This window comes from Haloterrigena sp. KLK7, from assembly GCF_037914945.1.
Lineage (GTDB): Archaea > Halobacteriota > Halobacteria > Halobacteriales > Natrialbaceae > Haloterrigena > Haloterrigena salinisoli.
Window position 1 is genome coordinate 2,864,774 of record NZ_CP149787.1, and the last position, 110,714, is coordinate 2,975,487.

At 66.9% G+C, this 110,714-nt stretch carries 118 protein-coding genes and 2 pseudogenes (2 of these 120 running past the window's edge); 70 read left to right on the plus strand and 50 right to left on the minus strand.

What is annotated here, in order from left to right:
• Both WD430_RS14080 and WD430_RS14085 read right to left on the minus strand, forming a co-directional pair.
• Positions 1–1,067, minus strand: the 5' portion of a protein-coding gene (locus tag WD430_RS14080) for a phosphomannomutase (protein WP_339103060.1). 376 nt of this gene lie to the left of the window's left edge; the window shows 1,067 of its 1,443 coding nt (coding positions 1–1,067); the start codon lies at positions 1,065–1,067; its stop codon lies off the left edge, out of view.
• 241 nt (positions 1,068–1,308) lie between these two features.
• Positions 1,309–1,944: a MaoC/PaaZ C-terminal domain-containing protein gene (locus tag WD430_RS14085; protein WP_339103061.1), complete on the minus strand. Its 636-nt coding sequence runs from the start codon at positions 1,942–1,944 to the stop codon at positions 1,309–1,311.
• Positions 1,945–2,211: 267 nt separating this feature from the next.
• On the opposite strand from WD430_RS14085, the gene WD430_RS14090 reads away from it, so the two are divergent.
• The 5 genes from WD430_RS14090 (at position 2,212) to WD430_RS14110 (ending at position 6,084) form a co-directional block, all read left to right on the plus strand.
• On the plus strand, positions 2,212–2,532 hold the full coding sequence (locus WD430_RS14090; RefSeq protein ID WP_339103062.1) for an AbrB/MazE/SpoVT family DNA-binding domain-containing protein: 321 nt from the start codon (positions 2,212–2,214) through the stop codon (positions 2,530–2,532).
• Entirely contained in the window at positions 2,529–3,014 is a 486-nt protein-coding gene (locus WD430_RS14095; protein WP_339103063.1) for a hypothetical protein, read from the plus strand. Before WD430_RS14090 ends, WD430_RS14095 begins: the two co-directional genes overlap by 4 nt.
• Positions 3,015–3,064: 50 nt before the next feature.
• Positions 3,065–3,610, plus strand: coding sequence for a poly(R)-hydroxyalkanoic acid synthase subunit PhaE (locus WD430_RS14100; RefSeq protein WP_339103064.1), 546 nt, complete (start codon positions 3,065–3,067; stop codon positions 3,608–3,610).
• Positions 3,607–5,199: a class III poly(R)-hydroxyalkanoic acid synthase subunit PhaC gene (gene phaC / locus WD430_RS14105; RefSeq protein ID WP_339103065.1), complete on the plus strand. Its 1,593-nt coding sequence runs from the start codon at positions 3,607–3,609 to the stop codon at positions 5,197–5,199. Before WD430_RS14100 ends, phaC begins: the two co-directional genes overlap by 4 nt.
• 141 nt (positions 5,200–5,340) lie before the next feature.
• A complete protein-coding gene (locus WD430_RS14110; protein ID WP_339103066.1) occupies positions 5,341–6,084 on the plus strand; it encodes a beta-ketoacyl-ACP reductase in 744 nt (247 codons plus the stop codon).
• A gap of 108 nt (positions 6,085–6,192) precedes the next feature.
• Here the strand turns inward: WD430_RS14110 and WD430_RS14115 are convergent, their stop codons facing one another.
• Genes WD430_RS14115 through WD430_RS14125 form a run of 3 tightly spaced genes read right to left on the minus strand, consistent with a single transcriptional unit; the run spans position 6,193 to position 9,197 of the window.
• Positions 6,193–7,209, minus strand: coding sequence for a nitronate monooxygenase (locus tag WD430_RS14115; RefSeq protein ID WP_339103067.1), 1,017 nt, complete (start codon positions 7,207–7,209; stop codon positions 6,193–6,195).
• 31 nt (positions 7,210–7,240) lie between these two features.
• Positions 7,241–7,777, minus strand: coding sequence for a cyclic pyranopterin monophosphate synthase MoaC (gene moaC, locus WD430_RS14120; RefSeq protein ID WP_339103068.1), 537 nt, complete (start codon positions 7,775–7,777; stop codon positions 7,241–7,243).
• The gene (locus WD430_RS14125; RefSeq protein ID WP_339103069.1) at positions 7,770–9,197 is read right to left on the minus strand and encodes an NAD(P)H-hydrate dehydratase; all 1,428 of its coding nucleotides are present in this window, start codon (positions 9,195–9,197) and stop codon (positions 7,770–7,772) included. The genes moaC and WD430_RS14125 overlap by 8 nt, the downstream gene beginning before the upstream one ends.
• Positions 9,198–9,301: 104 nt before the next feature.
• Between WD430_RS14125 and WD430_RS14130 the strand changes: the two genes are divergently transcribed.
• From WD430_RS14130 to WD430_RS14140, 3 genes are all read left to right on the plus strand, one after another.
• Entirely contained in the window at positions 9,302–9,799 is a 498-nt protein-coding gene (locus WD430_RS14130) for a hypothetical protein (protein WP_339103070.1), read from the plus strand.
• 97 nt (positions 9,800–9,896) lie between these two features.
• Positions 9,897–10,127, plus strand: coding sequence for a hypothetical protein (locus tag WD430_RS14135; RefSeq protein WP_339103071.1), 231 nt, complete (start codon positions 9,897–9,899; stop codon positions 10,125–10,127).
• Between the two features lie 147 nt (positions 10,128–10,274).
• Positions 10,275–10,433, plus strand: coding sequence for a hypothetical protein (locus WD430_RS14140; RefSeq protein ID WP_339103072.1), 159 nt, complete (start codon positions 10,275–10,277; stop codon positions 10,431–10,433).
• 19 nt (positions 10,434–10,452) lie between these two features.
• On the opposite strand, the gene WD430_RS14145 is transcribed toward WD430_RS14140, so the two are convergent.
• Entirely contained in the window at positions 10,453–10,731 is a 279-nt protein-coding gene (locus WD430_RS14145; protein WP_339103073.1) for an acylphosphatase, read from the minus strand.
• Positions 10,732–11,066: 335 nt separating this feature from the next.
• On the opposite strand from WD430_RS14145, the gene WD430_RS14150 reads away from it, so the two are divergent.
• Positions 11,067–12,134: an mRNA cleavage and polyadenylation specificity factor-like protein gene (locus WD430_RS14150; protein ID WP_339103074.1), complete on the plus strand. Its 1,068-nt coding sequence runs from the start codon at positions 11,067–11,069 to the stop codon at positions 12,132–12,134.
• A gap of 34 nt (positions 12,135–12,168) precedes the next feature.
• Complete coding sequence (locus tag WD430_RS14155) at positions 12,169–12,414, plus strand: hypothetical protein (protein ID WP_339103075.1); 246 nt, start codon at positions 12,169–12,171, stop codon at positions 12,412–12,414.
• An 81-nt stretch (positions 12,415–12,495) separates the two neighbouring features.
• Here the strand turns inward: WD430_RS14155 and WD430_RS14160 are convergent.
• Positions 12,496–12,812 (minus strand): annotated as a pseudogene (locus WD430_RS14160) (DUF3784 domain-containing protein).
• Between the two features lie 48 nt (positions 12,813–12,860).
• A complete protein-coding gene (locus WD430_RS14165; RefSeq protein ID WP_339103076.1) occupies positions 12,861–13,790 on the minus strand; it encodes a DNA glycosylase in 930 nt (309 codons plus the stop codon).
• A 210-nt stretch (positions 13,791–14,000) separates the two neighbouring features.
• Here WD430_RS14165 and WD430_RS14170 point away from each other — a divergent pair, with 210 nt between their 5' ends.
• Entirely contained in the window at positions 14,001–14,465 is a 465-nt protein-coding gene (locus WD430_RS14170) for a DUF555 domain-containing protein (protein WP_339103077.1), read from the plus strand.
• A 167-nt stretch (positions 14,466–14,632) separates the two neighbouring features.
• Here WD430_RS14170 and WD430_RS14175 read toward each other — a convergent pair whose 3' ends face one another.
• The 4 genes from WD430_RS14175 to WD430_RS14190 form a co-directional block, all read right to left on the minus strand.
• Positions 14,633–14,869: a UPF0058 family protein gene (locus WD430_RS14175; RefSeq protein ID WP_049914513.1), complete on the minus strand. Its 237-nt coding sequence runs from the start codon at positions 14,867–14,869 to the stop codon at positions 14,633–14,635.
• A gap of 294 nt (positions 14,870–15,163) precedes the next feature.
• On the minus strand, positions 15,164–15,343 hold the full coding sequence (locus WD430_RS14180; RefSeq protein WP_008894656.1) for a hypothetical protein: 180 nt from the start codon (positions 15,341–15,343) through the stop codon (positions 15,164–15,166).
• Between the two features lie 110 nt (positions 15,344–15,453).
• Positions 15,454–16,428, minus strand: a complete 975-nt coding sequence (locus WD430_RS14185; protein WP_339103079.1) for a transcription initiation factor IIB — start codon at positions 16,426–16,428, stop codon at positions 15,454–15,456.
• Between the two features lie 404 nt (positions 16,429–16,832).
• Positions 16,833–17,117 (minus strand): DUF357 domain-containing protein, encoded by a 285-nt coding sequence (locus WD430_RS14190; RefSeq protein WP_339103080.1) that lies wholly within the window; start codon positions 17,115–17,117, stop codon positions 16,833–16,835.
• 158 nt (positions 17,118–17,275) lie between these two features.
• Here WD430_RS14190 and WD430_RS14195 point away from each other — a divergent pair, with 158 nt between their 5' ends.
• The 4 genes from WD430_RS14195 (at position 17,276) to WD430_RS14210 (ending at position 21,633) form a co-directional block, all read left to right on the plus strand.
• Positions 17,276–18,571 carry a DUF389 domain-containing protein gene (locus WD430_RS14195; protein ID WP_339103081.1) on the plus strand — a complete coding sequence of 432 codons (1,296 nt, stop codon included), beginning with the start codon at positions 17,276–17,278 and terminating at the stop codon, positions 18,569–18,571.
• A gap of 185 nt (positions 18,572–18,756) precedes the next feature.
• Positions 18,757–20,082 (plus strand): FAD-dependent oxidoreductase, encoded by a 1,326-nt coding sequence (locus tag WD430_RS14200; RefSeq protein ID WP_339103082.1) that lies wholly within the window; start codon positions 18,757–18,759, stop codon positions 20,080–20,082.
• A gap of 268 nt (positions 20,083–20,350) precedes the next feature.
• Complete coding sequence (locus tag WD430_RS14205; protein WP_339103083.1) at positions 20,351–21,184, plus strand: undecaprenyl-diphosphate phosphatase; 834 nt, start codon at positions 20,351–20,353, stop codon at positions 21,182–21,184.
• Between the two features lie 200 nt (positions 21,185–21,384).
• Positions 21,385–21,633, plus strand: coding sequence for a twin-arginine translocase TatA/TatE family subunit (locus WD430_RS14210; RefSeq protein WP_407067122.1), 249 nt, complete (start codon positions 21,385–21,387; stop codon positions 21,631–21,633).
• 189 nt (positions 21,634–21,822) lie between these two features.
• On the opposite strand, the gene WD430_RS14215 is transcribed toward WD430_RS14210, so the two are convergent.
• Both WD430_RS14215 and WD430_RS14220 read right to left on the minus strand, forming a co-directional pair.
• On the minus strand, positions 21,823–22,014 hold the full coding sequence (locus WD430_RS14215; RefSeq protein WP_339103084.1) for a hypothetical protein: 192 nt from the start codon (positions 22,012–22,014) through the stop codon (positions 21,823–21,825).
• Positions 22,015–22,112: 98 nt separating this feature from the next.
• Positions 22,113–22,973 carry an oxygenase MpaB family protein gene (locus WD430_RS14220; protein ID WP_339103085.1) on the minus strand — a complete coding sequence of 287 codons (861 nt, stop codon included), beginning with the start codon at positions 22,971–22,973 and terminating at the stop codon, positions 22,113–22,115.
• A 544-nt stretch (positions 22,974–23,517) separates the two neighbouring features.
• On the opposite strand from WD430_RS14220, the gene WD430_RS14225 reads away from it, so the two are divergent.
• The 5 genes from WD430_RS14225 (at position 23,518) to WD430_RS14245 (ending at position 29,416) form a co-directional block, all read left to right on the plus strand.
• A complete protein-coding gene (locus WD430_RS14225; RefSeq protein ID WP_339103086.1) occupies positions 23,518–24,801 on the plus strand; it encodes an AAA family ATPase in 1,284 nt (427 codons plus the stop codon).
• 307 nt (positions 24,802–25,108) lie between these two features.
• Positions 25,109–26,326: a PQQ-binding-like beta-propeller repeat protein gene (locus WD430_RS14230; protein ID WP_339103087.1), complete on the plus strand. Its 1,218-nt coding sequence runs from the start codon at positions 25,109–25,111 to the stop codon at positions 26,324–26,326.
• Between the two features lie 145 nt (positions 26,327–26,471).
• Complete coding sequence (locus WD430_RS14235) at positions 26,472–27,473, plus strand: 5-methyltetrahydropteroyltriglutamate--homocysteine methyltransferase (protein WP_339103088.1); 1,002 nt, start codon at positions 26,472–26,474, stop codon at positions 27,471–27,473.
• Positions 27,470–28,546, plus strand: a complete 1,077-nt coding sequence (locus tag WD430_RS14240; RefSeq protein ID WP_339103089.1) for a methionine synthase — start codon at positions 27,470–27,472, stop codon at positions 28,544–28,546. Before WD430_RS14235 ends, WD430_RS14240 begins: the two co-directional genes overlap by 4 nt.
• A gap of 252 nt (positions 28,547–28,798) precedes the next feature.
• Positions 28,799–29,416, plus strand: coding sequence for a nitroreductase family protein (locus WD430_RS14245; RefSeq protein WP_339103090.1), 618 nt, complete (start codon positions 28,799–28,801; stop codon positions 29,414–29,416).
• A gap of 132 nt (positions 29,417–29,548) precedes the next feature.
• Here the strand turns inward: WD430_RS14245 and WD430_RS14250 are convergent, their stop codons facing one another.
• The gene (locus WD430_RS14250) at positions 29,549–30,034 is read right to left on the minus strand and encodes a hypothetical protein (RefSeq protein WP_339103091.1); all 486 of its coding nucleotides are present in this window, start codon (positions 30,032–30,034) and stop codon (positions 29,549–29,551) included.
• A gap of 418 nt (positions 30,035–30,452) precedes the next feature.
• Here WD430_RS14250 and WD430_RS14255 point away from each other — a divergent pair, with 418 nt between their 5' ends.
• Positions 30,453–33,059, plus strand: coding sequence for a glycoside hydrolase family 3 N-terminal domain-containing protein (locus tag WD430_RS14255; protein ID WP_339103092.1), 2,607 nt, complete (start codon positions 30,453–30,455; stop codon positions 33,057–33,059).
• 188 nt (positions 33,060–33,247) lie between these two features.
• Complete coding sequence (locus WD430_RS14260) at positions 33,248–34,378, plus strand: Gfo/Idh/MocA family oxidoreductase (protein ID WP_339103093.1); 1,131 nt, start codon at positions 33,248–33,250, stop codon at positions 34,376–34,378.
• Between the two features lie 368 nt (positions 34,379–34,746).
• On the opposite strand, the gene WD430_RS14265 is transcribed toward WD430_RS14260, so the two are convergent.
• On the minus strand, positions 34,747–35,064 hold the full coding sequence (locus WD430_RS14265) for a DNA-directed RNA polymerase subunit M (protein WP_339103094.1): 318 nt from the start codon (positions 35,062–35,064) through the stop codon (positions 34,747–34,749).
• A 312-nt stretch (positions 35,065–35,376) separates the two neighbouring features.
• Positions 35,377–35,547: a hypothetical protein gene (locus WD430_RS14270; protein WP_339103095.1), complete on the minus strand. Its 171-nt coding sequence runs from the start codon at positions 35,545–35,547 to the stop codon at positions 35,377–35,379.
• Positions 35,548–35,817: 270 nt separating this feature from the next.
• Here WD430_RS14270 and WD430_RS14275 point away from each other — a divergent pair, with 270 nt between their 5' ends.
• Both WD430_RS14275 and WD430_RS14280 read left to right on the plus strand, forming a co-directional pair.
• On the plus strand, positions 35,818–36,318 hold the full coding sequence (locus WD430_RS14275; RefSeq protein WP_339103096.1) for an SHOCT domain-containing protein: 501 nt from the start codon (positions 35,818–35,820) through the stop codon (positions 36,316–36,318).
• A gap of 143 nt (positions 36,319–36,461) precedes the next feature.
• Positions 36,462–37,466, plus strand: coding sequence for a zinc-binding dehydrogenase (locus WD430_RS14280; protein ID WP_339103097.1), 1,005 nt, complete (start codon positions 36,462–36,464; stop codon positions 37,464–37,466).
• A 96-nt stretch (positions 37,467–37,562) separates the two neighbouring features.
• On the opposite strand, the gene WD430_RS14285 is transcribed toward WD430_RS14280, so the two are convergent.
• A complete protein-coding gene (locus WD430_RS14285) occupies positions 37,563–37,811 on the minus strand; it encodes a hypothetical protein (protein ID WP_339103098.1) in 249 nt (82 codons plus the stop codon).
• Between the two features lie 108 nt (positions 37,812–37,919).
• On the opposite strand from WD430_RS14285, the gene WD430_RS14290 reads away from it, so the two are divergent.
• From WD430_RS14290 to WD430_RS14310, 5 genes are all read left to right on the plus strand, one after another.
• Positions 37,920–39,152: an HD domain-containing protein gene (locus tag WD430_RS14290; protein WP_339103099.1), complete on the plus strand. Its 1,233-nt coding sequence runs from the start codon at positions 37,920–37,922 to the stop codon at positions 39,150–39,152.
• 198 nt (positions 39,153–39,350) lie between these two features.
• A complete protein-coding gene (locus WD430_RS14295; RefSeq protein WP_339103100.1) occupies positions 39,351–40,469 on the plus strand; it encodes a GNAT family N-acetyltransferase in 1,119 nt (372 codons plus the stop codon).
• Between the two features lie 232 nt (positions 40,470–40,701).
• Positions 40,702–41,715: an alcohol dehydrogenase catalytic domain-containing protein gene (locus WD430_RS14300; RefSeq protein ID WP_339103101.1), complete on the plus strand. Its 1,014-nt coding sequence runs from the start codon at positions 40,702–40,704 to the stop codon at positions 41,713–41,715.
• A 291-nt stretch (positions 41,716–42,006) separates the two neighbouring features.
• Positions 42,007–42,783, plus strand: coding sequence for an NAD(P)-dependent oxidoreductase (locus tag WD430_RS14305; protein ID WP_339103102.1), 777 nt, complete (start codon positions 42,007–42,009; stop codon positions 42,781–42,783).
• 102 nt (positions 42,784–42,885) lie between these two features.
• The gene (locus tag WD430_RS14310) at positions 42,886–43,107 is read left to right on the plus strand and encodes a hypothetical protein (protein ID WP_339103103.1); all 222 of its coding nucleotides are present in this window, start codon (positions 42,886–42,888) and stop codon (positions 43,105–43,107) included.
• A 49-nt stretch (positions 43,108–43,156) separates the two neighbouring features.
• Here the strand turns inward: WD430_RS14310 and WD430_RS14315 are convergent, their stop codons facing one another.
• Both WD430_RS14315 and WD430_RS14320 read right to left on the minus strand, forming a co-directional pair.
• Positions 43,157–44,290, minus strand: a complete 1,134-nt coding sequence (locus WD430_RS14315) for a glutathione S-transferase family protein (RefSeq protein ID WP_339103104.1) — start codon at positions 44,288–44,290, stop codon at positions 43,157–43,159.
• Between the two features lie 66 nt (positions 44,291–44,356).
• Complete coding sequence (locus WD430_RS14320) at positions 44,357–45,331, minus strand: calcium/sodium antiporter (RefSeq protein WP_339103105.1); 975 nt, start codon at positions 45,329–45,331, stop codon at positions 44,357–44,359.
• 184 nt (positions 45,332–45,515) lie between these two features.
• Between WD430_RS14320 and WD430_RS14325 the strand changes: the two genes are divergently transcribed.
• The 3 genes from WD430_RS14325 (at position 45,516) to WD430_RS14335 (ending at position 48,518) form a co-directional block, all read left to right on the plus strand.
• Entirely contained in the window at positions 45,516–47,084 is a 1,569-nt protein-coding gene (locus WD430_RS14325) for a Na+/H+ antiporter NhaC family protein (RefSeq protein ID WP_339103106.1), read from the plus strand.
• On the plus strand, positions 47,081–47,353 hold the full coding sequence (locus WD430_RS14330) for a TRAM domain-containing protein (RefSeq protein ID WP_339103107.1): 273 nt from the start codon (positions 47,081–47,083) through the stop codon (positions 47,351–47,353). The genes WD430_RS14325 and WD430_RS14330 overlap by 4 nt, the downstream gene beginning before the upstream one ends.
• Before the next feature lie 82 nt (positions 47,354–47,435).
• On the plus strand, positions 47,436–48,518 hold the full coding sequence (locus WD430_RS14335; RefSeq protein WP_339103108.1) for a DNA methyltransferase: 1,083 nt from the start codon (positions 47,436–47,438) through the stop codon (positions 48,516–48,518).
• A 234-nt stretch (positions 48,519–48,752) separates the two neighbouring features.
• On the opposite strand, the gene WD430_RS14340 is transcribed toward WD430_RS14335, so the two are convergent.
• Together WD430_RS14340 and WD430_RS14345 are read right to left on the minus strand one after the other, a co-directional pair.
• Positions 48,753–49,415, minus strand: coding sequence for a TrkA family potassium uptake protein (locus WD430_RS14340; RefSeq protein ID WP_339103109.1), 663 nt, complete (start codon positions 49,413–49,415; stop codon positions 48,753–48,755).
• A 106-nt stretch (positions 49,416–49,521) separates the two neighbouring features.
• Positions 49,522–50,883, minus strand: a complete 1,362-nt coding sequence (locus WD430_RS14345) for a DUF4147 domain-containing protein (RefSeq protein ID WP_339103110.1) — start codon at positions 50,881–50,883, stop codon at positions 49,522–49,524.
• Positions 50,884–51,164: 281 nt separating this feature from the next.
• On the opposite strand from WD430_RS14345, the gene WD430_RS14350 reads away from it, so the two are divergent.
• Both WD430_RS14350 and WD430_RS14355 read left to right on the plus strand, forming a co-directional pair.
• A complete protein-coding gene (locus tag WD430_RS14350) occupies positions 51,165–52,592 on the plus strand; it encodes an NCS2 family permease (protein ID WP_339103111.1) in 1,428 nt (475 codons plus the stop codon).
• A 94-nt stretch (positions 52,593–52,686) separates the two neighbouring features.
• On the plus strand, positions 52,687–52,944 hold the full coding sequence (locus tag WD430_RS14355) for a glutathione S-transferase N-terminal domain-containing protein (protein WP_339103112.1): 258 nt from the start codon (positions 52,687–52,689) through the stop codon (positions 52,942–52,944).
• A 103-nt stretch (positions 52,945–53,047) separates the two neighbouring features.
• Here WD430_RS14355 and WD430_RS14360 read toward each other — a convergent pair whose 3' ends face one another.
• Together WD430_RS14360 and WD430_RS14365 are read right to left on the minus strand one after the other, a co-directional pair.
• Positions 53,048–53,197: a hypothetical protein gene (locus WD430_RS14360; RefSeq protein ID WP_339103113.1), complete on the minus strand. Its 150-nt coding sequence runs from the start codon at positions 53,195–53,197 to the stop codon at positions 53,048–53,050.
• 178 nt (positions 53,198–53,375) lie between these two features.
• Positions 53,376–54,347, minus strand: coding sequence for a transcriptional regulator (locus WD430_RS14365; RefSeq protein WP_339103114.1), 972 nt, complete (start codon positions 54,345–54,347; stop codon positions 53,376–53,378).
• A gap of 214 nt (positions 54,348–54,561) precedes the next feature.
• On the opposite strand from WD430_RS14365, the gene WD430_RS14370 reads away from it, so the two are divergent.
• Positions 54,562–55,851, plus strand: coding sequence for a tRNA(Ile)(2)-agmatinylcytidine synthase (locus WD430_RS14370; RefSeq protein ID WP_339103115.1), 1,290 nt, complete (start codon positions 54,562–54,564; stop codon positions 55,849–55,851).
• A gap of 9 nt (positions 55,852–55,860) precedes the next feature.
• Here the strand turns inward: WD430_RS14370 and WD430_RS14375 are convergent, their stop codons facing one another.
• A complete protein-coding gene (locus WD430_RS14375; RefSeq protein ID WP_339103116.1) occupies positions 55,861–56,142 on the minus strand; it encodes a zinc ribbon domain-containing protein in 282 nt (93 codons plus the stop codon).
• A 193-nt stretch (positions 56,143–56,335) separates the two neighbouring features.
• Here WD430_RS14375 and WD430_RS14380 point away from each other — a divergent pair, with 193 nt between their 5' ends.
• Together WD430_RS14380 and WD430_RS14385 are read left to right on the plus strand one after the other, a co-directional pair.
• A complete protein-coding gene (locus WD430_RS14380; protein WP_339103117.1) occupies positions 56,336–57,550 on the plus strand; it encodes a PQQ-binding-like beta-propeller repeat protein in 1,215 nt (404 codons plus the stop codon).
• Positions 57,547–57,972, plus strand: coding sequence for a hypothetical protein (locus WD430_RS14385; RefSeq protein ID WP_339103118.1), 426 nt, complete (start codon positions 57,547–57,549; stop codon positions 57,970–57,972). The genes WD430_RS14380 and WD430_RS14385 overlap by 4 nt, the downstream gene beginning before the upstream one ends.
• 57 nt (positions 57,973–58,029) lie before the next feature.
• Here WD430_RS14385 and WD430_RS14390 read toward each other — a convergent pair whose 3' ends face one another.
• Both WD430_RS14390 and WD430_RS14395 read right to left on the minus strand, forming a co-directional pair.
• Complete coding sequence (locus WD430_RS14390; protein WP_339103119.1) at positions 58,030–59,013, minus strand: arsenic resistance protein; 984 nt, start codon at positions 59,011–59,013, stop codon at positions 58,030–58,032.
• A 162-nt stretch (positions 59,014–59,175) separates the two neighbouring features.
• The gene (locus WD430_RS14395) at positions 59,176–59,379 is read right to left on the minus strand and encodes a hypothetical protein (RefSeq protein ID WP_339103120.1); all 204 of its coding nucleotides are present in this window, start codon (positions 59,377–59,379) and stop codon (positions 59,176–59,178) included.
• Between the two features lie 305 nt (positions 59,380–59,684).
• Between WD430_RS14395 and WD430_RS14400 the strand changes: the two genes are divergently transcribed.
• From WD430_RS14400 to WD430_RS14415, 4 genes are all read left to right on the plus strand, one after another.
• On the plus strand, positions 59,685–61,052 hold the full coding sequence (locus tag WD430_RS14400; RefSeq protein WP_339103121.1) for a NosD domain-containing protein: 1,368 nt from the start codon (positions 59,685–59,687) through the stop codon (positions 61,050–61,052).
• A 94-nt stretch (positions 61,053–61,146) separates the two neighbouring features.
• Complete coding sequence (locus WD430_RS14405) at positions 61,147–62,256, plus strand: GTP-binding protein (RefSeq protein WP_339103122.1); 1,110 nt, start codon at positions 61,147–61,149, stop codon at positions 62,254–62,256.
• A gap of 238 nt (positions 62,257–62,494) precedes the next feature.
• Positions 62,495–64,261 (plus strand): Na+/H+ antiporter NhaC family protein, encoded by a 1,767-nt coding sequence (locus WD430_RS14410; RefSeq protein WP_339103123.1) that lies wholly within the window; start codon positions 62,495–62,497, stop codon positions 64,259–64,261.
• 48 nt (positions 64,262–64,309) lie between these two features.
• Positions 64,310–65,104, plus strand: a complete 795-nt coding sequence (locus tag WD430_RS14415; RefSeq protein ID WP_339103124.1) for a VOC family protein — start codon at positions 64,310–64,312, stop codon at positions 65,102–65,104.
• Positions 65,105–65,352: 248 nt separating this feature from the next.
• On the opposite strand, the pseudogene WD430_RS14420 reads toward WD430_RS14415, so the two are convergent.
• The 5 genes and pseudogenes from WD430_RS14420 to WD430_RS14440 all read right to left on the minus strand — a co-directional run.
• Positions 65,353–65,496, minus strand: a pseudogene (locus WD430_RS14420) (UTP--glucose-1-phosphate uridylyltransferase); the annotation flags it as partial.
• Positions 65,497–65,516: 20 nt separating this feature from the next.
• Entirely contained in the window at positions 65,517–65,726 is a 210-nt protein-coding gene (locus WD430_RS14425) for a hypothetical protein (RefSeq protein WP_339103125.1), read from the minus strand.
• 158 nt (positions 65,727–65,884) lie between these two features.
• Positions 65,885–66,466 carry a HemK2/MTQ2 family protein methyltransferase gene (locus tag WD430_RS14430; RefSeq protein WP_339103126.1) on the minus strand — a complete coding sequence of 194 codons (582 nt, stop codon included), beginning with the start codon at positions 66,464–66,466 and terminating at the stop codon, positions 65,885–65,887.
• Entirely contained in the window at positions 66,467–67,645 is a 1,179-nt protein-coding gene (locus tag WD430_RS14435; protein WP_339103127.1) for a mechanosensitive ion channel family protein, read from the minus strand.
• A 123-nt stretch (positions 67,646–67,768) separates the two neighbouring features.
• Positions 67,769–68,620: a 16S ribosomal RNA methyltransferase A gene (locus tag WD430_RS14440; protein ID WP_339103128.1), complete on the minus strand. Its 852-nt coding sequence runs from the start codon at positions 68,618–68,620 to the stop codon at positions 67,769–67,771.
• Positions 68,621–68,966: 346 nt separating this feature from the next.
• On the opposite strand from WD430_RS14440, the gene WD430_RS14445 reads away from it, so the two are divergent.
• Positions 68,967–69,542, plus strand: coding sequence for a FixH family protein (locus WD430_RS14445; RefSeq protein ID WP_339103129.1), 576 nt, complete (start codon positions 68,967–68,969; stop codon positions 69,540–69,542).
• A 111-nt stretch (positions 69,543–69,653) separates the two neighbouring features.
• On the opposite strand, the gene WD430_RS14450 is transcribed toward WD430_RS14445, so the two are convergent.
• Genes WD430_RS14450 through WD430_RS14460 form a run of 3 tightly spaced genes read right to left on the minus strand, consistent with a single transcriptional unit; the run spans position 69,654 to position 70,968 of the window.
• The gene (locus WD430_RS14450) at positions 69,654–70,250 is read right to left on the minus strand and encodes a DUF655 domain-containing protein (protein WP_339103130.1); all 597 of its coding nucleotides are present in this window, start codon (positions 70,248–70,250) and stop codon (positions 69,654–69,656) included.
• 46 nt (positions 70,251–70,296) lie between these two features.
• On the minus strand, positions 70,297–70,653 hold the full coding sequence (locus tag WD430_RS14455) for an RNA polymerase Rpb4 family protein (RefSeq protein WP_339103131.1): 357 nt from the start codon (positions 70,651–70,653) through the stop codon (positions 70,297–70,299).
• A gap of 6 nt (positions 70,654–70,659) precedes the next feature.
• A complete protein-coding gene (locus WD430_RS14460) occupies positions 70,660–70,968 on the minus strand; it encodes a 50S ribosomal protein L21e (RefSeq protein ID WP_339103132.1) in 309 nt (102 codons plus the stop codon).
• 222 nt (positions 70,969–71,190) lie between these two features.
• Between WD430_RS14460 and WD430_RS14465 the strand changes: the two genes are divergently transcribed.
• Positions 71,191–71,880, plus strand: coding sequence for a helix-turn-helix domain-containing protein (locus WD430_RS14465; protein ID WP_339103133.1), 690 nt, complete (start codon positions 71,191–71,193; stop codon positions 71,878–71,880).
• 90 nt (positions 71,881–71,970) lie between these two features.
• Positions 71,971–73,176, plus strand: a complete 1,206-nt coding sequence (locus tag WD430_RS14470) for a cystathionine gamma-synthase (RefSeq protein WP_339103134.1) — start codon at positions 71,971–71,973, stop codon at positions 73,174–73,176.
• A gap of 19 nt (positions 73,177–73,195) precedes the next feature.
• Here the strand turns inward: WD430_RS14470 and WD430_RS14475 are convergent, their stop codons facing one another.
• Positions 73,196–74,191: a hypothetical protein gene (locus WD430_RS14475; protein WP_339103135.1), complete on the minus strand. Its 996-nt coding sequence runs from the start codon at positions 74,189–74,191 to the stop codon at positions 73,196–73,198.
• 139 nt (positions 74,192–74,330) lie between these two features.
• Here WD430_RS14475 and WD430_RS14480 point away from each other — a divergent pair, with 139 nt between their 5' ends.
• The 3 genes from WD430_RS14480 to WD430_RS14490 all read left to right on the plus strand — a co-directional run bounded on the left by WD430_RS14480 (position 74,331) and on the right by WD430_RS14490 (position 76,832).
• Positions 74,331–75,023, plus strand: a complete 693-nt coding sequence (locus WD430_RS14480) for an MBL fold metallo-hydrolase (protein WP_339103136.1) — start codon at positions 74,331–74,333, stop codon at positions 75,021–75,023.
• 667 nt (positions 75,024–75,690) lie between these two features.
• Positions 75,691–76,155, plus strand: coding sequence for a DoxX family protein (locus tag WD430_RS14485; protein ID WP_339103137.1), 465 nt, complete (start codon positions 75,691–75,693; stop codon positions 76,153–76,155).
• 149 nt (positions 76,156–76,304) lie between these two features.
• Positions 76,305–76,832 (plus strand): GNAT family N-acetyltransferase, encoded by a 528-nt coding sequence (locus WD430_RS14490; RefSeq protein ID WP_339103138.1) that lies wholly within the window; start codon positions 76,305–76,307, stop codon positions 76,830–76,832.
• Between the two features lie 16 nt (positions 76,833–76,848).
• Here WD430_RS14490 and mutS read toward each other — a convergent pair whose 3' ends face one another.
• Entirely contained in the window at positions 76,849–79,575 is a 2,727-nt protein-coding gene (gene mutS / locus WD430_RS14495) for a DNA mismatch repair protein MutS (protein WP_339103139.1), read from the minus strand.
• A gap of 141 nt (positions 79,576–79,716) precedes the next feature.
• On the opposite strand from mutS, the gene WD430_RS14500 reads away from it, so the two are divergent.
• Complete coding sequence (locus WD430_RS14500) at positions 79,717–81,180, plus strand: winged helix-turn-helix transcriptional regulator (RefSeq protein WP_339103140.1); 1,464 nt, start codon at positions 79,717–79,719, stop codon at positions 81,178–81,180.
• A 48-nt stretch (positions 81,181–81,228) separates the two neighbouring features.
• Here the strand turns inward: WD430_RS14500 and WD430_RS14505 are convergent, their stop codons facing one another.
• The 5 genes from WD430_RS14505 to gvpA form a co-directional block, all read right to left on the minus strand.
• Complete coding sequence (locus WD430_RS14505; RefSeq protein WP_339103141.1) at positions 81,229–82,014, minus strand: YihY/virulence factor BrkB family protein; 786 nt, start codon at positions 82,012–82,014, stop codon at positions 81,229–81,231.
• A gap of 224 nt (positions 82,015–82,238) precedes the next feature.
• The gene (locus WD430_RS14510; protein WP_339103142.1) at positions 82,239–82,577 is read right to left on the minus strand and encodes a CHY zinc finger protein; all 339 of its coding nucleotides are present in this window, start codon (positions 82,575–82,577) and stop codon (positions 82,239–82,241) included.
• Positions 82,578–82,700: 123 nt separating this feature from the next.
• A complete protein-coding gene (gene gvpO, locus WD430_RS14515) occupies positions 82,701–83,264 on the minus strand; it encodes a gas vesicle protein GvpO, halophile-type (protein ID WP_339103143.1) in 564 nt (187 codons plus the stop codon).
• Between the two features lie 81 nt (positions 83,265–83,345).
• Positions 83,346–84,401 (minus strand): gas vesicle protein GvpN, encoded by a 1,056-nt coding sequence (gene gvpN / locus WD430_RS14520; RefSeq protein ID WP_339103144.1) that lies wholly within the window; start codon positions 84,399–84,401, stop codon positions 83,346–83,348.
• 6 nt (positions 84,402–84,407) lie between these two features.
• A complete protein-coding gene (gene gvpA, locus WD430_RS14525) occupies positions 84,408–84,698 on the minus strand; it encodes a gas vesicle protein GvpA (RefSeq protein WP_008894730.1) in 291 nt (96 codons plus the stop codon).
• Positions 84,699–85,032: 334 nt separating this feature from the next.
• Here gvpA and WD430_RS14530 point away from each other — a divergent pair, with 334 nt between their 5' ends.
• From WD430_RS14530 to gvpM, 9 genes are read left to right on the plus strand one after another with little or no spacing between them, the layout of a single operon-like run.
• On the plus strand, positions 85,033–85,656 hold the full coding sequence (locus WD430_RS14530; protein WP_339103145.1) for a GvpL/GvpF family gas vesicle protein: 624 nt from the start codon (positions 85,033–85,035) through the stop codon (positions 85,654–85,656).
• A 2-nt stretch (positions 85,657–85,658) separates the two neighbouring features.
• Positions 85,659–85,913 (plus strand): gas vesicle protein GvpF, encoded by a 255-nt coding sequence (gene gvpF, locus WD430_RS14535; RefSeq protein WP_339103146.1) that lies wholly within the window; start codon positions 85,659–85,661, stop codon positions 85,911–85,913.
• On the plus strand, positions 85,913–86,602 hold the full coding sequence (locus WD430_RS14540) for an Hsp20/alpha crystallin family protein (RefSeq protein WP_339103147.1): 690 nt from the start codon (positions 85,913–85,915) through the stop codon (positions 86,600–86,602). The genes gvpF and WD430_RS14540 overlap by 1 nt, the downstream gene beginning before the upstream one ends.
• Entirely contained in the window at positions 86,595–87,647 is a 1,053-nt protein-coding gene (locus tag WD430_RS14545) for a hypothetical protein (RefSeq protein WP_339103148.1), read from the plus strand. The genes WD430_RS14540 and WD430_RS14545 overlap by 8 nt, the downstream gene beginning before the upstream one ends.
• Complete coding sequence (locus tag WD430_RS14550) at positions 87,640–87,804, plus strand: hypothetical protein (protein WP_339103149.1); 165 nt, start codon at positions 87,640–87,642, stop codon at positions 87,802–87,804. The genes WD430_RS14545 and WD430_RS14550 overlap by 8 nt, the downstream gene beginning before the upstream one ends.
• Positions 87,794–88,384 carry a gas vesicle protein GvpJ gene (gvpJ, locus tag WD430_RS14555; protein WP_339103150.1) on the plus strand — a complete coding sequence of 197 codons (591 nt, stop codon included), beginning with the start codon at positions 87,794–87,796 and terminating at the stop codon, positions 88,382–88,384. Before WD430_RS14550 ends, gvpJ begins: the two co-directional genes overlap by 11 nt.
• A complete protein-coding gene (locus WD430_RS14560) occupies positions 88,381–88,725 on the plus strand; it encodes a gas vesicle protein K (RefSeq protein ID WP_339103151.1) in 345 nt (114 codons plus the stop codon). Before gvpJ ends, WD430_RS14560 begins: the two co-directional genes overlap by 4 nt.
• Entirely contained in the window at positions 88,722–89,672 is a 951-nt protein-coding gene (gene gvpL / locus WD430_RS14565; RefSeq protein WP_339103153.1) for a gas vesicle protein GvpL, read from the plus strand. The genes WD430_RS14560 and gvpL overlap by 4 nt, the downstream gene beginning before the upstream one ends.
• Positions 89,669–90,094 carry a gas vesicle protein GvpM gene (gvpM, locus tag WD430_RS14570; protein ID WP_339103154.1) on the plus strand — a complete coding sequence of 142 codons (426 nt, stop codon included), beginning with the start codon at positions 89,669–89,671 and terminating at the stop codon, positions 90,092–90,094. Before gvpL ends, gvpM begins: the two co-directional genes overlap by 4 nt.
• A gap of 83 nt (positions 90,095–90,177) precedes the next feature.
• Here gvpM and WD430_RS14575 read toward each other — a convergent pair whose 3' ends face one another.
• From WD430_RS14575 to WD430_RS14590, 4 genes are all read right to left on the minus strand, one after another.
• Positions 90,178–90,393 (minus strand): hypothetical protein, encoded by a 216-nt coding sequence (locus tag WD430_RS14575; protein ID WP_339103155.1) that lies wholly within the window; start codon positions 90,391–90,393, stop codon positions 90,178–90,180.
• Positions 90,394–90,703: 310 nt separating this feature from the next.
• On the minus strand, positions 90,704–91,720 hold the full coding sequence (locus tag WD430_RS14580) for a Gfo/Idh/MocA family oxidoreductase (RefSeq protein WP_339103156.1): 1,017 nt from the start codon (positions 91,718–91,720) through the stop codon (positions 90,704–90,706).
• 435 nt (positions 91,721–92,155) lie between these two features.
• Positions 92,156–93,217: a zinc-dependent alcohol dehydrogenase family protein gene (locus WD430_RS14585; protein ID WP_339103157.1), complete on the minus strand. Its 1,062-nt coding sequence runs from the start codon at positions 93,215–93,217 to the stop codon at positions 92,156–92,158.
• A 79-nt stretch (positions 93,218–93,296) separates the two neighbouring features.
• Complete coding sequence (locus tag WD430_RS14590) at positions 93,297–93,695, minus strand: hypothetical protein (RefSeq protein WP_339103158.1); 399 nt, start codon at positions 93,693–93,695, stop codon at positions 93,297–93,299.
• A gap of 219 nt (positions 93,696–93,914) precedes the next feature.
• Between WD430_RS14590 and WD430_RS14595 the strand changes: the two genes are divergently transcribed.
• From WD430_RS14595 to WD430_RS14615, 5 genes are all read left to right on the plus strand, one after another.
• Positions 93,915–95,744, plus strand: coding sequence for an aldehyde ferredoxin oxidoreductase C-terminal domain-containing protein (locus WD430_RS14595; RefSeq protein ID WP_339103159.1), 1,830 nt, complete (start codon positions 93,915–93,917; stop codon positions 95,742–95,744).
• On the plus strand, positions 95,737–96,561 hold the full coding sequence (locus WD430_RS14600) for a hypothetical protein (RefSeq protein ID WP_339103160.1): 825 nt from the start codon (positions 95,737–95,739) through the stop codon (positions 96,559–96,561). The genes WD430_RS14595 and WD430_RS14600 overlap by 8 nt, the downstream gene beginning before the upstream one ends.
• 129 nt (positions 96,562–96,690) lie before the next feature.
• Complete coding sequence (locus WD430_RS14605) at positions 96,691–96,948, plus strand: hypothetical protein (RefSeq protein WP_339103161.1); 258 nt, start codon at positions 96,691–96,693, stop codon at positions 96,946–96,948.
• A 1-nt stretch (position 96,949) separates the two neighbouring features.
• Positions 96,950–97,309: a hypothetical protein gene (locus WD430_RS14610; RefSeq protein ID WP_339103162.1), complete on the plus strand. Its 360-nt coding sequence runs from the start codon at positions 96,950–96,952 to the stop codon at positions 97,307–97,309.
• 102 nt (positions 97,310–97,411) lie between these two features.
• Entirely contained in the window at positions 97,412–97,579 is a 168-nt protein-coding gene (locus WD430_RS14615) for a hypothetical protein (protein ID WP_339103163.1), read from the plus strand.
• Positions 97,580–97,625: 46 nt separating this feature from the next.
• Here WD430_RS14615 and WD430_RS14620 read toward each other — a convergent pair whose 3' ends face one another.
• Positions 97,626–97,820: a hypothetical protein gene (locus WD430_RS14620; protein ID WP_339103164.1), complete on the minus strand. Its 195-nt coding sequence runs from the start codon at positions 97,818–97,820 to the stop codon at positions 97,626–97,628.
• 227 nt (positions 97,821–98,047) lie between these two features.
• Here WD430_RS14620 and WD430_RS14625 point away from each other — a divergent pair, with 227 nt between their 5' ends.
• Positions 98,048–98,392, plus strand: coding sequence for a hypothetical protein (locus WD430_RS14625; protein ID WP_339103165.1), 345 nt, complete (start codon positions 98,048–98,050; stop codon positions 98,390–98,392).
• Between the two features lie 40 nt (positions 98,393–98,432).
• On the opposite strand, the gene WD430_RS14630 is transcribed toward WD430_RS14625, so the two are convergent.
• Both WD430_RS14630 and WD430_RS14635 read right to left on the minus strand, forming a co-directional pair.
• Positions 98,433–99,065, minus strand: coding sequence for a molecular chaperone TorD family protein (locus WD430_RS14630; protein ID WP_339103166.1), 633 nt, complete (start codon positions 99,063–99,065; stop codon positions 98,433–98,435).
• 32 nt (positions 99,066–99,097) lie between these two features.
• Positions 99,098–101,236, minus strand: a complete 2,139-nt coding sequence (locus WD430_RS14635; RefSeq protein WP_339103167.1) for a hydrogenase iron-sulfur subunit — start codon at positions 101,234–101,236, stop codon at positions 99,098–99,100.
• A 295-nt stretch (positions 101,237–101,531) separates the two neighbouring features.
• On the opposite strand from WD430_RS14635, the gene WD430_RS14640 reads away from it, so the two are divergent.
• From WD430_RS14640 to WD430_RS14665, 6 genes are all read left to right on the plus strand, one after another.
• Positions 101,532–104,876 carry a molybdopterin-dependent oxidoreductase gene (locus tag WD430_RS14640; protein WP_339103168.1) on the plus strand — a complete coding sequence of 1,115 codons (3,345 nt, stop codon included), beginning with the start codon at positions 101,532–101,534 and terminating at the stop codon, positions 104,874–104,876.
• On the plus strand, positions 104,873–105,547 hold the full coding sequence (locus WD430_RS14645) for a 4Fe-4S dicluster domain-containing protein (RefSeq protein ID WP_339103169.1): 675 nt from the start codon (positions 104,873–104,875) through the stop codon (positions 105,545–105,547). Before WD430_RS14640 ends, WD430_RS14645 begins: the two co-directional genes overlap by 4 nt.
• Positions 105,548–105,549: 2 nt before the next feature.
• Positions 105,550–106,296 (plus strand): hypothetical protein, encoded by a 747-nt coding sequence (locus WD430_RS14650; RefSeq protein WP_339105826.1) that lies wholly within the window; start codon positions 105,550–105,552, stop codon positions 106,294–106,296.
• A complete protein-coding gene (locus WD430_RS14655; protein WP_339103170.1) occupies positions 106,293–107,330 on the plus strand; it encodes a cytochrome b/b6 domain-containing protein in 1,038 nt (345 codons plus the stop codon). The genes WD430_RS14650 and WD430_RS14655 overlap by 4 nt, the downstream gene beginning before the upstream one ends.
• A 159-nt stretch (positions 107,331–107,489) precedes the next feature.
• Positions 107,490–107,669, plus strand: a complete 180-nt coding sequence (locus WD430_RS14660) for a hypothetical protein (protein ID WP_339103171.1) — start codon at positions 107,490–107,492, stop codon at positions 107,667–107,669.
• Positions 107,670–107,807: 138 nt separating this feature from the next.
• Positions 107,808–109,058 (plus strand): acyl-CoA dehydrogenase family protein, encoded by a 1,251-nt coding sequence (locus WD430_RS14665; RefSeq protein ID WP_339103172.1) that lies wholly within the window; start codon positions 107,808–107,810, stop codon positions 109,056–109,058.
• A gap of 293 nt (positions 109,059–109,351) precedes the next feature.
• Here WD430_RS14665 and WD430_RS14670 read toward each other — a convergent pair whose 3' ends face one another.
• Positions 109,352–110,521: a thiolase family protein gene (locus WD430_RS14670; RefSeq protein ID WP_339103173.1), complete on the minus strand. Its 1,170-nt coding sequence runs from the start codon at positions 110,519–110,521 to the stop codon at positions 109,352–109,354.
• Between the two features lie 180 nt (positions 110,522–110,701).
• On the opposite strand from WD430_RS14670, the gene WD430_RS14675 reads away from it, so the two are divergent.
• Positions 110,702–110,714, plus strand: partial view of an enoyl-CoA hydratase/isomerase family protein gene (locus tag WD430_RS14675; RefSeq protein WP_339103174.1) — the start only. Its footprint extends 785 nt past the window's final position; only the first 13 of its 798 coding nucleotides appear in the window; the start codon lies at positions 110,702–110,704; its stop codon lies off the right edge, out of view.

Here is a 110,714-nt window from a genome sequence, read left to right on the forward strand (position 1 = left end):
GTGTGGATGTGTTTCCAGGGCTCGGCGGCGAAGACGATCTCGGTCCCTGAACCACCGTGTTTGCGCTCTCGAGCGATCCCCTCGTGGAGCGCGCCGAGGCGGACGCGTTCGACGCGGCCGCCGGCCTCGCGAACCTGCTCGTCGATCCGGGCCGAGGCGTTGGGCGTGGTGACGACGACGGGGTCGTCGGCGTCGCTCGCCTCGGCGTAGTGGGCCGCGACGACGGCGAGGACCGTATCTTCGTGGATCACGTCGCCCTCGGGGCCGAGGACGACTAGCCGGTCGGCGTCGCCGTCGTGGGCCAGTCCGAGGTCGAAGCCCCCGTCCCTCGCGGTAGTGCCGCGCGGCCGTTCCGCGGCGCGTGACGTCCCACTCTCCGCGAGGAACTCGCTGAACTCCGAGAGCGTCTCGGGGGTGGGTTTGCTCTCGCGGGCGACGAAGTGGCCGTCGACGGTGGCGTTGACCGCGACGACGTCGGCGCCGAGACGCTCGAGGACCTGCGGGGTCGCCAGCGACGCCATCCCGTTGCCGCAGTCGACGGCGATCGAGAGGTCGGCGAGCGGTCCCGGAGACGCGGTCGCGTCCCCCGCATCGCCGAAGCGGTCGCGGACGAACTCGATGACGGCGTCGCGATACCGATCCAGAATCTCGAGTTCGGCCGAGCGACCCCACTCGTCCCAGTCGGCGAGCGCAGGCGAGGAACCGTCCGCGAGTCGGTCGTCGATAGCGCGTTCGGCGTCGCTATCGTACTCGACGCCGTCGGCGAAGAGTTTGATGCCGTTGTCCGCGGGCGGATTGTGGCTCGCGGTGAGCATCACGCCCCGTCGGCCGCGCGAGGCGAAGGCCAGCGTCGGCGTCGGTACCTGCCCGAGGCGATAGACGTCCGCGCCGGCGCTCTCGAGGCCGGCTTCGACGGCGGCGGCGAGCGCGGGCCCGGTTTCCCGGCCGTCGCGACCCACGACGAACGTGGTCCCGGGCTCGCCGGCGGCCTGCGCGACGGAAAGCGCCAGCGACGGGGTGATCTCCTCGACTGGACCGCGGATCCCGGCAGTCCCGAATAGCGTCATGTGGGGCCGTTCCGCGAGGAACTACTTAGCAGCACTGCACACGCGTTCGGACGGCCCGACGGCGGCTCCGTGCCGGTCGGAAGGGACTGTGAGAACTGCGAAAACGGCGGGGGAAACCGGATCAGAGCGGCTGGCGGGTGCTACTGATCCTCGCGGACCGGCAGTCGGCGCGCGACCGGTCGGCCGACAGTCGGACGGTCGAATGGCCGGACGGTCGAACGGTTCGATTTCGGGCTCGAGACTACTCCTCGGGGAGATCGTCGATCAGGACGACGGCCTCGCCGTTGATGACGGTCGCGTCGTCGTCCTCGTTGCGGATGACCGTCTCGAGGCGGTACTGATTGTTCCCGAGGTCCTCGACGATCTCGACGCGGGCGGAGACGCGGTCGCCGATCCCGACGGGGCCGCTGAACTCGAGGTCCTGCGAGAGGTAGATGGTGAGTCCGGGCAGGCGGGCCAGCGCGGCGCTGATGAGGCCGGAAACGAGCGTGCCGTGGACGATCCGTTCGCCGAAGCGGGTGTCGGCGGCGAACTCGTCGTCGAGGTGAAGCCGGTTCGTGTCGCCGCTGACGTGGGCGAACGCGCGGACGTCCTCGTCGCTGAGGACCTTCTCGAAGGTGACGGTGTCGCCGACGCTGATGTGGGCCGGATCGTCGACGGTTCGGTCGAACTGCCAGTCGAGACTCGAGTGGTCGATCGACGGAATCGACGCGGGAACCGTCTCGCTCTCCGACCCGTTCGACGCGGTCGGCGGCACCATCGCCGAGATGGCCGCTCGATTCGCGGCGGTCGCGCTCTCGAGGAGAGTCTGAGTCATCGCCGACCAGGCATCGGTCATGGCAGCGAGATTCCGTTTCGCAGCGTTCTGGTGGGACATCTATGGGGCCGGTAAGCGTGTGGGCGTTATGACTTCTTTGGCTCGAGAACGAGACGTTTCCGAGCGCTACTGCTAGTAATTTATAATTAGAGGGGCTCTGTGGCTTGAATTGCCGTCAGTACAACCGATAGACAGGAATTCATTACTGATAACAGCCAGTGATACGAACGCCGCGCTGCAATCGCCGCTTCGACAATATGCCATCAGATGGTATTAGATGGTATCTAGTGGAAACCCTTATGTGGTGAGCGCCCGTTGATACAGGTGATGACGGACGACTCCGATCGATCGCTCTGGTTCCCGCCTGCGATGTTCACCGAACAGATGCAGGAGGCGGGCGAGCAGGTCGCCGAATCCCAGCAGGAGATGCTGAAGAAGATGATGCAGGCCAGCGGCTCGAACCCGTTCGATACGGGCTCGAGTTTCGGCCCCATGAACATGGGGACCGCGACGTTCAAGGCCCGCGTCCAGAGCGGCGGTCGGATCAGTATTCCCGGTCCAGAACGGGAAGCCCTCGACATCGAAGAGGGCGATATCGTTCAGACCGTCGTCGTCCCCGTCAAACGAAACCGAGAGGATCAATCATGACCCAGAACCCAGTCACCGCCGTCTTCGACGCCCAGCGTACCGCCATCGAACAGTCCCAGACTCTCACCCACGACGCCCTCGAGGCCCAGAAGACCTCGATCGGCGCCTTCGGCGACGCCGTCGAGTCCTCGAGCGCGCTGTTCGAGTCCAACGCCGAACTGACCAAGGGCGCCGTCCACGCCTACTTCGACGCCCTCGAGGCCTCGCTGCCCGAGGAGGCCGCCGAGTTCGACGAACTCCGCGAGATCGTCGACGAAGGCTTCGACTCCGCGACCGAGGCGCAGTCCCAGTCGCTCGAGGCCGTCGTCGAGGCCATCGAGGAGTCCGAGGCCGCCTACGACGAGTTCGCAGCCAGCTACGCCGAGGTCGTCGACACCTCCTTCGACGCCTACCTCGAGGCCCACGAGCAGGTCGAGGAGAACGTCTCCGCCGCCGCCGAGAACGTCGAAGAGGCCGCCGAAGAGATCGACATCTCCGCGTAACGCGCAAATCAGCCGCAGCCTTTTGCGGTTGGCTCGCTAATATTATTCCAATGGCAGATTCACAGTCCCAGTCCCAGGAGTGGAACGACGTCGTCGAACAGTGGAACGAACAGTTCGTGGAGGCGTTAGAGGAGAACATGGAGGCCCAAGCCCAGTTCGTCGAGAGCTGGTCGGAGGCCGTCGGCGAGGCCACCGAGGAGAACGAGGTCTCCGACGGCGTCGAAGGCTACGCCAAGGCCTACGAGACGTGGATGAACGCCTCCCAACAGATGGTCGAGCGAGCGAACGACCAGCTCGAGGGCGAGGACGTCGACGTCGAGGAGTTCCGAGACATCTGGCTGAACACGGCCAACGAGGCGTTCAAGGACGTCATGTCGACGACCGCCTTCGCCCGGATGACCGGCGAGACCGTCGGTGACGTCCTCGAGATGCAACAGCAGGCCGAGGAGACCTCCCAAGAGACCCTGCGGACGCTCGGCTTCGCGACCCAGGAGGACGTCGTCGAAGTCGGCGACCGACTGGTCGAACTCGAGCGCCGCCAGCACGACGTCGAACAGAAACTCGACCGCGTTCTCGACCACCTCGAGGAGCAATGAACAACCCGTTCGCGACCGCCCTGAACATGCAGCGTCAGGCCTGGGAGGCGACCGCGGATCTGGCGGAGAAGAGTCAGGTCGCCCCGGACCGCACCGAAACCGTCGAGAACATCGAAGTCGGCCAGACGCCCAGCGAGGTCGTCTACGAGGAGAACAAGCTCGAACTCCTCCACTACGAATCCCAGACGGAGGAGCAACACGACGTGCCGATCCTCATCGTCTACGCGCTGATCAACAAGCCGTACATCCTCGATCTGCAGCCGGACCGATCCGTGGTCCGGACGCTGCTCGAGTCCGGCTTCGACGTCTACCTGATCGACTGGGGCGAGCCCTCGAAGCTGGACCGCTCGCTGTCGCTGGACGACTACGTCAACCGCTACATCGACAACTGCGTCGACGTCGTCCGCGAGCGCTCCGGGCAGGACTCGATCAACATTCTGGGCTACTGCATGGGCGGCACGAAGTCGGCCATGTACGCCTCGCTGTACCCCGAGAAGGTCAAGAACCTCGGCCTGATGGCCGCCGGCCTCTGCTTCGCGGGCGAGGGCGGCGTCCTCGAACTCTGGGGCGGCGAGGAGTTCTACGACCCCGAGACGGTCACCGAGACCTTCGACAACGTCCCCGCCGAGTTCTTGGACGTCGGCTTCGCGCTGATGGATCCCGTCGCGAACAACGTGACGAAGTACGTCCGCTTCTACGACAACATGGAGGACGAGGACTTCGTCGAGAACTTCGCCCGGATGGAGCGCTGGCTCGACGAGGGGATCGACGTCGCGGGCGAGGCCTACGAGGAGTTCATCCGCGACATCTACCAGGACAACAAGCTCTACAACAACGAGCTCTATCTGGGCGACGAGCGCGTCGACGTCTCCAACATCGACATGCCCGTCCTCCAGATCGTCGCGGAGTACGACCACCTCATCCCGCCGGGAGCCTCCAAGCCGTTCAACGAGGTCATCGGCTCCGACGACACCGAGGTCCTCGAGTTCGCGACGGGCCACATCGGGATGTCGGTCTCCTCGCGCAGTCACGAGGAGCTCTGGCCGCAGGTCAGCGAGTGGTTCGAGGAGCGGTCGAACGGTACCGACGTCGAGTCCGAACCCGAGACCCCCGAACCCGAGACGGAAGACGCCGCGCTCGCCGAGGACGTCGCGGGCGACGAGTCAGGGACCGCGGATCTCTCGGACGGATCCGGTCTCGAGGGGGACGTCGAGGCCAGCGCCGAGACCGATCTCGACGACGAGACGAGCGACCTCCACGGCGAGGATCGGTCGGACGAGGAGATCGTCGAACGCGGCGAGGACGACATTCAGGAAGAGCCCGCCGAACCGGGCGAGATGAACGTCGACGAGGAGGTCGTCGGGGAAGTCACCGACGAGGACGTCGACGCCGAGTCGGCGATCGAGTCCGAGACCGACGAGCTGACCGACCTCGACGGCATCGGACAGGCCTACGCGGATACGCTGGCCGAGGCCGGCATCGAGACGTTCGACCAGTTGACCGACGCCGACGTCGCCGAACTGGCCACTGAAACGGGGATCTCGCCCAGTCGCATCGAAGACTGGATCGAGCAGGCCGAACGTCGATAACGCCGGATCGGCTGTCGGGAACGCTCGCGGCTCGCTCGAGACCGCTGTCTTCGCTCGAGCGGCCCGCGAACCATTATTCCAGTTGTATGTACTGATAACTAATAGGTCGTTATTTATCGGCGGCCGTTGAAGCGGTGAGTCATGTCCATGGACGGGCGAACCTGTATCATCACCGGCTCGGCACGCGGTATCGGACGGGGTATCGCGGAGTACCTCGGCGCAGAGGGTGCGAACGTCGTCATCAACTACCGATCCTCGGAACGAGCCGCCGAAGAGGCGGTCGACGCGATCGAGGACGCCGGCGGGAGCGCCGTCGCGGCCCAGGCCGACGTCACCGACCGCGAGGAGGTCGTACACATGCGAGAGGTCTGCCACGAGGCGTTCGGCCCGGCCGACGTGCTGGTCAACAACGCCGGCATCACGGCCGACGTGCAGTTCACCGAGATGTCCCGGGAGGACTGGGACCGGGTCATGGACGTCAATCTCGGCGGGATGTTCAACTGTACCCAGGAGTTCTTCGACGACATCTGGAACGCCCACGAGGGGCGCCTGATCAACATCTCGAGCGTCGTCGGCAAACAGGGCAACTTCGGCCAGGCCAACTACGCCGCCGCGAAGAGCGGCATGTTCGGCTTCACCCGAACCATCGCCCTCGAGCTGGCCAAGGGCGGCTCGACGGCCAACTGCGTCGCCCCCGGTTTCACCCGGACGGACATGCTCGAGTCCGTCCCGGATCAGGTCTTAGAGCGGATCGTCTCGGGGATTCCCCTCGAGCGACTGGCCGAAGTCGAGGACATCGCGGCCGTGGTCCGGTTCCTCGCCAGCGAGGACTCCTCGTACGTCACCGGCGAGGTGATCGACGTCAACGGCGGGATGGACCTGTAATACTGCGGTCGTAGCCCACTAGACGCCCTTTCTCCACCGTCTCCGTTTCGTCGGCCGATTCGAGAGCGAACCGGCGAAGCGCTCTGGCTATCGATTCGCCGGACGCCGTCAGTCGACGACCTGCGAGACCGCCTCGCGCGTCTCCGCGACGAGCTCCTCGAGGACCGCCGCTGCCGGCCGGACGTCGTCGGTCAGTCCGACGCTCTGGCCGGCGTACAGCGCCATCGAGTCGATATCGCCCGCGACGTCGGGCGTCGCGAGCGCCTCGTCGTAGCGTTCGATGGGATCGCCGTTACCGCTGTCGGTCCACGCGACGGTCTCGTCTTCGCCCGGTCGCTCGCCCGCGGGCGGCTCGCCGGCCTCTCGCCAGCGCTCGAGCGTCTCGTTTTCCAGCACGCGGTGGGGCATCCCGGGCCAGCCCTTGTCGTACAGCGTCGTGTACGCCGTGTCCGTTTCGTCGCTCTCGCGGAGTCGCCGCTGATACGCGTCGTGAACGTTCGCCTCTTCGGTCGCGACGAATCGGGTGCCGAGCCACGCGCCGTCCGCGCCGAGCGCGAGCGCCGCCGCGACGCCCCGGCCGTCGGCGATCCCGCCCGCCGCGACGATCGGCACCGCGTCGCCGACCGCGTCCGCGACCCGCGGCACGAGCGCGGTCGTCGCCACCTCGCTCTGGACGTGGCCGCCGGCCTCGAGCCCTTGCGTGACGACGACGTCGACGCCCGCATTCGCGGCCTCGCGCGCGGCCGCGGCGCTGCCGACGGTTTGCATCACCATCGCGCCGGCCTCGTGGACGCGGTCGACGTAGGGGGCCGCGTCGCCGAAGGAAAACGAGACGATCGGCGCGCCCGCCTCGAGGACGGTCTCGAGGCGGGCATCGGTGTCGACGACGGTCGTCGCGTCGTCCAGCACGAGGTTGACCGCGAACGGCCGATCGGTCCGGTCGCGAGTCTCGCGGGTCACTGCACGGGTCTCCTCGCGATCGCGCCACGTCACCGCGAGGTGGCCCAGTCCGCCGGCGTTCGAAACGGCCGCGGCGAGTTCCGGTGTCGTCGCGCTACCGATCGGCGCCTGGACGATCGGACGGTCGATCTCGAGCGCGTCACAGAGCGGTGTCCGGAGCGCCATGGTATGCGCCCCGGTTCTCGTCACTGCTATTTCACTTCCGGTGTTTCTCCTTCGTCACGACCCGGACGTTCTCGATGCCCGTCTCGGGATACTGGCCGTCGTCGTCCTTCTCGACGGCCTTGACCATGTCCCAGACGACGTTGAGGCCGGTCGTGACGCCCTCGAGGGCCTCCATCTCGCAGCCCGTCTTCCCGGTCGTCTCGACGGCCACCTCGAGTTCGACCCGGTCCTCGCGGAGGTCGAACGCGGTGTCGACGTTGGTGATCGGGATCTGGTGGCACATCGGAATCGTCTCCCAGGTGTGTTTGACGGCCTGAATCGCGCCGACGCGGGCGGTGGCGAGCACGTCGCCCTTGCCGATCTCGTCGTCGCGGATCGCCTCGACCGTCGACGGCTGCAGGCGGATCTCCCCGGCGGCGACCGCGCGGCGCTCGCTGTCGGGCTTGTCGCCGACGTCGACCATCTGGACGTCGCCCTCGTCGGTGGTGTGGGTGAGGTCGTCGGCCTCACCGTCGTTCGCGTCGCTCTCCCGTCGGTCGGATCCTTCGGCGCGGTCGCCCTCACTCATCGTCACCACCCCAGAGCACCGCGGGAAGTTCCGCGAGCATATCGGACGCGAGGAAGCCGTGTTCCTGCCGGTCGGCGAGTCGTTCGCCCGCGAGGCCGTTGACGTGGGCGCCCGCGGCGGCGGCGTCGAGCGGCTCGGCGTGCTCGAGCAGCGCGGCGACGATCCCGGCGAGCGTGTCGCCGGTGCCGCCGACCTTCATCCCGACGGTGCCCGAGCGGCTGATCCGCGTGCGCTCGCCGTCGGTGATCACGTCGTTTTCCCCCTTCGCGAGGACGATCTGTCCCAGCTCGGCCGCGAAGTCCTCGATCTCGTCGGCCGCGGCGGCGAGGTCGTCGGTGTCCGGGCCGCCCATCCGCGCGAGTTCGCCGCGGTTGGGCGTACAGACCAGCGTCGCCTCGGTCTCGATCTCGGGAACGACCTCGAGGGCGTCCGCGTCGACGACCGCCCGGCCGGTGTACTCCGAGAGGAACTGGCGGGTCGCCTCGAGCGTCTCGTCGGCGGTGCCGAGGCCGGGACCGATGACGACGACGTTGTCGTAGTTCTCGGCGGTCTCGAGGAGGTCGTCAGCCACCTCGGGCGTGAGCACGTCGCTCTCGTAGGACTGGACGATGAGGTCCTCGCTATAGCCCTGGATCTCGCCGGCGACGGAGTCGGGCGCGGCGACGAAGGCCAGTTCCGCACTGCTGCGGAGCGCGGCCTGGGCCGCCAGCGCCGGCGCGCCGGTGTAGGGGCCGCCGCCGATCACGTTCGGCCGTCCCTCGCGGGTGTCGGGCCGCGCGAGGTCGATATCGCCGGGGCCGACGTATCGCTCGGCCGCGGCGGGAATGCCGATGTCCGCGACGGTGATCTCCGCGTCGAGGTCCTCGAGGCCCGGCTTCGTATCGTGGAAGGTGACGACGCGGTCCGCCTCGACGCCGTTGTCGGCGTGGTCGCCGTCGTCGGCGTCGAAGCCGGAGGGGACGTCGACCGCGACGACGGTCGCGTCGGCCGCGTTGATTTCCGCGGCTGCAGTCGCCGCGGGCTCCCGGAGGTCGCCGCTGATCCCCGTCCCCAGCATCGCGTCGACGACCACGTCCGCGTCGGGGAGCTCGAACTGGCTCGAGTCCGTCACTTCTCGCGTGTCGTACTCGGCTTCCTCGAGGGCGTCCCAGTTCTCGCGAGCGATCTCCGTGCCGACGTTCGCGGCGCGACCGAGCAGGAGCGTCGTGACGTCGTACCGGTCGAGGAAGCGGGCGGCGACGAACGCGTCCCCGCCGTTGTTGCCCCGGCCGGCGACGATGGCGACTCGGTCGCCCGGCTCCGCGACGTCGCGGACCGCGCGGGCGACGGCGTTCCCGCTCGACTCCATCAACTGCTTTCGCGGCACGCCGAGCGCCGCGGCGTTCTCGTCGACGGCGCCCATCCGCTCGCCTGTGATCATGTCCAGGGGTTCGACGGGCCGTCCGTTCAACGTTGCGGACCGGTTGCACTCGGCCAAACACCGTTAGGCGATAGGGCCAACTCTCTCGAGCCCCAAGCGCCGGCGTGAACGTCTTCTGGCTCGACGAGGACCCGCGGCTCGCCGCGCGCTATCACTGCGACCAGCACGTCAACAAGCTGCTGCTCGAGGCGGCGCAGGTCTGCTGTACCGCGGCCCGGGAGAACGGCTACGAGGCCGACTTCCTCTACCGGTCGACCCACGTCGACCACCCCGTCACGAAGTGGGCGGCCGCGTCCCGCTCGAACTGGCTCCGCCTCCGGGAGCACGCCGCGGCGCTCAACGCCGAGTTCGTCGAGCGCTACGGGAAGGACGACGACCACGCCAGTTGGCAGGTGATCGAGCGCATCGACCCCGACGCGATCGGGTTCCCCGCCGACGAGCCGACGCCCCGGCCCCAGACGATGCCCGACGAGTACAAGCGGCCCGGCGACCCCGTCTCCGCCTACCGGGCCTACTACGCGGGCGAGAAGGCCGACTGGGCCGAGTGGAAGTACACCGAGGAGCCGCCGTGGCTCGAGACGTATCTGGTCGACACCGCGTGACCTCGGGTTCGAATCGCGCGACAGTCCTCGCGTCGCACGGCAGGTTTGCTGTCCGTTGCGATACACTTATCACGCGTAATGCTATCATTCTACTACGATGTTCCCGCCAGTCGCCGCTCGCGATTCGATCGTCTCTGACGACGTGAACCCCTTCACGCGAGCCTACAGGGAGGTCGTTATCTACGACGAACCGGTCGACGACGACCCGCTCTACGAGGGCCCGATCGTCGTCCACGCCAACGGCTGGATCGAACTCGAGGGGAACCGGCTGCTCTCGCCGCACGCGGTCCACCACATCGACGTCTACGACCATGAACGCGTCGAGTGAGAGGGCGATGAGACGAATGGCGGAACCGATCGACTGCCGTTTCGTGACGCCGATCCCCGTGCGACGGTTTCTCTATGGCAATTATTAATTTTCGATGTCAGAATTAAATCTCTGACTCCATAAATAGCTGCAGTTCGTAACCGGGACATGGACGCATACGAATCCGATGACGCTCTCGGAACCGCCTACGCCGACCACCCCGGGGCACCGATCGAGCAGCCCGACCCCGACCTCTATCTGCCGGGGACGCCGACGGTCTCGTTCCTGGAATACGTCGACATCGCCGTTCGAACGCTGTTCCGCTGAATAGAACCGCGGACGCGGATCAGTACCGAATCTCGAAGCCGTCCTCGCCTTGAGGCTCCTCGTACTCGGCCTCGACGTCCTCGACGTCGGCCGCGGGGCTGCCCGTGTGACACCACTCGATCATCCCCTCGACGGCGTCCTCGGGCCCCTCGAAGATCGCCTCGACGCGGCCGTCCTCGAGGTTCTTCACCCAGCCGTCGACGCCCCTCTCGCGGGCCGTGTCGCGGGTGTTCGCGCGATAGTAGACGCCCTGTACCGTGCCGGAAACGAAGACGTGTGCGCGGGTTCGCCCTGCCATACGGGACGTATCGACCGCGAGCGTCAAAAGTCCGGCTCCGCGAGCGGGAGCAGTGGCCGACCAATCACCCGCCGTGGCGCGCGCTATCGAGCGTCCGAGTGATAACGAGGGCGGGCGATGACACTGCGCGAGGGATGAGCGAGCAGAGCGAGCGAATCGGTTGGGGAGGGTGTGGCGTCCCTAGTTGCCACGATGAGGAGTGTTCACGGCTCGGATTCCGTCGCTCTTTCTCGAGTCCGCACCGAAATCGATCGAGACCGGATGAGACGTTCAGCCAACTGCACCGAAAAGCGACAACGGAAGGTAGCTCGAGCCCCTACGGACGCCCGATTCCAGTGACCGTCCGCCACCGCGACGGCATCCACTTCGAACGCGAGACTGACCCCCGACCCAGCGTCGTCGCCGACGCCCGCAGCGCCGTCGGTTCGATAAACGTCGTGAGCCACGCCCACGCCGATCACACCTTCCGCACGACGCCCGACACCGTCGTCTGCTCGGCCGAGACCGCGGCCATCGCCGAGGCCCGCACCGGCACCGGCTTCGAGTTCGTCGAGTCCGCGCCGGGCGTCGACCTCGTCCCCGCCGGCCACGTCGTCGGCTCCCGCGCGGCGCTGTTCGACCTCGAGGCCCCCGACGGCGACGTCCGCCGCTACTGTTACACCGGCGACTTCTCGACGCGCGATCGCTGCTACCTCGAGGGGTTCGACCCCGACGCGATCGACGCGGACGTCCTCGTGATGGAGACGACCTACGGGCTCCCGAAGTACCGATTCCCGTCGCAGGCCGACCTCGAAGCCGAGATCACCGATTGGATCCACGACAACGACGACCGACCGCTCTTTCTGTTCGGCTACTCGCTGGGCCGGGCCCAGAAACTCCAGTGGATCGCCCGCGAGGCGACCGGTAGCAGTGGCGGCGCCGGTGCCAGTGACGATGACGGCAACGGCAGCAACGACTGCGCCCGCGAGATCCTCGTCTCGGACTCGATCCGCGACGTCAACGAGGCCATCGAGGCCGCCACGGACGGCCGCCTCGCGTTTCCGGGCCGTCCGTACGAGTCCCTGCGCGGCCTCACCGACGAGATCGTGATCCTCCCGTCGAACCAGGCCCGCGCGGACTGGGTCGAGGCCGCGGTCGAGCGCGAGAACGCCCTGAAGGCCGGCTTCTCGGGCTGGGCCGTCGACGACTCGTTCCCGTATCGTGGCAATTACGACGTGACCTTCCCGCTTACCGATCACTGCGACTTCGACGAACTCCTCGAGACGGTGCGGGCGATCGATCCCGAGGTCGTCTACACCCACCACGGCTTCGACGAGGCGTTCGCCGATCGCCTCGAGACCGAGCACGGCTACCGAGCGCGGCCGCTGAAGCGAGATCAGACGACGCTCGAGGAGTTCTACTGACCGCTGACCGCTGAACGAGGCTCCGATCACAACTATGGGCATCATCGAACGCTTCGAAGACGAGTACCTCGACGTCTCGAGCAGCCGTGCGACGCTCCGGGAGCTCCTCGAGTTGCTCGTCGGCGCGATCCTGTTCGTCCTCGTTGCGAGCGGACTCGCCTATTATCTGATCGGCGAGACGGCCGCCCGCTACGTCGCGATCGCACTCGCGGTCGTCTTCGCCGTCACGCTCGTCTCGCAGGCCTACTGGGCCGTCACCGGTCGCGAAGACTACGAGTAATCGCGTTCGCCTCGGGTCCCAAACGGCAGTGCAGACTCGAGCGAAAGGGTGTGGTCTCTTATTCGAACTCGCCGACTGCTCTCATGCCGGGGTCTCGTACCGAGACCACCGCGGATCATGCGGGCGGTGAGTCCGAACACCGCGAGGAGGAAGCCGATCCAGACGAGTCCCGTATCGCCGAACGGCTCCGTGTACTCGAGGACGGCCACGAGCACCAGGAGCGCGGCGACGTACAGCGTGTTCGTCCCGACGAAGTCCGCCAGTCCCTGCTCGTCGGTGACGCGGTCGGAATCGTAGCCCGCGATCAGCCGAACCATCCCGAAGTACTTGATCGCGACGCCGAGCGCGCCGACGAACCCGGCGGCCGCGAGCAGTGAGAGGACTGATCCGTCGACCATACGAGTATATTGACAGCCGAATTACAAAATTGTTCCGTGCGAACGGCGTCACTCACCGGTCCGCAGGTGGTGGAAAATATAGGTCTGGGCGTACCCCGCGTACTCGCCGCCCAGTCGCTCGCGGATCGCCCGCGAGGTCGCGGCGTAGGAGCCCCGATCGCAGTCGGGGTAATACTCTTCGACGGCCGATTTGAGCCGCGTGTCGAGGGGGACGGCCTCGTCGAACCCCAGCGAGAACAGGAGCACGCAGTCGGCGACCTTGTCGCCGACGCCGACGAACTGGGTCAGATACTCTCGAGCGGCCTCGTACTCGAGGCCGCGCGCTTCCTCGGGGTGGGCCTCGCCGTTCGCCACCATCTCGGCCGTGCGAACGACGTAGGGAGCGCGGTAGCCCAGTCCCAGGTCGCGCAGTTCGGCCTCCGTCGCGGCCGCGAGCTGGTCGGGGGTCGGAAACGCGTGGTAGGTCTCGCCGTCGAATTCGATCGGACTGCCGTATTCCCGAGCCAGCGTCGTGACCATCGTATGGATCCGACTCACCCGCATCTGCGTCGAACAGATAAACGAGATCAGGCAGCCGAAGGCCGGATCGTCGACCAGCCGCATTCCGCGGTGGGCCTCGTAGGCCTCCCGGAGGAGGGGGTCGTCCGGCGCGGCGTCGACGATCGCCTCGAGGTCGTCGTCTAAGCGCAGGAGCCGGCGGACGATCGGTTCGGCGTCGGTCGTCGACACCCACTCGAGGTGGCCGGTCGTCGCGTCGGCGGCCACGCCGTCGGTCGGGTCGCCCGCCGGACCGCCGCGACGGCGAACGCGGATCACCTCCCCATCGACGACCGTGTCGTACCACGCCCCCGGCGCCGGCGACCCGCCGTACATCTCGCCGTCGCCGCGCCGCCAGAGGTAGCTCTGCCCGCTCTCGAGCGTGCGATACAGGTCGAGCCCGCCGGCGAGTTCGTCGACCGGAATCGTCCCTGTCTCCATCTAGCCCTCCCTTCGGGGGCGCGGGCTTTTGCCTTTCGAACCGATCGGCGGTCGGCGGTGCCGTCTGCGCATCGAACCCGCCGATAGCGTGCGAGAGACGGACTATCGGATCGGTCGCCGGAGCGCGATAACGCCGAGAGATAGCGTTCGAACGGAGTGTCGTGTTCCCTGAGGCGAACTTTCATACTGGATGCGACACAATATCTACGTATGAACTGCAGGGTTGTCGTCGAAGCCGCCGTGCCGGTGTTCGATGTGGAAACGCCGGACGAGGCGATTCGTATCGCCATTTCGAAGACGGGCGAGATGTTGAACCCTGACTTGAACTACGTCGAGATCAACATGGGCGAGCGCACCTCCCCATCCGGGGAGGAGCTGCCGCCCGCCTTCATCGCGGCCGACGAGGCGCTGGTCGCGCTCGAGCTGGAGATGACCGTTTTCAACGTCGAGCGCGAGGAACACGCCTCCCGCATCGCACGCAAGGAGATCGGGCAGCTCCTCGAGAACATTCCCCTCGAGGTCATCGAGGTCGAGGAACTCGAGGAGGACGAGGTCGACGACGAGTCGGAGACCGAGACGAACGAGTCGGACGAGTCATCGACTGCGGAGACCGACGGCGAGGGGTCGGACGACGACGAGGAGATCCTCCCCGAGTTCGAGGATCTGGTGGAGTAACCGGCGACCCGAGGGACATTTTCGCGAGCGGGACGGACGATCGACTCCTTCACAGCGCGAGCGCCGCGAGGAGTAGCAGCGGAGACGGACCGCTCGAGTCGTACAGAACGCCGCAGTCGAGTCTCGCCAGTCGGCGGTAGTAGTGATCGAAGGAGATGTCGTCCGTTTCAGTCCGCAGTAGCGGCGACTGCTTCCTGCTCCCCCTCGCGCATGTTCTTCGTGATTCCCCCGGCGAGCGCGAAGACAGCAGCTTTGTGATCAGTTTTCGACTTGTGGATCGATGTCGGTCGGATACCCCGCGACTCGTACTCTTCGAGGTCGATCGTACAGTCGTCCCACTCCGCGCACTGGTTCGATACCTCCGCGAGAAGGCCGTGAAGGTGAATGAGCTCCTGCTTCTTCATAACCATGCAATCCTATCCACCGCAGGGTTATATTATTATCTTGAGTCGCGTTAGCACGGACCCTGAGTCAGGTGTGCAGGATGTCACTGACTAGGACTCGCGGAACGGGGATCCTACCCGATAGAGATCACCCGAAGGGACGCGTACAATACGGTTTTACACGAATAATGAGTACTTTCGATTCGGTTTCCGAACGCTACAGACGGGTGGAGTAACCGGTCGCTACCGCTCGGCGATGGGGAGGGACGGAGAATCGAGCGGAGCACGCTCGAGATCGCGGTGGGGAGCCGACCGCTAGCCGAGCTGTTTCAGCGTCTGGAGGTCGCGATCGGTTCGCGTGAACTCGGACATCCGCCGGGAGGCGTGGCAGCCGGGGCAGTGAAACATGTCGGCGGCGGCAGGGAGTTCACCGGGAGAAATCTGCCAATCTTTCGCACATTCTGGACACAACAGTTGCACGGTCGTCTCGTCCATGCTATGGTATTTCACACCGCACCTCAAAAGTGTTGTCGCTTCCCAATCGACCGCTTATCGCACCCGAGGTCGAATCGAAACCACCGATGACAGACCCCGAAACATCGCGTTTACGCCGGGGCTGCCGTGTCGGAGGCCTCGAGCAACTCCTTGTAGCGGTTGCGGATGGTGACCTCGGAGATGCTGGCGACTTCGCTGACGTCGTTCTGGGTGACCTTCTCGTTGGTCAGCAGGGCGGCGGCGTAGACCGCGGCGGCCGCGAGGCCGACCGGCGACTTGCCGCTGTGGACGCCCTCCTGTCGCGCGGACTCGAGCAGTTCGCGGGCCATGCGTTCGGTCTCGTCCGAGAGATCGAGGTCGCTGACGAACCGCGGCACGTAGTGTTCGGGGTCGGCCGGCTTGACCTCGAGACCGAGCTCCCGGATGATGTACCGGTACGTGCGGGTCAGCTCCATCTTCTCGACGCGGCTGACGGCCGAGATCTCGTCTAAGCTGCGCGGCGTGCCCGCCTGTCGGGCCGCGGCGTACAGCGAGGCCGTCGCGACGCCCTCGATCGAGCGTCCCGGCAGCAGGTCCTCCTCGAGCGCGCGGCGGTAGATGACCGAGGCGGTCTCGCGGACGTTCTCCGGGAGGCCGAGCGCGGAGGCCATCCGGTCGATCTCGCCGAGGGCCTGCTTCAGGTTACGCTCCTTGGAGTCGCGGGTGCGGAACCGCTCGTTCCAGGTGCGCAGGCGCTGCATCTTCTGGCGCTGGCGACTCGAGAGGGCCCGCCCGTAGGCGTCCTTGTCCTGCCAGCCGATGTTCGTCGAGAGGCCCTGGTCGTGCATCATGTTCGTCGTCGGCGCGCCGACGCGGGACTTCTCGTCCTTCTCGGCGGCGTCGAAGGCTCGCCACTCGGGGCCGCGGTCGATCTCGTCTTCTTCTACGACGAGCCCGCAGTCTTCGCAGACCGTCTCTGCGTGTTCGGCGTCCGAGATGACTCGGCCGCCACACTCGGGGCAGCGCTCTTGCTCCCCCGACTCCTCTGTCGTTTCTTCCTCGCTCTCCGTCTCGCCTGTATACGTTTTGATGGTGGTGTCTGTCATGATGTGTATCGGGTGCGTTACTCGGGGCTCCCGGGTGGGGTAACCAGAAGAAACCCGGTCGCCTCAGCTAACATATAGTAAGGCCGTAAGCCATATAAAGGTTTCGCCGGTCTTATAAACTGTTCGGATTTTCTATTATATATGTTGCGGTTATAGTGGTGTTACCCGTCGGATCCTCTGGCGTCCGCCGCGACGATATCCCGACGACCGATCGCCGCGAGTCGATCGCCATCGAGTCCGGCCTGACAACCGACTCGCTCGACGCGTGTCATCACCGTCACGGTTGACCGTACGACAGCGACCCACAGAAGTGTAGTGTCCAACTGTATTGGTACCCGCGTCGCCGTCCGCGTTCCGTCCCCGACTCTCGAGTCCGGCGCGACTGGAGTACCGGTAGCGGGTTGCTAGACCGTAAACAGGTGACCCTCGGTCGGTACGTCGAACAGTCCGACTCGAGCGCCCGCATCGAGCCACGCGTGGCCGTAGGAAAACGACGCCAGCGCGTTCACGAGGTCGCCCTCCTCGCGGAAGTGTCGACCGTCCTCGAGGTACGACGACGCCATCTCGTAACACTCCGCCGCCGCCTCGGCCATCGGCGTCCCCTCCGGCGGCGCCACCGACGCCGCCTCGAGGGCCTCCGCGAGCAACTCGCCGTAGCGGTCCGTCTTCTCCTCGAGATCCGCAGCCATGGTCGAACCTCGTCCGTCGGGACCGTAAGTGCGTCGTCGCGTCTCGGGTCCGGAGCGTCGGACGAACGGATCGACGAGCGCCATCAGGGACCGATTACGCGCTCGGCAACCGGCTAACGACGACATAAGTTTCACCCGAATCGTACTGAGACCGGAGCGTGCGACAGATCGAGGTCTTCGTGCCGACCGAGACGCGCGACGCCGCGCTGAACGTCCTCGAGGACGAGGGCATCGACTACGTCCGGACCCTCGAGAACGGGAACGGCGGCGACGGCGAACTGATCCGATTCCCGGTGCCGGCCCAGGCCGTCGAGAGCGTGCTCTCTGCGCTTCGCGAGGCCGGGATCGACGACGAGTTCGTCGTCGTCTCCTCGATCGAGACGGCGCGGACGCCCCGGATCGACGATCTGGAGGAGAAGTACGTCAACGGGCAGGAGGAAGACGACAGCATCGCGCGCGAGGAGATCCGGTCTCGAGCGCTGGAGATGACTCCGGGACGGCTCACCTACTACGCGATGACCGTCCTCGCCGCGGTCGTCGCGACGGCGGGCCTACTGTTGGACTCGCCGGCGATCGTCGTCGGCTCGATGGTGATCGCGCCGCAGGTCAGCGCCGCGCTGACGGGGACCGTCGGCCTCGTGCTCGACGACCGCGACATGATTACCGACGGACTGACCTCGCTGGCGCTGGGCCTCGTCGTCGCCATCGCCAGCGCCTTCGCGTTCGCGTGGCTGGTCCGTTCCGGCGGAATCGTTCCCTCGACGATCGACATCACGGCCATCGTACAGGTTCAGAACCGGATCTCGCCGGGGCTGCTCGCGCTCGTGGTCGGCGTCTGTGCCGGCGCCGCCGGCGCGTTCGGCCTCGCGACGGCGATCCCCGTCTCGCTGGTCGGCGTGATGATCGCCGTCGCGCTCATCCCGGCGGCCGCGGCGGTCGGCATCGGGCTGGCCTGGGGCGAGTCGGCCGTCGCCCTCGGCGCCGGCGCGCTGGTCGCCGTCAACGCCACGTCGATCCTCTTCGCCGGACTCGCGGTCTTCTGGTATCTGGGCTACCGGCCCGACGGCTGGACGGAGGGGTCGCTCCGGGCGAACGTCCCCGGCGACTGGCTCGACACCCTCGTCGTCGCCGTCGTCGTCGGCATGCTCGTCTTCGCCGCCGGCGGACTCGTCATCGGCCAGTACGTGAACCACCAGAACGACGTCAACGACGAAGTGCGGACCGTCCTCGAAGAGGACGCGTACAGCGAACTCCAGCTCGTCGAGGTGCGCACCGAGTTCGTCGGCCCCGGCACCGGCGGCGAGCCGGACGTCACCGTCGTCGTCCAGCGGCCCGCCGACGTCCCGTATCCGAACCTCGCCGCGGCCCTCGAGGCCGGCCTCGAGGAGCGGACCGACCGCGACGCCGCCGTGACCGTCGAGTTCGTCGAGAGCGAGGCACCACGTGCCTCGTAGTCGAGAGCGAGACGTCGGCCTCGTAGTCGCGAGCGAGCCCTGCGTTCCTCGTGGTCGCGAGCGAGTCGCCACGCGGCTCGTCGCCGCGAGCGAGCGATCGGTCGACGGCGCCGCCGCGTCGTAGCAACCATCGGGGGTTTGCTGAGAACGCAAGGGGTTTAGGCCCTCTATCCCAAAACTGATACATGAGCGAACAGCCCCGCGTCGAGATCTATACCAAGGAGGACTGCCCCTACTGCGAGAAGGCCAAGGACCTCTTCGACAGCAAGGGGATCGAGTACGAGACGTACAACGTCACCGGCGACGACGACCTCTTTGAGGAGATGGTCGAGCGTGCCGACGGCCGCAAGACCGCGCCCGAAGTGTTCATCGACGACGAGCTCATCGGTGGCTGGGACGACACCAGCGCACTGAACGAGACGGGCGAACTCGACGAGAAGTTGGGAATCGCCGACGACGAGGGCGACGAGATCGTCGAACACCGCAAACTCATCATCGCCGGTACCGGAATCTCCGGCCTCACCGCCGCCATCTACGCCGGTCGATCGAACAACGAGCCGCTGGTCATCGAGGGTGACGAGCCCGGCGGCCAGCTCACCCTCACCACGGACGTCGCGAACTACCCCGGCTTCCCCGAGGGGATCAGCGGGCCCGAGCTCGTGAACAACATGAAAGAGCAGGCCAAGCAGTTCGGGGCCGACCTCAAGAACGGCATCATCGAGAACGTCGACGCGGATCAGCGGCCGTTCCGCGTCGAACTGAAAGACGGCGACGTCTACACCGCCGACGCCGTCATCGCCGCCTCCGGCGCCAGCGCCCGGACCCTCGGCATCCCCGGCGAGGACGAACTCATGGGCTACGGGCTCTCGACCTGCGCGACCTGCGACGGCGCCTTCTTCCGCGGCGAGGACATGCTCGTCGTCGGCGGCGGCGACGCCGCCATGGAGGAGGCCACCTTCCTGACGAAGTTCGCCGACACCGTCTACATCGCCCACCGCCGCGACGAGTTCCGCGCCGAGGACTACTGGGTCGACCGCGTCGAGGAGAAGGTCGAGGAGGACGAGATCGAGATCATGAAAAACACCGAACTGATCGAGGTCCACGGCTCCCAGGAGGAGGGCGTCGACCACGTCACCCTCGTCGAGAACGAGCAGGGCCATCCCACCGACCGACTGGACGACCCCGAGACCGAGGAGTTCGACTTCGACGTCGGCGCCGTCTTCCTCGCGATCGGCCACACGCCCAACACCGATTACCTCGAGGGAACCGGCGTCGAGATGGACGCCGACGGCTACCTGAAGACGACGGGCGGCGACGGCGGCGGCCAGACCGAGACCCACGTCCCCGGCATCTTCGGCGCCGGCGACGTCGTCGACTACCACTACCAGCAGGCCGTCACCGCCGCCGGCATGGGCTCGAAGGCCGCACTGGACGCCGACGAGTACCTCGAGGACCTCGAGCGCGCCGACTCGAGTATCGAAGAGGTCGAGCCGGCCGCGGCCGACGACTGATTCCGATCGACTGAGTACCGACTTCGGTGGAGGCGATCGACGCCGAATCGAACGTTTCGCTCGGTACCACTCCGATTTATGCCGATAATGCGAATGACGATAATGCGAACGATCTAGTCGCGTATAGCGGATCGAACTCGAGTGCGTTCGCCGATATCGGTCGGCAGGTAGCAACGCGGATCGATGGCGGTCCTCAACGTATTTAGGGGCGGACTGTTCATCAGGCAGCTAATGAGTCGCTCCGTATCGAGTGGGACGGACCGATAGCATGGCGGGATACTGGGATCTCATCGTGGCCGTTCTCGCGGGTATCGTTCAGGGAGTCGTCGAGTGGCTCCCGGTCTCCTCGCAGGGGAACCTCTCGCTGTTCCTGACGCTCGTCGGGACGGCGCCGGACCGCGCCCTCCAGCTGGCGCTGTTCCTGCAGTTCGGGACGACGCTCTCGTCGACGCTGTACTACCGGGACGATATTCGCGAGAGCCTCGAGGCCGTTCCCGGCTGGCGGCCGCAGACGGCGTTCGACGGCGCCAACGGTATCACGACGTTCGTCGTCGTCGCGACGCTCGCGACGGGGCTGATCGGCGTGCCGATCTACGTTCTGGCCGTCGACTTCGTGAGCGAACTGAGCGGCGGGCTGTTCATCGCGGCGATCGGCGTGTTGCTGATCGCGACCGGCGTCCTGCAGTTGGCGTCGGAGTCCGCGGCGGTGGCGGCTCGAGAGGAGCCGACGTTGAGGGATGCCCTCGTCGTCGGCGCGTTTCAGGGTCTGTCGATCCTCCCCGGCGTTTCTCGCTCGGGGATCACCTCGAGCGTGTTACTCTTTCGCTCCTACGAGCCGCCCGCGGCGTTCCGGCTCTCGTTTCTCCTGTCGATTCCGGCGGGGTTGGGCGCCGGTGCGTTGACGTTCGCGTCTGAGGGGGGAATTCCGGGGATCGGACTCGAGGAAGCGCTGGTGGCGCTCGCGACCAGCGCGATCGTGGGGTACGCGACGATCGGGTTGCTGACGCGCGTAGTGGAGCGGGTGCCGTTCTGGATCGTCTGCTTCGGGCTGGGCGGGGTGGCGATCGTCGGCGGTGGCGGCGTGTCGGTGTTGATGGCGTGAGCGGCAGCTGATCGTCTTTCCGTTGGCCCCCTCAGATATCGAACGACTGGTCCGTTTCTCAACGATTACGGAACCACTCTCGCAAACGGACTCCGAAGAGAAACGGTGCTCGACGGTGGTCGATAGGGACTGTCGGTACGAAACGCGAACCGGTCCGCCGAGAGGAAAAGACTACATGCCCACCGCTGGGCAGTCAAGACGTGACATCGATCGCACCGCTGTTCGTCCCCGGCATGCCCGGCGGACCGGAACTGCTGATCATCGTCGGAGTCGCCATCCTGCTGTTCGGCGCGCAGAAGATCCCGAAACTCGCGCGGTCCATCGGCGAATCGACCGGCGAGTTCAAGAAAGGCCAGGCGAAAGTCGAGCAGGAACTCGAGGAGTACCGCCGCGACGCCGCCGCCGACGTCGACGTCGAGACGGAGCCGGCTACCGAGACGCAGTCGTAACCGCGCGCTCGAGAACGGCCGCTACTGATCAGCCGTCCTTTTTCCGCGATATCGGTCACGACGCGGAGCCCGACCGTCGAAATACGCGTCGTGTCCCGACTGGACCGCTCTACGCGTCGTCTCTCAGTCCCCACGCTCGAGCTTCGCGCGTGTTTCGCGACCACTGCGTGAAAAAACGAGCGGCAGCGCTTAGAACGGGAGTCCGTCGGTCCCGCGTCCGTCACTTCCGCTTTCGATCTCGGGCGCGCGAACCGCCCCGTCGCCCGCGGAGAGTTCGCGGTACGTCGAACAGTTCGGACAGCCGTGGACCTCGTCGTCCACGCCGAACACTCGAACGAAATCGCCCGTCACGTACGCGTCGCAGTTGCCACACGTTGGCATGAGTTGCGTCACGCTTTCGAGTAAACAGTGATAAACATATCGGTGGTTTTCATAAGCTGTTGCTGAGAACGATCGCGTGCCGGCGAATCGCTCGCCCGTTACGCTCGAGCGCGGCGATACGCGGCGACGTACCGCAGTCGAGGGGGCAACGCCGGAATCGCGGTCCGCACCAGCGCGGTCCACGCGTCGAACAGCTGCTGCCGTCGAGGCGACCAGGGGAGGCCGTAGGCCTCCCGAACTGCGGCCGGAAGCGTGCCGATGCCGACGGTCGCGTACAGCGGCCCCAGGACGCGACCCTGCCGAAACAGCGCTCGCTGGAGGGTGCGAGCGCGGCTCCCGACCGCGAGAGTCTCGGTGCACATCCGCTCGTAGTAGTCGGCGAAGTCGGTCACCGCTTCGGGGTACGCCGTCTCCGGGACGCCGACCAACCGTCCGAACCGTTTGCACTCCCGGTAGTACGTCGCTCGCTCCGTCTCGGAGAGGGGCGCCACGTAGGTTTCGTAGGCCGTCATCGATTGCTCGATCAGCGTCGCGTGGACCCAGCGGAGGAGCGCGGGGTCGGTCGCCGCGTAGCGGTCGCCGGCCGAGAACGATCCGGCGGCGTCGTCCAGCGTTCCGGTGACCGCCGCGTGACGAGCGCGGATCTCGAGGGCGCTCTCGGCCGCGGTGGTGACGTCGCCGAAGATCAGGGCGTGGACGTGCTCGAAGGTCCGACGGAACCGTCCGATCGGGTCCGCTTCGAAGGTGCTGTGTTCGCCGACGCCGGCGGCGACTGCCGGATGCGCGAGCTGGAGCAAAATCGTGCTGACGCCGCTCATCAGGAGCGCTCGTTCCCGACCGACAGTCCACATGACTGATTCCGGGCCGAAGAACCCGCGATCGTGCGCGTCCACGTCGTCGACGAGGGCCGCGATATCCGGCGGCAGGGTCCGCCGGTCGACGGGGGCGGATCGGTCCATGGTGATCGTGTACGAGTTCCAGCGACGAATACTCGCCGGGCCACGGCGCCGCCTCGAGTGACGCCCGAACGGCGACGAGCGGCGATCGGAGCCGCGAACGCTCCGAACAGTCACTTTCCGAAGAGCGATCTTCGAACGACCGGCGGAAACGCGACCGCTCGAAACGGCGACCGACGACGACAGGCACACCCCTCGTTTTCAGTGAAAGCGAAAACCCGCGGGCGGAGAAATTAGGCGCTAATATAAAGGAAAGACTGGACGAGGACGGGACGATCTAATAGCGAATTACAGCGTCTCTTTCCCTACAACTACACTACTACTTTACCGATACAATAAATAATATAATAACGCGATCAGGAGTCGCGGTGCGGCAGCGGACTGCGGACCCCCACTTACGCGGCCGTTCACTGAAAACGAGGGGTGTGTGTGTCGGCGCTCTACGGCGACCGATCAGTGCGTCACTCACTCTCGTGGGCCAGCTCGAGTCTTTCACTGAAAATCCGGTTCGGTGCGTTTATCACTCGCGTCCGGAAAGTCCTCGGCAATGGGAACTGATCCGATCCCGACGCCCTCGATCGAGGAACTCCAGGACGATCCGATGGCGGACGGAACGACGTCGATCTTCCGTCGTCGGGAACTCCTCCGCCCCCAGCACGTCCCCCAGAAGGACCGCATCGTCGGTCGCGACCGGGAGATCGAGACCGTCGAGGCGCTGCTCAAACCGGCGGCCTTCGGCGACCCGCCCGAGAGCGGCTTCCTCTTCGGGAAGACCGGGACCGGCAAGTCGCTGGTCGCCAAACACGTCACCGGTCGGGCACGGGGCATCGCTCAGATGCAGGAGACCGATCTGACGGCCGCGTACGTCGACTGCGATCAGTACAACACGGAGACGCGAGCCGCCCGGAAGATGGCCTTCGAGGTCCGCGACGCGATCGATCCCGACCGCTACATCCCGAAAGACGGGGTCGGCGCGAGCCGCTACTACGACGCGCTCTGGGACGGGGACGGCCTCCTCCACGAGACGGACTCGCTGATCGTCATCTTGGACGAGATCGACAAGCTCGGGGACGACACCGCCGAAATTCTCTCGAAGCTCTCGCGATCCGAAGAGGCGGGGAAGACGGGCTGTTACATCGCGGTCGTCGCGATCAGCAACAAGACCGACTACACCGACGCGCCCGACGAACGCGTCGCCTCGAGCTTTCAAGACGATCCGATCATCTTCCCGCCCTACGACGCGACCCAGCTCCAGGCGATCCTCGAGCGCCGCAAGGACGCGTTCAAGGACGGCGTCCTCGAGCCGGGCGTGATCGAACTGGCCTCGGCGCTCGCCGCGCGGGATCACGGCGACGCCCGCCGGGCGCTGGACATCCTCCGCTCGGCCGGGAAGCTCGCCGAGAAGGACGACAGCGAACGAGTGACCGAGGATCACGTGCGCAAGGCCGACGAGTACAGCGACCTCAACCGTTCCATTCAGGTCATCAAGAACGGGACGCCCCACTCCCGGTACGCCCTCTACGCGCTGGCGTACCTGACGAAGTCCAAGCTCACGGACTCCTTCTCGACGGGCGAGGTCTACGACACCTACTGCATCGTCGCCGACGTCGTCGCCGGCGAGTCGCTGACCCACCAGCGCGTCCTCGATCTGATGAAGAAGTGGACGCTGCCGGAGATCACCGAGAGCAGACACACCGGCGGCGGCAAGGGCCAGGGAAGCTATCGGACCCACCGCCTGCTCCACGATCCCGACGTCGTGATGAGCGCCTGCCTCGAGTCGGCCGACGATCAGCGCAGCGTCCTGAACGCGCTCTCCGAATCCTCGATCTGACGGATTCTATCGCCTCTCTCCGGCGTATTTCACTGAAAACGAGGGGTGTCTATCCGAGTACTCGAGCGGTAGTTGTACAGCCCCTACCCCCGCTTCACTGAAAACGAGGGGTGTCTCGAGGCGTGTTCACTGAAAACGAGGGGTGTGCCGCGTCGAGTTCGCTGTCCCACGCGGCTGCATCGAACGCGCTGCCTCCGTGACTGACGTCGAACCAGCAGTCCAACGCGGCCGCGTCACGATCACCTGAGCCCGATAATCCGAAATATAATCGAAACATACTATTCTATCGGTTGAAATGAGTGTCGTAATGTCCTCCACTCGACGAGGCGTTCTGAAGACCGCCGGTGCCGGTGCCGCGAGCGCGACGCTCGCGGGCTGTTCGCTGCTCTCGCGCGTGATCGATTCCGATCCCGACGAGCCCCCCGCGTCGGGCGTCGATCAGTTGCCGGACCCCGGGAAGCACGTCCACGGCGCGAACGGGGACTGGTCGAGTTTCGGCTGCAACGCGGGAAACACGCGCGCGGTCGCCGACGGCGCGGCGCCGGTCGACGGCGTCACCGAGCGCTGGCGGGTCGAGATCGCACAGACCGCCTACCGGGCGCCCGTGGTCGCGGACGGGCGCGTTTACCAACTCGATCACCGAACGCTACGGGTCTTCGACGCCGCGGACGGGACGGAGCTGTGGACCGTCGAGGACGGTAGGACGGCACCGCTGGTCCGCGACGGCGTCGCGTACGTTCCGACGTCGTCCGCGCTCTACGCACTCGAGGCCGACACCGGCGAACGGCTGTGGGAACGGACGTTCGAGAACCCGGGTCAGGTGACGTCCCCGACGATCTACGACGGACGGCAGCTGGTCTGTGGCGCGGGCGAACGCGTCGTCGCGCTCGATCCCGAGACCGGCGAGATCCGGTGGGAACGCGATGTCTTCGGGCAGGTACTCGATCAGTTGGCCGTCTTCCAGGGCTACGGGCTCGTCGTCGCGACCGAAGCCGGCGAGGTCTCGTTGCTCACCGGGGAGGGGACGGGTCGGTGGCGGTGGGAACTCCCGTCGGCGCCGGTCGGCCCGCCGAGCGCCGACTCGGATTCGGTGTACGTCTCCTGCCGAGACGGATCGACGTACGCGCTGATGGACGATGGGCTGTCGAACCCGAAGCGCAACTGGACGGCCGATACCGGCTGGGCCGAACGCGGGATCTGCGTCGTCGACGATCTCCTCCTCGTCGCGAACGGTCGCGGGCTCCACGCCGTCGACGCCGAGTCCGGCGAGCGACACTGGGAGTCCGATATCGGCGACTGGCGACACACGGCTCCGGCGTACGGACGCGACACCGTCTTCGTCGGCGGTGACTGCCTCCGGGCGTTCGATCCGACGCCCGGCGACAGCCCGGACGACGGACCCGCAGTCCGATTCGAACGGGAATTCGCGGGCCGGGTCGGTCCGGGTCCGGTCCTCGACGACGGCACGCTGTACGTCGTCACCGGAGTCGAAGGCGAGACGTTCGCGCTCCTCGCGCTGGAGTGATCGCCCCGTCTCGGCGCCGATCGCCGTTTCGCGGCGAGGCGCCGAGTCGGATCCGGCCGCGGGTTCGGCGCTCCACGGGAATTACTGCCACGTATTTCGGCATATGGAAAATATTAAGCGTCGGTATAGCCTAGCCGCTTTCACGATGACTGAGTACGTTTCGACCACGCCGGGGCTCTATCCGCTCCCGGACTGGGCGAAAGACGACCTCTCGGACCTGAAAGGCCACCAGAAGCACGACCTCATCAGCGGCGACGAGGGCGAGGAGATCACCGCGGCCTACGAGGAGGCCCGCGAGGAAGTGATCGGCGCACAGGAGGAGGCCGGCCTCGACCGCGTCGTCGAGGGCCAACTGCGCTGGGACGACATGCTCGCCCATCCGCTGGCCGTCCACGACGCCGTCGAGACCCGCGGGATCGTCCGGTACTACGACAACAACAACTTCTATCGAGAGCCGGTCGTACAGGACGAGCTCGGCTTCTCCGGCGACGTCGCGGACGAACTCGAGGCCGCGGCCGACCTGACCGACGGCGACCTGCAGGCCGTTCTCCCCGGTCCGTACTCGCTCGCGGATCTCGCGACCGACGAACAGTACGGCGACGAGGCCGACTTCCTCTCGGCTATCGCCGACTTCCTCGAGGGCGAGGTCGACGCCTTCCCGGACGTCGAGACGCTGTTCCTGCTCGAGCCGTCGCTGGTCGAGAACGTGCCGGAGGACGGCCAGGACGAACGCGCCAGCGAGGCGATCGATCGGGTCGCGAGCGCGACCGACGCCGACGTCGTCGTCCAGCCCTACTGGGGCGCGCTCGAGGAGAAGATGTACGCGCACCTGCTCGACGCCGACATCGACGCGGTCGGCTTCGACTTCGTCGCGAACCAGGACGACAACCTCTACAACATCCAGGAGTACGGCGCCACGGACGACGTCGCGCTCGGCCTCGCGGACGGCCAGAACACGCTCGTCGAGGACCCCGAAGCGATCCGCGACCGGACCGAGTGGGTCGAGGGCCAGCTCGGCGTCACCGAGTTCGAGACGGTCTACCTGACGACGAACACGGAGACGTTCTACCTGCCCTACAGCAAGTACCAGGAGAAACTCGCCGTCCTTGCCGAAGCCGCGGATCTCGCGGAGGTGACCGCCGCATGAGCGCAAACGAGAACAAAGATCAGTTCCGACCCGAGGACCACGAGAACGACCACTTCCTGCTGACGACCGTCGTCGGCTCCTACCCGAAGCCCAAGTGGCTCAACCGCGCGAAGGAGCTCTACCAGGACGACGACCACGGCTTCGACGAGGACGACTACCAGGAGGCCAAGGACGACGCCGCCCGCCTCATCACGAACGAACACGAGCGGGCCGGCCTCGACGTCGTCGTCGACGGCGAGATGCGGCGCAACGAGATGGTCGAGTTCTTCGCCCACCGGATCGAGGGCTACGAGTTCAACGGCCCCGTCAAGGTCTGGGGTCACAACTACTTCGACAAGCCCAGCGTCGTCAGCGAGGTCGAGTACGACGATTCGTGGCTCGTCGACGAGTACGAGTTCACCGCGGCCGCCAGCGACCGCCCGGTCAAGGTCCCGATCACGGGCCCCTACACGCTCGCCAACTGGTCGTTCAACGAGGCCTACGACGACGACGAGGAGCTCGCCTACGACCTCGCGGACCTGGTCAACGAAGAGATCGAGAAGCTCGTCGACGCCGGCGCCCGCTACATCCAGATCGACGAGCCCGCGCTCGCGACCACGCCCGACGACCACGCCATCGTCGGCGAGGCGCTCGAGCACATCGTCGCCGACATCGACGACGACGTCCGCATCGGGCTGCACGTCTGTTACGGCGACTACTCCCGTATCTACCCCGAGATCCTCGAGTTCCCGGTCGACGAGTTCGACCTCGAGCTCGCGAACGGCGACTACGAGCAGCTGGACGTCTTCAAGGACCCCGAGTTCTCCAAGGACCTCGCGCTGGGCGTCACCGACGCCCACGTCGCCGAGGTCGAATCGGTCGAGCAGATCGAGGAGAACATCAAGAAGGGTCTCGAGGTCGTCCCGCCGGAGCAGCTCGTCGTCTCGCCCGATTGCGGCGTGAAGCTACTGCCCCGCGACGTCGCCTACGGGAAGATGGAGAACATGGTGCAGGCGGCCCGCAACGTCGAGGCCGACCTCGACGAGGGCAACATCGATATCGAGCGCGGTACGCCGACGCCCGCCGACGACTGACGCGGTTCCCGCGGTAGCGCGTTCGCCGGCGGTTCGGTCGTCGCCGACGTTTCGTCCGTGATTTTCGTCGCTGCGTTCCGTTCCGATGGTCGTTTCGACGGCCGTGCGCACTCGTGACTCGCGCGAGACGTTCGCACGCAAATTGCGTTCGGGTAGACTGTTGAATCAACCGACACGAGACCGACACGAGTGTTACCTGGTGACCCTCGAGTCCGATAATATATACATAGACAGGGTTCGAATAAATCGGTGATGCAAGACACGCTCGAGAGCCGACGCGAACTGAGCGAGGAAGTCGCCGAGCACCGCGAACCCGATCACGATATCGACCCGCTGTTCGTCAACCGCTGGTCGCCGCGCGCGATGACCGGCGAACCGCTCGACGAGGAGGAGTACCTCCCGCTGTTCGAGGCCGCCCGCTGGGCGCCCTCGGCCTACAACAACCAGCACTGGCGGTTCCTGATCGCCGACCGCGAGGACGACGAGTGGGAGACGTTCACCGACCTGCTACTCGGCGGGAACGAGGAGTGGGCGACCGACGCCGCGGTCCTCGCGGTCATCGTCTCGAAGACGACGTTCGACCACAACGGCGAGCCGGCGCCGGTCCACTCCTTCGACACCGGCGCGGCCTGGGAGAACCTCGCGCTCGAGGGCGCGCGACGCGGGCTGGCCGTCCACGGAATGGCCGGCTTCGACTACGAGCGCGCGGCCGAAGAGCTCGACGTCCCCGAGGAGTACGCGGTCGAGGCGATGGTCGCGATCGGCGAACGCGCCCCGCCGGAGACGCTCCCCGAGGAACTTCGGGAGCGCGAACAGCCCAGCGACCGGAAGCCGCTCTCGGAAATCGTCCACCGCGGCGGCTTCGAGTAGCGGCTCGAGTCGTGGAGCGTTCCGTGTTCGTCGACGACAGCTAATTTCGTCAGATACGTCGGGAGTCCGTCGGAGACGTCTGAGTTCACGGATGAGGGCGAGACCGGCGATGAGGACGAACGCTTACTGATCTCAGTCGAGGTCGACGGGAGCCAGCGAGCCGGCGTTCCCGATGACGGTCGAACCGTCGCGGCGAACGACGATCCCGTAGCCGAGCAGGGAGAGCTCGAGAAGCACGTCGTCGGCCCGTCCGCCGTCGCTTCGAGTCGACTCGTCGACGGCGAACGTCAGCGACTCGAGGTGCAACGCGCCCTCCGGAAGGGCCGCGAACGTCTCCGACGGGACGTCTCGGACCGTTCCCTCGACGGTGAACGAGAGCACGTCGGGCCGGGGGTCGGCCGAGTCGGGACCGCCGGCCGCGGACGGCCGAAGCGCGTCGATCCCGTCCGCGAGGTCTTCCCGGTCCGGTGTCGCGACGCCGACGTCGACGGCCTCGAGCCGGAGCGCCGCCGGCCCGGTCAGATCGATGGCAACGGAGTCCGCGTCGTCGCCAGACACGGTCACGCGGACCGGGTTCAACGTCGCTCCCGCAAACTTGCCGAGCAGGGTTTCGGTCACTCTCAGATGGCCCTCCGCCGTGAATTCGAGTCTATCGGGTGGTCGCATTTCCACGGTGACGTCCGATAGCCGGACGCTCTCTACGTCGTCGAACCGGACTGTGTTGCTCATCGAGTCCCCGCTAGCGCGTACGCCCCGAGCGGGGGAAACTGTACCGCCGGTAGCGGAGCGGGCCGTCCCCGACCGACGAGCGGTCGCGACCGCGGAACGTCAGGGTTCGCAATCGATCCGTACGCGACGTCCGCTCCCGGTGATGTGCGACGGCGACGGGGCGATCGCGACCGGATCGAGCGGTGTAACCCGACTCGTACGCGAATCTATTCGATCGCTACTCTTGATCGCATCCGGATAGTTACTTGCTACCACGCAGGTAGGTGGAAAATGTTTATCCGATATCGAGTTGTTTGGACGGAACTGTATGTCACAAGAACACAACCCACACGGTGTCGACGAATCGCGTCGAACGTTCATGAAGGCGACCGGCGCGGCGACGGCCGCGGCCGGACTCGGCGCCACGGGCGCAGCGGCCGGCGACGAGAAGCGAGCGAAGCGCATCGAGGCCCTGATCGACGAGCTGACCCTCGAGCAGAAGGTCGGCCAGATGACCCAGGTCGCGATCGACGATCTCGGCGAGGGGTTCGATCCCGACACCGCGTTCAACGATCACGACGACGCGGACACGCTCGGGGAGCTGTTCTCGGAGCTCCACGTCGGCTCGATCCTCAACGGCGGCGCCACGGGACCGACGTTCGACGGCGAGGAGTTCGTCGAGGGACTCAACGGGCTCCAGGAGTACAACCTCGAGGTCAACGAGCCGGCGATCCCGTTCGTCTGGGGCTGTGACGCGCTCCACGGGAACTGCCTGCTCGACGGCTGTACGAGCTTCCCGCAGCGGCTCAATATGGGCGCGACCCGCGACATCGATCTGGTCGAGGCGGCGGCGACCCACACCGGCGACTCCGTCGCGGCGATCGGCGGCCACTGGAACTTCGGGCCGACACTGGACGTCCTCCGGGACATGCGCTGGGGGCGGTACTTCGAGGGCCACAGCGAGGACGCGATGCTGCTCGGCGAGATGGGGAAGGCAAGAGCCCGGGGCTTCCAGCGCAGCGGTCGGGTCGCGGCGACGGTCAAGCACTTCGCCGGCTACGGCACTCCGAACACCGGTTCGGACCGGACCCACGCCCGGACCTCGATGCGGGACCTGCGCACCCGTCAGTTCGAGCCCTATCGTCGCGGCCTCGAGGAGGCGAAGACGGTGATGGTCAACAGCGGCGCGGTAAACGGGAAGCCGGCCCACGCCTCGTCCTGGCTGCTGACGACGGTACTGCGCGACCGATTCGGCTTCGACGGCGTGGTACTGACCGACTGGGACGACTTCGATCGGATGATCTCCAACCACGAGTACCTGCCCGAGACCGACGCCGGCTGGCGCGAGGCGGTCCGACAGGGTATCGAGGCCGGCGTCGACATGCACATGTGCGGCGGCGCGACGGCCCCGACCGACTTCATCGACACCGTGATCGACCTCGTCGAGAGCGGCGAGCTCTCCGAGCGGCGCATCGACGAGTCGGTCCGTCGCATCCTCGAGCTCAAGGCCGAGCTCGGGCTGTTCGAGGACCCCCTCGCGCCGGAGGACGAGATCGGCGACATCGTCGGCGGCGCCGCCGACGTCTCCGAGCGACTCGCCAAGGAGTCGCTCGTCCTGCTGCGAAACGAGGGCGATGCGCTGCCGCTCGAGGGAAGCGAGGACCTGCTACTGACCGGTCCCGGAGTCCACGAGGGAACGCCGAACCGGTTCCTGATGCAACACGGCGGCTGGACGCTCGGCTGGCAGGGCATCGAGGACGGAAACCTGACCGAAGACGGGCCGCGGCCCCGCCAGAGCACGATCGAGGGCGAACTGGCCGATCGGCTCGGCGACGGGCTCACGCACGTGCCGACGGAGTACGAGCCGGCGGTCTACGAGAGCCTCTACGAGAACTTCGACAACGGCTTCTTCGACGTCACCGACGAGCAGGAGGCGGCGATCCGCGAGGCCGCGCCCGACGCGGACGCCGTCGTCGTCGTCCTCGGCGAGGGGACGCACAACGAGGGCTTCGGCGACCGGGACAAGATGCGGTTCCTCGAGGCCCAGCGGGAGCTCGTGGAACTCGTCGACGCCGAGACCGACGACGACACCGCGCTCGTCGGCGTCATCCTCGCCGGGGCGCCGCGGGGGACCGAGGAGACGTTCCGGCACTTAGACGCCGTGCTCTTCGCCGGCCAGCCGGGCAGCGACGCCGGCGTCGCGGTCGTCGACACGCTGTTCGGCGACTACAACCCCTCGGGCAAGCTCCCGTTCACCTGGGAGTCCCACGTCGGGCACGTGCCCCAGATCTACGACGAGTACCCGCCGCGACACCCCGACGGGGCGGGCGATCAGATGGTCCAGTTCGAGTTCGGCCACGGACTCTCCTACACCGACTGGGCGTACGCGGACCTGTCGCTGTCGACCGATGCGGTGAAGAATCCCGCCTCGAGTCCGACCGTGACGGCCCACGTCACCGTCGAGAACGCCGGCGAGACGGCCGGTGAGCACATCGTCGAGGTCTACAACACCGAGTCCTACGGCTCCGTGCTCCAGCCACACCGCCGCCTGATGGGCTTCGAGCGCGTTCACCTCGAGCCCGGCGAGCGCGAGACCGTCGCCGTCGAACTCGACCTCTCGACGCTCGAGGTCGTCCCCGGAGACGTGCCCGGCTGGGGACCGCGGGTCGTCGAGGCCGGCGAGTACGAACTCGCGGTCGGCTCCGACTGGGGCGTGAACGCGAGCGACGACGCGGCCGAGGGTGCGACGGCGACGCTGACCGTCGGGAAGACGGCGTCGATCACTGATCCCGAGCCGACGCCCGGCCGCTACGACATCGACGGCGACGGGGACGAGGACTTCGAGGACGTGATGGCGCTGCACCGACGCCTCAAGGAGCGAAAACGGCGCGATCGGCAGCGCGGATGCGGACGGGATCGCGGAAACGGACGGTAGCGCCGCCACCCACGGTGTCGGTGCCGCGACCGTCGACGGTCGTCGGTGGAACCGCGTCGCTCGACCCGCGAACGCGTCTGGAACGACCCGGCGAATCGGGGACCGACCGATCGAGTCGGCGTCACGCCGCTCGTCGCGGTCGCTCCGCGACGCAAACCACTAACTACGCCTATTGTGAATGGAGACGCATGACACTCGAAGTCGGCGTTCTCGGCTATCGGTTCATGGGGAAAGCACACGCGAACGCGATGGCGCGGCTGCCGATGTTCTTCCCGGACGCGCCCGACGTCGAGCGCAGCGTCCTCGTCGGCCGCGACGAGGCGGCCCTCGAGGACGCGGCCGACCGACTCGGCTTCGACTCGGTATCGACGGACTGGACCGAGGTCGTCGACGAGGTCGACGTCTTCTACAACCTCGGACCGAACCACGTCCACGCCGAGCCCTCGATCGCGGCCCTCGACGCCGGCACGCCGGTCTTCTGCGAGAAACCGCTCGCGCCGACGCTCGAGGACGCCGAGGCGATGGCGAACGCGGCCCGCGAGGCCGGCGACGACGTCCCCGCCGGCTGCGCCTTCAACTACCGGTTCGTGCCCGCGATCCGGTACGCGAAGCGGTTGCTCGACGACGGCGAACTCGGCGAGATCCGCCACGTCCGCGGACGCTACCTCCAGGACTGGCTGGTCGATCCCGAGGCGCCGTGGTCGTGGCGCAACGACGAGGAGCTGGCCGGTTCCGGTGCGCTGGGCGATCTGGGCGCGCACACAGTCGACCTGCTTCGGTTCCTGGTCGGCGACGACGACCTCGCGGGCGAGATCGACCGACTCAGCGGTCACCTGCAGACGTTCGTCGACGAGCGGCCCGTCGAAGGGGAGGACGAGGAGACGCGGCCCGTCACCGTCGACGACGCCTACTCCGCGCAACTCGAGTTCGAAAACGGCGCGATGGGGACGCTCGAGGCCTCGCGCTTCGCGACCGGCCATAAAAACGACCACACCATCGAAATCCATGGCTCCGAGGGGAGCCTGCGCTTCTCACTCGAGCGCCTGAACGAACTCGAGGTGCTGCGCCGCGACGAGAACCGCGGCTACGAGACGATCCTGGTGACCGACGAGGACGACCCCTACGTCGACCACTGGTGGCCGCCGGGCCACGTGCTCGGCTGGGAGCACACGTTCGTCCACGAGAACTACGAGTTCCTGAGCGCCGTTGCGGACGGGAGCGAGTTCGCACCGAGTTTCGAGGACGGGCTCGAGGCCCAGCGCGTCCTCGCCGCGATCGAGGACAGCGACGAGCGCGGGGAGTGGGTCGGCCTCGAGTAGCGCGGGATCGATCGCGTTCCGGCGTGCATCGCTCAAATCGTCGAATCGTTCTCGGACGTGACTCGAGCGTCCTCGGTCCGCGACCCTATCTGTCGTACGGTGGCGCGTGCTGTCGATCCGACCGAACGAGAGTGCGGTCGGTCGATGACCGCGAGCGAAACCACACTGAATTGACAGCCAGCGTACAGCGGACGGTCGGCTGCTGCATCCACGTCTCGAGAGACGGAATGTTGATAGCCTCAAGAACGTCGTGGGAGTTGGTTTGGAGTCGATGTGTGTCTCCACTTGAGACCGAGTAACCCCGAGAGTTGAGAGTCCGATGTGTCGGTCTGTGCATATTTAAGCGGCGGGGTTCGCGAGGCGCGCCGTCAGGACTCGCGCCACTTGTGGCCGCACTCGACGCAGGTGAACAGCCGAACCTCGTAAGAGCCGCCCGGCTTCGGCATCATCTCGGAGTAGGCCCGGTCGCTGTCGCAGTCGTCCGCCGGACAGGGCTCCTGCATCGTCTCGGTGGAGCCCTGGGTCGCGTCGGCTACGGCGGGTGCCCCGTCGTCCCGCTGTCCATCCTGGGTCGCCATCGCCGCTTCCGCTTGCGAGTCCCGCGGCGCCTCGTTCTCACAGGAGCGACACACCCACGTGTCGCCCTCCGTGTGCATCATCGAACCACACTCGTCACAGAATTGCATATAACGTAGGAATACACGGTTTTCGGTATATGTGTTAACTTCTGATCCGTCGGGGATTTCAGGCAACTTCTCATGCTGACTGTACTGAGTTATCGAAGAGCAAATCAAGCCGAATCTTGTGCAACATTCGCGCTGTGTATTCAGCACGACGCTACGAACCCCACTCGAACCTGATAGAACGCTCGCTGGTCAATAAGCACCTGTAGTTACCGCGAGCGCTATGTCCGACAAATCGCGTAGAGTCGAACGGACGATCGCTCAACGGTAAGTACAGGGGAAGCAAGTAACGCAGTACCGGTCGTTCCTCCTCTGTTACATTGGTGGTGAGACGATTCCAAGTAGAGAGAGGACTATCCAACTCCCCCAGAAAACTGCCCAGAGTACGACACCAATTGCTATCCACTTCGGGACGTTCCCTGAAAGATCGGGAGTCTCAGATGGGTAGTACGGTGAAAGCGGGTTGTTCGGCTTCCTGTCACTCATACTCCCGATTATAGTTCGAAAGAGGTTAAACCCCACACATTATATAATTGGAATAAAATACAGATAGCGGTACGTTCGCACACGCAGTTTCCGAATTATCTGATTTGTTTTCAACCGTATTTCCGCGTAAAGAGAACGTGCTACTATCTACTGGTAGTGAAAGCGAGTCAGGCACTGCGGAGATACCCGCCCCCGACCGTTCCCGCGCTCCACTGCCACCCAGCGCTCGACGGAACTTTTTGTAGTTCCGTTGAGAACAACGAGGTAGGGATGGACGAGCAGATTCGGACCACCATCGCCAACGAGGGCTGGCTACTGGTAGCGATCCTGACGCTCGCGCTGACGAGTCTCGCAGGAATCGCCGGCCTCGAGGCGCTCGCGGGCGTGATCACGATCGTCGGCTGGTTCGTGCTAACCCCGGTCCTGCTGTTCTGGGGCGACGAGGTCGCGCTGCTGCTCGAGGACGAGACGGCGGACGCGACGCGCGACGCCGAGGCCAAGGCTGATACCGAAGCGGACCCGCTCGAGGAACTGAAACGCCGCTACGCGGCGGGCGAGATCGACGACGCGGAGTTCGAACGCCGACTCGAGCGGCTCGTGGCGGTCGACGAGATCCCGGACGACGCGATCGGATCGGGGTCAGCGACCGAGACGACGACGGACGCGACGATAGTGGACGGAGCGGCGGACGCCGCCCCCGTTGACGAGACCGCGACGAACGACGCGGCCAGAGCCGATCCGCTCGAGCGCGACCGCGAGCGGGAGCGCTAACTGCGGACGGTCGGACCGAACGCGCCGTCGTCGTCCGATACGTGGCGACGGTGACGACCGCGCGCTCGCCGGCGACGAGGAACCCCTCGCGGGTCGCCGCAAGCGTCGCGTATTCCCGGCCGAGGACCCAATCGGCGACCGCTATGTCTTCCGAGATGACCGCCCACGTGATCGAGGAGTTCGGCGATCCGGACGTCTTCGAGCGGACGACCGTCGACGTCCCCGAGCCCGGCCCGAACGAGATCCGCGTCGAGGTCGTCGCGACCAGCGTCAACCCCGTCGACTACAAGATCCGGCAGGGGGCGATTCCGGACTTCGCGCCCGACTTTCCGGCCCGGTTGCACTGCGACGTCTCCGGCGTCGTCGACGCGGTCGGCGAGGACGTCGACGCCTTCGCGGAGGGCGACGAGGTCTACGGCATGCCCGGCGGCGCGGGCCGACAGGGGGCGCTGGCCGACTACGTCGTCGGCCACGCCGGCACGTTCGCCCACGCGCCCGAATCGCTGCCGCTCGCCGACGCCGCGGCCCTCCCGGTCGTCGCGCTCACGGCGTGGGAGCTGCTGACCGACAAGTCCAGCGTCGAGGACGGCGACGACGTGCTGATCTACGGCGCCAGCGGCGGCGTCGGCCACATCGGCGTCCAACTGGCCGACCACCTCGGGGCCGACGTCACCGCGACCGGCTCGAGCGAGGCGAAACGAGACCTCGCCGAGCGCCTCGGCGCGGACGCGACGGTCGACTACACCGAGACGGACGTCGAGACCTACGTCGACGAGCACGCCGGCGGCGACGGCTTCGACGTCGTCTTCGATCCGATCGGCGACGACCACCTCGAGACGGCCTTCGAGGCGGTCCGACCCTACGGGTCCGTCGTGACGACCGAGTCCAGCGCCGCGGGGGACGTGGACCTCGCGCCCATGCACCAGAACTCGCTGGAGCTCGGCGTCGTGCTGGTCATCCTCCCGGTCCTCCTCGGCGACCGACAGGAACGCATCGGCGAGGAGCTCACGGAAATTGCGACGCTCGTCGACGACGGTGCCCTCGAGCCCCACATCGCCGACCGGTACCCGTTCGACGAGGTCGCCGACGCCCACCGGCGCGGCGAGGAGGGAGATTTCCTCGGGAAACTCCTGCTCGTCGCGGAGTGACGACCAGAGGCGAATTCGGGGCGAACTACCGGCGAGCGACGGCCCGTTGCGGGCGTCCGGATCCGCCGGGCCGGCCCGCATCCTCGGCCCGCTCCGTCAGTCGTCGACGACTTTGATCACCGTCCCGATCCTGTCGTACCGGACGCTCCCCTCGCCGAGCGGCCGTCCGTCGAGCTCGAGATAGCCCGGTTCGATGCCCGTCACCTCGCCCGTCACCTCGGGGTCGTCGCCGCCGGTTCGGTCGCGCTCCCAGACTTCGACGACGTCGCCGACGTCCACGTGATCGCGGACGAGTTCCGCGGCGCGTTCGTCGGTGGCGTCCCGTGGAATCGTGAGTTCGGTCATGTGCGACTGGAACGACGGCGACGCGGGTAAGTACCGCCGCGTCAGGTGACGGGCACTTTTCAGCGCGCTCGAGCGACGGTTTTTGTGTAATCGGCCCGAACTGTGGGTGTGACGACGATCAAGGACAGCGTTCACGACCACATCCGGATCGACGGAGTCGCGCGGGACCTCCTCGACACGCCCGAACTCCAGCGCCTTCGCCGGATCCGCCAGCTCGGGACCGTCTCGCTGGTCTACCCCTCCGCAAATCACACGCGCTTCGAGCACAGCCTCGGCGTCTACCACCTCGCCTGCGAGGCCCTCGAGCACCTCAACGTCGACGGGCGCCAGGCCGAGCGCGTCCACGCCGCAGCGATCCTGCACGACATCGGCCACGGCCCGTTCAGCCACAACCTGGAGCCGCTGACCCACCGGCGAACGGGTCGGTACCACGACGACGTGCACGACCTGCTGACCGACGGCGAGGTCGGCGCCGCGCTTCGCGACCACGACTTAGATCCCGACGGGATCGCGGCCCTGATCGCGGGCGAGGGGCGATTCGGGCAGCTCGTCTCGGGCGAGCTCGACGTCGATCGGATGGATTACCTGGTGCGCGACGCCCACCACACGGGCGTTCCCTACGGGACGATCGATCACGGTCGCCTCGTTCGAGAACTGACGTTCACGGACGACGAGCTCGTCTTAGACGAGGGGAACGTCCAGACCGCCGAGAGCCTGCTGGTCGCGCGGGCGCTGATGAATCCCGCCGTCTACAGCCACAGCGTCGCCCGGATCAGCAAGGCGATGCTCCGGCGAGCGTCCGAGCGGTTGCTGGACGCGCCCGAGACGGACGTCGACGCGGCGCGGCTCCAGCGGATGGACGATCACGACCTGATCGCCGCCTTGCGCTCGTGTTCTGAGACGGAGACGTTCTCGCGGCGGCTGGATCGGCGCGACCTGTACAAGCGAGCGGTGTGGGCCGAGATCGACGACGTGCCGGGCGGGATCATCGAGGCCGACCACGAGACGGTCCGCGAGTTCGAGCGGGAGATCGCCGACGACGCCGCGGTCGATCCCGAGTGCGTCATCGTCGACGTTCAGCGCCGACCGTCGATGAAGGAGTCGACCTCGCGGGTGGTCGTCAACGGCGACGTCCGTCGACTGGGCGAGCAGTCGCCGCTGGTCGAGGCGCTGCGCGCGGCCCAGTACTCCCAGTGGCGACTCGGCGTCTACTCGCCGTCCGAGATGCGCGATCGGGTCGGGCGGGCGGCCGTCGACGTCCTCGGACTCGACATCGAGGGCGCGCTGGTCAGCGAGGTCCGGAACGGACTCGACGCGACGCTGGATCAGTTCGTCGACTGAGCGCGAATCGACTTACGGGGTGAACGGGGACGCCGCGCTCCGTTACGCTATCGTTACGATCGCTATTTCGGCCGGTTCGGCGGCGGGAGCCCTCGATCTCTCTGACGCAGTTCGCCGACGCGCCGGTTAGATACAGGTCTGAGACCGTCAAGTTATCTGGCGTTAACTTACCAGCCGTCTCCGGACACGTGTAACAGGATGGGGCAGACGATCGCGGAAACTACCACGTCGGACGGGTGCACGGAGGAGAGTTCCGACGCCGAGACGTTCTCGAGAACGTTCACGACGGCGGACTCCGGACTCGAGGTAACGGTATTCGACTCGATTCGATCGGTCGCGGCCGATCGCTGGAACGAGGTCGTCGAGCGGTCGACCTGCGGGAGCGTCTTTCACCGCCACGAGTGGCTCGAGGCCGTCGAGACCGGACTCGAGCAGACGCCGCGACATCTCGTCGTCGAGAAGGACGGGAACCTCATCGGGCTGGTACCGAATTTCGTCGTCGACATCGAGAAGACGCCGTTCCGAAGACTCTCGTCGTCGTATCCGGGATTCGGCGGGCCGCTGGTCACGACCGACGTCCCCGAGTCGCTGTCGCTGCTCACTGATACCGTTGCCGAACTCTGTACCGGGCGGACGGTCGTCCACCAGATCCGCGGTCTCGACATGAAGTACATGCGGTACAACAACGCCCTCCAGTCCGAGGGCTACGAACCGTATCGACGCGAGTGTCGGTTCGTGCTCGATCTCACGCGGGGCTACGACGAGATCGTCGACGGGATGAGCAGGACCAGACGCCGGGGAATCGATCGAGGCAAGGACGGCGACTACGAGATCGTCGAGGAGGAACTCACGCGGTCGAACCTCGAGCGATTCCACCGGGTGTACCAGCGGGTGATGGACCGCGTCGACGGTGACGTCTACCCGCTCTCGTTCTTCGAACGACTGCTGGAGATGCGAGAGCGACTGTTGCTGTTGACGATCCGGATCGACGGCGAGTACGCCGGCGGCTTCCTGGAACTGCTCGACGAGCAGCGGTCCTCGATCCACGGGTTCTTCGCCGCGGTCCCCGAGGAGTACTTCGGCGATCACGCCTCGGAACTGCTCTACGATCACGTCATCCGGTGGGGGATCGACAACGGATACGAGACGTACGACTTCGGCAGCACGAACTCGAACTTCGAGAACGGCGTCTTCCGGTTCAAGGAGGGCTTCGGCGGGCGAATTCTCCCGATCCTCGTCTGGGAACGCGGCTGTAGTCCGCTCTGGCGGCTCCTCAAGACGGGCCGATCGCTGTACTGGCCGTATCGATACAAGTGATCGCCGGCTTCGAGACCGAACGCGTGGAACCGGTATCGGAGGTCCGGGTGCGAGAATCGAACTACGCGTCTCAGTCGAAACGGACTGAAGGATGACCACTACCCCAACCCGGACGCGAGTGCGGTCGAACCGACGACGAACGCACGGAAATGCGTTATGTCGGGTTTCCTCGAGTGAGAGCGGATCGCCGCGTCCCCCACGGTCTTTAGTCTCGAGGCCGATCCCCGAACCGATGCGAGCAGCAGCCTTCACCGACTTGATCGGTCCCGAGGGAGTGAGCGTGATCGAGCGGGACGACCCCGATCCCGGCCCGGGCGAGGCCGCGGTCGACGTCGCGGCCTGCGCGATCAACCGCCACGATCTGTGGATCCTCGAGGGCGATTCGGCGATGGTCGACGCCGACGACCTCCCGTTCGTGACGGGGCTGGACGTCGCCGGCGTCGTCAGCGAGGTCGGCGACGACGTCAGCGCCGTCGAACCGGGCGACAGGGTCGTCCTCTGTCCGAACGAGACCTGCGGCTCCTGTCGGTTCTGCCGCGAGGGACCGGAGAACCTGTGCGAGCGCTTCTCGCTGTACCACGGCGGACTCGCCGAGACGGCCCGCGTCGAGGCCGATCGGCTCGTCGCGCTCCCGGACGGCGTGGACGCGACGACCGCCGCCGCGATTCCGACCGCGTACATGACCGCGTTCCACATGCTCCGCCGGGCCGACGTCGGGCCGGGCGACCTCGTCTTCGTCCCCGGTGCGACCGGCGGCGTCGGCGTCGCCGCCGTCCAACTCGCCGATATCCTCGGCGCCCGCGCGATCGGGACCTCCTCGTCGGAATCGAAACTCGAGCGCGTCTCCGAACTGGGCCTCGATCACGCGATTCAGGCGACCGAGCCCGACGAAATCCGCGAGGCGGTCGCGGATATCGGCACCCCAGACGCGGTGATCAACCACCTCGGCGGCGAGTACACTCGGCTCGGCCAGGACGTCATGCGCCGCGGCGGGACGATGGTGATCTGCGGCCGCACGGCCGGCGGCGAGTCGACGATCGACGTGCCGGACCTCTTCCTCGGCCACAAGCGCGTCGTCGGGTCGACGATGGGCACACAGGACGACCTGCGTCGGCTCGTCGATCTGACCGCCGACGGCGACCTCTCGCCCGTGATCGACGAGACGTTTTCGCTCGAGGAGACGGCCGACGCCTTCGCGACCATGCAGGACCGAGAGAGCGTCGGCAAACTCGTCGTCGAACCCTGAGCCAGTCGCTTCGCTGCCCGATCTTCTCGACCTGGCCAGGGGTTTCGGTCGGCCGACCTGTCTACGGATTAGGACCGTCCGGTTTCTCCCTCCGTTTCGGCCGCCCGGTCGATCCACCGTCGGGCGGGACTGAAAGGGGCGACCCGCTGGCGTCGACGCCAGCGGGTCGGGGCTTTCGGTGGGACTGAAAGGGGCTTCCGGACGCGAGTCACCGACTCGCGTCCGGAAGGGGCTTTCCTAGCCGGAACGCGCTGGGCGGAGCTATTTCCCCGCCCTCGGTGTCCATCGGTTATGACCGAGATCGCCATTACGGGCGCATCGGGGCGGGTCGGCAGGCAATCCGTCGAGGCGTTCGACGAGGAGAACCTCACGCTGTTCTCCCACAGCGAGACCGAAGACCTGGACGCCGAGCCCCTCGAGATCGCGAACCGCGATGAGTTCGTCGGCGCCCTCGAGGGGCGGGACATCGACGTACTGATCCACCTCGCGGCGAACCCGGACCCGCGGGCCGAGTGGGACGAGGTCCGCGAGCCGAACGTCGACGGCGTCTACAACGCCTTCGAGGCCGCCGCCCAGAACGACCTCGAGCGGATCGTCTTCGCGAGTTCCAATCACGCGGTCAACATGGGCAACGTCGTCTCGCCGATCCGGCCCGAGTCGACGGTCGGCAAGCCCGACATCGTTCGGCCGGACGACGAGATGAACCCCGACACCTACTACGGCGTCACCAAGGTCTTCGGCGAGGCGATGGGCCACTACTACGCCAACCGCCACGGGCTGGACGTGGTCAACCTGCGGATCGGCTGGCTGCTCTCGGAAGACGAACTCGAGGAAGAGATCGCCGACCGCGACGCGGCGGGCGAGCGATACGCCCGCGCGATGTGGCTCAGTCCCGACGACTGTCAGCGGGTGATCCGCGCGGCCGCGACGACGACCCTCGAGTCGACGCCGCTGACCGCCCACGGCATCTCCGACAACGCCGAGCGGTTCCTCTCGCTGTCGGAGACGATGCTCGAGCTGGGGTATCGACCGAAGGATAACTCGTCCGACGCGCTCGACGGTGCCTAGGTCGAACTCGAGGCGCACAGCCGATGCTCGATCGGTGAGGGCACGGCGATCGCCCGCCGCGGGACCGTAAGACCGAATAGCGACAGGTTCCTACCCTGATGTATGTCCACCGACGTCGCCGACTCGACGGGGATGGGCCCGAATCTGCAGATGTCGCTGTTCGGGTACGTGATGGCGGCCATCCTCGTCGTCGTCATGATCCCGCTGCTCCCGGTACTGATCCCCGCGTACCTCATCTGGCGGGCGTTCTTCGCACCCGAGGAGTTCGAGCACAGTTTCGAAACGTGGCGCGAACAGTCGGGACGGCCGCCGAGCGGATCGTAATCGGATCGGGTTTCGGGTGTCCCGCTTCTCGCATCGCCGTCGAATCGCCTCAGTCGTCTGCGCTGGCCGCGACCAGATCCGACGGCGGACCGCCCGCCAGTTCGTCGCGGTCGTGGGGCGCCTCGAGGTCGAGATCGGGCCCTCGCGCGACGATCCCGTTGGGATTCACGTCCGGATGGGTCGTGTAGTAGTGTTCCTTGATGTGGTCCATGTCGACCGTCTCGGCGACGCCTGACTCACGGATCGCTTCGCTCACGGGTCGTTCCTCCCCGTTCGCTTCGTCGAGGCGCTCCCCCGGGTCGCGCCTCGCACCGCTCCCCGTTCGTCCATCCGGCGTCCCCTCCCTTCGGTCGTCGACGCCCGTCTGGTAGAGATCGCGCAGGTACGGCCAGAGGTTCTCGTACTCGCGGATGTACTGCACGTTACACATGAAGTGCGTGTGGTAGACGTTATCGAACCGGATCAGCGTCGTGAACATCGCGATGTCGGCCTCGGTCAGCCGGTCGCCGGCGAGGTACCGCTGGTCGCCCAGCACGTCGTCCCAGTGATCGAGCGCCGCGAAGAGGTCGTCGACGGCCTCGTCGTAGGGCCCCTGTCTGGTCGCGAAGCCGGCCCGGTAGACGCCGTTGTTGATCGGCTCGTAGATCTCGTCGATGATCCGGTCGACCTCGTCGCGATACCCCTCGGGGAAGAGGTCGACGTCTCGCTGTGCGTAGTCCTCGAACTCGGTGTCGAGCATCCGCATGATCTCCTTCGACTCGTTGTTGACGATAGTGTCCTCCCGTTTGTCCCAGAGGACCGGCACCGTCACGCGACAGGTCGCGTCCGGATCGGCCTCGACGTACAGCTCCCGCAGGTAATCGGCGCCGTGGACGTGGTCGCGGGTACAGCCCTCCTTCTCGGGGGAGAACTGCCAGCCGCCCTCGTCGCGGTAGGGGTCGACCACGGAGACCGAGATCGCGTCCTCGAGTCCCTTCAGCGCCCGCGTCACGAGCGTGCGGTGGGCCCACGGGCAGGCGTAGGAGACGTAGAGGTGGTACCGTCCGGCCTCGGGCTGGAACGTCGCGTCGGGATCGTCCCGAATCCGGTCGCGAAACGTCGTCTCCTGGCGCTGGAACGAGCCGTCGTCGTCGTTGGCCTCGTACGCGTCGGTTCGCCACTCGCCGTCGACGAGCATATTCATAGCCGATACGAGGCGCTCGAGGCTCAAAGACTCTCGCTAACACCGGTGTTACCGCGACCGCGACCGTCAGCCGAGGCCGAGGGCGCTGGCGAGCCAGTATCCGAGGCCGATCGCGACGAGCGCGACCCCTTCCCGTCGGGTCACGCGTCGGGCGGTCGCGAGCAGCGCCGTCCCGATGGCGGTCACGACGACCAGCCACGCGAGGCTGCGCTGAACGGCCGGATCGACGGTCATCGGGCGGACGACCGCGGCGACGCCGAGCACGCCCAGGATGTTGAACACGTTCGAGCCGATGACGTTGCCCGCGGCGATCCCCATGTCGCCGCGGCGCGCCGCGACGACCGACGTCACGAGTTCCGGCAGCGACGTGCCGGCGGCGACGACCGTCGCGCCGACGAGCCACGGCGAGATCCCCAGCGAGAGGGCGATGGCCGTCGCCGAACCGACCAGCGCGCGACCGCCCGCCACGACGAGGGCGAGGCCGGCGAGCAGGCGGACGCCCTCGCGACCGACGGAGACCGTCGCTCCGTCGGCCCCGCCGCTCGGGACGGCGACGAGGCCGTCGGTCGCGATATCGCTGCCGTCGGCTCGCCGGATCGCCAGCCCGATCGCGCCGAGATAGCAACCCAGCAGGGCGAGCAGCACCGCCCCCTCGAGTCGCGACGCGTGACGGTCCGAGAGGACGACCGCACCGACCAGTGTCGTCCCGATCATTGCGAGCGCATCGCGGCGGAGCAACGCGTTCGTGACGCGAAACGGGGCGATAACGGCGACGATACCGAGGATCACTCCGAGGTTGAACACGTTCGACCCGACGACGTTGGCGACCGAGACGTCGCCCTGGCCCTCGAGCGCGGCGGTCACTGAGACGGTGACCTCCGGCGCCGAGGTTCCGAACGCGACGACCGTGAGACCGACGACGAGCGGGGAGATACCGACCGACGTCGCCAGTCTCGAGGCCCCGTCGACGAGCCAGCGGGCACCGAACCAGAGGGCGGCGATCCCGGCAGCGAGCAGCGCGACGTCCGCGATGACTGTCATCGGTTGCTCTGTTCGACGGAGCCACTAAAAGCGTCGGGACGGTTCGACGTCAGCCCCGACCGGACTGCGGGGCCCGATTCGTCGGGCCGTCGTCGGCCGGATAACCTGTCGTCCTTCAGTAGCTCTTTCCTTCCGTAGTAAGATTTTTCAGCAGTCGTTTAGTTAGACAGGATCGTGTCGTACGATGAGTGGGATTAATGATGATTCATCCGGCGATCCGACCGATGCGTTCGTCGAGGGAACGGGCGATGAAGAGCCGCGAATAACGTTTTACGGCGGTCGGGGGATGAGCGCGCTCCCGATCGGCGTGTTCATCGTCTGGGCCATCGTCCAGACGGCGCTGTGGCGCATCTCGGACACCGGTGGGCTGATCGTCGGGATGTTGCTGGGGCTCGTGCTGGGGATGTTCTTCGTTCGCGGCGACTGGGCGTCGTACGCCAACACGATCTTCGAGGGGATGACCCAGCCCGTCGCGGTGACGGCCATCGTGGCCTGGATCTGGGCCGGTATCTTCGCGCAGTTGTTACAGGACGGCGGCTTCGTCGGCGGCCTCGTCTGGCTCGCGGATCTGGCCGGCGTCGGCGCGGCGCTGTTCCCGGCCGCCACGTTCGTCCTCGCGGCGCTGTTCACGACGGGCATCGGGACGGGATACGGCGCGGCCGTCGCGTTCGTCACGCTGTTCTTCCCGACCGGGCTCCTGCTGGGGGCGAGTCCGGTCCTCACGTTCGCCGCGATCCTGTCGGGCGCGATCTTCGGCGACAACCTCGCGCCGGTCAGCGACACGACGATCGTCAGCGCCGTCACGCAGGACTCCGACATCGGCGGCGTCGTCGCCTCGCGGTTCAAGTACGTCATCATCGCCGCGGTGCTGACGTTCATCGGCTATGTCGTCGCCGGACAGACGATGGGCGGCATCGAGACCGGCGCGGGCGCCGCCGACCTCCTCGCCGAGGCCAGCGACCCGATCGGTCTCGTCCACCTCGTCTCCATGGGGATCGTGATCGGTGCGGCGATCGCCGGTCGACACATCGTCGAGGCGATCTCGTGGGGGATCGTCGTCGCGATCGTTTTCAACCTCGTCCTCGGGCTGGCGAGCGTCGGCGACATCGTCACGTTCTCCGCGCCGGCGGACGCGCCGCTGGCCGAACCGCTCGCGGGCCTGCCGATCCTGGAGATCGTCGACGATCCGGACGCGGTCGGCGTCACCGGCAGCGTCATGGAGGGCGCGGCCGGCTTCTTCGAACTCTCGATTCTGGTCTTGCTGATCATCGCGGCCGCCCAGATCATGATTCGGGGCGGCGCGTTCGAGGCGATCCTCGACTGGTCGCTCGAGAACCTCGCGACGAACGTCCGTAACGCCGAACTCACGATGGTCGCCTCGGCGGCGCTGATCAACGCCATCATCACGATCAACACGGCCGCCGAGGTCGCGATCGGGCCCTACATCTCGAAGATCGGCGAGCGGTTCAACCTGAACGGCTACCGGCGGGCGAACATCTTAGACGGCCAGACCGCCGCGCTGGGCTACATCTTCCCGTGGTCCGGCGGCGTCCTCGCCGGGTACGGAGCGATGGAGCAACTCCCCGGTGAGTACGAGTGGCTGGACGCGGGGATGCTCGTCACCCCCATCGACGTCGTTCCCTACGTCTTCCAGGGCTGGCTGCTGGTGACGGTGTTCGTCGTCGCGGCGATCACCGGCTTCGGCCGCGAGTACGTGACCGACCGCGAGAGCGAGGAGGTGGCTCGCGTATGAGCCTCTTCGGCAAGTATCTCGAGGGCTGGCGGTTCCGCAGTTCCAAACCGACGTTCGAGCCCGGCGACGAGATCAGCGTCTTCGTCGCCGAGTCCGACGGGACCGACGGCCGCGCCTACGTCGGCGACACCCGCCTGACCGTCGAGGGCGCCGGGCCGGAGACCGTCGAGAAACGCGTCCGGGTCCGCGTGACCGAGTTCGACGACTCGTCGGCGACCGGCCGCGGCGAGTTCCTCGCGGTCGTCGGCGAGAGCTCCTACACCGACTGACGACTGCCGGCGGCGGCAGCTTTCCGTCGTCCCGCGAGGGAGAGACGCGCTTTTATGATCCAGCGGTTCCCATGCGAAGAATATGGCAGACGATGAGGGGGGTCAGCACCGTCAGAGCCGCCTGTTCACGGACGACGACGGCGATTTCGACGTCGAACGCGCCCGCGAGGAGTCGCTGCCGGTCGAGGACGGCGAGGTGATCGACACCGACCGACTGGCCGATCACCAGCGCTACGTCGAGGGACGGGGGATCTACGACGAGCGCAACCGGGTCAACGACCTCACCGGCAAGGAGTGGAAGTACGCGACGAAGTCCGTGATCGCCGAGGGCTACCCGCCGGCCCTCCAGCACGACCTGCGCAGCGAACACGGCGGCCAGAAACCCCCGCGACTGTGTGCCGAACTGATCGGCCGGTTCAGCAAGGCCGGCGACACCGTCCTCGATCCGTTCGCCGGCGTCGGCGGCACGCTGCTCGGCGCGAGCCTCTGTGAACACGAGGGCACCGGACTGCGCGAGGCCATCGGCTTCGAGCGGAACCGGCGGTGGGTCGAGATCTACGAGACGGCCCTCGAGCGCGAGAACGAGGAGCGACGCGAGCGCGGCGACCCGCCGCTGGCCGAGCAGGACATGCGCCACGGCGACTGCGCGGACCTGATCGAGGCGGTCCCGGACGACTCGGTCGATCTCCTGTTGACCGACGTTCCCTACTGGCACATGGACGAACTCGAGCAGACGCGCAACGAACGCGCGACCCGGGAGAGCAAACTGGGAGCCTTCGACGCGGCCGCCGTGACCGACGACGCCGAAACCGATCGGGACGGAGGAGCGGAGGCTGAAGCGGACGGGGAAGAGGAGGGGGAGACGGGAACCAAGGCCGAGTGGCTCGCCGACATGGCCGCGAAGTTCGAGCGCTTCACCGACGCGGTCGCGCCGGACGGTCATCTCGTCGTCTTCATCGGCGACATGTACCGCGAGCAGTCCTACGAGTTCCTCTCGGCCGATCTCGCGCGGGCGATCGAGTCGACCGCGCCGGTGACGCTCGCGGCGACTCTGATCTGGTACGACCCCACGAAGGACCTCCACGTCTACGGCTATCCGTTCTCGTTCGTCCCGTCGATGGTCCACCAGAACGTCCTCGTCTTCCGGCCCGAAACCGACGGCTAGTTCCGATCTGACTCCCGTCATTCGAGCGTCTGACGCGGTTTTATGCCGTCCCGGCGTTTTGTCGAAACCGGCGCGCACTCGCCGACGCTCACCATCCCACTTCCACCCCATCCGCGCGCCAGTCTTCCTTCCCACCTCGCTCCCCCCTTTCGTTCGTCGCGACGACGCCGACCTCGCAACCGCTACCGCTATCGGCAGCGTCCAGCGGCGTCGCTCCCACTGGGTCGCGACTCGTCAGGCGCTGGCGGGCAACAGCCGCTCCCGGACCGCCTCGGCGTGATCGGTTTCCGTGATGACCGCGACCTCGTCGCCGGCGGCGAGTTCGGTCCCCGGCAGCGGAATCGTCAGCGACTCGCGCTCCCGGCCGTGGGCGTAGATCCGCGCGCCGCCGGGTAACTCGAGTTCGCTCATTCGCTTGCCGACCGCCGGCGAGTCGTCGTCGATCTCGAGGACGGTCAGTTGCAGGTTCGACGCGATGTCGGCGACGACGTTGAAGTCGCCGCCGAGCATGGCCGTCTTGGCCCCGGCGGCGCCGAGGCGCTCGGGGTAGATGATCTCGTCGACGTCCGCGGCGTACTTCTCGTAGATGTCCCGGCGGTAGTCCTCGTCGATCCGGAGGACGGTCCGGCAGCCGTGGTGGTCGCCGACCATGCAGGCCGCGAAGTTGACGTTCAGGTCCGGGGTGAAGGCGCCGATGGCGACGGCGTCCTCGATTCCCGCGTCGACGAGCGTCGCTTCGTCGGCCCCGTCGCCCTGAACCGTCTCGAACCCGTCGGACTCGGCCCGATCGATCCGATCGGGGTCGTTGTCGACCACGACGACGTCGTGGCCCTCCTCGGTCATGATCCGAGCGGTTCGCGACCCGACTCGTCCGTATCCCACGATGACGAATCTCATGGTGCGTGGGTACACGGCCCGAGGTAAAATACGTTGGCTCGCGAACGCCACCGAGAACTGGACGTTCGTGACGGTCCCGGTCGGCGACTCGAGTAGCGTCGTAATCCTACCCGACGACCAGCACGCGCAGATCGTTCAGGTTCGTCCCCGTCGGTCCGGTGCGGATCAGTTCCCCGCGCTCCTCGAGGTAGGGGAAGACGTCGTTGGCCGCGAGCGTCTCGCGGGCCCGCTCGGCGTCGTCGACGGTCGTTTCGTCGACGATCGCCCCCGCGACGTCGGTCGCACCGTCGATCCCGTCCGTGTCGACGGCGGCGACGGTGATCCCGCCCTCGAGGTCGAGGGCGGCGCTCGTCGCGAACTCCTGGTTCGGCCCGCCCGTTCCGTCGCCCCGCACCGTCACCGTCGTCTCGCCGCCCGAGAGGATCACCGCCGGCGTCGAGACGGGGGTCCCCGTCGCCAGCACTTCTTCGGCGACGGCGACGTGGGTCGTGGCCGCCTCCCGAGCTTCGCCACGGACCCGCGAGGAGAGGAGCAGCGTCTCGTACCCCCGCTCGGCGGCCGCGTCGCGGGCCGCCTCGAGGACCGTCATCCCGTCGGCGACGACGTGGTTCGACACGGTCTCGAAGGCGGGATCGTCGGGGCCCGGCGTCTCGTCGATCTCGCCGTCTGCGCCGCGCTCGAGGCGGTCGGCGACGGCGTCGGGTACGTCGATCCCGTACCGATCGACGACCGCGAGCGCGTCGTCGAAGGTCGACGCGTCGGGGGCCGTCGGACCGCTGGCGATCACGCTCAGATCGTTGCCGACGACGTCGCTCAGGACCAGCGAGACGACCGTCGCGGGGGCCGCCCGGCGGGCCAGTCGGCCGCCCTTCAGCGCCGAGCAGTGTTTCCGGACCGCGTTGATCTCGCCGATGTCGGCGCCGCACTCGAGGAGCGCGTTCGTCGTCTCCTGGAGCGCCTCGAGGGTGACCTCGCCCGCGGGGGCGGGCATGAGCGCGCTCCCGCCGCCGGTGATCGCCGCCAGCACGAGCGTCCCCTCGTCGGCAGCGTCGGCGGCCGCGAGCAGTTCGCGGGTGCTCTCGACGCCGCGCTCGCTGGGCACCGGGTGGTCGCCCTCGAGAACGGTGACGCGCTCGGTCTCGACGGGGTCGTCCGTGACGACGACGCCGCCGTCGATCCGATCGCCGAGGGCGTCCTCGAGGGCCGCGGCCACCTGTGCGGCGGCGTTCCCGCCGCCGAGGACGACGACCTCGTCGTAGGCCGCGAGGTCGTAGCCGTCGTCGCCGATTCGGAGGGTGTCGCCGGTGGCTCCGCCGTCTCGAGACTCCGCCGGAGTCTCGCTCCCCTCGACGGTCACCGCCTCGCGGATCACGCGCCGCGGATGGCCGGCCTCGATGCCGGTTTCGACGCACTCGAGAGCGAGATCGCGCGCGTCGGTGGTCGCCGCCCGCTCGCGGTCCTCGATCACGCGGTCTCACCCGACGGCCGTTCGGCCGGTCGGTCCGTTCCGGTTCCCGCAGCGATCGCTGTGTCGACGGTCGACGGGACGGCTCGCTCGCGTTGCATGGACGGTGCGTTTACTCGAATCCACTATGAGAGTTCGGGTCTATTACCCGTGGGTAGTGTGACCGGTAGACGTGTTCCGAGAACCCGAGATTTCGAACCGGTATCCACGAATATGTATCGATACGCGGCGAGTCCGGACGAGAACCTTTAACTAATCCGTCTTGCTATGCTCGAGCATCCAATATGGGGGCACTCGCAGCGTTCTTCGGTTTCGACGAGCACGATACCGACCTCGAGACGGAACTGATCGCGGGAATCACGACGTTTCTGGCGATGTCGTACATCATCGTCGTCAATCCGGCCATCCTGAGCCAGGCGATCCAGATCGAGGGCTACGAGCAGCCCGAGATCTTCCAGATGATCGCCGTCGCGACGATCCTCTCGTCGGTCGTCGCCATGCTCGTGATGGCCTTCTGGGCGAATCGGCCGTTCGGTCTCGCGCCCGGGATGGGGCTGAACGCCTTCTTCGCGTACACCGTCGTGCTGGGGCTGGGCGTCCCGTGGCAGGTCGCGCTCGCGGCGGTCTTCGTCGAGGGGATCGTCTTCATCCTGCTGACCGCGGTCGGCGCTCGCCGGTACATCATCGAGCTCTTTCCCGAACCGGTCAAGTTCGCCGTCGGGGCCGGGATCGGCGTCTATCTGCTCTTCCTGGGACTGCAGGAGATGCAGATCGTCGTCGACGACCCTGAGACGCTCGTCTCGATGGGGAACGTCGCGACGAGCGCCGTCGCCGCCCTGTCGGTCGCCGGGCTCGCGCTGATGCTCGTCCTGCACGCTCGCGGCCTTCGGGGCGCGATCGTCATCGGTATCGTCGCGACGGCGATCGCCGGCTGGGTGCTCACGCTCGCCGGCGTGGTCGACTCGGGCACCCTCGTCGACGCCCGCACCTACGATCAGGTCACCGGCGGCGGGATCGTCGACCTGATCGCGAGCGTCCAGTACGACTTCACGCCGCTGATCGCCGGCTTCGTCGACGGGCTGGGGATGATCACCGACGATCCGCTCGTCTTCGTCCTCGTCGTCTTCACGTTCTTCTTCGTCGACTTCTTCGACACCGCGGGGACGCTCATCGGCGTCTCCCAGATCGGCGGCTTCCTCGACGAGAACGGGGACCTCCCCGAGATCGAGAAGCCGCTGATGGCCGACGCGGTCGGCACCACCGTCGGCGCGATGATCGGCACCTCGACCGTGACGACCTACATCGAGTCCTCGACCGGCGTCGAGGAGGGCGGCCGAACCGGCTTCACCGCGCTCGTGGTCGGCGCCCTCTTCTTCCTCTCCCTGCTCATCGTCCCGCTGATGAGCGCGATCCCCCAGTACGCGACCTACCTCGCGCTGGTCGTCGTCGGAATCATCATGCTCCGGGGCGTCACCGACATCGACTGGCAGGACCCGGCCTGGGCGATCGCCGCCGGCCTGACGATCACCGTTATGCCGCTGACCGCGTCGATCTCGAACGGGCTCGCCGCCGGGATCATGAGCTACCCGCTGGTCAAGGCCTCGACGGGCGAGGCCGACGACGTCTCGCTGGGCCAGTGGACGCTCGCCGCCGCGTTCGTCCTCTACTTCGCGACGTACTTCGCGGTCGACGCCGGCATGTTCTCGTTCTGATCCCGGACTGCAGATCGGTATTCCCACCGCCTCGACACCGGCAACCGCTCGGCCGACCGGTGACCTCATACGTCTTCCGGAGCAATACACGGGTATGGCTGACATCACGATGTACGAACTGCCCGGCTGTCCGTACTGCGCGAAAGTCCGCTCGAAACTCGACGAGCTTGACCTCGAGTACGACGTGATTGAGGTCCCTCGATCGCACGACGAACGGACCGAAGTCGAGAAGGTCAGCGGCCAGACCGGCGTGCCGGTCATCACCGACGAGGCGAACGGCGTCGATGCCATGTCGGAGAGCGACGATATCGTCGAGTACTTAGAGGAGACGTACGGCGAGGGCGCCGCGTAGGACGCCGGATCGCACGGAAGACTGGTTTTTCGACGGCGGATCGCGCGGGAGTCAGCGGCCTGGCGGAGCGTCGATTCGCGACCGGCTACGCCGCTCGAGGGCATCAGTTCCGCCACAGGAGCCGGTCGAAGAGCAGGTCCATCGCGGTGAGCGTGGGGTAGCCGACGGCGAGGTACACGGCGACGGCGAGGACCGCCTCGGAGACGGTCTCGACGCTCGAGCCGTAGTTGAACGCGAGCAGCGCGGCCGCCATACCGCACGTCAGGAGCGCGCGCCGGCGACTGGCGAGAGGGACTGCGGACTGTCTCGGCATCGGGTTCCGATCGATAGTTATTCCACTGCGATGAAAGGTATTGCCATCGAATCGATTCGGTGGCGAGAGCGAGGGCGGGACTGCAGGAATGGAGAGCGGAGGAACGGAAACGGCGACGTCAGGCGGCCTCTTCGCGGTCGGCGCGCTCCCGGATGACCTTCCGGAGCTCGGCCGCGTCGCGGAGCTGCTCGAGTTCCTCGCGCTCGACCAGCGCGGTGCCGTCGACGGACTCCTGTTTGGCGCGGTCGACGACGTAGACCGAGTGGGTGTGGGTGACGTGGCCGATCGAACTCATGATCCGGGCGCGCTTCTCGGCGGCCTTCGTGAACTCGGAGTGGCCGGTGAGCACGACGTCGTCGTCCTTCTCTTCCTCCTCGTGGCTGACGGCCTTGAACGGCGAGCGGAGCGTCGGGTGGACCTCGTAGCCGGCCCGGGTGAGGACGGCGACGACCTCCTCGTCGTCGGGGTCGGCCTCGGGGTCGTCCGGCGTCGCCTCCGTCTCGTGGACGTCGTCGGCCCCCTCGAGGACCGAAACCGGGCTCGTCAGCGGCGCGTCGAACAGGTCCTCGAGCTCCATCGCGACCTCGACGGAGGCGTTCATCCCGTCCTCGTACTTCGAGACGGTCCGCCGGGAGACGCCGAGTTCGTTGGCCAGTTGGCCGAGGCTCCAGTCGCGGTCCTGCCGTTCGTCGGCGAGTAAGTCGCCGTCGATGTTGACGTAGAGACCGCCGGGCGCCGCGTAGATCAGCGGCGGTACCTCCTCGATGAACAGGTTGTACGCCGTGTCGGGACTGAGGACGGGGACGCCGTGACGGAAGTAGGTCACGTCGGGTTTGAGGTCCTCGTCGCGACTCCGCAGGCCGATGACCAGCGGCGTCGCGTCGAGGTAGGTGCCGAGCCGTCGCATCTCGTGGCCCGTCGCCTCGTTGAACGCGTCGATGTTGCCGAGGATCTTGACCAGAATGAGGTCCTCTCCCCGGCGCGCAGCGATATCGAAACTCTTCGGCCGGATCGCACACCGGTCGCTGACCACGAATCCCGCGTCCTCTAACATCGCGGTTACGTTGCCGACCAGTGCGGAGCGGGACATACGGGTACGTAAGCTATTCCTCGTATAAGACGTTTTCCCCGGGATATCCGGGTGCCGTGTCGCGGTTCGCGCCCGTATCGCCAGTATACTTATATACCGGTTTCCGTTCCCCGGCGATGATAGGTCGGTACCGTGTCTCGATTCGCCGCCGATCGCGGTATCGAGACGGATCCGTCCCGAAAGGCGTTACTCGGCGCCGGCCCAATCGCCGTCGATGACCGTCGTCGGACTCGACGATACCGATTCCCGCGACCGCGGGATGTGTACGACCTACGTCGCCGCGCGGATCGCCGAGCGACTGCGACGGGGAGGCACCGCGGTCGAGCGCTGCCTGCTCGTGCGACTCAATCCCGCCGTCGAGTACAAGACGCGTGGGAACGCCGCGCTGGCGATCCACACCGACGCCGACCCCGATCGAGCGTTCGATATCGCTCGCGAGCGCCTCGAGTCGCTGGCCGAAACCGCCGACGAGCGGACCCATCCGGGGCTGGTCGTCACCGACGACGCGCCCGACGCCGTGGCCGACGACGTGAGCGCGTTTACCCGGCAGGCGATTCGGGACCACCTCGAGATCGCCGACGCCGTCGCGCTCCTCGAGCGCCGCGGCTACCGCTCGTGGCACGTCGGCGACGGTCGCGGACGGATCGGCGCGCTGGCCGCCGTCGGTGCCTGGAACGCCCTCTCGGAGTGGACCACCGAGTACATCTCCTACCGCGAGTCCGACCGCTGGGGGACGCCGCGCGACGTCGACCGCGAGAGCGTCTTCGCCGCCGCCGATCGGGGCTACCCCGACGTCTGGGACACGGTCGACCGCGGCGAAGGCGAGGCCGTCTGCGTTCCCCACACCCCCGGGCCGATCCTCCACGGAATCCGCGGCGACGATCCCGACGCCGTCCGTGACGTCGCCGACCGCATCGAGAGCGAACCCGTCGCCTCGAGCCAGTCGTTCGTCACGAATCAGGGGACGGACGTCCACCTGCGGAAGGGAACCCTCGAGTCGGTCGCCGACGGCCGCGCCTATCGGGTCGACGGCCGCGTCGCCAGCGACCCCGAGACGCGTCGCGGCGGGCACGTCTTCGTCGACCTCGAGGGCGAGACGGGTACCTGCGACGGCGAGCCCCGACGCCTCGAGTGCGCCGCTTTCGAACCGACGAAACGGTTTCGCGACCGCGTCCGGGCGCTCCGGGTCGGCGATCGGCTCACCGTCTGCGGCGAGGTCGCCCGCGGGACGCTCAAACTCGAGAAGTTCGCGGTTCGGGACCTCGTGACGACCGAGCGCGTGACGCCGACCTGTCCGGACTGCGAGCGCCGGATGAAGAGCGCCGGCCGGAATCAGGGCTATCGGTGCCGGGACTGCGGGACGAGCGCCGACGGAAAGGCGGAACGTCCGCTCGAACGCGACCTCGAGCGGGGCTGGTACGAGGTCCCGCCGTGCGCGCGACGCCACATCGCGAAGCCGCTGGTTCGGGGCGGGTTCGACGCGCCGACGCACCCCGAACGATAGTCCCGACCGTCAGAAGATGCTCCGCCGACTGGGGGCGGCGCTCGAGGCGGTTCCGACGGCGGAACCGGGGAGTTCCCCGACGCAGTCGGAACAGTACCGGTAGCCGAGGTCGTTCTCCGCGCCACAGTCGGGGCAGACGACCGTCCCCGCGTCTCGGTCGACGGTCGCCTCGCGCTCGGCGGCGGCGCCGGCCCGGAGCGATCCGGGCAGATAGCGCGTGAGGGTCCCGACGAGCACCAGGTGGACGGCGAACAGCAGCACGGATCCCAGGACGACGGTTACTGGATCCATACCTACTAGGAAATTCTGCCGAGGTCCATTTGAATGTGACGCCGCGAGAGCGATTGCCGACGATCGGTGCCTCGATCCACGCCACCTCTGACGATTCAGTCAGTTATCGATCCCGATCGATTCGGCAATTATTTCGTTCATCGACACGATTCGAAAGAAGAAATGATATACGAGCGATAGCTATGTGCCGAGTATGGTTTCAGTACTGACCCGACGCCGACTCCTCGGCGTGGCGGGCGGGTCCCTGCTCGGCGCTTTCCTCCTCGGTCCCCGCGTCGGCGGGTCGGACCACGTCGATCCGGACCTCGAGGCGGGATGGCGACAGCCGCGCGCGGACTCGAGAAACGTCGCGTGGACGGCCGATCCCGGCCCCGGAGCGGACGGAACGGTGGGGTGGCAGCTCCCGCTCGATACCTACCGTCGGTTCGAGCACGCCGGACTCGCGCTCGCCGACGAGACGCTTTTCGTCCCGACTCACCGATCGCTCCGGGCGCTCGACGTCGAGAACGGGACCGAACGGTGGCGATACGCGTATCGGGAGTCCGCGTCGGGAGGGCTGTTCGACCGCCCGCAACTCGACACGGAACCGCGGGTCCGCGACGGCGTCGCCTATCTGGTGTTTCAGACCGGCGTCTGCGCGCTCGACCTCGACTCCCGACGACTCCGCTGGCGCTACGACCTCGACAGCGGCGCCGACGGGCTCCACCTGTTCGGGAACACGGTGTACGTGACGGGCCGCGTCGACGGCGACGATCGACTGGTCGCCCTCGACGCGGACACCGGCCTCGAGCGCTGGCGCAGAACCGGGCGCGTGGTCCCGCTGGCCGCCCGCAGCGGGCTTCTCGTCGGCGCGCGCTACGACGACGGGCGACTGCTCGGGCTCGAGCCCGAAACCGGAACGCGACGCTGGCTGAGCGGCGCCGAGATCGGCGCCTCGTCGCTGATTCGGAGTCAGGTCGCCGCGGTCGACGATCGCGTCGTCGGTATCGAATCGACCGGCGACCTGACCGCCCTCGAGGCGGCGACCGGCGAGGGTCGCTGGACCGTCTCGGACGCCGCCGCCGACCCGAACACGTATTGGCGTTCCATCGCCGTCGATCCGGCAGAGCGAGCGGTCTATCGGTCCCATCCCGATACGGGCGCGATCGCTCGGATCGATTTCGAGGGCGACGAGGCGTGGCGGACCGACGAGCCGGCCCTCGAGTTCGGCGTCAGCGTCGGCGGCGAGACCGTCTACGCGTCGACGACCGACGGCCTGCTCGCGCTCGAGGCCGACTCCGGCGACGAGCGGTTCCGCGTCTCGATCGACGGCGGCGCGACCGACCCGCTCGGCAGCACGCCGCTGATCGACGGTGACCGCGTCTACCACCTGCTCGGCGAGACGGTCTCCGAGGTGCGTCCGCGATGAGCCGCGCGACCGACGTCGCCGGCCGAGTCGGCCGGACGCTCCTGATCGCGGTTCTCGTCTCGCCGGCCGTCTGGCCGGTCGGGGAGCTGCTCACGTCGGCGGGCGAACTGACGGGCGCGGCCGTTCCGAACTGGGTGGTGCCGATCGGCGTTCTCGGAGTCGCGTTCGTCCTCGCGGAAACGTACGACGGACCGACGGAACGGCTGTTACCGACTGCGCTCCTGACCGCGGTCCTGTTCGTCGGCGCTCAGTGGCTCGTCGGGCTCCGCGGAGCGAACGCGATTTCGATGCGACTGCTGGCGGCCAACGCCCTCGTCTATCTGGCCGCGCTCTCCGGCGCGATCGCGATCACGTTCGAGACGGGACTGTGGCAGCGGATTACGTCCCGGTTCGGCGGAGCGGACGTCGACACGGGCGAGTGATCGTCGTCGATTCCCCGTCTTCGACTCGTCCGCCGCGGTTCCGAACGCCACCGCCGATCATCCGGTCAGTCGAGCGCTGCGATCCCAGCCGCGGCGCTCGAGGCGGCGCAACAGGTTCGCGACCACCGACAGGAGCGGCAACTCGAGCAGGGGACCGATCACCAGCGCGAGCGCGATCAGCGGTTCGTTCGGGAAGGCGACGACGGCGATGGCGAGCGCGGTCGGCGAGTTGCGCGAGAGGATCGTGCAGTTGAAGCAGGCGACCTCGCGGTAGGAGAAGTCGAGCACCCGACCGATCGCGAGCCCGACGGCGAAGTTGACGGCGTAGAACGCGAGGAGCGGCGCCGCGAGCAGGACCAGCACGTCCGGGCGCTCGAGGACGAGCCGACCCTGCGAGGCGAACATCGCGGCGACCGCGAGCGCGAGGAAGACGATCTGGACGGGGCCCAGTTTCGGCAGGAAGACGTCCGTCAGCCACTGGCGGCCCCGCAGTCTCGTCAGACCGTACCGCGCGACCGCGGCGAGGGCGAGCGGGACGACCAGGACCAGCACGACTCCCTCGAGGAGGATTCGCAGTCGGAGGTCGACGAGCGTGCCCGCGAAGAGATAGAGGTAGACGGGCAGCAGGACCAACTGGAGCACGAGGTTGTACGGCAACAGCGACGTCGCCAGCGGGACGTCCCCGTTGGCCAGATCGGTGAAGATCAGATACCAGTCGGTGCAGGGAGTGACGAGTAACATGAGCAACCCGACCCACAGCGCCGGGTGCTCGGCGAGGAAGACGGCCCCGAGCCCCACCGCCAGCAGCGGGTTCCAGACGAAGTTCACCGCGAGGCTCGAGCCGACGACCCGTCGGTTCCCGAAGGCCCGTCGCAGCCCCTCGAGGGGGATGCCGGCGAAGGAGGCGAACAACATCACCATCAGGAACGGGAAGATGAGCCGGTCGGCGAGGACGGGTACGCCGGACACCTGCGCGGCTCCGAGGCCGACGGCGATCCCCGCCATCACGAACAGCGTCTGGAACCGTTCGAAGGCGTTCACGGCCGCCAGTACGGACGGTCGGGTTGAGTGGATGTCGGTCTCGCCGCTTCGATCGAGTCCTCGAGTCGGGGGACCAGTAGACGGACGGAGACGACGACGTCAGCGACGGAACTAGATGGGTTCGGGGAGACGACTGCGAGTTAACGAGAGGAAGGCCGCGAGTCAGCGAATACTGATTCCGCGACGCGCGAGGTAGTCGCCGACCGCCTTGATCTCGACGGGGCTGCCGATGATCCGACACCGCCGGTCGTCCTCTCGGACGACGGTCACGGTGAACTCGTCGGAAAGCGGCGGCTCGAGGTCCGCGAGGGTCTCCCGCGGAAGGACGATCTGTGTGCTGTCGCGAAGCCGCGCCGCGTCTGGCATCGCTTACTCGCTATCCAGTGGCGTCGTTTATGCATGTCGAATTCACTTATGAGAATTACCCGTACCGAGTAGTACGAGTCGATGATCGTCACGGAATCGAAGGCACCGCCGGTCGGATACTCCATCGGTGGTACCCGATCGCGGTCGGCGCGGTCCGCTCTCTGCGGCGACGATATCCGTCTATCGGCCCGTCGTCAGTGGCTCAGTTACTCGTATTCGGGGCCGGAATTATATGTGTAACTAGATAAAAATTGCCTGCATGTAGCGCATACTCAAGTTTCTATTCCGGTCCACGTTGATCTGTTATGTTCGGCAACGACGCTGAGGCGGGAGTCGACCGACGATCGTATCTCACGGGCAGTGCCGCACTGGGTCTGCTCTCACTCGGCGCTGGCAACGCGGTCGGTAGTGGAGACCGGCGAGACCAGACCGAGACGAAAGCGAAAGAGCAGCGTGTGAGGGAGATCGACGAGTGCACGACGATTACCGAGTCCGGCCGCTACGAACTCGTGACCGATCTCACCGCCGCGCCGGGTGACACCTGTCTCGAAATTCGAGCGAGTGACGTCACGCTCGACGGTAACGGTCACACTATCACCGGACGGGATGCGGCCGCGCCCGCTGACGACCGGTTCCCGTTCGATTCGGGTAGCACGGGTGTGCTCGTGCGCCCGCCCGGAAGCGAGACGCGGCGAACGTGCGGAACGGAGCGCGATCTGTCACGAGTCTCCGTGGAGAACCTCATCGTGGAAGGCTTTCACACTGGTATCGCAGTGTACGAGACGGCGAAGGCCGAACTCGTGGGGACTCACGTGAAAGAGACCAGTCACGGCATCTTCCTCTTCCGAGCGATCGGTAGCGTTCTCTCGAGGAACCGCGCCGAGAGTAACAGCGAAACCGGCTACTCCCTGCTCGATGCGAGCGAGAATATTCTCAAAGAGAACGAGGCAGTCGGTAACAGCGACGCCGGGTTTCGACTGGACCGGTTCAGTACCGGATCGACCGGAAATCTGCTGCTCGAAAACGCGGCCGCGGACAACTTCTCAGACGGGATTCGAATCACGGATTCCGACTCGAATGCCGTGAAGAGAAACGCGACCTCCGGTAGCGCTACCGGGATCGCTATCGAGGACTCTCGGAAAATCCTCGTCGAGAACAACGACGCGGGTGCGCTCGACACGGCGATCTACCTGACCGGTGCAGCGGAGAATACGCTGTCGGGTAACGATGCGGTGACGGAAACCTTCGGTATCCGTCTCTCCGAATCACATCGAAACGCGATCGCTACCAATGACAGCAGTCGAATCTCTCTCGAGTCGTCCCATCAGAACACGCTGAAACGCAACAGTGCGAGCGGAATACAGGGGATCGTACTCGACCGATCGCACGAAAACACGCTCGAAGGCAATACGGCGAACGATTCCCTCTCTGCGGGTATTCTTCTCTCCGAATCACACGAAAATCGCCTGCTGAAGAATACTGCCGACGAGAACAGGACGTACGGGTTCCGGTTGGAGAACGCCAGTTGGAACACCGGTCGCGGCAATAGTGCTCGGGACAACGGCGACGGTCCGATCGAAATCGTCGGCGGTGACGGCAACGAGATCGAAGTCAACGGCGTCCGGTACACCGACGATGAGTTCGATTCGCAAAACGCGGGGTCGTCGAACTGAGAACGCACAGCTGCGTTTCGAATCCCCTGTCGTTTCCGACGCGACGTGCGATTCTCGAAAGTGTTTTTCGGCGCGGGCGGTTGGACACTAGCAAATGGGGCTCGAGGAGGAGATCGAGGAGATCGAAGACGAAATCGCCAACACGCCCTACAACAAGTCGACCGAGGCCCACATCGGCCGGCTGAAGTCGAAGCTCGCGGAGAAGAAGGAAAAGCTCCAGAACCAGAGCTCGGCCGGCGGCGGCACCGGCTACTCCGTCGAGAAACACGGCGACGCCACCGTCGCCCTGGTCGGCTTCCCGAGCGTCGGCAAGTCGTCGCTGCTGAACTCGCTGACCAACGCCGAAAGCGAGACGGGCTCCTACGAGTTCACGACGCTGGACGTCAACCCCGGGATGCTCCAGCACCGCGGAGCGAACATCCAGATGCTGGACGTCCCCGGGCTGATCGAGGGCGCGGCGTCGGGCCGGGGCGACGGCCAGCAGGTGCTGGCGGTCGTCCGGAACGCCGATCTCATCGTCTTCATGCTCTCGGTGTTCGAGATCGACCAGTACGACCGCCTGCAGGAGGAGTTATACGACATCAACATCCGCGTCGACCGGGAGCCGCCGCGTGTAACCGTGCGCCCGAAGATCAAGGACGGCATCAAGATCACCTCGAGCACCGAGCAGGACCTGGACGAGGAGACGATCAAGCAGGTCCTCCGCGAGCACGGCTACGTCAACGCCGTCGTCAACCTCCAGGAGAACGTCACCATCGACCGCCTGGTCGACGGCCTGATGGAGAACCGCGAGTACATTCCCTCGATCACCTGCGTGAACAAGGTCGACCTGATCGATCCCGACTACAAGGAGACCGTCGACGCGCAGTTGCGCGAACGCGACCTCGATCCCGAGGACGTCACCTTCATCAGCGCCGAGCAGGAGAAGGGCCTCGAGGTGCTCAAGGACCGCATCTGGGAGAACCTGGGTCTGATCCGCGTCTACATGGACAAACCCGGTCGCGGCATCGACTGGGAGGAGCCGCTGGTCATCGAGCGGGGGACGACCGTCGGCGAGGCCATCGAGAAACTCGGCGGCGAGATGGAAGAGCGGTTCCGCTTCGCCCGCGTCACGGGCCCCAGCGCCACCCACGACCAACAGCAGGTCGGGAAGGACCACGTCCTCGAGGACGAGGACGTACTGAAGCTGATTCTGCGCCGGTAGAAGGCGTACGAACCCGAAACTGACGACTGTGAGGCGTGATCGACGTCATTTCTATTCGGCTGTAATTCCTACTGGATTCGATACTGCGGGTCTCATATTACGCACAGATATATCGAACGATAGGTCCGGCAGCGGGTAATCTCCCACACGAGCGGCGTTCGATGTGATACAGTTATTGATCAGACAGTATTCGAACCGGAACGATGAAAAATATCCGGCGGCCCCAAGACTAGTAGATATGATTGCTATCGGGTGGCTCTCACAGGTGGTCGATTGGCTCGGGCAGTTGATCGATTCAGGGATACTCTCGCTCGTCCCGCCGCTACTCGCGATCGTCCTCGCGATCGTAACCCGCCGACCGATGTTCTCGCTGTTTCTCGGTATCTGGTCGGGCGCGGTCATCCACACCGGCGGCCTCGGCATCGCACAGACGTTCGACTGGATCGTGGACGCGATCATCGCTGACGACGGTTTTCACGTCCAGATTCTCGTGTTCACGCTCCTACTTGGTTCCGGCGTCGCGCTCATCTGGCGGCTCGGCGGCGCGATCGCCGTGCGCGACTGGGCGACCGAAAACCTCCGGTCCCAGCGGGCCGTCGGGCTGACCACGTGGGGTCTCGGAGTCCTCATGTTCTTCGACGACTACGCCAATACCGCGATCGTCGGAAGCACGATGCGCGAAATCTCCGACGAGCTGCGGATCTCCCGCGAGAAGCTCGCGTACATCGTCGACTCGACGGCCGCGCCCGTCGCGACGCTGGGCATCTCGAGTTGGGTCGCGTTCCAGCTGTCCCTGATCAGCACCGCGTACGAGGACATGGGCGTCGCGGACGAGGCACCTAGCGCGTTCTGGACCTTCATGGGGTCGATCCCGTACAACACCTACGCCTTGCTGGCGATCGCCATGGTCGGCATCGTCGTCTACACCGGTCGGGACTACGGCGAGATGCTCGACGCCGAGCATCGGTCGCGCACGACCGGTGCGGTCAACCGCGAGGGCGCACAGCCGCTCCAGAAGGTCGAGGAGGACCTGGGCGAACCGATCGACGATCGACCGATGCTACGGACGTTCTTCGCGCCGGTCGCCGTCCTGATCGCGGTGACGCTCGGGAGAGCGTTCTGGACGGGGTACCAGACCTGGCAGTCGAGTCAGGCCGAAGCGGGTGCACCGACGTCGATAGGGGCCGCTATCGAGGGCGACGGGGCCGTCGACGTGCTATTCTCGACCATTCAAGTGCTGATCGACATCGTCGGCGAAGCCGCCTTCGCGCCGGCGCTGATCTGGGGCTCGTTCGCGATGGTCGTCGCCGCGATCGCGATCGGGATCGGCTACGGACTCTTCGACATCGGCGACGGCGTCGACACCGTCATCGACGGCTTCGGCATCATGCTGACGGCGGTAACGATCCTCGTGCTCGCGTGGACGATCAGTAGCGTCGCCGAAGTGCTCGGAACGGGCGAGTACGTCGCCACCGTGGCCGAGCCGTACATCACTGCGGAGTTGCTCCCCGTCCTCGTGCTGTTCGTCGCGGCGTTCGTCGCGTTCACGATGGGGTCGTCGTGGGCGACGATGGGACTCGTGACGCCGATCGCCATCCAGATCGCCTACGAGTTCGGGAGCGGGTTCGAACTCGTTCCGGTCGCCGTCGGCGCCGTCTTCTCCGGCGCGATCTTCGGCGACCACGCCTCGCCGATCTCCGACACGACGGTGCTTTCGGCGACGTTCAGCGGTGCCGACCTGATCGACCACGTCCGCACGCAACTCCCCTATGCCGCGACCGTCTTCCTCGTGGTCGTCGGCTGTTACCTGCTCAACGGCTACCTCGGCGTGCCGCCGTTCGTCTTCCTGCCGCTCGGCGTCGTCGCCCTCGTCGGCCTCGTCGTCGGCCTCTCGAACCTCGACGCCGACAGAAAGGGTCTCGAGCCGGTCGCGACCGATCCGGTGGCCGATAGCGCAGAGCCCGATGCCGAGATCGGCGCGGATTCGACCGAACGGAACGAATAGACCGCCGCCTTCGCCACGCTTTTTGAGGTCGCAGGCGTTCTCTCGCGTATGGACGGAACGCTCGACCACACGATGATCCGCGTCTCGGATCTCGAGGAGTCGCTCGACTGGTATCAGACCCACCTCGAGTACGAGGAGAAGGATCGCTTCGAGGGCGACGGCTTCACGATCGTCTATCTGGGGCCCGAGGACATGCACGAGGACGGCGCCATGCTCGAGATCACCCACAACGAGGGCGAAGAGCCCGAACTGGGCGATGCCTGGGGCCACATCGCGGTGCGAGTGCCGGACGGCGAACTCGAGGACTACTACCAGCAGCTGATGGACGAGGGCGTCGAGGACTACCGCGATCCCGAGTCCTGCGGCGGGAGTTACGCGTTCGTCAAGGACCCCGACGGCCACGAGATCGAGATCGTCCAGCGCGACCCCGACGAGGGCGCGCTGTGGTCGATCGACCACACGATGATCCGCGTCGAGGACGCCGACGAGGCGCTGGGCTTCTGGACCCGCAAGTTCGAGTACGACGAGGTCGGCCGCTGGGAGGCCGACTCCTTCGCGAACTACTTCGTCGAGCCTCGAGACGCCCCGCCCGAAGCGATGTCCGTCGAGCTGACGTACAACTACGACGGCCGCAGCTACGACATGGGCGACGCGTGGGGCCACCTCTGCGTCCGCGTCGACGACCTGAACGAAGATTGGGACGCTCTGCTCGAGCGAGAGGCGCCCGACTACCGTGATCCGGAGAGCAACGACAACATGTACGCCTTCACTACGGATCAGGACGGCCACGAGATCGAACTGATCGAGCGCGACCTCGAGGCCGACTCGCTGTTCCCGTTCTGATTCGGTCGGAACGCGTTTCGACGGACGGCCGCTTCCACCGCTTGCCGATCGCTCGCCGTCCCGGAGGTCGCTGTCGATGTCGACTGGTCTATGACGATCGCGCCAGTACTCAGGACGTTCGTCGTTGCGGTCGCTGACCGCGTCCGTTACCGTTCCCATTTCTTCTCGAGTGTAACACCGACGCGAAGGAGACGCTGCTCGTCGTCAATCGAAGTGGATTCGACGTGCCGTGCAGTCGACCGAGCGTCTCACTCGCTCGAGGCCCCTGCCGTCTGAGTCTCGGATTCTGCGGACCGCTCCTGAAGCCGTTGTTCGGCCGCGTCGCGGTCCTCCGGATAGCCGATGTCGGTCCGCCGGCCGTCCATTCGGACGGCGTCGACGGTCCGTCCCGTCGGCGACGACGTGTATCAGTCTACTGTCGGGGCTTCTCTCGGGCCGCCGGCAGACACTCCTCGCTGCAGTAGTGGTACTCGAACACGTCCTCGCCGTCGCGGACTCGCCACGTCAGTCGCCGGTCGCGGGGACCGATCTCGGCGTCGCAGGTGCGACACGTCGACGTCTCGCGGATTCGGTCGCGACTCGAGGGCAGCGCGGGTCCGTCGTGCAGGTGTTCCTGTTCCATACGGAGACGAGACGGACGACCGACTAAGCCGGTCGGCTGAATCACGGTACGCCTTATACCGAGTCAGCGAGGACGGCGGTAGTTGAAACGACAGGGACTCGAGGAGGAACAACGACGGCGACAGACGGTCGCGGGGGTGAACTCCCGGCCGCGCGCGACTACCGGAGCAACTCGAGCACCGTCAGGGTCTCGAAGGGGAACGACTCGTCGGCGACGGCGACGGCGCTGAAGCCGTGCTCGCCGGCCTCTTCGACTACCTCGTCGACCCCAGTCAGACTGCTAACCAGTAGGTAGACCCTCCCGTCTGGCGCGAGCACTCGACCGACGTCCGCGAGGAAGGGATCGATGACGGCGCGGCCGTCCTCGCCGCCCGAGAGGGCGCGTTCCATCCAGTCGTCCCACTCGTTGTCGGGATCGGTCGGCAGGTACGGCGGGTTGAAGACGACCGCGTCGAGGGCGCCGTCGGCGACGGGGGCGACCAGATCGGCTCGGACCGCCTCGAGGCCCGACTCGCGGGCCTGTCGAACCGCGTGGGGGTTCAGGTCCGCGGCGATCACGCGCGCGGGCGTGTCGTCGTCGATTCGGCCCGCGACGTAGCCCGACCCGGTGCCGACCTCGAGGACGACCGAGCCCTCGTCGGCGTCGGCGAGGCGTTCGCAGGCCGCGTCCGCGAGGAGGTGCGAGTCCTCGGCGGGCTGGTACACGTCCGTCTCCACGTCCCGTCGGTCTTCGAGTCCCATTCAATCGTCCTCCGTGCGCGTCATCCGTTTCGCCTCTCGCTCCGTGCCGTCGCCGTCGTCCGCTCGCCCGGCGTCGCTCGCTCGAGGGGGCCCCTCGTTGATCCGGAAGCCGTTCGTCTCGGCCCGACCGGACAGTTCGCGCTGCGGGTACGGGATCTTGATCTCCTCGTCCTCGAAGGCCGTCTTGATCGCGTTGATCGCGTCCGTTCGGGCCTGCCAGCGACGTCTGGCGGACGGGCTGTCGATCCAGAACCGCACGCCGATGACGACCGCCGAATCGCCGAAGGACTTACTGACGACCTGGGGCGACGGCGCCGTGAGCGACCGATCGAGATTTTCGACCGTCGTCTTGGCGATCTCCGCGGCCCGATCGACGTCGCTCTCGTAGTCGACGCCGACGTCGATCTCGATACGCAGCCGGCCGCGCCGCGAGCGGTTCGTGACCGCGCTCGAGGAGATGACGTCGTTGGGGATCATGATGTACTCGCCGTCGAACGACTGGATGCGGGTGTTGACGATCGAGATGTCGGTGACGATCCCCTCGTGATCCTCGACCTCGATCCAGTCGCCGATCTCGAAGGGGCGGTCGAACATCAGGACGAAGCCCGCGAGGACGGTTCCCAGCGTCTGGCGGGCGGCCATACCGACGACGATACCGAGGAACCCGGCCCCGACGAGCAGGCCGCCGAGGTCGTCGACCCAGACGCCGAGGACGACGACCAGCGACACCGACCAGATGATCACCTGCGAGATCCGGTGGGTGACCTCCCGCTGGTGGTCCGTGACCGCCGACGCCGAACTCAGCACCTCCGTGATGATCCGCTTGACGAACCGCGTGACGATCAGCGTCCCGATGACGAGGATGAACGTGACCGCCGCCCGGACGAAGACGGTCTCGTCGAGCCCCAGCCCCTCCGAGTAGAGCGTGTAGACGTCGCCCGTGAGGCCCCACACCTCGAGGACGACGCTGAGGGCGATCACGCAGGTCCCGATGAGGAGGGCCGTCGAAGCGATGTCGCTGTACAGCGGTTTGGTCCGCTCGCAGAGCCAGTCCTGCAGCCGCCGATAGGACAGCAGGACGGCCAGTAGGGCGGCGACCGCCGCGACCGTCACCGCGATCCGGAACTCGGTTCCGAACGCGTCCGACAGCCGGTTGAGAGCGGTCAGTGGCACGGACATAGGTTCACGCGTCTCTCGAGCGAATGGTTCCCGCAGGCTTGTGTATCCGTCGGTCGAACGCGATCGGGGTCGGGCCGATTCGCGTTCGTCCGGCGGCGCGTCTCACCGCTCGCCGTGCCACCGTCACTGGCCCTCGCCGATCTCACTGACCTCGGCCGCGAGCTCGGCCAGCGCCGCGAACTCCGCAGGCGCCATCGCGTCGGCCCGCTTGCGGAGGATCTCCTCGTCGGCCGCCTCGACGACCGCGTCGGGCGCCTCGAGCCCGGAGATGTGCGCCGTGTTGCGGATCGCGTTCCGGATCGTCTTCCGGCGCTGGGTGAACAGCGCCTTCACGAACCGCAGGAAGAAGGCCTCGTCGCCGACCTCGTAGTCGGGGTCGCGGGGCTCGAGGCGGACGACCGCGCTCTCGACGGCCGGCGGGGGCGAAAAGGCCTCCTTGGGGATCGTCTCGACGATTTCGGGCGCCGCGTAGTGCTGAGTCGACACCGAGAGGCGGCCGTAGTCGGACGTCCCGGGCTCGGCGACCATCCGGTCGGCGAACTCCCGCTGGAACATGAGGACGAGGGGGCGCCCCTCGGGAAGCAGGCGGAAGGTGATCTCGCTCGAGACGCCGTAGGGGAGGTTCGAGACTGAGGCCGTGAAGTCGGGCAGGTCGACCGCGAGGGCGTCGCCCTCGATCACCGTCAGCTCGTCGGCCGCGATCTCGTCGGCGAACTCCTCGCGGAGGAAGTCGGCGAGGTCGGGGTCGCGTTCGACGACCGTCACCGCGTCGCCCTCGTCGCCCGTCGCCAGCAAGCGATCGGTCAGCGCGCCCGTCCCGCCGCCGATCTCGAGCAGGTGGCTCGTATCGGCGCCGATTTCTTCGAGGTGAGTCGGCAACCGGTCCAGCACCCGATCGTCGATCAGAAAGTGCTGGTCGCGGTCCGGATCGCCGCGGACGCCCGCCCGGGCGATCAGTCCGTCTGGATCTCTCATTGACTGCGTTTTCGCGGGGACGGGTGTAAACGCACCGTCTCGCGGTTCCGATACGGTGTGGAACTCGAGCGCTCGCTTCGGTGGGCGGCCGGCAGCGAGGTGTCACGAAACGGGGCGCTCGGCACCGCTTCCGGCCTGAGACCGGTTCCGACGACCGATTACGCGACCCTGGCGCGATCGGAGTTCGGGTGACGTGCGGTACCCGAATCGGGGCCGACGGGTCCCGCGGAAGCGCCCAGCGGACGGCGACGATCCGCCGCCGCGCGTCCACCGTGTTGGTCACTGACGGGTCTTTCAGTGAATCGAACCAGATCAGTTTCGACGGTGCCGGTGGAACGCCTATGCGATGCGTTATCAGAGACCAGCCATCTCGCTCGTCCTCCTCGCGGTACTGGCCGGCGCTGCCGGTCCGGTCACGGCTCACGAAACGCGGACCGTCGAGGGGTACGACGTCACCTTCGGCGGGGCAGAAGAACCCCTCATCACGGGCGAACGAATGTGGTTGGAAGTCGAAATCGTCGATAACGAGAGCGGCGAGCCGGTCACGGGACAGGCCGAAGCGCTGCGGATGTACGTCCAGAACGAGGGGAACGAGAGGGTCGAAATCGACCTCAGCGAAGCGCACGGTGAAGACGGGGTGTACGAGGCACCGGTCGTCTTCACGGAGCCCGGTGAATACGTCGTCCATCTAGAGGGAAGCATCGGAGACACCGAGGTTCACACTCACTTCGAAACGGAGGTCCACGACCGGAGCGAGATCGAATACCCCGGTGACGACTCGCAGACCGTCAACAGCAGTGACGATTCACGGACCGCCGACAATCAGACTGAAGCGGCTGCCTTCGGGTTCGGTAGCGTCGCGGTCGCCGTAACGGGTATCGCGGGGATCGGTGGCGCGCTCCTGACGTACCGGCACCGCTGACCCGTCTCACCGGTGGTGCTCCCGCCGAAGGCGGGAGTCGTCCTCGCCGGATTCCTCTCCAACGAACGAGAGCGCGAAAAACCCGTGACCGCGCTCGAGCGAAGCCGTTCGCTACTGGTTCTGCTCCTGCTCGCGCCGGCCGACGAACGTCTGGTACTTCAGGTCGTCGTCGCGCAGTTCCTCGAGGATCCGTTCGACGAGGATCTCGTCGGGATCGTGTAGTCCCGAGACGCGTTCCGAGAGCTCCTCGAAGCTCTCGAAGGGCTTGCGCTTTCGTTCGTCGAGGATGCCGTTGCGGAGTTTCTTCCCGATCCCGGGCAGGAGGTTCAGCTGGTGGAGCCGCAGCGTGATCGGCTGGGCGTCGTTGTAGAAGTCGACGAACCGCTCTTCGTTCTCCTCGACGAGGTCCGCGACGACGTACTCGAGTTCCGACTGGGCGCCCGAGGAGAGGTCTTCGTAGTCGACCCGCCGGGCTTCGGTGACCACGTCGCGTTCGGCGGCGGGTTCGACGACGACCTCGCTGCCGATCGTGAGTCGCTCGTCCTCGTCGAACGCGACCTGATAGAGCTCGAAGTCGTCGATCTCGAGGGCGTAGCCGGCCGGCGATTTCTCGTACTGTGGACGGCTGTCGTCCGAGAGCCCGTGCGCGAGATAGTCCAATACGACTGCGCGACGGACGTCCGCCTCGCCGCTATCGGATTCAGTCATTGTCATAACCGTACGGCGACGGCGTACTTAAAGAGTCGGCCCGCAGTCAGGCGTACTGGGCGACGACGTTGAGGATCTCGTCGAGTTCGTCACCCGACAGCGAGTACCGTTGCTGTGCGTACACCGAGCGGAGCTCGTCGCGGTTGCGCGGCAGGAGGTTGGCGATCTTGTACGCCGTCGGTTCGTCGACCTTCTCCAGCTCCTGGAGCTGGTCGACGAGTTCCTGTGCCTCCGCGGGCTCGAGGACGGTAAACCGGTTGACGTGCTCGACTGCGCGTGCGAGCTCGTAGGGCAGTTCCCGATCCTCGTCTAGCGCCCGTTCGGCTTCGATGTCGGCGAGCAGCTCCTTCGTTTCCGAGACCGTGAGGAACTCCTCGTCGACGATCTCCTTGAAGATCGTCATGCTCGCTCAGATCCGGGACTTCTCTTGGTTCTGGGCGCGCATGTGCGCGGCGGTGACGATCAGCGTCTTCTCCTTGCCGCTGTCGCTGATCTGGACCTTGAAGGCGTCGCCCTGTTTGCCGACGACTTCGCCGGTCTGACCGTCGAAGCGCGGGTGGAAGCGTCCGTTAGGGACGCTCGGGTCGATCTTCAGGTGGACCTTTTCGCCTTCCTCGTACTCCTGAATCGCGCGCTGTGGCGACGAGGTACCGCGGTCTCGAGGTTCGTTCGCGAGTTTTCTTCGGGATCCCTGACGAGGGCCATTAGAGTTCGGCATAGTCGTACGACGGTGTTGTCCGGTCGGCGTTATAAAACGCACGTATTCGTACGGCCGCGGCAGCGACGCCCGGATCGGCCCGCAGTCGGCCGGTAGTGACGGCGAACTCGGGCGGCGACAGGAGCCGTTCACCGGCCGGAGAGCGGTGGGTCGGCCGGTTCCCGCTCACTGGGAGCGTAGTGGGTGTTTATTGAAGAGGGACTGTGGTATCCACACGCATTGATGCGTCAGTACGAACTTCGGCTCTCGCCGCAGCGTGGGTGGTTCCATCCGTTCGAAAAGCGGATCGATCGCCGGGAAGGGGTCGACCGCGTGGCGATCCACCGGATCCGTCTCCGCCCCGACGGACTCGGGGTGATGGTCTACGAACTCGCGGGGGAGTTCGAACGCGTCGAGGCGCTCGTCGACGAGGAGCTCGGCTCGCTCGGCTACTGGATCGAGGAGTTCGGTGACCGGATCTTCGTCTGCTCGCGGTTCGTCCCCAACGAGACCGTCACCGAACTCCTGCGGGTGACGCGGGACTTTCAGGTGTTCCTCGACCCGCCGCTGACGTACGTTCGCGACGGCGACCTCAAGGTGTCGCTGTTCGCGACCGAGGAGTCGTTTCAGCGGGCACGGTCGGTCGTGCCGGACGACGTCGACCTGTCCCTCGAGACGAAGCAGCCGTTCGAACCCGAGGAGAACGTCTTCCTCGCGTCGCTCACGCCGAAACAGCGCCGGCTGTTCGAGACGGCGATCGAGCTGGGCTACTACGGCTCGCCCCGAGAGACGACCTACGAGGAGATCGGTCGCGAGGTCGGCATCGCGGGCGGGACAGTCGGCGAGCATCTCCGGAAGATCGAGGCGAAACTCGTCGATCACGTCGTCTCGGCCTCCGTCACGGAGTCGCCGAAGCGCCGACAGATCCAGTGAGGCGGTTCCCGGCCACTCGGCGGGTCCCGCCGAGAATTGCGGCCGCCCCGCAGGAGCAAGAGTCACCCCGCTCGAGGCCGTTGGACCGGTATGGACGACTCCGACAGCGACGGTGACGGCGCCGACGACCGCGGCGAGCGGGAACCACACCGAATCGAGACCCGCTCGATCCACGCCGGACAGGAGCCCGATCCCGAAACGGGCGCACTGATGACGCCGATTCACGCCAACTCCACCTACAAACAGGACGCGCCGGGCGACCACCGCGGCTACGAGTACTCCCGGACCGGGAACCCGACCCGGACGGACTTAGAGGAAAACCTCGCGAGCCTCGAGAACGCCGAGTACGGCCGCGCCTTCGCCAGCGGGATGGCCTCGATCAACACCGTGCTCAACCTCCTCGAGGCCGGGGATCACGTCGTCACTGGCAACGACGTCTACGGCGGCACCCACCGCATCTTCACGCAGGTGTACGAGGAGTACGACCTCGAGTTCTCGTTCGTCGACATGACCGACTTAGACGAGATCGAGGCGGCGTTCCGCGAGGAGACGGCGCTGCTGTGGCTCGAGACGCCGACTAATCCGCTCATGTCGATCGTCGACATCGCTGGCGCGGCCGAGATCGCCCACGAGCACGACGCGCTCTGTGCGATCGACAACACGTTCGCGACGCCGTACCTCCAGCGACCGCTCGACCTCGGCGCGGACATCGTCTCGCACTCCCTGACGAAGTATCTGGGCGGCCACTCGGACGTCGTCGGCGGTGCGCTCCTGACGAACGACGAGGAACTGGACGAGCGACTGGGCTTCTACCAGAACTCCGTCGGCGCGACGCCGGGCCCCTTCGAGTGCTTCCTCGTCCTCCGGGGCACCAAGACCCTGCCCGTCCGCATGGACCGCCACTGCGAGAACGCCCGCGCCATCGCCGAGTGGCTCGACGACCACCCCGACGTCGACCGCGTCTACTACCCCGGCCTCGAGTCTCATCCCGGCCACGAGATCGCCGCCGAGCAGATGGACGACTTCGGCGGAATGTTGAGCTTCGAACTCGACGCGAGCTTAGCGGAGACCGGCGAGGTCGTCTCGAGCACCGAGGTCTTCACGCTGGCCGAGAGCCTCGGCGGCGTCGAGAGCCTGATCGAACAGCCGGCGCCGATGACCCACGCCGCGATTCCCCGCGAGGAACGCGTCGAAGCGGGGCTCACTGACGGCCTCGTTCGCGTGAGCGTCGGCATCGAACACGTCGACGACCTGATCGGCGACCTCGAGCGAGCGATCGAGACGGCGCTCCACTAGGTACCGCGGCGCCGGCGCGTCACGCCGCGGACCGGCGCGCGAGTTGCGAACGGAAGATCGGCACGAACCCCTCGAGATACGCCCGGGCGTCGACGGACTCGATCTCGCCGCAGTAGTCGGTGCCCCGCTCGTACTCGCGACGCCACCGTTCGACGAACGCGGTCTCGATGCCGGCGTCGCGGATCCGTTCGACGATCGGGTCGACGGTCGCGTCGGCCGGCGACGACCGGATCGCCCGGAGTTCGTCCGCCGACACGACGCCGGACTCGAGGGCTCGCGCCACGACGCCCGCGCTGTAGTCGCCCTCGGCGAGCTCCCGCTGCCAGGTGGCGATCCAGTTGCCGATCCGCGCCATCCGCTGGCCGCAGGCGACGAGGTCCCGAACGGCCGCGAGCTCGCTCGTCTCGAACGCCGACGCGTTCGCGAGGTCGATATCGGCGAACGGGAAGAGCATCATGTTGTAGACGTCGTACGTCCAGAGCTCGCGTTCGCCGGTGAGTCCGGGATACCGACCCAGCAGCGCCGAGTAGTCGACCGACTGAAGCGCCTGCCGCACGTCGAACCGGAACAGGGGCTCGAACTCGTCGGCCCGCGGGCTCTCCCGGTACAGCGACAGCAGCGCGTCCCAGAGCTCCTGCTGGAACCGCACGTACTCGCCGTCGACGCCGTCGCGGGTCGGATCGGCGGGTCGCGAGTCGAACGGAACGAGCAGCAGTTCCTCGAGGGTGGCCCGGTCGCCGTGTCGCTCGGCGACGTCGTCGATGACGGTGATGAACATCGTCGCGAGCACCTTCGCGTCGCGGACGCGTCGGCCGCACTCGTCGTCGACACACGACAGGCGGAACTCGGGTTCGACGGCGTCGAACCATCGCCACGTCGAGCGATCTCGATCGGCGATCCGCTCGTCGTACGCGTCGACCAACGGCTGGACCGTCTCCGAGAGCGTCCGCGTCCGTGCGTCCGCGAACGGGTCCGTCTCGACCTCGAGCGTGGGAAACTGCGACTCGGCTGCCATCGATTATCTGGTATGTAACAGGAGTCAAAAATACTTGACTCTAATTGTTTAAATCATTGTATATTATATGCTGGGAAGACGAGCAGACGCGGGAAAACGGACGGACAGTCCTTTCGTACTGGGCGCGGACGACTCGAGTATGTCGGCAGACGAACGCGACGCGGGCGTCCATACGCTCCCGATCACGGTCGAGTACGGTAGCCGAACGATCACGCTCACTCCGACGCTCGTCGAGACCGAGCGCGGACTGGTCCTGATCGACGCCGGTCCGCAGGGCGCGCTCGAGGGCATCCGAACGCACCTCCGGACGCTCGGCTACGCCCTCGAGGACATCTGGCTCGTCGTCCTGACCCACCACGACGCCGATCACGCGGGGGGTGTCGACGACCTGCTCGAGGCCGTCGACGCGGTCGTCGCGACCCACCGCGAGGAGGCGCCGTACGTCACCGGCGAGCGCGACCCCATCAAGGGCGACGGCGACCGCTATCCCCCCGTCGACGTCGATCTGGAACTCGCCGGCGGCGTCCGGGTCCCGACCCTCGCCGGCCCGATGGACGTCCTCGAGACGCCCGGCCACGCGCCCGGACACATCTCCTTGCACTTCCCGGAGGACGGTCTGCTGATCGCCGGGGACGCCCTCGTCGCGGACGACGATGATGGCTCGCTGTCGGGTCCGAAACCCGAGTTCACGCCCGACACGGATCGCGCCCTCGAGTCGGTCGGCGAACTGGCCGACCGGGAAATCGACCACGTCGTCTGCTATCACGGCGGCTACGTCGACCGCGGGAGCGAGCGGATTCGAGAACTCTACGAGCGCGGACTCGAGGACTGACGGGTTTCAAACCGCCGTTCGCTCGCTCGAGATGCGAACGGAACCACCGTTTCTGATAGTGGTAGGTACGAAAAGACGGAGGTTGGCCAACCCCTTGTACTACCCCTCAACCCTTTCGGGAGTACGAGGGTTTTCCAAGTCGCACGTTTCGGACGTGTCTCGCTGACCACCGATCACCGGCAGTCCCTGCATCCGCCTTCAGTGGAGAGGGCTTGGCGTTTCCTGCCTCCAGTCGTCAGCGATTGGAACCTCTCAGTAACGTCGGGATGGGTGCTGACAGGGAACCCGAATCGTATCTGTGAGGTAGCCATACTATGCACTGAGGAAAGCAGCGCATGGAATTCTGGCGCTATCCGTGGTGTGCGTCCTTCCATTTGTTATATTGTGAGTGACGATCGAATACATTATGCCTATATAGTTTGGAGCGTGATCGGGACAGTTCAGAGGACGTGGATAACTCCCAAAAGACGGCTATAGATGCGAGTCGTCTGTTTCTCCCGTACTGAGCGGCGATACTACTCTCGAGCGAGGGACCGCTGCGAATGCCGGCTCTCCGACTCGAACTGCCGAGGAGCGCAGCTGTCCCGTTCGAGCCGTCGGAACGGACGCTGTCCCTGCAGTTGCCACGGCGCCGCCTAACCCGTTCGGAGTGTGAGTTCGAACCGAAATGAGCTTCCTCTCCCGATCGGATCAGCGAAGCGACAGCACCGTCGGCCGGTCCGACGAACCCGAAGCGCCGTCGGAATCGGACGTCACCGAGAGCACGGCGTTCCGCGTCGGACGGCTCCTCTTCGGCGGTATCCTCGCGTTCAACGCCGTCGATAACCTCCGGAACCTCGAGGGGCGAGTCGCCTACGCCGAGTCCAAGGACACGCCGCTGGCCGGCGTTTCGGTGCCGGCGATCAGCGGCAGTCTGCTGCTGGGCGCCGTCAGCATCGTCTTCTGGCGGGCGCCGGCGGCGGGCGCCGCGGCGATCGCCAGCTTTCTCATCGGAACGACGCCGATCATGCACGACTTCTGGAACGAGGACGATCCCCAACAGCAACAACAGGAGATGACGCACTTCCTGAAGAACGCCGCGCTGCTGGGCGCCGCGCTCGCGTTCCTCGGGATCGGGCAACGCGGCCGGTAACGCGGCGCCGTCCGCCTCGGTGATCCGTCGCTCGAACTGTTACCAACCCAAGGTGTTTTCTTCGAGGCGACTCGACAGCTGAACATGAGCCGCCGCACTCGAGACGGCGTCGCGACCGAACGCTCGGGCGATCGCAGGAGGTGCGGTAGATGACGCGCGACCGTCGCGTTCGTCGGTTCCGATCGGCGGACGCCGCCCGCGTCCGAGAGATCCACGAGGCGGCCATGCGAGACGTCGGCGCCTACGTCGAGGACGTCCCGGACGAGGACCTCGAGGCGATCAGCGAGACCTACCTCGAGGCGGGCGGCGAGTTCCTCGTCGGCGAACGTGAGGGACGAATCGTCGCGATGGGGGCGTTCCGACCGCTCGACGAGACGGATTTCGCCGCGCAGGTCGTCCCCGACCTCCCCGAGTCGACGGTCGAACTAACCAGAATGCGCGTCGATCCGGACCACCAGCGACGGGGCTACGGGCAGCAGATCGCCGAGGAACTCGAGCGCCGTGCCCGCGAGCGAGGCGTTCACTGCATCGTCCTCGATACGATGCCGATCCTGACCGCGGCGCGTCGACTCTACGAGAAACTGGGATTCGAGGAGGCGGCCCGCGAGCGAGTCGAGGGATTCGACGAGCCGCTCGAACTGCTATTCTACCGGAAATCGCTGTGCGGTAACGACTGACCGCAGCGTAACCGCGTCAGTCTTCGAGCAGTCGCTTCAACCGATCGAGTTCCGTCAGCGCCTCGACGGGGGTGAGGTGGGCGAGGTCCAGCGCTCGGAGTTCGGCGGCCACGTCGGTCGGGATATCACCGCCATCTGCAGTGGCCGCAGCAGTCGCCTCGACGTCGGTAGTTTCGCCGGGAGCGTCCGGCTCGCCGGTCTCGGCTCGCTCGTCGATCGTCTCGTCTTCGCCGGATCCGTCGCCGGCCGCTTCCGCGACCAGTTCTCTCGAGCGCTCGACCACGTCCTCGGGAACGCCCGCCGCGGTCGCTACCTCGACGCCGTACGACCCCGTCGCCGCACCGGGGGCGATCTCGTGGTGGAAGACGACCTCGCCCTCGGCCTGGTCGACCTCGAAGTGGAGCGTGAACGCGGCCTCGAGGTCGTCGGTCAGTTCGGTCAGCGGGTGGTGGTGGGTCGCGAACAGCGTCGTCGCGCCGACCCGATCGTGGATGTGCTCGGTGATCGCCTGCGCGATGGCGAGGCCGTCGGCGGTCGACGTCCCCCGGCCCACCTCGTCGAGCAGGACCAGCGAGCGCTCGTCGGCCTCGCGCAGAATGGTCGCGAGTTCGTCCATCTCGACCATGAACGTCGACCGGCCGCCAGCGATGTCGTCGCTGGCGCCGACGCGAGTGAAGATCCGATCGACTGGCGTCAGCCTGGCCGAACGGGCGGGCACGAAGCTACCGATCTGCGCGAGCAGGACGATCTGGGCCACCTGCCGCATGTAGGTCGACTTCCCCGACATGTTGGGACCCGTGATCACCGCCAGCCGCCGGCCGTTCGTCAGGCGCGCGTCGTTGGGGACGAACGACTCCTGGGTCCGCTCGACGACCGGGTGGCGGCCGCCCTCGATGTCGATCTCGAGGCCCTCGCGCCCGTCGCGCTCGAGCATCTCGGGCCGGCAGTAGTCGTACTGGGCCGCAACGGTCGCGAGCGAGACGAGCGCGTCCAGCCTCGCGATCGCGTCGGCGAGGTTCTGGACGCGCTCGACCTCGGCGGCGATTTCGCTGCGGACCTCGCGGAAGAGTTCGTACTCGCGCTCGTCGGCCCGCTGCTGGGCGCCGACGATCTCGTCCTCGCGCTCTTTGAGCTTCGGTGTGACGAACCGCTCGGAGTTCTTCAGCGTCTGCCGGCGCTGGTAGTTCTCGGGGACGGCATCGAGGTTCGGGTTCGTCACCTCGATGTAGTAGCCGTGGACCGAGTTGTGGCCGACCTTCAGCGAGTCGATGCCCGTCCGCTCGCGCTCGCGCTCCTCGAGGTCGTCGATCCACTGTTTCCCGTCGCGGGCGGTCCCCCGGAGGTCGTCCAGATCTTCGTCGTACCCCTCCGCGATGATCCCGCCCTCGGTGATCTCGATCGGCGGTTCCTCGACGACGGCGTCCTCGATCAACTCGCGGACGTCCGTGAGCGGATCGAGGGTCGCGTGGAGTTCTCGCAGGCGCTCGCAGTCGGCGTCGGCCAACTGCTCCCGGATCTCGGGCACGACCGCCAGCGTATCGCGCAGCGAGCGCAGGTCCCGCGCATTGGCCCGTTCGCGGGAGATACGCCCGATCAGTCGCTCGAGGTCGTAGACCTCCCGCAGGCTGTCGTGGAGCCGTTCGCGCCGCCGGACGGCCGATTTCAACTCGGCGACCGCGTCGTGGCGGGCCTCGATCCGGTTCGGATCGAGCAGCGGCCGCCGAATCCAGTCCCGCAGTTTGCGGCCGCCCAGCGCGCTGGCGGTCTCGTCGAGCACGCCGACGAGCGTGGCGTCGTCCCGACCGTGGACGGTTCGGGGTTCGAACAGCTCGAGGCTGCGCAGGGCGACGGCGTCTAACAGCAGGTACTCTCGCGGATCGTACCTGGTGAGCTGGGTGATGTACTCGAGGCGCTGGTCCGCGTCGCCCTCGAAGACCGCTTCGACCCGCTCCTCGTCGTCGGCCTCGCCGCGTTCGCCCTCGTGCTCGCCGCCGCGGACGTACTCGGCGTACGCGAGCAGCGCGCCGCAGGCCCGGAGTTCGGCGTCCCCGGCGAGCAGGGCGTCGGGGTTGCGGAAGTACGCCGAGACCTTCTCCTTCGCCCGTTCGCCGTCGAACGCTCGCACGTCGAACGGCGTCACCATGCAGTCGTCGGGAACGGGGTCGGCCGGCGCGTCGGGGCCGACGACGGCCTCCGAGGGGGCGAAGCGGCTCACCTCGTCGGCGATCGACTCGGCCGCGGTCGCGCTCGTCGCGTAGAAGTCGCCCGTCGAGACGTCGAGCAGGGCCAGTCCGAGGCGGTCGCCCTCGCGGGCGATCGCGGCGACGAAGTTGTTGTCGTCGCTCGAGAGCAGTTCGTCCTCGGTGAGCGTCCCGGGCGTGATCACGCGCGTGACCGCGCGCTCGACCACGCCGGAGGTCTCGCCGGGTTCTTCGACCTGGTCCGCGACGGCGACGCGGTAGCCGGCCTCGAGCAGCTCCTCGATGTACGACTCGGCGTTGTCGATCGGGATGCCGGCCATCGGGTACTCGCCGGTGCTGTCCTCGCGGCTGGTCAGTGCGATCTCGAGCAGGCGAGCGGTTCGCTCGGCGGCGCCGCAGAAGGTCTCGTAGAAGTCCCCCACCTGAAAGAGCACGATAGCGTCGTCGTAGCGGGCACAGAGGTCGTGGTACTGCGCCATCATCGGCGTCAGCTCGTCGCGCTTCTCGGCCATCTGTTCGGGAGGGCCAAGCGCCGGATCCATACCTCAATTCCGCCGTCGGACGCGGAAATAGCTTGCTGGATCGGCGCCGAGCGCTCCGTTTCCGAAACAGTTCAGGTGTCGAGACTGTCAGGAAACGGAAAAAGCGTATTACGCTCGATCGCACAACTCCACACGAACAGCATGGCCACCCGTTCGTCGACCGCGAGTCGCGTCCTCGTCTGTCTCGTCGCCCTCCTCGTCTGCGGCGCTTGGACGGTCGGGATCGTCGCCGCCGCGACCGGCGGGTCCGCCTCGCTCGAGACCGACGACGGTTCGCTCACGGGGACCGTCGACGAGACGGACGACGAGATCGAGAACGCGACGAACGATACTGATAGCGAGATCGAGAACGCGACGAACGAGACGACCGACGGGAGTCAAAACGCGACCGATGACACGACTGACGGGACCGGTGAGGCGGTCGACGAGACGACCGACGAAATCGACGAAACCGTCGACGAACCCACCGATCCCCTCGAGAACGGGACCGAAACGGCGACGGACGTGGCCGACACGATCACCGACGAAACGACCGATACAGTCGACAACGTCACCAATGAGACGGCCGGGACGGTCGACCGAACGCTCGATAACTCGAGCGGCGCCGTCGCCGGTAGCGGCGAACTCAACGGATCGATCGGATCGGGGTCCGTCGATCTCGAGGCGTCGGCGTCCGCGTCGACCGGCTCGAGCGACGACACGGACGAGGGCGATACCGCGGGCGCGACCGATTCCGCCGGCGGTGTCGGCGGCGGTGGCGCGGTCCCCGACGGCTCCTCGTCGGCGACTGACGCCGTCCTCGTCGGCCTGCTCGGGACGATCACCGCCGCGGGGGCCGCCAGCGCCGCCGGCGGGGCGGCCGGAGCCGGCGCCGGTGTCGGTGCGAGTACCGGAGCCGCTGCGGGGTCGGCCGGCGCCGCCGGCACTAGCGCAGGCGGCGCCGCGGCCGGCGGCGCGACCGGCCTCGCTGCGAAGTGGCTCGGTCAGTCGTCGGTCCTCCGGTACCTCCGGCGGGTCGGGTCGCTCGTCCCGTGGAAACTCGTCCCGATCTTCAGGTACAGCCGCTACGACGATTCGGACCCGCTCGAGAACGATCGGCGGCGGACGATCTACGAGACCGTCGCGGACGATCCCGGCTGTTACCTCTCGGAAGTCAGCGAGCGCAGCGGCGTCGCCCTCTCGACGGTCCGCCACCACGTCCGCGTCCTCGAGGAGGAGGGGCTGGTCGCCGCGGCCAAGGTCAACGGCAAGCGCCGGTACTTCCTCGAAGACGACGGGATGACGGCCGACGACGGCGACGCGATCGCCGACGTCGAACTCCACGCCGCCCTCGCGGAGCCGGCCAAACGCGAGGTGCTCGAGACGCTCGCCGACCTCGGGTCGGCGCCGAACGGCCGTCTCGCCGACGAACTCGAGCGCGACCCGAGTACCGTCTCCCACCACCTCTCGGCGCTCGAGGAGGACGGGCTGGTCGTCCGCGAGAAGGACGGTCGGTCGGTCGTCAACGAACTCGTGCCCGCGGTCGAAACGACCCTGCGAAGCGAGGACGCGGCGCTCGAGGACGTATCGGCCGAGACGTCGGCATCGGCGCCCGCCGACGACTGACGGAGGGGACGATCGGCAGTAGGAGGACGTCTGAAATCGACTTCCCTCTCACGTACCGAGTCGTGACGTCCCCGGCGCCTCGAGGGTCGCGTTGACGACGATCCCGACCATGAGCAGGACGGCTGCGAGATAGAGACTCGTGAGGATGATAATGACACCGCTGAGCACACCGTATATCGCGTATCGGCCGGCGTTGGCGGCGTAATAGTGGACCCCGGTGTGAACGAGCGTCCAGCCGAACGCGGTCACGAGTGCTCCCGGGAGCGCGGCCGACGGCGTAGTCGCCGACCGCGACGGGACGTAGTACATCGGCAGGAAGGCGACGGTGAGCGCGAGAACGAGGACGACGACTCCCGAGAGTCCGGCGACCGGCCCGACGGGCGGCAGCGGGAACAGCGCGCTCGTCCCGACGATCGCGACGATCGCCAGTCCGATAGAGCCGAGGACGACGACGGCGTCGCGAACCTGGCTTCCGAGCGGACGCTCGGGTACCCGCTCGATACGCTCGACGACCGCTAGGAAACCGACGGCGACGTTCGCACTACTCCAGGCGAGGACGCCGACCGCGAACAGCGCCGCCCAGGTTCGTCCCGTCGCGGTCGTCGTCGCCTCGTAGACCAGCCGCTGGGCGCCGGGCGTGAGAAATTCCGGTGTCGTGCCGTGAATCCGGGTGACGAGCCGCTCGCCGACGAGCGCGAACAGGAGCATGAGCAAGGGGATGAACGCGACAAACGCGTAGTACGCGAGCGCGGCCGCGGGATACTTGACGTCTTGCTCGTAGACGACCCGGACGACCGTTGCCGCGGACTCGATCGCCTCGGCCAGGCGCCCCATACGCCCACTACGGTCATGCGGCCCAAACCGCTGTCCCCCGACAATTCCAGGCCGCTCGACGACGTCGTTCCCGAACAGTTCGTCACCTCGCTCCCCGGACCACCGAGACGATCGCGATCGGGGTCCCGTGGAATACTCGAGTCGAGCCCGCGAGAGCGGGTCGAGCTACCGGTCTCGGCGATCGTAGCAGCGGCGATCGTCCCGTAGACCGTCCGTACCGGGAGTCACTCGATGGCGTCGGTCGTCTCGAAATAGCGATCGGCGTGCGCACTACAGCCCGGATTGAATGCCGCGTCACAGGACGGACACCGGTAGTCGGCCTCGAGGTACACTGGAACGGTCAGTTCCGTCTCGCAGACGCCACACAGCACCGACGGGTCGTCGAAGCGATCGCGCGGCCACGGAACGGCGTCGTGGTCCGTCGTCTCCTCGTGACAGCGGTAACAGGGATAGTAGCGCTCGCAGCAGGCGAATTTGAAGGCGACGACGTCGCGATCGGTGTGGTAGTGGTCACACCGGGTCTCGGAACCGACGTCGACGCCGCGAACGGATGGGTCAGACACGGATCGTCGGTCGAACCGACGAGCGGACGGGACTTCGAGGTTTCGACCGACAGGTTCGCGACAGCGGTGGCTCTCGGTGCCCGACGAACCGGGCCGGTATCGGACGGCTTCGGCGGTGATCCCTCACTCGAACGACGTCGTATCGCCGCGCCGGTAGCGGTCGAGACGACGGTAGCCGTGGACGGTCGCGTTCTCGTCGAGTTCGATCTCGTAGCGACCGACGATGTCCTGCGTGTCGGGGACGGCCCGCCGCTCGACGACTTCGACGACCGCGCGCCAGCCGTCGTCGGTCGGCGAGATCTCGCTGACGGCGTCGAACTCCCGGCCGATGAGTTCGCCGGCGGTCGACTGGACGGTCCGGCGAACCGCGAGGACGCCCGCGATCTCGTCGTGATCGGTGTCGACGTCGGCGTCTACTTCCTCGGGATCGGTCTTCTCCTCGCCGGTCATGTCGACCGCACCCAGTTCCTGGCTCTGGGCCTGCGACTGCCGTTCGTCGTCCTGTGCCGCTTCGTCCTGTTCGTCTTCGACTGCTTGACTGTCACTCACGGTTGGATCACTCTCGTCGTGCTGATAGCAGAAGCCGTCCTCCTGGGCCGGCCGCGAACAGCGCTCGCCGTCCTCGGTCAGCGCCCGACACTGGTCCTGCGCTTGCTCCGCTGATTGCTGGGTATCGGCTTCGGCCATTGGCGTGTGCTGAACCTGTCGCGTGTATTCGTCCGTGTCTAGTCTAGGTACCGTGATTCGTTCTCAGCGGCCGGCGCCGAGTCAGACCGACTCGGCGATCTGCGTCCGGAGCTGCGAGACGTCCTCTGGCCCCTCGCCGGCGATCTTCGGCGCGAGGACGTCCATGAAGACGTCGGTCAGCAACTCGTCGTCGAACTCGCCGACCTCGCCGTCGCCGTCTCCGTTTCGCTGGCCGTCGAAGACCGCCAGCCCCTTCGCGGCCGTGATCGCCGCCCGCGTGCCGACGACGAGGTCGAGTTCGTCCCGCAGCGCTCGCGTCTTCGCGACGATCGCCTCGACGTCTTCCTCGGAGAGATCGACGTGAGACTTGACGATCTCGCGCTCGGTCTCCTCGTCGTAGTAGTCGATGTGGACGCCGACGAAGCGGTCGAGCAGCGCGTCCTGCTGTCGGTGAACGCCGGCGTACTCGACGTCGTTCGAGGTGAAGATCGCCCGGAACTCGGGGTGGACGTCGATCGTCCGATCCTCGCCGCGCTTGCCCGGTCGCTCGAGGACGCCCTCCTCGAACACCGAGAGCAAGACGTTGTGCGCCGAGGGGTCGCTACGCGAGAACTCGTTGTAGACGAGCGTCGCGCCCTCCCGGACGGCCACCGAGAGCGGGTTGTCGACCCACCGTTCGCGGACGACCTCGGTCTTCTTGCTGACGCCGCCGACGAACTGGTCGGTCTCCTTGTACCGTTCTCCGCCGGCGTTCGCACCGACGAGCGCGGCCGTGTCGACGGACTCGTCGCCGTTGATCCACACGACCGGTCGGCCGCGCTCGGCGGCGGCCGACAGCGCAAGCGCCGTCTTCCCACAGCCCGTCGGGCCGATCAGGTGGACCGGCTTCTCCGCCTCGAGCCAGCCGGTGATCCGGCTTCGCAGCGAGGCGACGGCGTCGGTCTCGATGAACGGTTCGGGAGCGACGTCTTCGGGAGCCGAGAGGGGACCGTCCCCGCTCTGCGCGCTCGACGACGACGTCCCGTTCGACGACTGCCGGGCGAGTTTCTTCTTCGCACGCCGTCCCTGCTTCTCGGAGCGGTCGCTCGTAATCTTCCGACCTCTGACCTTGCGCTTGCGCGACGAATCGTCGGCCATGGAGGGTTATTGGGTGGCGGATTCGGGTGACGATTCCGGACGCGGTTCGACCTCGAGCTCCTCCAGCTCCTCGAGGTCGCCCTCCGCCGTCGCTTGCTCAATTTTCGCGATCTCCTCCGCGTAGTGCAGGAAGGTGTCCACGGAGGCGACGACGACGCGGGCCTCGATCGTCAGGAGTTCGATCCCAACGACCGAGATCCGCGCCCAGACGTCGATGACGACGCCCTTGTCGAGGATGCGATCCAGTACCTCCGCGAGACTCGAGGAGTCGGGTCTCCGACCTGATGATGCTGCCATACGGACGATGGTACAGCACGGGTTCGTAACACGACAAGGGCTGCGTCTGCAAGCCGCCGTCTCCGGATCGATCGCTCGAGCGACCGATCGGTGCCGTCGCCGCGGGCTGCGATTGCAAGCACCACGATGACCCATCGCGGCGGTGAATCTCACGTGACGAGTTCCTCGAGTACCCGCAGGTGAGGGCCGGCGAGGCGGATTCCGGCGGCGCTCCCCGGGTAGTCGACCCCGTTCCCATGATATCCCGATCGATCCGTCTCGAGGCCGTGGACGAATCGCGCCCGCGCTTGCGGGCACGAGCAGCGCCGCCGTTCGACGCCGGGGTGATCGACCGATGACCCACCGATACGTCTACGGCGTGATGAACGACGACCCCGTCGAGTTCGAGACCGACGCGGTCGGCGGCGCCGACCGCGTCTACACGGTCTCGCACCGACGGCTCAACGCCGTCGTCTCCGACATCGACACGACCGATCCGGAGGAGACCGACGAGGACGCCCAGCGACACGACGACGTCCTCCGGGAGATCATGGAGCGCGACGGCGGCCGCACCATCGTCCCGATGCAGTTCGGGATGGCCTTCGAGAACGATCGGGCACTGAAGAACGTCCTTCGAGGCGCGAGACCGGCGTTCCGCCGCGCGATCAACGACATCGAGGGCCGGGAGGAACTCGGCCTCAAGGTCGTCCGCGAGGAGGACGCCGACGTCGATACCGACGCGCTCGAAGAAGCCGTCGCGGACGCGCTCGAGCCGATCGCCGCCCAATCGGTCCCCAACGACCTGTTCAGCGATCGGCTCGTGCTCAACCGGTCGTACCTCGTCGACCGCGACGAGCGCGAGCGGTTCGACGAGGCGGTGGCCGACCTCGAGGCGGAGTACGACGACCTCATGTTCCGCTACACGGGGCCGTTCGCGCCGTACAGCTTCGTCGACGTCAAGATCGGAGCCCAACAGTAACCATGTTCATCCTCGACGACCTCCTGATCCGACCGTTCGTCGGCATCGTGGACACGCTGCACACGATGGCGCTGAGCGAGATGTACGACATCGAGGCGCTCGAGGACGACCTCAAGGAGAACCAGTTGCTGTACGAACTCGGCGAGCGCTCCGAGGAGGAGTACCGGCGCCGCAAGGACGAACTCGAGGAGGAGATCGAAATCGCCCGCGACGTCCACGAGCGACTCGCGAGCGGCCGCGTAGAGGTGAAACGCTGATGTCACCAGACGACCACACACCCGAGGACCGACGCGACGAATCGAGCGACGACCAGGGCCACTGGCTCACCAGCCTGCTGTCGGCCCTCGAGTGGCTGGACGAGGCCTCCCGCTCCGGCCAGCGCCGCGGCGATCGGACGACTATCGACTACGACGTCTCGATCCGGACCGGTGACGCGCTCACCGATCGACCGGCGGGCGATCGACGTCCGTTCGCCGGCGGCGCGGACGATCGCGATCGGTTCGACCGCGGACGGGACTCCGAGTGGAATCGACCGCGGACGCGCCGGTACCGCGGCGACTCGTCCGAATCGTCGCCGTCGACCGCGCCCTCGAGCGACCACCACGTGACGACGCGGGAGGCCGAAGACGAACTGCTCGTCACCGCCGACGTGGCCGGCGCCGATCCGGACGACGTCACCGTCGGATTCGACGGTGCGACGCTCGTCGTCGGGGTCGAGGACCGCGAGATCGATCGGGTCGACGTCCCGTGGCGCGAGCGAACGGCCGAGGCGACGATCAAAAACGGCGTGCTCTCCGTGCGGATCGAACCGGCCTCGAACGACGGGGCGGACGGAGCGTCGGCGTCGGACACGGAACCGGAACCCGAGGCGTCCGAGACGTCGTCGGAAACGGAGACCGAGACGGCGACGGACTCGGACCCCGAGACGGAGGACGACGATGAGTGACGACGCGGCCGACGCCGGAGAGACCTTCGACGCCCTCCTCGACGAGGCGGAGGACTCCCTCGAGAACCTCGATGAGTATCTCGGCGGCGTCGAGAACGTCGAAGAGCTCGACGACAGCGCGCTCGAGACGATCGTCGGCGACGTCGAGACGCTCGTCACCGTCGTCCGAGAGACCGAGGAACTGCTCGAGGCGATCGACCTCAGCGAACTTCCCGAGGCCGTCGACGGCGACGACCTCCTCGAGGCGATCGAGATAGGGAAGATTCCCGAGGTGCTGGCAGACGACGAACAGGGCGCGAGCGACCTCGTGAATTTCACGCAGCTCTTCCGGGCGATCAACCTGTTGAACGCCTGGAACGCCACCGATCTCACCGATATCTGGAAGGAGAAACGCGAACTCCAGGACGCCGTCGACGAACTCGGGGACGGCGAGGACGCCGGCATGGTCGAGGACGCGGTTTCGGACGTCGTCGGCGGCGGTGACGACGAGGGCGGCCTGATCGGCGGCGACGACGACGACCTGATCGAGATGGACGCCGGCGACGCGAAGCAGGCGCTGGGCGACATCAACGTCGCGGAGGATCCGGAGGCCTATCAGATCGCCATTCAGGAGCAGGCGCTGAAGGGAATCGACGCGTTCCGGTCGGCGCTGCTCGAGACCCACGAGAAGTTCGAGCAGCTCTACGAGATGAACCGGGAGAAGATGCGCCGCAAGGACACCAGCACGAACTCGCGGAACCCGACCGCGGCGGCGACGATTCCGACCGAGCGCCGCGACCTCGGCAGCGGCGCCCGCTACTCGACGGTGCCACAGGACGTCAAGCTCTCGACGGCGCCCAGCCGGAAGCGAATCTACGGCCGCCGGTTCGAGATCGAACGGGAGAAACAGCGACGGCGGGAGAACGGCGGGCAGGCGAACAGGCGAGGAGCGGCGAATGACGGGCGAGCGAATCAGCGAGGGGCGGCGAATGACGAGCAGGCGAATCAGCGAGGGACGGAGAACGACGCCTCGGAGCAACAGCAGCGGAGGGAAACCAATGAGTGATACTATGCTACCAACGGCGATTCGACGGCGACTCGAGGTACTGACGGCCGTCGGGCTGGCGACCGTCTCGCCGCCGACGGACCCGACCGGGCCGACGGCCGCGGACGTGACCGATTCGACGCCACCCGACGGCGGAGGTGACGGCCGTGGTCGATGACTTCCAGCCGAGCCGTCAGAAGGCCGACCTCGCGGAGGTCGTCGAGATGCTGCTCGACAAGGGGATCGTCATCAACGCCGACATCGCCGTCTCGATCGGCGACACGCAATTGCTCGGCGTCCAGCTCCGGGCCGCCATCGCTTCCTTCGAGACCGCGGCCAAGTACGGCCTCGAGTTCCCCGAGGGCACCGACATGCGACGGGTCGCGGCGGCGGTCGACGACCCGGAAATCGCCGAGATGGATCGACCGAATCCGGTGATCGATCCCACGCGGGGCGTCAACGCCACCGCCGACGAGCAGTCCGAAGACGGGAGTGACGCGTCGGACGAGGCGAACGGCGACTCGAGCGACGACGGCGCGGAGAGCTACGAGATGCCCGACCGCGGGGTCTCTCACCTCGGCGCGCGACCGGACCCGGACCGGCCGACCCGCGGCGGGTTCGATCTGCTCAGCGACGACTCCGATTCCGACGATGACGGTGAGAACGGGACGGAATCCGACGGTGACGGGGACGCCGAATCGACCGAGAGCGGCGACGGCGAGGAAGCCGAAGCGACGAACACGGAGGGAGACGCATGACCCAGATCGACGTCGGCGACGGCGAGGACGCGCGCCAGGGGCTGGTCACGCTCGTCGTCACCGTCGTAGAGATCCTGATGGACGCCTTAGAGCGCGAGGCGGTGCGCCGCATGGAGTCGGGGAACCTCGCCGACGAGGAGATCGAACGGCTCGGCGAACAGCTCGCGACGATCGAGGCGGAGATCGAGCAACTCAAAGAGGACGAGGGGATCGAGGACGGCGTCGACGACCTGCGCGGCGACCTGAACGGACTGGTCAACGACGCGATCGAACAGCTCCACGGCGAACCGCGAGCCATGAATAAACCCGGCTACTCCGTGCTCGGAGGTGACGAGGAGTGAGCTCCGAACGGTCCGACGAACGGCTCGAGGACATCGCCGACGCCGAAAGCATCGACGACCTCGAGGGGATCGACGATTTCGACGACCTCGAGGAGGCCGTCGACGACGCGATCCCCGAGATCGACGACGGGCGGTACCTCTACTGTATCGTCCGGGCCGACGAGGGCGCGGCGTTCGAGGCGACCGGCGTCGACGGCGAACCCGTCTCGATCGTGGCCGCGGACGGCATCGGCGCGGTCGTCCACGAAACCGACGGCATCTACGATTCAGCGGACCTCACGCAGGTCCGCCGCTGGCTCGTCCGCCACCAGACGATCGTCGACGAGGCCGCCCAGGAGTTCGGCACGCCGATCCCGTTCCAGTTCGACACGATCCTCCGGGGCGGTGACGAGGGCGTCCGCGAGTGGCTCCGCGAGGAGTCCGATACGCTCGACCGCGCGCTCTCGGGACTGGCGGGCCACTGGGAGTACCGCGTCGAGGTCGCCGAGATCGATCCCATCGACGACGACGCGCTGATCGAGCGCGACGACCGACTGGGGGAGCTCGCCGATCAGATCGACGACTCCGGGTCCGGGACGTCGTTCCTGCTCGAGAAGAAACTCGAGCAGCGCCTGACCGAACTGCGGGCGGCCCGCCGCGAGTCGATCACGGCCGATCTCCAGGAGCGACTCGCGGACGCCGCGCGGGAGGTCCACAGCCTCGAGCGGTCGCCGACGGCGTCGTTGTCCGATGACATCGCCGACGAGGCCGAACAACGCGACGGCGAAACGCTCTGTCGACTGACGCTGCTCGCCCACGAGGACGAGGAGGAGGCGATCGGCTCGATCCTCGACGACGTGGCGGCAAACGACGGCTTCGAGGTCCGGTTCACGGGGCCGTGGCCGCCGTACACGTTCGCGCCGGAACTGGGCGGCGACGAATCGACCGATACCCAGCCACACCCATGAGACCCCGAAAGGACGAAGAGACGCTCGTCGACGTGCTCGACGTACTGCTCAGGGACGGCGCCGTCCTCCGTGCGGACGTCATCGTCTCGGTCGCGGGGATCCCGCTGGTCGGTCTCAAACTCACGGCCGCCATCGCCGGGATGGAGACGATGACCGAGTACGGCTTCTTCGAGGAGTGGGACGTCGAACGGCGCCAAACGTCGGTCACTCGCCGTCAGCACAAGAAGAAAAAGAAGCGAAAACGGAAGCGGGCGCCGGACGAACTCGAGCGGATCACGGTCGGGTCGACGCCGGAGGGCGAGCGATCCCGCGACCGCGGCGACGAGTCGCCTCGAGAACGCACCGACGAGCGCTCTCGGCCGGACAGCGACGAGCGATCCGAGGGGGACGATCCCGAACGCTCCCGAGCGGACGACGAGTGAGATCACTCGAGAGCCGAGTTCGAGAACGGAGAGCCGAATCGGTGGACGAGCCGAACGTGATCGGCGACGGATAGCCGTCCAGGTCAGGCGTGCTTCGGTCGTTCCGTGGTGAGCTCGACGTCGCCGGAGACGTCCTCCGTATCGCGGTCTTCGTCGTAGACGTACTGACCGGTAGCCCCGCAGAGCGTACACTCGTAGGTCTCGGAGATCTCGTTGATCATCTCCCCGTCCTCGAAGTAGACGCGGCTCTGCGTGATCTGCAGGAATTGGGCGGTCTCGCAGTTACTGCAGGTGATCATATCCGATCGAAGGCCACGACCGGTTGTAGTTATCCGGCTTGTAACCGAAAGTGGGACCGATCTATGCGCTTCTTACCTACAGTTTGACAGCCGATCGGGCGGCGGTCGGAGCGACGCGACCGTCGCTCGGAAAACCGGATCGTTCTCAGCAGTAACAACAGCATAATCGACCGACGGCGGTACGATTGCACGACGCGGTATAGCGAGATTAGTGACCAGAAAACCCCGTTCTACCCGCCGATCGATCGCGGTATTCGGTCACTTCGAAACCCGGCGAGCCGGCGGTCCGGTGATCGGTCCGCGTTCCGGTTCACTCCGCGGTCGGCACGTCTATTCGGTCCCCGGTTCGGGCCGCCTCGTAGGCTGCTTCCGTCAGCGCGGTCACCCGGAGGGCGTCCCGAGCCGTCGCCGGCGGTTCACCGTCGGTCCGGACGCTCTCGAGGAAGGCCTCGGCGCGAGTCCGCTCGGCCCGGGCGTCGATGTAGGGGTCGTACTCGCCCGCGTCGTCGTCGATCTCGGTGACGGTTCGCGAGCCCCACTGGCGACCCTCGAGGTAGACGGCGCCGTCGTCGTCCCAGATGTGGACGTGCTCGCGGACCGAGGGGGCGTCGCCGTTGAAGGAGAAGGTCCCCGTGGCGCCGTTAGCGAACCGGACGTCGAGGTGAGCGCGCCGATCGACCCGTTCGTCGTCGTCGTGAAAGTCCATGCTCGCCGCGACGGACTCGGGCTCGAGGCCGGTCGTCCAGAGGACGCCGTCGAGGACGTGGCTCCCGGTGTCGTAGAGGAAGCCGCCGCCCGAGAGGTCGGGATCGAGCCGCCAAGTCCCCCGCGAGTCGTCGATCCAGTCCTGAGTGATCGACGCGGTCAGCCAGTTCGGTGTCGCGTCGTCGAATCGCTCTCTGGCGGTCCGAAACGCCGTCTGGAGGTGGCGCTGGTAGCCGACCATCAGCGTCTCCGAGGACCGCTCGGCTCGATCCGCGAGGTCGCGTGCGCGCTCGAGGTCCGTGGTGAGCGGTTTGTCACAGTAGACGTGACAGCCGGCCTCGAGGGCCGCGACGACCTGCTCGTAGTGGAGCGTGTGGGGCGTACCGACGAGGACGGCGTCCAACGGAGCGTCCTCGAGCATCTCCGCGTAGTCGGTGTACTGCTCGGAATCCGGGACGTCGAACGCGGTGCCGGTCTCCGCGAGCCGCTCCGTATCGAGATCGCAGAGCGCCTGTACGGTCGCGTCGCCGCGTCGGTGAAACTGCCCGCCGACGGTCGTTCCGATGTATCCGAGCCCGACGATTCCGAGCCGAAGCGGCTCCGCTAAGCCATCCTCGTGCATGGACCGCTAGACGGGAGACAGGCCCAATTATCTTCGCCCGTCGTGGGCCCCGTGAAGTGTGTCGCGGACGAACCGAGGCACTGAGCGGCGATTTCGTCACCGTTTCGGTGTGTAACCGTCTGGTTAGCCGTCGCCTGTCAACGGTTTGGGGAGACTACTGTCGGCCAAGCGCCTGCATAACAATGGGTGACACTTGCATTGCTCCGGCTGCGGGGAAGACGACCCCGCCGGGTACGCGCTCAACCGAGACGACGCGCTGACCAGTCGATTGCGTGCGTTCGTGCCCGGATGCTCGGAAGTGGACTCGCCCCCGCTTCGAGTTAGCTCATGTCTCTCACGCCAGGGCGGGCTCCCGCCCCCGCCCGGGTTTCCGAAACCGATACCGCGACCAGCAACGGCTCCCGTCCCGACGGGACCGCTGCTCGGCCGAACCGCTCAGAAGTCGGTGACGACCGGGATGCCGACGGTCTCGTAGTCGTCCATCGACGCCAGCGTCTCGGGCAGGTCGTCGAGCGAGAGCCGCTCCCCGATGATCTTGCTCGGCTCGAGCGTGCCCTGTGCGATCAGCTTGAACAGTTCCTCGTAGCGGACCAGCGGCATGCCGAAGGAGCCGTGGAAGTCGATCTCCTGCATCGTCATGACGTCGACGGGCAGTTCGATCTGGCCCTCCTCCTCGCCGGTCGTCAGGCCGACCTGGACGTGGCTCCCCCGCGTACCGAGGCTGTTGACCGAGTTCGTGCAGGTCTCGGCGACGCCCAGCGCGTCGATGGAGACGTCGGCCCCGCCGTCGGTGATCGACTGGACCTCTCGGGCCGCGCTGTCGACCTCGGTAACGTTGACGGTCTCGCGAGCGCCGAGCTCCTCGGCGCGCTCGAGTTTGTCGTCCACGAGGTCGATTCCGATCGGATGCGCGCCCAGCGCGTCCGCGATGTGGATCGCCGATAGCCCGACGCCGCCACAGCCGTGGACGGCGACCCAGTCGCCGGGACGGAGGTCGGCGCGGTCGGCCAGCGCGTGGTAGGCGGTCATAAAGCGGCAGCCGAGCCCAGCCATCTCGTCGTACTCGACGGTTTCGGGCAGTTTGACGCAGTTGAAGTCGGCTTCGCGGACCGGGAACGCCTCCGCGAAGGCTCCCTGGGAGTACTCCGACAGCCCCAGCGGAATCACCGTCTCGCAGTTGTTCGCCCGGCCCTCGCGGCAGTGGGGACAGCTCCCATCGCCGAGGTGGAACGGGACGGCGACGCGATCGCCGACCTCGAGGGTCTCGACGTCCGACCCGACCTCGGAGACGACCCCCGCGGGCTCGTGACCGAGGATCTGTCCTTCCGGGACCCCCGCACCGATCCAGCTCCAGTCGCCCTGCCAGGCGTGCCAGTCGCTGCGACAGACCCCGCAGGCCTCCGTCTCGACGACCACTTGATCCGGCTGCGGCTCCGGATACGACACGTCCTCGATCGCCAGCGGCTCCCCGTGTTCTTCGATAACGGCTGCTCGCATATGCCGCTAGTTCCATCGGATACCACAAAAGTTTATGAGGAATAACTGGAACGGAAACGTGTAAGCGGTTTATCGCGGCTCAGGCGAGCAGTTCCGCGCTCTCCGAGGAGAGTTCGACGGTGACGTCCTGTCGCGTCTGGTCGCTGATCTGATCGATGTTCCGCGTCAGCACCTCGAGAACGTCCTCCGGTTCGGGGTAGACCAGCAGGTTCCCGTCCCCGTCTTCCATCACCAGTTGCGTGTCCGCCAGCGTCACCTGATCGTTCTCGATGTGGGCGACGATCGCCGGTAGCGCCTCCGCGCCGCCGACGTCGCCTTCTTCGACCTTCGCGATGTACAGCGAGTCGAGCCCGATCAGGTCCTTGTACTCCCGGACGCGCTCGGCGCAGGCGACCATATCGCGCGTGATCGCGGTCTTCCCCTCGTTGCCGTGGGTCCCCTCGTAGCAGTGTTTGCAGACGCGGAGTTCCATGCGCATACGTCGTCGTTCGGTATCGTCCCGCAAGGGAATTTCGCAGGCGAGGACGTCAGTCACCCACAATTTGACAAGTTAGTGAGATGTCCCGAACTGTAATCGATCGATACCGGTCCTCGTCGCCGACCGTTCGAGACGAGAGCGCGTCTAAAACGGCATTGATCAAGTATATCCCCTATTGCGGGGGCGGCATTGAAGTCCGTCCGCGCGTACGTTGTGACGATGGCACGGGAGCATCCGGCGCGCGTCCTCCGGGTCGATCTCACCGCTCGAACCGTCGCGAGCGAGCCGATCCCGGACGCGTGGCTCGAGCGGTACGTCGGCGGGAAGGGCCTCGGCGCGCGGTACCTCTACGCGGAACTCGAGTCCGGGACCGACCCGCTGTCGCCCGAGAACGTGCTGGCGTTCGCGACCGGCCCGGTGTCGGGGCTGACCCCCGGCGAGCCGCGGTACGCGGCGATCACGAAATCGCCGCTGACGGGGACCTTCCTCGATTCGTACAGCGGCGGCGAGTTCGCCGGCCGGCTGGCGGGATCGCTCGAGGACCACCTCGCCGTTCTCGTCACGGGCCGGGCCGACGATCCGGTCGTCCTCTCGATCGACGACGGGACGGCGACGATCGAGTCGGCCGCGGAGCTTCGGGGCGCGGACGCCGCGGAGACCTGCGCGGCGTTTCCCGACGCGGGGGTCGCCTGTATCGGCCCCGCGGGGGAGCGGAAAGTCCAGTACGCGACGATCGCCGCCGACGGCGGGGACCACCACGCCGGCCGGGGCGGCGCCGGCGCAGTGATGGGATCGAAGAACCTGAAGGCGGTCGTCGCCCGCGGCGACCCGCCGACCGGACTCGAGGCCCTCCGCGAGCGCTACGAACGCCGTTTCGCCGACAGCGAGGAGGGGCGCTGGCAGTCGGCCAGCGGAACGCTCGAGACCATCGACGTCGCGGACGCGGTCGGCGTGCTCCCGACGCGAGGCTGGCAGGAGCGGCGGTTCGACGGCGCCGACGACCTCGGCATCGAGGCGGTCCGCGAACGGTCCCACGAGCGCGAACGCGAGGACGACGCCGTCGCCGGCGGCTTCCGAGTCGACACCGACGAGGGGGAGTCGGTCCCGCGGGGCGCCGCGCCGATCGTCCTCGGCGCCGGCCTCGGAATCGACGACTTCGACGCCGTCGCGACGCTGGGCGCGATCTGTGATCGGCTCGCGCTGGACGTCATCACCGCCGGGAACGCGGTCGCCTGGGCGGTCCGGGCGAGTCAAGAGGGGTTGCTCGAGCGCGACCTCTCCTTCGGCGACGAGGACGCCGCGCGGGACGTGATCCGAGAGATCGCGACCCGCGAGACGCCGCTGGGCGACGCGCTGGCCGACGGGATCGACGCCGCGGCCGCCGCGTTCGGCGGCGCGGACCTCATCCCGACGGTCAAGGGGATGGACTACTCCTCGTACGACCCCCGCGGCGCCGAGACGATGGCGCTGGCCTACGCGACCAGCGACCGCGGCGCCTGCCACCGGCGGGCCCGACCCGTCGAGTCCGAAGCCGTCGGCCGCGCGTGGCCCGACGACCGCGCCCGCGTCGCCGCCGTCGCGGGCGAGCAAAACCGGCGAGCCGTCCTCTGGAGCCTGATCGCCGACGACTTCCTCGAGGACGCCCTCTCCGAGGACCTCGGCGCCGAGTGGCTCGCCGCGGTCGGCTACGACGTCGACCGCGCCGGCCTCGCGACCGTCGGCGAGCGGATCTGGACCCTGATTCGCCTGTTCAACGTCCGCGAGGGCTTCTCCCGCGAGGACGACGCCCTGCCCGACGCCCTGCTCGAGCCACGGGACGACGCTGACGACGCGAGCGGTGACGGTCTCGATCCCGACCGATTCGACGCGCTGCTCGAGCGCTACTACCGGTATCGCGGCTGGGACGACGAGGGCCGACCGACCCGGGAGACGGTGGAACGGCTCGGTCTCGCGGACGTCGTCGACGACGAGACGCCGATTCCCGAAGGGGACGGTCCGCCGTCCGGCAGCGAACCGGACCCTCCCGCGGAGGTGAGCGACGATGACTGACCGGATCGATCTCGACGACCTCGAGACCGGCGCCGACGAGGACGACGCGGAGTCGGGGAACCGCGGCGACTGGCTGTGGCGCGACGACGGACCGTCCGAACCGGCGGACGACGTTGACTCGCGATCAGCAACCGCAGACGACTCCGACTCCTCGTCGCCGAACGCGCCGGCGGATACCGACGACGCGGGTACCGCGAAAGCGGGTGCGGAGACGAACGAATCGGATCGCGCTCCGGCGCCCCACGTCCCCAGGACGGACGAGAGCACGCCCGTCGGGATTCCCACCGAGGGATCTCAGTCGAGTAACGGAGCCTCAAGCGGACCGACGGATTCGACGACGGGAGCGAGCCACGGCGGGACCGAGTCGATGCGACCGATGGGTTCGGAGCCGTCGGACGCGTCGAACGCCGCCGATACCGCCGAGCCGGCGTCGGGCCCCCACGGTGGCGGCGTCGACGAGATGACGACGGCCATCACCTACGGCGCGCTGCGGCGACTCGAGCACCCGGCCGCGGTCGTCGCGGACGCCGCCGGGTGGAGCGACTGGGTCGGCATCGTCGGCGACGTCCCCGCGCACGCGATCCAGAAGTTCCAGCGCGACCGCGGGATCGACGTGGACTTCTTCAACGGCACCGGGACCGGCCCCGGCGAGCGCCTCGCCGAGATCGACCGCAACTCGATGTTCTACGCCGACCGCATGGTCGTCGTCGGGCTCGAGGGCGAGGACGAACCGATCGCCGAAGCGGCCGGCTGGGAGTTCGTCCCGCTCGAGACGGCGGCCGAGAAGGCCGACTGGAGACTCGCGGACTCCGAGTGAGTCGTTCCCGCTCGGTCGCCTCGAGACCCCGAGTAGACGGTCAGTCCTCGAGTGGTCAGTACCGACGACAGTTCGGCTCGCGAACCGGTGGCGCGGGGAATTTTTATCGTGGGAGTGGTCAGAAGTCACATGGGTATCCGTACCGCGATCGAACACAATCTGCTCGTGACGGCGGGGCTGTTGTTCGCCATCGGCTGGACCGTTGTGATCGGCGCACAGATCGTCAATCAGATGGGGCCGATCGTCGGCGGGAACTGGGTCGGCCAGCACGGCCTCGGGGGCCTGATGGGGCTGCTCGTCATCGTCGCGTTCCTCGGCCTGTTGATCGCGTCGTTCGGCGCGCTCGGCGAACCCGACCCCGCACCGGAGGAGTGGCCGCCACAGTGAGATGACCGGCGACGATCGACTCACCGTCCCCGTCAGCGACCGGTTCCGGGCGGCGGCGACCGACTGGGGCGACAACCGCCTCATGGACGAGGACGACGCCCTCGAGACCAAGGCCGAACAGGCGCTGCTCGAGATCGAACACCTCGTCGCCGACGCGACCGAGGTCGAGTTCACCGTCGAGGACGGCGAGATTCGTCACAGCCCCAGCGACGAACTCGCGGCCTTCCTCGACCGGCAGGCCGACGACTACGGGCTCGAGCCCGCGGACGTCCTCGCGATGCACGTCGACCTGTTCGCGCGGGTGTTCCTCGAGGGCGAGGAGACGGAGTCGGCGGATCCGGACGATCCGCGCCCGTGGTGATCGGCGACGCCGCTCGAACGCTGGGAGTCAGCCATCGAGGGACGCCGACCTGTACGCGAATCGCGGGAAAGCTATAATCCTGTGGCTCGTGAACACGTAGCTATGACGCACACCGACTGGAAACCGACGCCGGCTCTCGAGTGCTCGTGCGGTAGAGCGGTGTGGGACCACGAGGCGCCACACCGCATCAACGACGGCGAGGTCGACGGGGACGTCTCGTTCAGCGACGAGGTCCTCGAGGGGTTCCGGGACGAAGAGAGAGCGGAGTGACTGCTCGTTTTTCGATCGATCCGTTGACCCGATCCGCGAGGGCCCGTCAGTAGCCGGTGACGTCCTCGAAACAGCTCCCACATCGCTCGATCGCGGCCGACGTTCGGACCGTTTCGTCGGAGACGACGCGCGTACGGTCGTGAGTCGCGCTCACGAGCGAACCGCACGCCGTCGTGCGGGCGCTTCCGTCGTCGCGCGGTTTGTGTGCGGTGTTCGTTTGGGGGTTGAGAATGCGAGTCACGGCAGTAGCCACGCGAGAACCGCGCTTAATCCTAACACCCACATAGTTGGTATGAGCCGATCCGGACACTCAGGCTCCGCGACCTGTCTCAGAGCCACAGCTCTGTATTCGCCACGGGATCGTTGACATGCGACGCTAACGGTTGCTAGAGCCGGATCTCGATCGACTGTGCGAAGACCGTCTCCCGACACGCAACGATTATCGGTGTCGGTATCTTTCACCCATACGTGACTTCGAATATTCCGTTCACGTCGGGCGGAACGAACAGCGTCGTCGCCGCGCTGTCCGTTCTCATCGGAGCGATGGCGTTCGGGTACGGGCTACTCCTCGTTCCGGCGTCGGTACTGGGTGGCGGCTGGATCGCCGCGATCGGTCTCGCCCTGATACTCTCGGGACTGTTCGCCGCCGATGCGGTCGCTGATCGGCTGGGGCTCGCGCCGAACCGCCGACGCCGACTCTCGTTGCTCTTCGCCGCCCTCGCCCTGGTCCTGGCGGTCGCGTTCGTCGCCATCAACGGCGCGACCTTCGAGTCGGAAGCGTTCGAGAGCGCCGCGGCGGCGATCCGCGGTTAACGCGCGAGTCACGGTCGCGACTACCGCGCCGGTCGCGGACTCAGGCCATGCTCATCGCGATCTCCTCCTCGAACGCGACGGTTCCCTCGAGGATCGAGGCGACGGCCTCGTAGAACCGTTCGTCGGTGGTCTCCCGGACGTCGGCGGCGAACGACGGAATCCACTCGGAGAGGTGTTCCTCGTGGAAGACGCGCTGATAGCCGACGGTCTCCTCGTAGCCCGCCCGCTGTTGGCGGATCAGATAGCGGAGGAAGGCGAGTTCGACGGCGACGTAGTCGTTCTCCTCGGGATACTCCTCGGGCGGCGACCAGCCCGCCGCGCCGTAACTGGCCTCCACTTTCGCCAGCCCCGCGCCGCGGAAGTCCGTGTCCTCCCGGTAGTAGGTCTCGTGGGGGAGGATCGGCGGCCGCGGACCGACGAACAGTCGGGTGAACTCGCGCTCGAGGTCGTCTCGAACGGCGTCGACGTCTCGCTCTCGGTTCTCCTCGATGAACGCCTCGAGGGCCGAAAACCCCTCGTCTAGTTCCTCGCCGGCGCCCTCATCGGGCAACAGCACGTCCTCCGAGAGGATCGCCTCGACGAACGCCTCGCTCGGCACGTCCGCGAACGCGTCGATCAGGAAGTTCACCAGCTCGAGCCGTGCTTCGTATAGCGCCTGTTGGTTTACGCTCATGAATGTGGGTCGATCGTGATCGTCAGTCGCGATTAGCCGTTGCCGCGGTCGTAGAGCAGTTGCGCGCGACAGTCGCCGCAGTACTCGAAGACGCTCCCCTGCGCACCCGGCACGAGGCCGGCGACGGCGTCGCCGACCTCCGACTGGATCTTCCGCGCGGAGCCCTCGCTCGTGAAGGGCTTCCCGCAGTTGTTGCACTCGCGCATCTCGCCGTCGTGGACCGCGATCCAGGCGGGGTCGTCCGCGTCGTCGCGGTTCTCCGGCAGCAGCGAGCGATCGAGGCCGTCGCGCATCGTAATGACGTCCTCGACGCACCCCTCCTCGCAGGTCCCGCAGTTGACGCAGCGTTCGTGGTTGAACTCGAGGGTCGCCGTCTCCTCGTCGCGGCGGATCGCGTCGGTCGGACAGAGGTTCGCGCACGTGGGCGTGAGCGTACAGCCCTCGTCGACCTCCATTCGGCCGAAGTCCTTCAGGCCGCGAACGACCTCTCGGTCGGGGTCGACGTGCTCGAGGATCGCCCGGACGCTCTCGAGGGTCCAGCCGTGGCTGTCGAACGGCGGGTTTTCGCGGCCGGGGTCGATCTCACCGGTGGCCTCGTGCTCGCCGGCCGGAACCGGCGAGGGCTCGAGTTCGACGGCGAAGGTCGAGATCGCCTCGACGAAGGCGCCCGGTTCGTCGGGCTCGGGCGCGAAGAACGCGAATCGCTCGCCGAGCTCGAGGTCGCGGCTGGCCCGGTTGAGTCGGTCGACGAGATCGGCCTTCGGATCCGGTCCCGAGTGCAGGCAGTCGCCGCCGCAGCCGACGATCGCGACGCCGTCGGCGCCGCAGGCCAGTGCGTGCATCGCGTGGGCCTCGCCGACGGTATCGGTACAGTTGACGCGGACGGGGAGGATCGGCGGGTACTCGACCTCGGCCTTGCCCGCAGCGGACAGCCGGCCGTACTCCGCCAGCGCGTCGTCGGCCTCCTCGGAGCAGACGAACGCGACGATCGGCGATTCGACGTCCGACCCCGACCGGTTCAGGAGCCAGCCGCCCTCCTCGTCGGTCGGGCGCAGCAGGGCCTCGACCTCGCGGGCGATGCGCTCGTTCGAGGGCTCGCGCAGCCGCGTCGCGCCCGTCGGACAGGCGCTGGTACAGGCCCCGCAGTTCTGACAGGCCGCCTCGTGGAACGCGACCTCGTCGATCCTCGCGCGCTCGACCGCGTCGTGCGGGCAGGCCTCGACGCACTCGTTGCAGCCCGGCTGGCTCGAGTCGCCGGCCGCGCAGACGTCCATCTCGAGGTCGAGGTGGGCGGGTTTCTCGATCCCGCCGAGGTGCTTTCGCACCGCGGAGATCGTCGCCGCGTCGATCGGCGCGGTGTAGAAGCCGATCCGGCCGCCCCGCGTCCGCCGGCTCGCCGCGGGGTAGACGATCTGGTCGAACTCGAGCGTCCGCTGCGTCCCGTCCATCTCGATGGCGTCGGTGGGACAGACGTCGGTCCACGCGCCCTCGGGCGCGTCGGGATCGATGTCGACGGGGTAGCGCGTGACCGCGCCGTCGGGGCCCTCGTGGACGCACTTCATGCAGGAGATGCAGTCTTCCGTAACGCGGGACTCGAGGCGGACCTCGAACTCGCCGAACCGGCCCTCGATGTCGACGACGCGGCCGCGTTCGACGGTCACGTCGTCGAGCTCGGCCGCCGCGTCGACGTACTCGTTCCCGTCGGCGATCAGCGTCACGTCGGCGTCGTCGGCGAGCGCGGCCGCGGTGTCGGGATCGGCGACGACCGCGACGGTGCGGCCGGCGTCCCGCGTGAGCGTTCGGGACGGGGATTCGGCCTCGAGGCCGGCCTGCCGGGCGTTGACCACGCGGGCGGTCTTGGCCGTCGCGCCGGCCTCGTCGTGGACCCAGCCCGCGCCCTCGCGCTGGTCGACGAACGAGACGGCGTCGGGGTGGACCCCCTGTTGTTCGGCGACGCGCTCGAGTTTCCGCTGGACTCGCCGCTCGGGACAGGTGACGATCACCTGATCGAGGTCGTACTCGTCGATCACCTGCTCCATCGCGGGGAGGCCGTCCTCGCAGAGCAGCCGCGAACTCGCCGCGACGTCGACGCCCTCGATCCCCTCCCTGACCGCCTCGAGGTCGATGTCACACGTGTCGGCACAGGAACAAACGAAACTCCCGACCTTCATCCCGTCGTGCTATCCCATGCCACGATATGAACGTTGCGCCGAGTAAGCGCGAACTTCCCACGTCCTGGCGGAATAAACGAATCATATCTCGTGATTGTTCGAGTAATACGCGAATAACCTAGCCGATAGATAAATTCGTCCCGACTGACTCAGGCAAATATTGATAGTGGGTACCGGGGAAGGCGCTAGGTATGGGTGTACGTAGCACGCTATCGAACCGACGGGAAGGTGCACTCGCGAAACCCACGGAACGGTGCGCTCGTGACACTGCGTTTACAGTAAGGGACGTGGTGCCATGAGCGCGGCGGACGAACCGGTCACGATCGACCTCGACCGGCGCTCGTTCATGAAGGCGAGCGCGCTCGCCGGCGGGCTCTTCCTCGGCGGCGGCGTGACGGGCCACGTCCTCGGCACCCAGGAGGAGCAGGAAGACGACGGCGTTCCCGAGGGCGAGGAGACGGCGAAGGTGATCTGCAACTACTGCGCCGTCGGCTGCGGCTTCAAGGCCGTCAAGGACGGCAACTCCTTCGTCGCTCAGGAACCGTGGTTCGAGAACCCGATCAATAACGGCTCGCTGTGTTCGAAGGGTGCGGGAATCCTCGAGACCGAGCACTCGCCCAAGCGGCTGAAACATCCCATGCGGAAGGAGGACGGCGAGTGGCGGCGGGTCACCTGGGACGAGGCGTATCAGGAGATCGTCGAGACGTGGGAGCAGACCGTCGAGGAGTACAGCCGCGAGAGCGTGATGATGCTGGGCAGTGCCCACCACTCGAACGAGGCGGCCTACGCCATCCGGAAGCTCGCGGCGTTCATGGGGACGAACAACGTCGACCACCAGGCGCGGATCTGTCACTCGCCGACCGTCACCGGCCTCGCCAACACCTGGGGGTTCGGCGCGATGACGAACACGATCAACGACTACCGCAATTTCAACCTGCTGATCATCCTCGGGCAGAACCCCGCCGAGTCCCACCCGATCGCGATGCAACACATCCTCGAGGGCCAGGCGCGGGGCGGAACGATCGTCTCGATCGACCCCCGGTACACGAAGACGTCGGCCCACGCCGACTACTTCCACCGGCTCCGGCCGGGGACGGACGTGGCGCTGGTCATGGGGCTGCTCAACTACGTCCGCGAGCAGGACGGGCTCGCCGAGGAGTTCCTCGAGGACCGCGTGATGGGCTGGCCCGACGTCGAGGCCGAACTCGATCAGTACGACCTCGATACCGTCGCCGACATCACCTGGATCGATCGGGAGGACTTAGAGGAGATCGGCGATCTGATCGTCGAGAACGCGCCCCGCATTCAGGTCGAGTGGGCGATGGGCGGCACGCAGCACAACAACGGAACCCAGAACATCCGCTCGTACGCCCTCTTTAGCCTCGCGACCGGGAGCGCGGCCCGATCCGGCGGCGGCCTGCAGGTCATGCGCGGCCACGCCAACGTGCAGGGCGCGACCGACCTCGGCGTCGACGCGAGCATCCTGCCGGGCTACTACGGCGTCGACGCGCCCGGCTCGTGGGAGCACTGGTCGACGGTCTGGAATCGGAGCCCCTGGACCAGCGGGAGCATCTCCTTCGAGGACCTCTATCGGAACTTCGAGCGGATGCCCAACGAGATGTGGGCGGGCCTCGAGGTGCCCGCCGCGGTCGAAGAGGGGGAGTCCGACTCGGAGGACGAGGGCGAATCGCCGAACGGCGAAGAGGAGGACGGTGGCGGCGACGAAGGCGGCGACAGCGAGGGCAGCGAGGACGCGGGTCTCCAGGAGGACGCCCCCCTCGAGGATCCGGATCCCCGGTCGATGATGTTCCAGCGCGGGCTGACCGTCGCCCGCTGGTACGAGGCCGCGCTGGGGCAGGAGGATCGACTGCTCGACTCGAACCTCTACCAGCCGAACCCGCTGAAGATGGCCTTCTTCTGGGGCCACTCGGCCAACTCCATCAGCGAGATGGACAAGATGAAGCGAGCCATGGAGGCGCTGGACCTGCTGGTCGTCGTCGACGTCTTCCCCTCGGTCGCCGGGACGCTGCCCGACGACGCGGACGTCCTCCTGCTGCCGGCCTCGAGTCAGTACGAGCACGTGCGGTCGGTCACGAACTCGCATCGGTCGGTCCAGTGGAGCGAGGCCGCCGCGACGCCGGCGCACAACTCGAAACCCGACCTCCAGATCATGCAGGAGCTGGCCGATTACATGGGCTTCGGCGAGCACTTCGACTGGGGGTCGGGACCGGCCCAACACAACGGTCGGAGTTCCTACGAGGACGCGCTCCGGGAGATCAACCTCGGGGTGCGCTCGATCGGCTACCAGCAGCCCCCCGAGAAACTCCAGCAACACCACGAGTACGACTGGGCGTTCAGCACCGAAGACCTGCGGGCGGAGAACACCGGCACGCCCGTCGACGGGGACTTCTGGTCGCTCCCCTGGCCCTACTGGGGCGACGACCACCCCGGCTCGCCGATCATCTGGACGCAGGAGTCCGACCCCCGCGACGGCGGCCACGACTTCCGGGTCAACTGGGGCCAACAGGCCCCGACGCCCGAGGAGTGGACCGAGATGGACGTCGACAAGGAGTACCCCTTACAGGAGACCGTCGACCAGCAGGGGGCGGACGGACTGAACCTGATCGCCGAGTCCTTCGAGGCGCCGTGGTGGGACGACGGAGAGATCGAGGGCGTACCGTCGTATCCCGGCTACGCGACCGTCCTGCCCGACGATCCCACGGAGGCCTCGAGTCAGACGCTGCCGGTGCAGGCCGCCCTCGACGAGGAGGTGTCGGTGTACGAGGCGGCCCAGGCGGTCAACGAGCAGTACGGCGATCAGGTGGACGTCGACCCCGCGGAGTTCGAGGAGTACGACAGCGCACAGCCCGACCCGCCGACGGGGCGCGGCAAGGCGCGCGCGGTCGTCTGGAACTTCATCGACACGGTACCGGTCCACCGGGAACCCGTCGAGAGCCCGCGACCGGATCTGGTCGAGGAGTGGCCGGCCAACGGCCAGCAGACCAACTTCTGGCGGCTCGATCAGAACAACGCCAGCGTCCAGCAAACGGCGACCGCGGCGGTCCACACGGAACTCGGGAGCGACTTCGAGAGCGGCCGAACCGTCATCCTGACGTCTGGACGACAGGTCGAACACCAGGGCGGCGGCGCCGAGACGCGGAACAACAAGTACACCGCCGACCGGCAGCCGCACATGTACGCCGAGATCAGCCCGACGCTGGCCGAGGAACTCGACGTCGTCGGCGGCGACGACCACGTCGTTATCACGTCGGCCGACAAGGGCTCGATCCTCGTGAAGGCCAACGTGACCAACCGCGTCAACGACGAGGAGGTCTTCCTGCCCTACCACTGGGGCGGGGTCTTCCACGGCGAGGACAAGACCCCGAACTGGCCCCACGGGACCGAGCCGCTGGCGATCGGCGAGAGCGCGAACATCATCACGCCCAGCGGGTTCGACGCCGAGACGCAGATGCAGGAGACGAAGTCCGGCGTCGTCCACGTCCAGAAGGCGACCCAACAGGTCGTCGACGACCTCGACATGGAGTTCATCGACTACCCGCAGGAAGAGAACGGTCTCGGCCGACAGAAGCGGTACGACGTTCGGGAGTGGGACATGGAAGAAGGCGGTGAGATACTATGACACAGGAAGAACCGTCCGGCCAGGTGATGAGTCAGGGCGTCATGAGCACCGGCGAGGGGATGCGGATCTTCCCCGACGTCGAGGCCTGTATCGACTGCGGCGGCTGCGTCGTCGCCTGCAAACGCACCTGGGACCGGGAGATCGACAACCAGCGCATCGACATCACGACCATGGCCGAGGGGGTCGCCGGCCCGCAGGGCGAGAACGCCGACAAGACCGACCGACTGGCCGCGGGGGAGAACCCCGGCGAGACCAGCCTGCCGATGCAGTGTTATCACTGCGAGAACGCCCCCTGCGTCTCGGTCTGTCCGACCAACGCCCTCCAGAAGGAGGACGACGGCTTCGTGACGGTCCACGAGGACCTCTGTGTCGGCTGCCAGTACTGCCTGTCGGGCTGTCCGTTCGGCGCGCCGCAGTTCCCGGACAGCAACGACGGGACGGCCCAGATCTTCGGCACCGGCGGCATCATGGACAAGTGTACCGGCTGCCGCGAGCGCCAGGAGGCCCAGAAGGGGCCGGCCTGCGCCGAGGAGTGCGCGACCGACGCTATCCTCGTCGGCGGCACCGGCGAGATCGCCGACGAACTCGAGCGCCGAGACAGTCAGCCGTTCTTCAACGACGAGGCCATGGCGATCATCTTCGGCGAGGAGGAGGCTCAACTGTTCCAGTGACCATGAGCGACGACCGATCAGCGGACACGCACGACCACGCAGGCGACGACGTCCGGGCCGCGAGAGAGCGCGAGCGGACGACCGACGCGGTCGACCGGACCGATCGGGACGCCGCCTCGAGCGCTCGGCAACGCGAGGCACAGGCCGGGGTACCGTCCGACGAACAGCGCGAGGACGCCGGATCCGGACGGGGGACCGGCGAGGGGACCGGTGGCGGCGACGACGGCGGCAGCGGGGACGGCGGCGGTTGGTCGGGCCGGATCGCCTTCTTGCTCAGCGCCCTGTTCGGCCTCGCGCTGGCGGTCGGCGCCGTCGCGCTCGTCACCGCCCGCGCGCCCTTCTTCGAGAACGTCCAGCGGATCCACCCGACCCTCGAGGGCGGCGGCGTCGGCGCCGACTGGATCGCCGGGAACACGGGCCCGATCCTCGAGGCAGCCATCGCGCTGGTCCACCTGGCCGACGTGGTCATGGGGATCTTCATCCTCCTGATGGTGTTCATCCACTGGGCCGCGTTCCGCCGGCTGGCGACGCGGATGCGGCCGCCCGCGGGCTCGAGGCGCGCCAGCGAGAGCGCCGCGGCCACTGACGGAGGCGTTCCGGAGCCGGCAGGAGACGACGGCTCGGAACCAGCGGCCGACGACGCCTCGAGCGACGGTTCGGACACCTCGGGCGCCGGAACGGACGCGCCGGCCTCGAGCAGCGATCCGGCGGACGATTCCACCGGCGCCGACGGGGGTGATCGGCGATGACGAATCTCGATCACGGGAAGTTCTCGCGGGTGACGACGATGTTCCACTCGCTGCTGGCGTTGACGGTGTTCATCCTGTTCTTCACGGGGTACGCCATCGCCTTCAACACGGAGCTGTGGTGGCTCGTCGAGCTGATGGGCGGCAACCAGGGCGTGCTCTCGATCCACCGACTGGCCGGCTTCGCGCTGATCGCGCTGACCGGCTTCTGGGTGCCCTACATGCTGCTCCGATCGTCCAGTCGGTCCAACTTCAGGGGGATACTGCCGGGCCTGACCGACGCGAAGGCGTTCGTTCAGGACGTCAAGTTCGCCCTCGGACGGGCCGACGAGCGCCATCCGGCGGCTCGCCAGTTCGCGGGCTACAAGGCCGAGGAGGTGCCGCTGATGTCGTACATCGGGAAGGGCGTCATCTGGATCTTCACCGTCGAGTTGGTCCTGTTGATGCTCTCGGGGCTGCTCATCTGGCGCAAGACGTGGCTGATCGACTTCTACGACTCCCAGTCGGTCGCGATGGCATTCGTCGCCTTCCACGGACTGCTCGGGGTCATCATGCTGATGGGCGTGATGTTCCACACCTTCGAGCACGGCTTCCACCCGGCGTTCTACCCCGTCGAGATGAAGGCGTTCCTGCCGAAAGAGCACACGCCGAACTTCCACGGCGATCCGGACGAACACGAGACGACCGGGATCGAACGCCTCCGGCGCAAGTCCTCGTGGCGGTGGGCGACGAACGTGATGGGCGTGCTGGTCGTCGTCGGCATCGTCAGCGTGATGATGGCCAGCCTCGAGTACGGCGGCTATCCGGTGCCGGACTCGCTGGTGTTCAACGAGGGGAGCGTCCTCCGGACGATCGGCATCAACGTCGGGATCTTCGTGCTGTTCGTCGGACTCGTCCTCTCGGTGTTCGGCAACGTGCTCCGGGCGCGGTACATGCGCCAGCGCCGGAAGCAGCGGGAACGACCGGCCGAACGGACGCCCGCCGCGGACGGAAGCGGATCGACTCGCGACGACGGCCCCAGCGAGGCCGACGACTGACCGCCGCGGTCGGTTTTCCCACCGTTCGTTCGGGTCGTCGCAGTCAGCCGCTCGGACTCGAGGCGATACTCGACGACTCGAGTCCGCTCCCGCTCGAGTCCGTCGGAAATCCGACGCCTCCGCGGGGGATTTACGTCGCTTCGCGTCGTATGCTATCCTATGGCAGACCTCCTGTACTCGATCTACGCCGTGGCGGTGCTCGTCGTCGCGGTCGGCGGCCTCCTCGGGGTCGTCTTCGCGACGCCCGACGTGACCGACGAGCGGGAGTACCAGTACGAGGCGCTGGCCGTCGTCGCCGCCGTCTTCGTGCTGGCGATGGTCGGCAGTTTCCTGCTGTAACGATCGTCTCGGCCGACGGGACGATTCGCTCGCGTGAGTAGCGAAGCGACAGCTCGAACACGACTAGGCCTTTCTTTCACAACGTTGTATCCGACTGCTTTGCTGCATATTTACAATGTTGTGTGTGCATTCCCCGGTATGGAGTACCACGACTCCGAGACGGCGACGGCGGTTGCGGGTCGCGTAGCGGACTTCATGGACGAGGTCGTCATCCCGCGCGAACGCGAGGCGCTCGCCACCGGCGAGCGGATCCCGATGAGCGAGATCGAGGACCTGTGGGAGCAGGCCAAGGAGCGCGACCTGTTCGCGCCGCAGGTCCCCGAGGAGTACGGCGGGCAGGGGCTGGACTTCAGCGACATGCTCCCATCCTTCGAGCAGGTCGGCCGCTCGCTGATCGGCGCGCTCGCCATCCGAGCCAACGCACCCCAGGAGGGGAACATGCACACCCTCGAGATGGTCGGCACGGAAGAACAGAAAGAGGAGTACCTCCGCCCGCTCGTGCAGGGCGAGATCTCCTCGGCGTTCGCGATGACCGAGCCCAAACAGGGCGGCGGATCGGACCCGAAGATGCTCCAGAGCACGGCCGTCAAGGACGGCGACGAGTGGGTGATTAACGCCCACAAGTGGTGGACCTCGGACGGACTCGACGCCGACTTCTATCTGGTGATGGCCCGGACCGATCTGGACGCCCACCCCTACGAGGGCACCTCGATCATCCTCGTTCCGCGCGAGGCCGACGGCGTCGAGGTCGTGCGGAACGTCCCCCACCTCGGCGGCCACGGCATCACCGAGCGCGAGGGCGGCCACGCCGAAGTGAAGTTCGACGACGTTCGCGTCCCCGTCGAGAACACGATCGGCGAGGAGAACGAGGGCTTTCGCATCGCCCAGATGCGCCTCGGCGGCGGCCGGCTCACCCACTGCATGCGCTACTCCGGGATGGCCCAGCGATCCCTCGAGATCGCGAAGGCGTACCTACAGGAGCGCGAGGCGTTCGGAACGAAACTCGAGGACAAACAGGCGCTGCGCCACCGGATCGCCGACGCCGAGACGCGGCTGCACGCCGCCCGCTGTATGGTCCGCCACGCCGCGCGCGAACTCGACCGCAGCGACGCCCGCATCGAGGTCGCCATGTCGAAGATGTTCACCGCGAACGTCACGCAGGACACCATCGACCTCGCGCTGCAGTGCTGTGGCGGCAACGGGATCGGGAAGGACCTCCCGATCGCCCACTTCTACGAGAACGTCCGCGCGTTCCGGATCGTCGACGGCGCCGACGAGGTCCACCGCCGCTCGATCGCCCGCTGGGCCTTCGACGACGTCGACGAGACCGAGATCGAGAACGCGCTGCAGTTCGACGAGGACCTGCGCATCGACGAACTGGACGAGTAAGCGGGCTCGAGGCGCGAGCGCGTTTTCAGACGGTACGTGAGCGCTCCGATGTAGGTCAGTTGCAGTGGCGCGCGCTGTCGGAGGGCCGAGCGATAGCGAGGGCCTCCGACGGAACTGCGCGAGGGATGAGCGACTGGAAGGAGCGAATCGGCTGGGGAGGGTGTGGCCTCTCATCGTTGCCACGGTAGCAGTGTCTCGGTAGCTGGTCCCGAACTAGATCGTCACGCCATCGATGTCCATTCGTAGTCGCAGATTCCGATCGTCAGAGCGGCGAAATCACCGTTCAGCGGCTTTCAAACTCGCTCGATGATCGTCGCGATTCCCTGCCCGAAGCCGATACACATCGTCGAGAGCGCCCGCTCCTGGCCCGTGCGCTCGAGTTCGTGAACCAACTTCGTCAGCAGCGCTGCGCCGGTCGCCCCCAACGGGTGGCCGTGGGCGATGGCGCCGCCGTTGACGTTCACCTGTTCCCAGGAGACGCCGGTCTCCTCGAGCCAGGCGGCGACGACCGAGGCGAACGCCTCGTTGACCTCGAAGAGGTCGATGTCCGCGAGTTCCAGATCGGTCTTCTCGAGCACCCCCTCCGTAGCGGGGATCGGTCCCGTCAACATCGTCACGGGGTCGACGCCGACGACTTCGGTCGCGACGATGCGGGCCATCGGCTCCCACCCGTGTGCCTCGGCGGCCGCCTCGCTGGCGATCAGCAGCGCGCTCGAGCCGTCGACGATCCCCGAGGAGTTGCCGGGGTGATGGACGCCGTCGCCCTCCTCGCGGAAGGACAGCGGCAGATTCGACAGGGTCTCGAGGTCGGTCTCCGGTCGCGGGTGTTCGTCCTGTTCGACGGTGACCGACTCACCATCGAGTTCCGTCTCCACGGGGACGATCTGGTCGTCGTACCGCCCTGCCTCCCAGGCCTCGCCCCAGCGGCGCTGGGAGTCGACGGCGAGTTCGTCGAGTTCCGCGCGGTCGAAGCCGTACTCCGCGGCGATTCGCTCGGCGCCCTCGCCCTGGTGAGTCAGTTCGTCGACGTGCTCGAAGTAGGTGTCCGTGACGGCGCCCGCGCCGTCCACGCCGTCGGCCCCGTCGGAGCCCAGCGGCACTCGAGTCATGTGCTCGACGCCGCCGGCGACCAGGACGTCGTGTTGGCCGGCCATCATGTTCGTCGCCGCGAAGGTGACCGCCTGCTGGCCGGAGCCGCACATCCGGTTGAGCTGGACGCCGGGAACGCCGTCGCCCCAGCCGGCGACCAGCGGCGCGATGCGGCCGATGTTGAGCCCCTGCTCGTCGATCGGCGTCACGCAGCCGTAGATCACGTCCTCGATCACCTCCGGATCGAACCCGGTTCGCTCCTCGAGGGCCGCGAGCGGTTTCGCCGCCAGATCCTGCGGGTGCGTGTCGCGGAAGGAGCCGCCCCGCTTGCCGAACGGCGTCCGGACCGCGTCGACGATGACTGCGTCGTGCATGCATTCACGTACCACGGCGAAACGAATATTCGTTCCGTTCGGGCGAGGACCGTCACCGCCGCTCGAGACGGTATTAGGACTCGAGACGGCACTCTCGCTCGAATCGTCGTCTCGCCGAACGCGCGGCGCCCGTCGAAGGACGTCGGGTACTTACTTGGTGAGCGACGGTAACACGCAGTTATGGACGACGACC

Bases quoted from the DNA above. Each gene is read 5' to 3' on its own strand.
- WD430_RS14385 (WP_339103118.1), top strand. From the start codon at position 57,547: ATGAGCCGCGCGACCGACGTCGCCGGCCGAGTCGGCCGGACGCTCCTG.
- WD430_RS14305 (WP_339103102.1), top strand. From the start codon at position 42,007: ATGACCGAGATCGCCATTACGGGCGCATCGGGGCGGGTCGGCAGGCAA.
- WD430_RS14505 (WP_339103141.1), bottom strand. From the start codon at position 82,014: ATGGGGCGCCTGGCCGAGGCGATCGAGTCCGCGGCAACGGTCGTCCGG.
- WD430_RS14465 (WP_339103133.1), top strand. From the start codon at position 71,191: ATGCGTCAGTACGAACTTCGGCTCTCGCCGCAGCGTGGGTGGTTCCAT.
- WD430_RS14315 (WP_339103104.1), bottom strand. From the start codon at position 44,290: ATGAATATGCTCGTCGACGGCGAGTGGCGAACCGACGCGTACGAGGCC.
- WD430_RS14225 (WP_339103086.1), top strand. From the start codon at position 23,518: ATGGGAACTGATCCGATCCCGACGCCCTCGATCGAGGAACTCCAGGAC.
- WD430_RS14180 (WP_008894656.1), bottom strand. From the start codon at position 15,343: ATGGACGAGACGACCGTGCAACTGTTGTGTCCAGAATGTGCGAAAGAT.
- WD430_RS14300 (WP_339103101.1), top strand. From the start codon at position 40,702: ATGCGAGCAGCAGCCTTCACCGACTTGATCGGTCCCGAGGGAGTGAGC.
- WD430_RS14285 (WP_339103098.1), bottom strand. From the start codon at position 37,811: ATGACCGAACTCACGATTCCACGGGACGCCACCGACGAACGCGCCGCG.
- WD430_RS14355 (WP_339103112.1), top strand. From the start codon at position 52,687: ATGGCTGACATCACGATGTACGAACTGCCCGGCTGTCCGTACTGCGCG.
- WD430_RS14530 (WP_339103145.1), top strand. From the start codon at position 85,033: ATGACCCACCGATACGTCTACGGCGTGATGAACGACGACCCCGTCGAG.
- gvpO (WP_339103143.1), bottom strand. From the start codon at position 83,264: ATGGCCGAAGCCGATACCCAGCAATCAGCGGAGCAAGCGCAGGACCAG.
- WD430_RS14490 (WP_339103138.1), top strand. From the start codon at position 76,305: ATGACGCGCGACCGTCGCGTTCGTCGGTTCCGATCGGCGGACGCCGCC.
- WD430_RS14400 (WP_339103121.1), top strand. From the start codon at position 59,685: ATGTTCGGCAACGACGCTGAGGCGGGAGTCGACCGACGATCGTATCTC.
- WD430_RS14595 (WP_339103159.1), top strand. From the start codon at position 93,915: ATGGCACGGGAGCATCCGGCGCGCGTCCTCCGGGTCGATCTCACCGCT.
- WD430_RS14365 (WP_339103114.1), bottom strand. From the start codon at position 54,347: ATGTCCCGCTCCGCACTGGTCGGCAACGTAACCGCGATGTTAGAGGAC.
- WD430_RS14185 (WP_339103079.1), bottom strand. From the start codon at position 16,428: ATGACAGACACCACCATCAAAACGTATACAGGCGAGACGGAGAGCGAG.
- WD430_RS14135 (WP_339103071.1), top strand. From the start codon at position 9,897: ATGTTCCCGCCAGTCGCCGCTCGCGATTCGATCGTCTCTGACGACGTG.
- WD430_RS14280 (WP_339103097.1), top strand. From the start codon at position 36,462: ATGTCTTCCGAGATGACCGCCCACGTGATCGAGGAGTTCGGCGATCCG.
- WD430_RS14310 (WP_339103103.1), top strand. From the start codon at position 42,886: ATGTCCACCGACGTCGCCGACTCGACGGGGATGGGCCCGAATCTGCAG.
- gvpF (WP_339103146.1), top strand. From the start codon at position 85,659: ATGTTCATCCTCGACGACCTCCTGATCCGACCGTTCGTCGGCATCGTG.
- gvpM (WP_339103154.1), top strand. From the start codon at position 89,669: ATGAGACCCCGAAAGGACGAAGAGACGCTCGTCGACGTGCTCGACGTA.
- WD430_RS14545 (WP_339103148.1), top strand. From the start codon at position 86,595: ATGAGTGACGACGCGGCCGACGCCGGAGAGACCTTCGACGCCCTCCTC.
- WD430_RS14340 (WP_339103109.1), bottom strand. From the start codon at position 49,415: ATGAGATTCGTCATCGTGGGATACGGACGAGTCGGGTCGCGAACCGCT.
- WD430_RS14110 (WP_339103066.1), top strand. From the start codon at position 5,341: ATGTCCATGGACGGGCGAACCTGTATCATCACCGGCTCGGCACGCGGT.
- WD430_RS14155 (WP_339103075.1), top strand. From the start codon at position 12,169: ATGGGCATCATCGAACGCTTCGAAGACGAGTACCTCGACGTCTCGAGC.
- WD430_RS14610 (WP_339103162.1), top strand. From the start codon at position 96,950: ATGACCGGCGACGATCGACTCACCGTCCCCGTCAGCGACCGGTTCCGG.
- WD430_RS14370 (WP_339103115.1), top strand. From the start codon at position 54,562: ATGACCGTCGTCGGACTCGACGATACCGATTCCCGCGACCGCGGGATG.
- WD430_RS14320 (WP_339103105.1), bottom strand. From the start codon at position 45,331: ATGACAGTCATCGCGGACGTCGCGCTGCTCGCTGCCGGGATCGCCGCC.
- WD430_RS14190 (WP_339103080.1), bottom strand. From the start codon at position 17,117: ATGGCTGCGGATCTCGAGGAGAAGACGGACCGCTACGGCGAGTTGCTC.
- WD430_RS14265 (WP_339103094.1), bottom strand. From the start codon at position 35,064: ATGCAATTCTGTGACGAGTGTGGTTCGATGATGCACACGGAGGGCGAC.
- WD430_RS14175 (WP_049914513.1), bottom strand. From the start codon at position 14,869: ATGAAGAAGCAGGAGCTCATTCACCTTCACGGCCTTCTCGCGGAGGTA.
- WD430_RS14095 (WP_339103063.1), top strand. From the start codon at position 2,529: ATGACCCAGAACCCAGTCACCGCCGTCTTCGACGCCCAGCGTACCGCC.
- WD430_RS14090 (WP_339103062.1), top strand. From the start codon at position 2,212: ATGACGGACGACTCCGATCGATCGCTCTGGTTCCCGCCTGCGATGTTC.
- mutS (WP_339103139.1), bottom strand. From the start codon at position 79,575: ATGGATCCGGCGCTTGGCCCTCCCGAACAGATGGCCGAGAAGCGCGAC.
- WD430_RS14605 (WP_339103161.1), top strand. From the start codon at position 96,691: ATGGGTATCCGTACCGCGATCGAACACAATCTGCTCGTGACGGCGGGG.
- WD430_RS14145 (WP_339103073.1), bottom strand. From the start codon at position 10,731: ATGGCAGGGCGAACCCGCGCACACGTCTTCGTTTCCGGCACGGTACAG.
- WD430_RS14445 (WP_339103129.1), top strand. From the start codon at position 68,967: ATGCGTTATCAGAGACCAGCCATCTCGCTCGTCCTCCTCGCGGTACTG.
- WD430_RS14540 (WP_339103147.1), top strand. From the start codon at position 85,913: ATGTCACCAGACGACCACACACCCGAGGACCGACGCGACGAATCGAGC.
- WD430_RS14430 (WP_339103126.1), bottom strand. From the start codon at position 66,466: ATGGGACTCGAAGACCGACGGGACGTGGAGACGGACGTGTACCAGCCC.
- WD430_RS14230 (WP_339103087.1), top strand. From the start codon at position 25,109: ATGTCCTCCACTCGACGAGGCGTTCTGAAGACCGCCGGTGCCGGTGCC.
- WD430_RS14440 (WP_339103128.1), bottom strand. From the start codon at position 68,620: ATGAGAGATCCAGACGGACTGATCGCCCGGGCGGGCGTCCGCGGCGAT.
- WD430_RS14200 (WP_339103082.1), top strand. From the start codon at position 18,757: ATGAGCGAACAGCCCCGCGTCGAGATCTATACCAAGGAGGACTGCCCC.
- WD430_RS14125 (WP_339103069.1), bottom strand. From the start codon at position 9,197: ATGATCACAGGCGAGCGGATGGGCGCCGTCGACGAGAACGCCGCGGCG.
- WD430_RS14170 (WP_339103077.1), top strand. From the start codon at position 14,001: ATGAACTGCAGGGTTGTCGTCGAAGCCGCCGTGCCGGTGTTCGATGTG.
- WD430_RS14330 (WP_339103107.1), top strand. From the start codon at position 47,081: ATGAGCCTCTTCGGCAAGTATCTCGAGGGCTGGCGGTTCCGCAGTTCC.
- WD430_RS14435 (WP_339103127.1), bottom strand. From the start codon at position 67,645: ATGTCCGTGCCACTGACCGCTCTCAACCGGCTGTCGGACGCGTTCGGA.
- WD430_RS14485 (WP_339103137.1), top strand. From the start codon at position 75,691: ATGAGCTTCCTCTCCCGATCGGATCAGCGAAGCGACAGCACCGTCGGC.
- WD430_RS14590 (WP_339103158.1), bottom strand. From the start codon at position 93,695: ATGCGCATGGAACTCCGCGTCTGCAAACACTGCTACGAGGGGACCCAC.
- WD430_RS14085 (WP_339103061.1), bottom strand. From the start codon at position 1,944: ATGTCCCACCAGAACGCTGCGAAACGGAATCTCGCTGCCATGACCGAT.
- gvpA (WP_008894730.1), bottom strand. From the start codon at position 84,698: ATGGCAGCATCATCAGGTCGGAGACCCGACTCCTCGAGTCTCGCGGAG.
- WD430_RS14270 (WP_339103095.1), bottom strand. From the start codon at position 35,547: ATGAGTGACAGGAAGCCGAACAACCCGCTTTCACCGTACTACCCATCT.
- WD430_RS14275 (WP_339103096.1), top strand. From the start codon at position 35,818: ATGGACGAGCAGATTCGGACCACCATCGCCAACGAGGGCTGGCTACTG.
- WD430_RS14395 (WP_339103120.1), bottom strand. From the start codon at position 59,379: ATGCCAGACGCGGCGCGGCTTCGCGACAGCACACAGATCGTCCTTCCG.
- WD430_RS14350 (WP_339103111.1), top strand. From the start codon at position 51,165: ATGGGGGCACTCGCAGCGTTCTTCGGTTTCGACGAGCACGATACCGAC.
- gvpN (WP_339103144.1), bottom strand. From the start codon at position 84,401: ATGGCCGACGATTCGTCGCGCAAGCGCAAGGTCAGAGGTCGGAAGATT.
- WD430_RS14260 (WP_339103093.1), top strand. From the start codon at position 33,248: ATGACACTCGAAGTCGGCGTTCTCGGCTATCGGTTCATGGGGAAAGCA.
- WD430_RS14650 (WP_339105826.1), top strand. From the start codon at position 105,550: ATGAGCGACGACCGATCAGCGGACACGCACGACCACGCAGGCGACGAC.
- WD430_RS14580 (WP_339103156.1), bottom strand. From the start codon at position 91,720: ATGCACGAGGATGGCTTAGCGGAGCCGCTTCGGCTCGGAATCGTCGGG.
- WD430_RS14470 (WP_339103134.1), top strand. From the start codon at position 71,971: ATGGACGACTCCGACAGCGACGGTGACGGCGCCGACGACCGCGGCGAG.
- WD430_RS14645 (WP_339103169.1), top strand. From the start codon at position 104,873: ATGACACAGGAAGAACCGTCCGGCCAGGTGATGAGTCAGGGCGTCATG.
- WD430_RS14405 (WP_339103122.1), top strand. From the start codon at position 61,147: ATGGGGCTCGAGGAGGAGATCGAGGAGATCGAAGACGAAATCGCCAAC.
- WD430_RS14655 (WP_339103170.1), top strand. From the start codon at position 106,293: ATGACGAATCTCGATCACGGGAAGTTCTCGCGGGTGACGACGATGTTC.
- WD430_RS14500 (WP_339103140.1), top strand. From the start codon at position 79,717: ATGGCCACCCGTTCGTCGACCGCGAGTCGCGTCCTCGTCTGTCTCGTC.
- WD430_RS14410 (WP_339103123.1), top strand. From the start codon at position 62,495: ATGATTGCTATCGGGTGGCTCTCACAGGTGGTCGATTGGCTCGGGCAG.
- WD430_RS14575 (WP_339103155.1), bottom strand. From the start codon at position 90,393: ATGATCACCTGCAGTAACTGCGAGACCGCCCAATTCCTGCAGATCACG.
- WD430_RS14550 (WP_339103149.1), top strand. From the start codon at position 87,640: ATGAGTGATACTATGCTACCAACGGCGATTCGACGGCGACTCGAGGTA.
- WD430_RS14165 (WP_339103076.1), bottom strand. From the start codon at position 13,790: ATGGAGACAGGGACGATTCCGGTCGACGAACTCGCCGGCGGGCTCGAC.
- WD430_RS14235 (WP_339103088.1), top strand. From the start codon at position 26,472: ATGACTGAGTACGTTTCGACCACGCCGGGGCTCTATCCGCTCCCGGAC.
- WD430_RS14245 (WP_339103090.1), top strand. From the start codon at position 28,799: ATGCAAGACACGCTCGAGAGCCGACGCGAACTGAGCGAGGAAGTCGCC.
- WD430_RS14475 (WP_339103135.1), bottom strand. From the start codon at position 74,191: ATGGCAGCCGAGTCGCAGTTTCCCACGCTCGAGGTCGAGACGGACCCG.
- WD430_RS14255 (WP_339103092.1), top strand. From the start codon at position 30,453: ATGTCACAAGAACACAACCCACACGGTGTCGACGAATCGCGTCGAACG.
- moaC (WP_339103068.1), bottom strand. From the start codon at position 7,777: ATGAGTGAGGGCGACCGCGCCGAAGGATCCGACCGACGGGAGAGCGAC.
- WD430_RS14415 (WP_339103124.1), top strand. From the start codon at position 64,310: ATGGACGGAACGCTCGACCACACGATGATCCGCGTCTCGGATCTCGAG.
- WD430_RS14100 (WP_339103064.1), top strand. From the start codon at position 3,065: ATGGCAGATTCACAGTCCCAGTCCCAGGAGTGGAACGACGTCGTCGAA.
- WD430_RS14215 (WP_339103084.1), bottom strand. From the start codon at position 22,014: ATGCCAACGTGTGGCAACTGCGACGCGTACGTGACGGGCGATTTCGTT.
- WD430_RS14335 (WP_339103108.1), top strand. From the start codon at position 47,436: ATGGCAGACGATGAGGGGGGTCAGCACCGTCAGAGCCGCCTGTTCACG.
- WD430_RS14375 (WP_339103116.1), bottom strand. From the start codon at position 56,142: ATGGATCCAGTAACCGTCGTCCTGGGATCCGTGCTGCTGTTCGCCGTC.
- WD430_RS14630 (WP_339103166.1), bottom strand. From the start codon at position 99,065: ATGAGCGTAAACCAACAGGCGCTATACGAAGCACGGCTCGAGCTGGTG.
- WD430_RS14670 (WP_339103173.1), bottom strand. From the start codon at position 110,521: ATGCACGACGCAGTCATCGTCGACGCGGTCCGGACGCCGTTCGGCAAG.
- WD430_RS14615 (WP_339103163.1), top strand. From the start codon at position 97,412: ATGACGCACACCGACTGGAAACCGACGCCGGCTCTCGAGTGCTCGTGC.
- WD430_RS14640 (WP_339103168.1), top strand. From the start codon at position 101,532: ATGAGCGCGGCGGACGAACCGGTCACGATCGACCTCGACCGGCGCTCG.
- WD430_RS14660 (WP_339103171.1), top strand. From the start codon at position 107,490: ATGGCAGACCTCCTGTACTCGATCTACGCCGTGGCGGTGCTCGTCGTC.
- WD430_RS14455 (WP_339103131.1), bottom strand. From the start codon at position 70,653: ATGACGATCTTCAAGGAGATCGTCGACGAGGAGTTCCTCACGGTCTCG.
- phaC (WP_339103065.1), top strand. From the start codon at position 3,607: ATGAACAACCCGTTCGCGACCGCCCTGAACATGCAGCGTCAGGCCTGG.
- WD430_RS14460 (WP_339103132.1), bottom strand. From the start codon at position 70,968: ATGCCGAACTCTAATGGCCCTCGTCAGGGATCCCGAAGAAAACTCGCG.
- WD430_RS14560 (WP_339103151.1), top strand. From the start codon at position 88,381: ATGACCCAGATCGACGTCGGCGACGGCGAGGACGCGCGCCAGGGGCTG.
- WD430_RS14295 (WP_339103100.1), top strand. From the start codon at position 39,351: ATGGGGCAGACGATCGCGGAAACTACCACGTCGGACGGGTGCACGGAG.
- WD430_RS14115 (WP_339103067.1), bottom strand. From the start codon at position 7,209: ATGGCGCTCCGGACACCGCTCTGTGACGCGCTCGAGATCGACCGTCCG.
- WD430_RS14140 (WP_339103072.1), top strand. From the start codon at position 10,275: ATGGACGCATACGAATCCGATGACGCTCTCGGAACCGCCTACGCCGAC.
- WD430_RS14220 (WP_339103085.1), bottom strand. From the start codon at position 22,973: ATGGACCGATCCGCCCCCGTCGACCGGCGGACCCTGCCGCCGGATATC.
- WD430_RS14450 (WP_339103130.1), bottom strand. From the start codon at position 70,250: ATGACTGAATCCGATAGCGGCGAGGCGGACGTCCGTCGCGCAGTCGTA.
- WD430_RS14205 (WP_339103083.1), top strand. From the start codon at position 20,351: ATGGCGGGATACTGGGATCTCATCGTGGCCGTTCTCGCGGGTATCGTT.
- WD430_RS14585 (WP_339103157.1), bottom strand. From the start codon at position 93,217: ATGCGAGCAGCCGTTATCGAAGAACACGGGGAGCCGCTGGCGATCGAG.
- WD430_RS14665 (WP_339103172.1), top strand. From the start codon at position 107,808: ATGGAGTACCACGACTCCGAGACGGCGACGGCGGTTGCGGGTCGCGTA.
- WD430_RS14600 (WP_339103160.1), top strand. From the start codon at position 95,737: ATGACTGACCGGATCGATCTCGACGACCTCGAGACCGGCGCCGACGAG.
- WD430_RS14380 (WP_339103117.1), top strand. From the start codon at position 56,336: ATGGTTTCAGTACTGACCCGACGCCGACTCCTCGGCGTGGCGGGCGGG.
- WD430_RS14325 (WP_339103106.1), top strand. From the start codon at position 45,516: ATGAGTGGGATTAATGATGATTCATCCGGCGATCCGACCGATGCGTTC.
- WD430_RS14240 (WP_339103089.1), top strand. From the start codon at position 27,470: ATGAGCGCAAACGAGAACAAAGATCAGTTCCGACCCGAGGACCACGAG.
- WD430_RS14635 (WP_339103167.1), bottom strand. From the start codon at position 101,236: ATGAAGGTCGGGAGTTTCGTTTGTTCCTGTGCCGACACGTGTGACATC.
- WD430_RS14360 (WP_339103113.1), bottom strand. From the start codon at position 53,197: ATGGCGGCCGCGCTGCTCGCGTTCAACTACGGCTCGAGCGTCGAGACC.
- WD430_RS14480 (WP_339103136.1), top strand. From the start codon at position 74,331: ATGTCGGCAGACGAACGCGACGCGGGCGTCCATACGCTCCCGATCACG.
- WD430_RS14425 (WP_339103125.1), bottom strand. From the start codon at position 65,726: ATGGAACAGGAACACCTGCACGACGGACCCGCGCTGCCCTCGAGTCGC.